A 111,001-nucleotide genomic window follows, 5' to 3' on the forward strand; every position below is an offset into this window, starting at 1 on the left:
AACACCGGCCAGGCGCGGTAGCGCGTGGTCAGCACCAGGGTTGCGACCATGGTCTTGTCGGGCAGCTCTACGAGGAACACCACCGCGAAAGCGGTGACGAACGCGAGCAATGATGTGGCCACGAGGTCCTCCACGTCCGAATACGTACCCGGACGGAGGCGCGACAGACCCCGACCAGGCGTGCTTTCACCTGGCCGGAGGTCTCGTTCGCCCGATCGAAATCGGGTGTGGGACCGGATCTGCTCGAAGGCGGATCAGTATGTCGATCACCACGCCACCGGCTGACCGCTCCGGTGGGAACTACTCCCCTCTGGCGCACACATCGTAACCGACGCATGTCACCCACAAGGCGTGACTTCGCGCACGGGACCTTGGTCCCGAGCGTGGACGGGACCGTCGTACCTGATGAGGCCCATGATCCACACCTACGCTCGGAGACGTGGAAGTACTCGAACTCGCGCGGTGGCAGTTCGGCATCACCACCGTCTACCACTTTCTGATGGTGCCGTTGACGATCGGCCTTTCCCTGCTGGTGGCAGGGATGCAGACCGCGTGGGTGCGCACCGGCAACGAGCGCTACTACAAGATGACGAAGTTCTGGGGGAAGCTCCTCCTGATCAACTTCGCCATGGGCGTCGTGACGGGCATCGTGCAGGAGTTCCAGTTCGGCATGGCCTGGAGCGCCTACTCGCGGTTCGTCGGTGACGTGTTCGGCGCGCCGCTCGCGATGGAGGGGATCGTCGCCTTCTTCGTCGAGTCGACGTTCCTCGGCCTGTGGATCTTCGGCTGGGACAAGCTGCCGAAGAAGGTCCACCTGGCCTGCGCCTGGGCGTTCAGCCTCGCCACGATGGCCAGCGCGTACTTCATCCTCGCCGCCAACTCGTGGATGCAGCACCCCGTCGGCATCGAGATGCACGAGGGCCGTCCTCGCCTCACCTCGATCTGGGCCGTGCTGACCAACAACACGACGCTCGCCGCCTTCCCGCACACCATCGCGGGCGCGTTCGCCGTCGCCGGCGCGTTCCTCGTGGGCATCGCCGCCTGGCACCTGCACCGCAGGTCGGAGGAGGAACGGGTCTGGCGCAGCTCGCTCAAGCTCGGCACGTGGGTCGGCGTGGTCGCGTTCAGCGCCCTGGCGATCAGCGGTGACCTGCAGGGCAAGCTGATGTTCGAGCAGCAGCCGATGAAGATGGCCGCCGCGGAAGCGTTGTGCCACACCGAACAACCCGCGAGCTTCAGCGTCTTCGCGGTCGGCGACGTCACCAGGCCCGACTGCGAGAACGTCAAGAGCATCACGGTGCCCGCACTGCTGAGCTTCTTGGCGCACAACGACTTCAGCAGCGAGGTCAAGGGCATCCAGGACCTCGTCCCGATGTACCAGGAGAAGTACGGCGAGTTCTACCCCGTCGACGAACGGCTGGGTGAGCTCAGCGGCAAGCCGATCGACTACGTGCCCGCGCTTCCCGTGACCTACTGGGGTTTCCGGTTGATGATCGGGTTCGGCGCCATCTCGGCCGGCCTCGGAGTCTTCATGCTCTGGTTGACGCGCAGGAACCGGACGCCCACCGGATGGTGGTTCCCGGCTCTCGGCCTCGCCGGCATCGCGACTCCCTTCCTGGCCAACAGCGCGGGCTGGATCTTCACCGAGATGGGCAGGCAGCCGTTCGTCGTGGTGCCCAACCCGTCCGGTGTGGACGGTGTCTGGATGTTCACCGCGCAGGCGGTCAGCCAGGCGACCCCCGGCGAGATCCTGACCTCGCTGATCGCGCTCACCTCCGTCTACACCGTGCTGGCGGTCGTGGAGGTCTACCTGATCCGCAAGTACGTCAGAGGCGGGATTCCAGGCGTGCTGCCCCAGAAGACCGACGACGGCGCCCTGGCGTTCGCGTACTAGGGGAGGGACGACGTGGAAACGCTCTGGTTCGTGCTCATCGCCGTGCTGTGGCTCGGCTACCTGTTCCTCGAAGGTTTCGACTTCGGCGTCGGCATGCTGCTGCCGGTTCTCGGGCGCAGCAACCAGGAACGCCGGGTCATGATCAACACCATCGGGCCGGTCTGGGACGGCAACGAGGTGTGGCTCATCGTCGCGATCGGTGCCACGTTCGCGGCCTTCCCCGGCTGGTATGCGGCGCTGCTCAGCGCCGCGTACCTGCCACTAACCCTGTTCCTCATCGCGCTGATCGGGCGCGGGGTCGCGTTCGACTACCGCGGCAAGGTCGACAACCCGCGCTGGCGCAAGGCATGGGACTTCACCATCGTCGCGGGTTCGTGGATCGCCACGCTCTGCGTGGGTCTGCTGATCTCGACGACGGTGCTGGGCCTGCCGATCGACGCGAACGGGGACCGCGTCGGCTCGCCCTTCGCGGCGATCCGGCTGGAGACGGTCGTCGGCGCGCTTGCCTTCGCGGGCTACGCACTCGTGCACGGCGCGGTGTTCACGGCGTTGAAGACCGAGGGCGAGATCCGCGAACGGGCCCGTCGCACCGCCCTGATGCTGGCGCCCGTCGTACTGCTGCCGCTCGTGGCTCTGCTGGCGATCGTCGCCGGACTGTGGGCCGCCGTGGTCGTGGTGATCCTCGGCCTGGCGATGTGGCGGCTGGCGGCGGACCGCGACGGGCAGTCGTTCGCGCTGATGGGACTGGCGATCGCGGCCAGCGTCGCGTTGCTGTTCGGCTCGCTCTACCCGAACGTCCTGCCGTCGACGCTGAACGACGCGTGGTCGCTCACGGTCGCGAACACCGCGTCGAGCCCGTACACGCTGCAGGTGATCACCTGGGTCGCCGCGTTCGGCACGCCCGCCGTCCTCGTCTACCAGGGCTGGACCTACTGGGTGTTCCGCAAGCGCATCGGTGTTCGGCACATCCCGGCAGCGCACTGATGAAACGAGGCCCGCTGGGAGCTCTGCCCCAGCTCTCCAGGAACGCCAGGCGCGCCCTCGTCGGGGTGGGCGCGCTGGCGTTCCTCAACTCACTGGCGCTCGTCGCCCAGGCCGTCGCGCTGGCGTCGGTCATCACGACCCGCGAGGGCCTTCCGCTGCTGGCCGTGGCGATCCTGGCCCGTGCCGGTCTGTCGTGGGCGACGGAGAGCGCCGCCGCCCGTGCCGCCGCCGGCGCCAAGGAGGAGCTGCGGACCCAGCTGCTCGCCAAGTCGTTCGAACGCGGCCCCGGCTTCATCGCCGAACGCGGCACGGCCGAGCTGTCGGTGCTCGCGACCAAGGGCCTCGACGCGCTCGACGCCTACTTCACCCGCTACCTGCCCGCGCTGGTCACGGCCGCGATCGTGCCGCCGCTGGCCGGTGCGTGGATCCTCTTCACCGACTGGCCGTCGGCCGTGCTGATCGCGGTCACCGTGCCGCTGATCCCGGTCTTCGCCGCGCTGATCGGCTGGTACACCGAGAAGTGGGTCAAGAAGGCAGCCGACGTCACCGAACTGCTGTCGGCGCAGCTGCTCGAACTGCTCCGCGCCCTGCCGGTGCTGACCGTCTTCGGACGGGCCGAGCAGCAGGCCGGTGCGGTCCGGCAGATCGGTGAGCAGCACCGCAAGGCCACGATGGGCACGCTCCGGATCGCGTTCCTCAGCGCGTTGGTGCTGGAGATCGCGGCGTCGTTGAGCGTCGCGCTGATCGCCGTCGGCGTCGGCATCCGGCTCGTGCACGGCGACATGACACTGATGACCGCGCTGGTCGTGCTGATCCTGGCGCCCGAGTGCTACCTGCCGTTGCGCGCGGCCGGTGCCGCCCACCACGCGAGCGAGGACGGCCTGGAGGCGGTCCGGCGCGTGGCCGAGGTCGTCGACCACGAGGGGTCGCAGAGGCCCCGGTTGCCCGGTGGCTCGGTGCACGTCGACAACCTGCGCGTGCTTCGGCGCGGTGGGTTCGCTCCGGACGGCATCAGCTTCGACGTGCGGCCGGGGGAGATTTATCGACTTGAAGGGGCCAGTGGCGCCGGAAAGTCGACAACGTTCGGGGTGCTGCTGGGCTTCGTCGAACCGACGGACGGCACCGCGTTCGTGGCAGGCGACATCGCCTACGTGCCGCAGAAACCCGCGTTCGCCGCCGCCACCCCACGCGCCGAGCTGGAGCTGACGGTCCCAGGCGCCGACGACGTCGAGCAGGTCGCGGACGAGGTCGTGGCTTTGCATCTCCTCGATCGTCAGATCACCGACCTCTCGACCGGTGAACGCCAACGCGTCGCAGTCGCGCGCGCCCTGCTGAGGGTTCGCCACGGCGCGACGGTGCTGCTTCTCGACGAACCGACCGCGCACCTCGACCCGGTGACAAGTCGCAAAGTCGACAAAGCGATCAAGCGAGCCAGCGCCACCGCGGCCGTCGTCCTCGCGTCGCACCGCGAGAAGGAGGCGACCGACGACGAGACGTTCGCCAGGGTCGTCACCGACGAGGCGCAGCCGGAGCGGTCGAAGCGCCTGCCGATCCCGTGGAAGGGCGCCGGACTGGGCGTTCTCGCGGCCGTCGCCGGCATCGCGTTGACCGCGCTCGCCGCCCACCTGATCGCCCGCGCCGCCGAGATGCCGCCGATCCTGACGCTGTCGGTGCTGGTCGTGGGCGTGCGGACGTTCGCGTTGAGCAAAGGCGTGCTGCGGTACATCGAGCGCTTGGTGACGCACGACGAGACGTTCAAGCTCGCCACCAAGCTGCGCGCCGAGCTGTGGCTCCGGCTCGTGCGGGCTCAACGGCGTGATGGGCTGCAACGGCTCGTGGAGGACACCGACACCGTTCGCGACCTGATCCCGCGGGTGCTGGTGCCGCCGGTCGTGGCGATCGGGGCGGGCATCGCGACCACGGTCCTGTTCGCGTTCATCGACCCGGCGGCCTCGCTGACGTTGGGCGTTCTGCTGCTGGTCGCGGGTCTCGCGGCACCGGCCGTCGCCGTCTGGACCGAGCGCAGGGCCAGCACGAAGCTCGCCAGGGGCCGCCGCCAGGTCGCCCGCGCCACGATCGACGCGCTCGCCGCCGCGCCGGACCTCATCGCGCACGACGCCCACCACCGCCTGCTGGACCGCCTGCACGCCGAGGACGTCGAGCTCGCGGCGCAGACCCGCAAGCAAGCGTTTGGCACCGGTGCGGCCACGGCGATCGTCCTGCTCGCGACCGGTGCGGCGGCGCTGGCCTGCGCCATGACCGGCAACCCGGTGCTGGGCCTGGTGCCGCTCGCGCTCGCCGAACCGCTGGCTGCGCTGCCGCTGGCCGCCCAGCAGCGCAGGGCGTTGCGCGAGGCTTCGGCCAGGCTGCGGTTCGACGCTCCCGAACGGCCCGAGGTGCACAGGGGCAGGCGGATCCGGCTGGAGAACGTCGACGTCCGCTGGCCAGGCGCCACCGAGCCGACGCTCACCGACCTGCACCTGAACGTCGAACCCGGCACGCACGTCGCGATCGTCGGACCGTCGGGCAGCGGCAAGTCGACGTTGTTCGCGCTGCTCCTGGGCTTCCTGCAGCCCGAACGCGGCATCGTCGAGCTGCCGCGCGCCACCTGGTGCCCGCAGGAGCCGATGCTGGTCAGCACGACCGTGAGGGAGAACCTGCGGATGTCGGGTCAGCACGACGACGAGGCGCTGAAGGAGGCCCTGCGCAAGGCCTGCCTGGACGACTGGGTGGACCGGCTCGACACGGTGATCAGGCCCGACCAGGTCTCCGGCGGCGAGGCGCAGCGGCTGGCGCTGGCACGGGCGTTGCTGCACGACGCCGACGTGGTGCTGCTCGACGAGCCCACCGCGCACCTCGACGAACCGACCGCGCGCCGGTTGCTGGCGCAGCTCCGGCAGGACGGCAGGACCGTTCTGCACATCACGCACCGCCCGGACGAGGCGGCGAGGGCGGACCTGGTGCTGGACCTCGGCACTCCCGCATACCGTTGAGGACCATGGACCCCTCTCTGGCGCGGCGCGTGCTCGTCGCGTCCACCGAGATCACGTCGGCGGCGCTGGAAGACCCGGAGAACGTGCTGCGGCTCGTGGTGGAGGCGGCCGCGGAGATCGCGGACGCCGACCTCGTCCTCGCCATGCTCGCCACCGAGGACGACGACGGCACGCTGACCGTCGAGGCGTCCTCCGGCGAGCCGATCGTGGCGACGCTGAGCCCGCGCAGCGCCGCCGCCAAGGCCGCGCGCACGGGCGTCCCGGTGATCGCCGACGACGTCACGAACGACCCGCGCACGGCCCCGTACGTGCCGCAGGCGCTGCGGAGCTACGGGCCGTTCGCGGTCGCGCCGTTCGGCACCTCGGACCGCAAGATCGGTGCCCTGGCGGTGTACCGGCGCAGGGACAAGGCGCCGTTCACACCGGAGACGGTGGACGTGCTGTCGGCGTTCGCGGCGCAGGCCGGCCTCGCCGTGGTGCTGTCCGAGGGCTTCACCGCCCGCCAGCGCGTCGCGGTCTACGAGGAGCGCGAACGGATCGCCCGCGACCTGCACGACGTGATCATCCAACGGCTCTACGGTGCCGGCGTACAGCTCAGCCTGCTGGAACGGCGCCTCGGCAAGAAGCTCGACTCCGGTCAGCGCGCGCGGATCAACGAGGCCGTCGACCTGGTCGACGAGACGATCGCCGAGGTCCGCGCGACCGTCCGCAAGCTGCGCAACACCGACCCCGCCGAGGGCGCCGACCTGCTCGACTCGATCAAGGCCGAGGTCCGCACGGCCGGTGAGCTGCTCGGCTTCGCGCCCCGCCTGCACGTGGCGGGCGACCTGGCGAACGTGCCGCGCAGGCACGCCGACGACGCACGGGCGGCGTTGCGTGAGGCGTTGTCGAACGTCGTGCGGCACTCCGGCGCCACGAACCTGCAGATCGACGTACGGCGCGATGAGAAGCACCTGCTGCTGCGCGTGGCGGACAACGGGTGCGGCATCCCGTCCGGAGTGACTCAGCGCGGGCTGCGGCACCTCGCCGAACGGGCGAAGTCCGCGAGTGGTGACTTCCGCGTCGTGAGTTCGCCGAACGGGACGACGCTCACCTGGTCCGTCCCCGTTTAGCCACCCAGGCGGCGGCCTGCGTCCTCCGTTCCATGCCGAGTTTGGACAGAACGGACGTCACGTAGTTCTTCACGGTCTTCTCCGCGAGGAACAACCTTTCACCGATTTGGCGGTTCGTCAGGCCCTCACCGATGAGTTCGAGCACGCGCTGTTCCTGGTCGGTGAGTCCGATCGGGGCCGGATTGCGCATCCGTTCGAGTACTCGGCTTGTGGTGGCCGGGTCCAGAAGGGACCGTCCAGCAGCGACCTCGCGCACGGCCGTGACGACGTCCTGACCCCGAACCTGCTTGAGGAGGTAGCCCGACGCCCCGGCCATGATCGCGCCGACGAGCGCTTCTTCGTCGTCGAATGCGGTCAGCACGAGGCAACGAATGCCAAGGTCGCGCAACGACCGGCACAGGTCGACCCCGCTGCCGTCCGGGAGCTGGACGTCCACAACGGCCACGTCCGGCGGTGTCGCCGCGGCTCTGGTCACCGCCTCGTCGACGGACCCGGCCTCGGCTATGACCGAGATGTCCGCCTCGTCGTCGAGCATCTCGCGCAGTCCTCTGCGCACTACTTCGTGATCGTCAACCAACAAAACGCGCACTGGCACGAATCCACCGTACGTCGAATGGCTGTTCCTGAGTGTGACTCGAATTGGCACAGTTCTTGTCATGGCAGAAGGCTCGGTACGACCGGTCGAGGAAGCAGATCGCATAGTTGTCGCCCGACTGGTTCTCGAGCTGTGGGGCGCGCACACCGCCGTCGCGCACGGCGAGGTGTTCTTCCCGGCGAGTCTGCCGGGCTTCCTCGTGGAGAAGCAGGGTCACGTGCTGGGTCTGCTGACCTACGCGGTGACGAACCACCAGCTGGAGATCGTGACGATCGACGCGCTGCGGCGGGGCCGCGGCGTCGGCACCGCGCTGGTCGACGCCGCGGTTCGCCAGGCGCGCACGCTCGGGTGCAACCGGGTGCGGCTGACGACCACCAACGACAACCTCGACGCGATCCGGTTCTACCAGCGCCGCGGGTTCAAGCTGACCGCGCTGAGACCCGACGCGGTGCGCGAGGCGCGCAAGCTCAAGCCGGAGATACCGGCTGTGGGTGAGTTCGGCATCCCCATCACGGACGAGGTCGACCTGGAACGATGGGTCGCGCCACGGCAGTAGTCCACAAGTGTCCACAGCTCTGTCCACAGGGTTGTGCACAAGTCCTGTGGACAACCGTCGTCACACGTGGAGCGGGTTGAACGCCTCGTCCCACGCGGTGGCGACCTGATGGGCGCACGTGGACGGCGTGACGCCTCCCACCCCGGTGCCGAGCCCCGGCATCGCGATGGTGCGGACGGCGTCGCGCACCGGCGTGCCGTCCTCCAGGCGTCCTTCGCTCCACAGCCGCAGCACGGCCCGTGCGGCGAGGTACGGGTGGACGGTGTCGACCGGCAGCCGTTCGCCGGGCAGGCGCATCGTCGGCGCGCTGATGAGCCACGCCGGCTCGGTCTCGCCGGTCGCCACGATCTGCGCGTCGCCCACCGGGAGCTCACCGCCGTGCAGCGCGAGGACGGCGCTGCGGACGTTGTTCTCGACCAGGGGGAACGCCGTGGCGTAGACGGCGTCGATGCCACCGCGCATCCAGCCCTGCGAGTTCGCCGGGCTGACGATGGCCTGCGCGTGGATGTCCAGGACGGACCCGCGATGCACCCTCACCCCGGTGCGTCCGTCGGCGACGGCGAGCCAGGCGTTCGCCATCGGTTCGTCGACCGCGCACAACACGAGTTCTGGCGCTAGAGCGGGCACGCCCCAAGCATTCCAGTTCGAACGGCCCTGGCGGAACCCAGGTTTGGCCACGGACACAGGCGTGATTTCCGCCTCGGACCGCCGCACTACGCTGACCTGATGCCGCGCATTGCGTACTTCGGACCACAGGGCACCTTCACCGAGCAGGCAGCGATGCGGTTCGAGGGCGAACTGGTCCCGGTCGAGACGATCCCGCTGGCGTTCGCCGCGGTGCGCTCCGGCTCCGTCGACTTCGCGTGCGTGCCGATCGAGAACTCCGTCGAGGGCGCGGTGCCCGCCACCCTGGACGCCCTCGTGCGCGACGAACCGGTCGTGGCGGTGGCCGAGACCGTGCTGGACGTCCGGTTCAGCGTCCTGGTCCGTCCCGGCACGACCGACATCAAGACGATCGCCTCGCACCCGCACGCGCTGGCCCAGGTCCGCGAGTGGATCGCGGCTACGTTGCCGGGCGTCACCTCGATCGCCACCTCGTCCACCGCCGCGGCCGCCGCAGAGGTGGAACGCGGCGAGTTCGACGCCGCCGTGACCGCCCCCGTGGCCGTGAACCACTACAAGCTCGACGAGTACGCCACGGACGTCCTGGACGTGCCCGACGCGCGCACGCGGTTCCTGCTGCTGCGCCGGCCAGGTCAGCTGCCGGAGCCAACCGGCGCCGACCGCACGAGCGTCGTCGTGACCACCCCGAACCGCGTGGGCGTGCTGTCGGAGCTGCTCACCGAGCTCGCGTTGCGTGGCATCAATCTCACCGGCCTCGAATCGCGTCCGCAGAAGGGCAAACTGGGGACGTACCGCTTCTACATCGACGTCGAGGGGCACATCGCAGAGCCGAGGATCGGTGACGCGCTGGCCGCGCTGCACCGACACTCGCGCGAGATCCGGTTCCTCGGGTCCTTCCCGAAGGCCGACCAGGAGCCCGTCGAGGCTCACAACGCCGAGTTCGCCGCAGCCGCCTCCTGGGTCGATGCTGTCAGAAAGGGCGAGCGCGGGTGAGGTTGCTGCTGGTCAGGCACGGTGAGACGGCGTCGAACATCGAGCGCAGGCTGGACACGGCCATGCCGGGCCCCCCGCTCACCGAACTGGGCCGCAAGCAGGCCCGCGAACTGTCCGACCTCCTCGCGTCCGAAGAGCTCGTCGCCGTCTACGCGAGCATCGGACTGCGCGCCCAGCAGACCGCTCTTCCGACCGCCGAACGCTTCGGCCTGCCCGTCCAGATCCTGCAGGGCGTCGAGGAGATCCAGGTCGGCTCGCTGGAGGGCCGCAACGACACCGAGGCGTACAAGACCTACCTGGAGACCGTGATCCGCTGGGCGGAGGGCGCGCTCGACGTGGCGTTCCCCGACGGCGGAGAGACCGGGCAGCAGGTGCTGGACAGGTTCCTGGCCGCGATCGACTCGATCCGGCAGGACGGCACCGTCGTGGTCGTGACGCACGGCGGCGCGGGCCGGATGGGCGCGCTGGCGCTGGCGTCGAACGTGCCGGTGGAGCTGGCGGAGAACCTGCTGCCTAACACCGGGGTCGTGGTGCTGGAGACCGAGGGCGACGGCTGGGTGTGCCGGTCGTGGGCGGGCGTGGAGATCTAGCCGCTCGCTGCTAGCCGGGAGCGCGCAGCCACACCGTGCACTCGGCGTTCCAGCCGGTCAGGCACGCGGTGCCGGCCGGCGTGTCCACCACGAGCCCCTCGATCCGCAGCAGCCCGCGCGCGGTCAGGTGGACGGCGTCGAACTCGGTGGCCGCCGCCTCCCAGTCGACGTGCGCCGTCCCGTCGACCGTGCGCGGGTGACGAGCCACCAGGCGCACATAGTCCTTGATGCCGTCGAGGTGGTGAACGCGCACCTCGTGCGGGTCGAAGTCCACCTCGACCGGCTCGCGGCCGTGGTCGAGGAGCGACCAGCCGGTGGAGCCGTCGGGCAGCCGGGACGACGTCCACAGCGCGCCCCGCGGCTTCTGCCCGACGACCGAACGCGGATCACCGTTGGTCACCCGCACCACCGGCACCGGTCCGTGGTGCAGCTGCGGCGAGGTGAGCGCCACGCCGGCGAACCACCCCGCGCCCATCCGTTCGCCGATGCGTTCCGCGGCGGCATCGCTCCACGTCCCGGCGGGGGAACCGCCTGCCACGACCGACGCGGCGAGCACGATCTCCGCGTACAGCTCGGAGTCGGTCCACGCGTCGACGCGCGCCGGATCGTCCGCGAACCGGCTCACCAGCTCGCGCATCACCGGCGACGCGTCGGCGCTCCCCACTACGGGCAGTTCCTGACGGTCACGCGGCCCGAGTCCTTCTCCTGGAGCGTCGGATTGCCGTTCTTGTCGACCACGGCGTACTTGGCGTGCGCGCTCATGACCATGCCGTTGTGGCACTGGTTCCAGTCCGCGTTGAGCCGGTAGAACTTCGCCGTGCCGCTGTCGTTGCCCCACTCGGCGAACCCGACCCGCTGGGCGACCGGCGTGTGGCTGAAGAGCTCGACGGTGATGCCCAGGTAGTTCTTCGCCGAGTTGCACCGGATCGTCGCCGCGGCGTTCGTGTTGCCGGGCACGTGGTGCGAGGCGTGCGGGTTGTCGAGCTGGAAGACGCAGTCCTCGTTCGCGGCCTGCGCGGCGGGTGCGTTCACCAGCGCGCCGGCGGTCAGGAGGCAGGCGGCTACCAGCACACGGCTCTTGTTCTGCATTCGTCCCCCAGGAGTTCCGAGCAGCGTTCACTGCTCCGAACGGAGTATCGCAGAACCCGGTCGGCCGATCGCCGCGGTTGAACGGGCTAGCCCCAGCCCAGCTCGTGCAGCTTCGCGTCGTCCACCCCGAAGTGGTGCGCGATCTCGTGCACCACGGTGATGATCACTTCCTCCACCACGTCGTCCTCGGTGTCGCAGATGTCGAGGATCGCCTCGCGGTAGATGAAGATGTGGTCGGGCAGCGTGCCGCCGTAGTCGGTGTTGCGCTCGGTCAGCGCGATGCCCTGGTAGAGGCCGAGCAGCGCCGGCTCGTCGGGGTTGCGGTCCTCGACCAGCACCACGACGTTGTTCATCGCGTGCATGAAGTCGGGCGGGACCAGGTCCAGGGCCTCCTCGACCAGTTCGTCGAAGCGTGCCCTGGTCATCTCGACGGTCATCGGTTCTCCGCGCTGGAGGAGGGTGCGCCGGAGGACGGCGGGTCCGGCTTGTCCGAGCCGGACGGCTTGCCGGACTCCGAGGCCTTGCCGGACTCGGAGTGCAGCGGGGCGCCGGTGGGCTCGTCCTGGGGCTTGACCGACGTGGTCTGCGGCGGGTTCGCGGTGGTCAGCGGCGCGCCGTTGGGGTTGCGGACGCTGCCCTCCCACGCCACGAGGTTCTCGCCCTGGGGGACGGCGCCGATCTTGCAGTTGGCCTTGCGCGAGCCGACCGCCCAGCTCTCCGCCGCGCGCGTGTCCCAGGTGATGAGCAGGTTCTTGGCCTTCAGGTCGGCGCCGCCGGTGTAGTCGGCGGCTATCGCGGCGCACTTCTCGGACATCACCGTGTCCTGCTTCTCGGGCGCCACGAACTCGCCCTCGGGGTGCTCCACGACGCCGACGATCTCGAACGCGTGCGGCTTGGCGCACTCGATCGGGTCACCCACGGTGTTCTTCTCGCCGAGCGCGACGCAGACGCCGGGGTCGTACACGTTCGACTGGTCCTGGGTCTTCGCGCTGCCGAACGACGGCAGGGCCGCACCGGACGGTGCCGCCACCTGCAGACCGCACCTGAGCTCCCGATATCCGCTCGACCAGCGGGTCTGGTCGGGGTTCAGGGTGCTGACGCCGTACTTGCCCAGCGGGTCGAGCTTGCCCGACATGTACGTGGTCGACGCCTGGGCGCAGTTCTCCTGCGCGATCTTCTCCCAGGCCTCGGCGTTCGGGTACGGCGCTTCCTTCGGGTACGCGCCGGTGATGTCCGCCGTTCCGCTGACCTCGAACTTGTGCGCGGCGGCGCAGTCGACCTTCTGCGCGTCGGACAGGTCGGCCTTCTCCCAGTTGAGGCACTCGCCGACGCCGGCCTGGTAGGCGGCGTTGACCAGCTCGCGCTTCGTGCTGATCGGGCCTCCTGCCAGCACAGATGTGAAAGTCGACAACATCAGCAGGCCGAAGGCGCCCACGAATGCGCCGACCATCACAAGCCGCGTGTCGCGGATGTGACCAGATCGACTCAACCAACCGGCGCTCGGAGACATCTCATCCATGATGCCCGTGCCGTGTGAGACCGCTGTGCGCCGGGGTTGGGGTCGAGTGTTGCTTTTAGGACACTCGTCCCCCAATCGGCCGTGTTTTCACAGTCTCACTAGGTACCTTGCCCGCGGGAGTGGTGATGACTGACAACAACCTGCCAGGACCTGGCCAGCCGACGCCCCAGCCTGGGCCGCCGTCGGGACAGCCCGGCCAGCCGCAACAGCCCGGCCAGCAGCCGCCGCCGTACCAGCCTGCGCCGCAGCAGGCCGGTCCGAACCAACCTGCGCAGCAGAAGCCCACCAAGGGCAAGATGCGCCAGCAGGAGGCGGGCGTGACGAAGCCGCGTCAGGCGACGGTCGCCGAGCAACGCGCTCGCGCCGCCGCCCTCAAGGCGCAGCAGGAGCGGTTCGCCGCCGAGTCCGCCGCCTTCGAGAAGAAGCGGAAGACGCGCAAACGCCTGCTCATCGGCGGTGGCGTGACCGTGGGCGTGGTCGCGCTGGTCGCGATCTGGTACGCGGCCGCCAGCCCGAAGAACGTCACGGCGCAGTGCACCGACCAGAACAACGTCATCGTCGACGACGACTACTGCTCGGACAGCTACTACCGCAGCCACGGCGGGTACAGCAGCGGCGGCTTCATCTACATCGGCAGCAGCTCGTACCGCTACAACTACGGCGGCACCGGCTCGGTCGGGCAGAAGGCCGTCGGCGGCAGCTACACGGTCCCCAAGGGCGCGAACGTCTCGACGAAGTCGGGCACGTCGGTCCAGCGCGGCGGCTTCGGCGTCAGCAGCGGTTCGAAGAGCAGCGGAGGCTGAGCACAGTTGCGTCGTGAAGCCTCACATCCGCGGCCGGACTGGCAGCGGACGGTCTCCGACCAGGGGTTGGTCTTCGGGCTGCCCGCGAAGTACGCGAACGGCGCCGACCGCCCCTACTGGGACGAGTCCGTGCACTACGTGTTCGAGATGAGCGAGGTCCTCTCGCTCGAAGCCGACGTCGAGCTGCTCCACTCCATGTGCCTCGACGCGGTCGACAACGTCGTGCTCACCGAGCGCTACCGCGACTTCGGCATCCCCGAGTGGGTCTGGCCGCACATCGCCGAGTCGTGGCGCCGCCGCGACCCGCACGTGTACGGCCGCTTCGACCTGCGCTACGACGGGTCGGGCCCCGCGAAGCTGCTCGAGTACAACGCGGACACCCCCACGTCACTGCTGGAGGCCGCCTACATCCAGTGGTACTGGAAGACCGAGGTCTTCCCGGACGACGACCAGTGGAACTCGCTGCACGAGCGCCTGGTCGAGCAGTGGACGGAGATCGGTGCCAAGCTCCCGTCCGGTGAGCTGCACTTCAGCTGGTCGAGCGCGGACCCGTCCGGCGAGGACCACCTCACCACCGCCTGCCTGCAGGAGACGGCCGCAGAGGCCGGTCTCAACACCGTGGGCATCGCGATGGAGGACATCGGCTGGGACACGCTGCTCAACCGGTTCGTCGACCTCGAAGAGGCCCCGATGGGCACGGTCTTCAAGCTCTACCCGTGGGAGTGGGTGGTCGAGGAGCAGTTCGGCCGCCACGCCGTCGAGTCGCTGCCCGGCACCCTCTGGCTCGAACCGCTGTGGAAGATGCTGCTCTCCAACAAGGCGCTGCTCGCGGTCCTGTGGGAGATGTACCCGGGCCACCCCAACCTGCTCCCCGCGTACCTCAACGACCCCGGCATGCTCACCGAGTACGTGCGCAAGCCGCTGCTCGGCCGCGAGGGGTCGAACATCCAGATCGTCGCTCCCGGTTACGAGACGCAGACCGGTGGCGTGTACGGCAAAGAGGGTTTCGTCTACCAGCTGTTCGATCCGCTTCCGGAGTTCGACGGCTACCGCCCCGCGTTGGGTGCCTGGGTCGTCGGCGACACGTCGGCAGGCCTCGGCATCCGGGAAACAGTCGGTCTGGTGACCGACGATGGCGCGGCGTTCGTGCCGCATCGCATTGTCGAGTAAGACTCCGAAAGGGAACAGGTAATGGACTACACGACGCTCGCGTTGGACCCCGGCTTCGGCTCGGCCATCGGCCGGGGCATCGGCGCGATCGCGCTGTACGCCGTCGTCGGTCTGGTCCTCATGGTGTTCGGCTTCTACGCGATCGACTGGACGACGCCCGGCAAGCTGTCGATCCTGGTCCGCAACGGTGCCCCGAACGCCGTGATCGTCACTGCCTCAGGCCTCGTCTCGATGGCGTTCATCGTCGTGGTGGCCATCCTGAGCGCCGTCGGCAAGCTCGACGAGGGCCTGCTCACGTCGCTGATCTACGGCATCGTCGGCATCATCGTGCAGGTCGCGGCCGTGCGTCTGCTGGAGTGGGTGACCAGGCTCGACATCGGCTCGATCATCGAGTCGGACAAGTTCGCGCCCGCCTCCGTGGTCGTGGCCGCCGCGCACGTCGCGCTCGGTCTCGTGGTGGCGTTCGCGATCTACTAAGTCGCGCGATCTCGGACGAGGACCCGGTGCCCCAGCGGCGCCGGGTCCTCACTCGTCGGGCGGCTTCTCGGTCGTCAGGAGGTGGTGGACGCCGCCTCCGACGACCAGCACGGCCACCATGGCTCCCCAGATCGGCCACGAGTACGGGAGATCCGCGATCGTGGCTTCGGCGTCCTCGAACCGCACCCACGCCACCGGTCCGAGGATCGCGAGCAACGGGACGCCGAAGGCGATCCCCGCCCAGGCCAGCACCCGCTCGCGCCTCATCCGCGCGAGGAAGTACGCCCGGTCGTCCGGGTCAGGCGGCAGCCACTGGCGCACGGCTCTCACACTTCGCGCGCGTCGTCAGCCACCGGACCGCCCGCGCTCGTGCCGCCTGGCCGTCTCCTGAGGAAGCCCTGACAGAGCGGCCAGCAGGCTGCCGACGAAGGCCACCACCGCGTTCGGCCTCCGCGCGGCCTCCCGCTGGAACCTCTCGTGGTCGAAGCCGGGCGGGATCTTGTCGGTCATCGCGCACCTCCTGCACTTTCAACGCCGCTCGCCCGCGGCCCGTTGAACTGATATCCGGATGAAGTGCGGATGCGGTGGCGACTACTCTTCGCAGGGTGATTGACCTCAAGGTGTTGCGCGAGAACCCGGAGATCGTGCGCGCGTCGCAGCGTGCCCGTGGCGAAGACGAGGCCGTCGTCGACAGCCTGCTGTCCGCGGACGAGCGCCGGCGTTCCGCCATCTCCCGCGCCGACACCCTGCGCGCCGAGCAGAAGGTGCTCGGCAAGGAGGTCGGCAGGGCCAAGGGTGACGAGCGCACCGCGTTGCTGGTCAAGGCGAAGGACCTGGCCGCGGAGGTCAAGGCCGCCGAGGCCGAGCAGCACGCCACGGCCGACGAGGTCAACGAGCTCCTCACGAAGATCCCGAACCTGGTCCACCCGGACGCGCCGGTCGGCGGCGAGGACGACTTCGTGGTCGTCAAGACCGTCGGCACCCCGCGCGAGTTCGACTTCGAGCCGCAGGACCACCTCGACCTGGGCACCAAGCTCGGCGCGATCGACATGGAACGCGGCGCGAAGGTCGGCGGCAGCAGGTTCTACTTCCTCAAGGGCGTCGGCGCGCAGCTGGAGCTCGCGCTGCTCAACATGGCGGCGGCGCAGGCCACGGCCAACGGGTTCGAGCTCATGATCACGCCCACGCTGGTGCGGCCGGAGATCATGGCGGGCACCGGGTTCCTGGGCGCTCACTCCAGCGAGATCTACCACCTGCCCGCCGACGACCTGTACCTCGTGGGCACGTCGGAGGTGCCGCTCGCCGGCTACCACGCCGACGAGATCCTCGACGGTGAGCGCCGGTACGCGGGCTGGTCGTCGTGCTACCGCCGCGAGGCCGGGTCGTACGGCAAGGACACCCGCGGCATCATCCGCGTGCACCAGTTCAACAAGGTCGAGATGTTCTCCTACGTCAAGCCCGAGGACGCCGAGGCGGAGCACGCCCGGCTGCTCGGCTGGGAGGAGGAGATGCTCGCCAAGATCGACGTGCCGTACCGCGTCATCGACACGGCGACGGGCGACCTCGGCACGTCGGCGCACCGCAAGTTCGACTGCGAGGCCTGGGTGCCGACGCAGCAGAAGTACCGCGAGCTGACCTCGACGTCGAACTGCACCACGTTCCAGGCGCGCCGCCTCAACGTCCGCTACCGCGACGAGAACGGCAAGTCGCAGATCGCGGCCACGCTGAACGGCACGCTGGCCACCACCCGGTGGATCGTGGCGATCCTCGAGAACCACCAGCAGGCGGACGGATCGGTCGTCGTGCCCGAGGCGCTGCGGCCGTTCATGGGCGGCCTGGAAGTTCTCAGGTAAAACTTTTCCAAAACCTGTATTTCGCACGGCCTGACGGCGTCCTTCTTGCAGAACACCACATGGGGGTGTGGTGTCCGCAAGCAGGGGGAGTTGTCATGTCTTTTGAAGCAGCTGTCGGCGAAGTCGACATCACACCGGTCCACCCGCCCTACCCGAGTCTCTGGATGGGCGGGTACGGCTGGAGCCCGCGCGGCAACCACGGCGCGATCGCACGCCGGTTGCGCGGCCAGTGCCTCGTGCTCTGGGACGGCGGTGTGCCGAAGGTCCTGCTGCGCGCGGACCTCGTCAGCATCCCGAGGGACGTCAACCAGGCGATCAGGGGCACCCTGGTCAGCGAGGGCCTGGTCGCCGCCGAGGACCTGATGCTGCTGGCGAGCCACACGCACTCGGGCCCGTTGTACGGGGACACCCGACCGAGCCCGAACGTGATGATGGGCCTGAGCCAGGCCGACGTCGACGCGGTCAACGGCACGACGTGGCTGATCACCGACGCACTGGTGCAGCTGGTCCGCGACACGCTGGAGCTGGAGCGGACCCCGGTCACGCTGGCCTACGCCGAGACCGAGGCCAAGATCGGCCACAACCGGGTCGCGGACGACTTCGCCGTGCTCGACACGGTGCCGGTGCTGCGCCTCGACACGACCGGCGGTGACCTGTTCGCCGTGGTCTTCGGTGCCGCCTGCCACCCGGTCTCGCGCGGCAACGACGACGTGTTCGACGGCGAGTTCCCGGCCGTCGCGTCCGAGCTGGTCGAGAACGCGCTGGGCGTGCCCGCGCTGTTCGTCCAGGGCGCGTGCGGCGACCAGGAGGCGAACGACCCGCACGCCCCGGCGACCACCGAGCAGCTGGGCACCGTCCTCGGCCAGGCGGTCGTGGACCTCCTCGGCGACGACGTGTTCGACGGCGTCACGGGACCGGTCGCGACGGCGTTGACCGAGGTCAACCTGCCGTTCCACACCAACACCGCCGATCCGGCCGTGCTGGCGGCGGTCCGCGCGAAGTACAAGCTCCGCCGCAAGGTGCTGGGCCCGTCCGACCCGAACTGGCGGCACGCGGGCCTGATGATCCAGCTGATCGACGCGGGCCAGCTGCCCACGTCGATGCCCATGCCGATCCAGCGCTGGCGGTTCGGCGGCCTGAGCATCCTCGCCCTGGCGCACGAGCCGGTGTCCGCCTACGACGTCAGGCTCCGCGCCGCGTTCCCCGGCAACCTCTGGGTCATGGGGTACGCCAACGAGTGCGAGGGCTACGTCGCGGACAACGACACCCTGCGTTCGGGCGGCAACCTCCACTCCGGGTACGAGGCGGGGTGGAACAACGGCGACACGACCATCGCGGGCCAGGGCAGCTACTGCATCTCCTACGCGTGGCCGGGGCCGCTGAAGTTCTCGGACACGGTCACGCCGGCCGCCGGAACCACTGAACGGATCGTGATGGACACGAGTCTGGGCCTCCTGTCCTCGTAGCCGGTCAGGCCCCGTTCTGCCCGTCAAGTAGAGTGGCCAACCGGCCCCGTCGGGTGGAAGTGCCCTGGTGACGTGGGTTACACCAACTCACGGGCAGGACGGGGACCAGTGGCGAACCGCATTCACGAGACCGCGATCATCGGCAAGGACGTCGAGATCGGCGACGACAACGTGATCGGCCCGTACACGGTCATCGCCGGGCCGGCCCGGATCGGCGACGGCAACTTCATCGGCCCGCACGTCAGCATCGGCGGGCCCGCCGAGTTCCTCAGCGCGCCGCACCTGGCCGGCTGGGACGGCGAGAACGACGGCCCCGGCGTGGTGATCGGCGACCGCAACCGCATCCGCGAGTTCGTCACGATCAACCAGGGTGCCAAGGAGCCGACGCGCGTCGGCAACGACAACTACGTGATGGGCCGCGCCCACATCGCGCACGACTGCATCGTCGACAACAGCGTCGTGATCACCAGCGCCGTGCAGATCGCCGGCCACTGCCACGTGTGGAGCGGCTCCAACATCGGCCTGGGCACCGTCGTGCACCAGGGCACGCAGATCGGCCCCGGCGCGATGATCGGCCTCGGCTCGGCCATCCGCAAGGAGGTCGGTGCGTTCACCATCACGCTGGGCAACCCGGCCCGCACCACCGGCGTCAACGTCATCGGCCTGTCCCGTCGCGGGTGCGACGAGGCCGCGATCGCCGCTCTCACCGGTTTCCTCACCGGCAAGGAGGCGGAGGTTCCCGCCGGCCTGCCGGAGGAGCTCGCCGCGCTGCTCAAGGCGTGGACCGAGCGTTCGAACGAGCACTGAGCCCCAGACCTCGAAGAGAGAACGAGAAAAACGATGGCCCTCAACGACCGTCTTCGTGGTGTCTTCGTGGACGCCCTCCAGCTCGACGACTCCGTGGACGTCGAGAACCTGAAGTACCGCGACATCGACGAGTGGGACTCGGTCGGCCACATGGCGCTCGTCGCCGCCATCGAGGACGAGTTCGACGTCCAGTTCGAGACCGAGCAGGTCATCGACATGAGCAGCTTCAAGGTCGCCGTCGACATGCTGAAGGGCTTCGGCGCTGGTGAGTGACTTCACCGGCAAGGTAGCGGTCGTCACCGGCGGCACGCGCGGCATCGGGTTCGCCACGGCCGCGGCGCTGGCGGAGGCGGGCGCGACGGTGGTCATCACCGGGCGTGACCGCGAGACCGCCGAGAAGCGCGCCGCCGAGCTGGGCGAACGCGTCCACGGCGTGGCGCTCGACGTCGCCGACTCGGCCGCGATCAAGGACGTCTTCAAGGCGGTCGCGAAGGAGCACGGGCGCATCGACGTGCTCGTGGCCAGCGCGGGCGTGCTGGAGGGCGGCCTCATCGGCATGCTCACCGACGACCACGTCAACAAGACGCTGACCACGAACGTCGCCGGCACGATCAACTCCGTGCAGGCGGCGGCTCGGGCCATGATGCGCAAGCGCACCGGCTCGATCGTGCTGATCGGGTCGATCGTCGGCGAGCGCGGCAACGCCGGTCAGATGGTCTACGCGGCGTCCAAGGCCGCGCTGGTCGCGGCCGCGAAGTCCGCGGCGAAGGAGCTCGGGCGGCACGGGATCAGGGTCAACGCGGTCGCGCCCGGCGTGATCCAGACGGACCTGATCTCGGAGCAGTCCGACGAGGTGCTGGAGCGGATCAAGGGCGACACGGCCCTCGGCCGGCTCGGCACCGCGGACGAGGTCGCCAAGGTGATCCGGTTCCTGAGCAGTGACGACGCCTCGTTCGTCACCGGTCAGGTCCTCGGGATCGACGGAGGTTTGGTGCTGTGACGCTGCTGCACGCTCAGGCCCGCCTGCGCGACGCCGCGACCGGTGAGCTGCTCGGCGGTGCCGAGCTCGCCGGCCGGGTGTCCGAGGCGGCGAAGGAACTCGCCGATCTGCCGTCCGGGGTGCTGTTCCTCCGGGTCGGCCTGGACCTGACGAGCGTGCTGCGGTACCTGGGTGCGTTCGAGGCGGGCCGCGCCGTCGCGCTGCTCGACCCGGCGCAGGACCGCGAGGTGCTGGACGGGCTCGTGGCCCGCTTCCGCCCCGCGGCCGTGCTGGGCATCGACGACGAACCCGCGCCGGGCTACACGCAGGACTGGGTGCGCGAGGACGCGGACGGCGTCGCACCGCACCCCGACCTGGCCGTGATGCTCCCGACCAGCGGTTCCACCGGCAACCCGAAGTTCGTGCGGCTGTCCCGTTCGGCGATCCTCGCGAACGCCGACGCGATCGCCGAGGTCCTCGGGATCACCGGGGACGAGGTCGCGCCGACCACCCTGCCGCTGCACTACAGCTACGGCATGTCCGTGCTCAACAGCCACCTGCGCCAGGGCGCGACGGTGCTGCTGGAGGGCTCCGGCGTCGTGGCGCGGCCGTTCTGGGACGCGGTCACGCAGTACGGCGTGACGTCGCTCGCGGGCGTGCCGTACCACTACGAGATGCTGCGCCGGCTGCGGTTCGACCCGGCGAAGTACCCGACGCTGCGCACGCTGACGCAGGCGGGCGGCAAGCTCCGCAGCGACCTGATCAGCGAGTTCAACGACAAGATGCGCGCCGCCGGCGGGCAGATGTTCGTGATGTACGGCCAGACCGAGGCCGCGCCGCGGATGGCCACCGTGCCGTCCGACCGGCTCGCCGAGAAGGTCGGCTCCGCCGGTCCCGCGCTGCCCGGTGGCTCGTTCGCGATCCGCGACGAGGCCGGGAACGAAATCGCCGAGTCCGGTGTTGCCGGTGAGGTGGTGTACCGCGGTCCCAACGTGATGATGGGCTACGCCGAGTCCGAAGCCGAGCTCGCTCTCGGCGACGAGACCGGCGGCGTGCTCGTCACCGGTGACCTCGGCTACCTCGACGAGGACGGGTTCCTCTACATCACCGGCCGGCTCAAGCGGATCGGCAAGGTGTTCGGCAACCGGGTCAACCTGGACGACCTGGAGCAGATCGTGAAGGGCTTCGGCGCGGCCGCCGCCGTGCCCGCGGGCGACAAGGTCGTCGTCTTCCTCGACAGGGCCGAGAAGGACACCTGCAAGCAGGCCGCGAAGTTGCTGTCCGAGACGCTGCACCTGCACGTCACGGGCTTCGACGTGCGTCCGGCGGAGGGTTTCCCGCAGCTGCCCAGCGGCAAGATCGACTACCGGTCCTTGGAGGCACAGGTATGAGCGTCTTCGGGCGCAGTCAGGCCGAGCGCGAGACCGCGCTGCTGGCGGAGCTGACCGAGCTGACCGAGCACCACCGCGCGAACTCCGAGCAGTACGACCGGATCCTGTCGTCGCTCGGCATCAGGTCGGGTGAGGCGTTCGGGTCGCTGAACGACCTGCCGTGGCTGCCGGTGCGCATGTTCAAGACGCACGAGCTGAAGTCCATTCCGGACTCCGAGGTCTTCAAGGTCCTCACCTCGTCCGGCACGACCGGCGGTGGCGCCTCGCGGATCTACCTCGACAAGGAAGCCGCCGGGGTGCAGACCAAGCAGCTCGGCGCGACGCTGCAGGAAGTGCTCGGCGGCAAGCGGCTGCCGATGCTCATGGTCGACACCATCAGCATCATCAAGAACCGCCGCTCGTTCTCCGCCCGCGGCGCCGGCGTGCTCGGCATGGCGACGTTCGGCCGAGGCCACGTCTACGCGCTGGACGAGAACGACCAGCCGGACGTCGAGGCGGTCAAGGAGTTCCTGGCCAAGCACGGCAATGAGCCGTTCCTGATCTTCGGCTTCACCTTCATGGTGTGGCAGTACCTCTACGAGGTCGCGCGCGAGCACAAGCTCGACCTGTCGAACGGCATCCTCATCCACTCCGGTGGCTGGAAGAAGCTCATCGACATCGCGGTCGACAACGCCGAGTTCCGCAAGCGCTTCGCCGAGGACACGGGCCTGACCCAGATCTACAACTACTACGGGATGATCGAGCAGATCGGCACAGTCTTCCTGGAGGGCAGGTCGGGCAACTCGTTGTACTGCCCGGACTTCGCGGACGTCATCATCCGCAACCCGGACACCTGGGAGGAGCAGCCCGTCGGCGAGCCCGGTGTCATCGAGGTCGTCTCGACGCTGCCGCGCAGCTACCCGGGCCACGTGCTGCTGACCGAGGACCTCGGTGTGGTGCACGGCATCGACGACGGCGACTGGCCGGGCAAGCGGTTCTCCGTGCTCGGCAGGCTCCCGCGCGCCGAGGCCCGCGGCTGTTCGGACACCTTCTCTGGAGCTGTTGCCTCATGAAGCGCCGTTTCCCCGCAGGTTCCGACGTCTCCTCGGTCGACGAGCTCCTCGCGAGCATCTCCGGCGAGCCCACCGGCGGCCGGCTGAAGGTCGGCGACGAGCGGATCGTCGACTTCCTGGTGAAGTTCGCGCGCAAGCTGCTCGCCCCGCAGATGGCCCGCCGCTACCCGGAACTGGCCTCGCTGGGCTTCTTCCTGCGCCGCGGTGAGATCAACAAGGTGCTGAAGCAGCTGGAGACGCCGGCCGGTGTGCTGCGCTTCGGCCGCGGACTCGTCTTCCACATCCCGCCCGCCAACGTCGACACGATCTTCGTGTACTCGTGGGCGCTCTCGGCGCTGGCAGGCAACAGCAACGTCGTGCGCATCTCGCCACGCTCGGCCGGTGCTGCCGAGGCCGTCGTCGAGGCGTTGAACGACGCCCTGAAGGACGCGCACCCTGCCGTCGCGCAGACCCAGGTCATGGTTACCTACGACCGCGACGACAAGGTGACGGCGGCGCTGTCCGCCGCGTGCGACCTGCGCGTCATCTGGGGCGGTGACCGCGCCGTCAACGAGGTGCGCAAGCTGCCGCTCGCCCCGCACTCGCGCGACGTCACGTTCCCCGACCGCGCCTCGTTCGCGCTGATCTCGGTCGACGGCTGGGTCTCCGCGACGCCGGAGCAGAAGCGCGAAGTGGCTGTCGGTTTCTACAACGACTCGTACTGGTTCGACCAGGCCGCCTGCTCGTCACCGCGCGCGCTGTTCTGGGTCGGTGACGAGGTCGCGGGCCAGCAGGCGCGCACCGAGTTCCGCGCCGAGCTGAGCGCCGTGCTCGAAGCCAAGCACCACGTCGTCGAGCCGGCCATGGCCGTGCAGAAGCGCGTCTCCGCCTACGGTGTCGCCGCGGACGGCCACGCGAAGTCCATCTCGTTCGACGGCAACGCCGTGGCGACGCTGGAGCTGACCGAGGCCGCCGACGTGCCGCGCGAGTGGCTGGGCGCGGGCACCTTCCCGTTCGCCACGCTGCCGACCCTGTCCGCGCTCGTGCCCATGGTGCAGCGCAAGGACCAGACGCTGTCGGTGTTCGGCTTCTCGCAGGAGGAGCTGGAGGCACTGGCGCACGAGCTGGCAGGGCGCGGCATCGACCGCATCGTGCCGTTCGGCAACGCGCTGACGTTCTCCGACCACTGGGACGGTTTCGACCTGCCCGCGGAGTTCACCCGCCTGGTGACCGTCCAGAGCTGACGGTCCACAGCAGACGAAAGCCGCACTGGAGCCTGGTGCGGCTTTCGCCGTGTCCGGACTAGTTGTGGCAGTCCTGGGCCTTGAGCGAGAGGATCGCCGCGACGACCTTCTTCTCCTGGCTCACCCCGAAGATGAACTTGGCGGCAGGGTTGTCGTCCGCCTCGGCGACCCAGCTGTAGTTCGGGCCGGTCGGTTCGAGGTTGGTGTACTCGGCCTTGAGCTTCTCCTCGGTGGCGCCGATGCCGACACCGTCGGACGTCATGACCGGGGTGAAGCTGATGCTCGCGACGCCCACCTTCTTGGACACCCAGGTGCGCTGACCGGTGCCGATGATCTCGTGGTTCGAGCAGTCGGCGTCCGGGTTCGTCGCCAGGTCGGGAGCGATCAGCTTGGCGTCCAGTGCCTGCTGGAGCGTCATGCCGAGCTTCAGGTCGCCGTAGCCGAAGGAGCCGATGACCGGCTTGGCCGGTGGTGCGGGCTGGGAGGTCATCGTCTGCGTCACCACCGAGGTGACCGTCGACGCGGGCGTTGTGCTGGACGACGTGGGCGCGGCGGTGGGCGGCGTGGACGTGCACGCGGCCAGGCCGAGCGCGGCGGCAGCGGTGACGATGACGAGCGAGCGGTTCATTTCGTTGTCCCCCAGAGCTTTCAGAGCAGAGCGAGTGAGCAGTCGGCGCCGGTCGCGCCGAGCTTGATGCGGAAGACCTCGTCGGTGTCCCCGAAGTACACGAGGTCGGGGCTGCCGACGAACGAGTACACGGCGTTGCCGGCCACCACGGCCGACCAGCCGTCGTCGTACTCGGAGGCGTCCTGGTAGGCGGCCTTCACCTCGGCGTAGGTCGAGCCGACGCCGATCCCCTTCGACGTCCTGGCCCCGGCGGGCAGCGTGATCCGGACGACGCCGTGCTTCTTGGAGATCGCGACGTGGTCGTCGGCCACGCAGTCGGGGTCGTTGCCGCCGTTATCCCAGGTGAGTGCGGTGAGGCCGGTCGCTCTCGCCTCCTCCAGCGTCATCCCCAGCTTGAGGGCGCCGTAGCCGAGGCGGTTGTCCACCTTCACGGCGGCCTGCGGCGGGTTGGTCACCGTCGCGGTCACGACCTCCGTCACCACCTCGACCGGAGGTGGCGCAGTGGTGGTGCCGGACGGCGTGGGTGCCGCGGTGTCCGGAGTGGACGTGCACGCGGCCAGGCCGAGTGCGGCGGCGATGGTGACTAAGGCGAGCGAGCGGTTCATCCTGGTCCCCCCGAGGAATCGTGTTGCCGTGCCCGCCCCACCCCCAGCGGGGCGGGCACGACTGAACAACACGAACTCTGACGGAGGCGTCTGCAAACGGCCTGCAAGTCCGCTGTGACCGGACCTGCAGGACTTCCAGAAGGGGTGTGACCAGCTCAGACGAGCGCGGAGACGGTCTCGTCGGCGATGTGGCGGCCGATCTCCAACGCGCTGGTGGCGGCGGGGGAGGGCGCGTTGAGCACGTGCACCTGGCGCGGTGCGGTCTCGATCAGGAAGTCGTCGACCAGCGAGCCGTCCGGCAGCATCGCCTGGGCGCGGACGCCGGCCTCGGCACGCACGAGGTCGTCCTCACCGACGGCCGGCACCAGTCGGGCCAGGCTCGCCGCGAAGCGCCTGCGGGAGAACGACCTCAGCACCTCGTCGAGGCCGGTCCTGCCGAACTTCCGCGCCAGCCTCCACGTGCCCGGGAACCGCAGCACGTCGGCGATGTCGCGCGGGCTCACCTGGCCCCAGCGGTAGCCCTCGCGGCGCAGCGCCAGCACGGCGTTCGGGCCCGCGTGCACGGAACCGTCGAGCATGCGCGTGAGGTGCACGCCGAGGAACGGCAGCGCCGGGTCCGGCACCGGGTAGATCAGGCCGCGCACCAGGTCACGCCGTTCGGGACGCAGCTCGTAGTACTCGCCGCGGAACGGGACGATGGTCGCCTTCGGCTTCAGGCCGGCGAGCCGTGCGACGCGGTCGCTGTGCAGGCCCGCGCAGTTCACCAGCGCGTCGGCGCGGACGATGCCCTGCGGCGTCGCCACCGCGACACCGTTGCCCTCGGCGCGGATGGCGAGCGCGGGGGAGCTCAGCCGGAGGTCCGCGCCGGACAGCAGGCCGACGAGCACCCGGCAGACGGCCGGGAAGTCGATGATCGCCGTGGACTCGACGCGCAGGGCGGAGACGGCGGACACCTCGGGCTCGTACTCGCGAGCCTCGGAGGAGGAGATCAGCCTGGCGGGAACGCCGTTCGCCTCCGCGCGTTCGGCCAGGGTGTTCAGGCGGGGGAGTTCGTCGGGCGAGGTGGCGACGACGAGCTTGCCGCAGACGTCCACGGGGACGTCGTGCTCCTGGGCGAAGGCCACCATGGAAGCGTTGCCCGCCACCGACATACGGGCCTTCAGCGAACCGGGCTTGTAGTACAGACCGGCGTGCACGACGTTGCTGTTGTGCCCGGTCTGGTGCGCCGCCCAGTGGTTCTCCTTCTCCAGCACGGTCACGTCGTGACCGCGCAGGAGAAGTGCGTGAGCGGCGGAGAGTCCGAGGATCCCTCCGCCGATCACGACGACGTGACTCACGTCAGGCCTTGCCCGACACGTTCTTGAGGATGTCGAGGTTGGCCTCGCAGATCTTCGGCATGTCGAAGTTGTCGAAGACCCACTGACGACCGGCCTCACCGATCTTCTTGGCGACGCCCTCGTCCTCGATCAGCCGCACGATCGACTCCGCCAGCGCCGAGTGGTCGCCCGGCTTGGTGAGCAGCGACTCCGTGCCGTTGGTGATCACGGCGTTCGGGAAGTAGTCGGCCCGCTCGGCCATGACCGTCGGGACGCCCGCCGCCATCGCTTCGAGCGACGCGATGCCGATGCCGAAGCCCTGGAGGTCGTGGACCTCCATGTCGGAACCCGCGAGCAGGCCGGGGATCTCCGCCTTCGGCAGCGTGCCGGTGCAGATCAGCGCGTGCTCGACGCCGAGTTCCTTGGCCACTTCCAGGAAGTCCGAGTTGTACAGACCGCCGATGACCAGGACCTTCGTGTCCGGGTGCTTGCGGAGCACCTCGGGCAGCGCCTTGACCAGGTTGATCCGGTCGCGGACCGGGATCACGTGGCCGAGCGACGAGATGACCGGGCCGTCGCCGATCTCCGGGAACCGCTCGCGCATCTTCGCGCGCTCGCTGGCGTGGTCGAGGTCGTGGAACCGGTCGAGCTCAACGCCGACGGCCAGCTTCTCGATGCGCTCGTCCGGCGTCTTGTAGCGCTTCTTGATGTACTCGTAGAAGATCGTGTCGATCGCGACGAGCTTCGTCGGCTTGTTGTACGACGTGATCGGCTTGACGACGAACGCGTCGAGCATCCGGAAGACCGCGTGGATCGGCTTCATCGGGCTCTGCAGGCGGGTGTGCAGCGTCAGGACCGACGGCACCTTCCGCTTGCGCGCCCACAGACCGCTCTGCCAGGTCAGGTCGAAGAACTGGCCGTGCTGGTGGACGACGTCCGGCTTGAAGCCGTCCAGCAGCTTGAAGACCTTCTTGCGGTTGCCCCACTTCAACGCGAACGTGATGTCGAAGTTGAACGAGATGCGGGTCTCCGGCAGCGTCCACGACGGCAGGCGCACGATCTTGATGCCGTCGCGCTCCTCCACCGGCAGCGCACCGCCGTACGCGGCGGTGATCACGAGGACCTCGTGACCCTGCGCCGCGTAGTAGCGCGCCAGCGTGTCCGACACGTAGGCGCTGCCGCCCATGCGGGGCGGGAAGAAGTTGTTGATGATCGCGATCCGCATCGCGTCAGGCCTTCCCGTTGGTGGCCGAGAGGGTCGCCTCGTGGACGACCTTGTGCGCCGGGAGGATCGCGTTGCGCTCAGCGAGCACCTCGTCCGAACCCGCGCCCAGCTCGAGCAGGTTCAGGAAGTGGTTCAGCTGCGCGGCCAGCGGCTCGGCGCTCTGCAGGATCGTCGGCAGCTCGATGACGGTCTGCGACTGGTAGCCGACGCCGTCCGCCGCGGGCGAGTCCGCCACGTGCTTGTAGATCGTGATGTCCCGGCGGAGCAGGTCGATCTCGATCAGGCGGTCGATCTCCAGGACCGAGATCTGCCGCACCTTGCGCTGGCTGATCCGCGACGCCGAGATCGTGGCGAGCGCGCCGCTCTCGAACGACATGGTGGCGTCGGCCGAGTCCTCGGAGCCGTTGTCCTGCGACTGCTTGTGGAAGAAGCCGAAGGAGCCCTTGACCGCGGCCGGCGCGTTGCCGACGAAGCGGATCGCGAGGTCGACGTCGTGGATGAGCAGGTCGCCCGCGACACCGGTCTTGATCCGCGGCACGAACGGCGAGTGCCGCATCGCGTTGATCTGCACGACCTCGCCCACGAACTGCTTCGCGGTGAGGATCGCCGGGTTGAAGCGCTCGAGGAAGCCGCAGACGAGCGGCAGACCGCGCTTCTCCGACTCGGCGACGAGCTCCTCGGACTGCGCGTACGTGGCGGCCAGCGGCTTCTCGATGAGCAGCGGCTTGCCGAGCTCCAGCGCCTGCTTGGCGATGGCGTAGTGCGCCTCGGTGGCGGCCGCGATGACGACCGCGTCGACGTCCTTCAGCCCGTCCAGCGAGTTGGTGTACTCGATGCCGAAGCGGTCGGCGATGGCCTGACCGGTCTCGGCGTTGTGCTCCACGACGAACTTGAAGTCGACGCGGTCGGACTGCGACAGCACGCGGGCGTGCAGCGAGCCCATGGTTCCGGCGCCGACGAGGGCGACCTTGGGACGGGCGGTCACGCGCCGAACACCTCCCGGACGGAAGAGACGATGGTCTCGAGCTCGGCGTCGGTCAGCTTCGGGTGAACCGGCAGCGAGAGCGCCTGCTCGGCGACCTTCTTCGCGACCGGCACGTCGGAGGCGATGACCTGGGGGTTGTCCCGGTAGCAGTCGTAGTCGAACACGAGCTTCGGGTAGTAGATGCCGTTGCCGATGCCCTTCTCGGTGAGCTTCGCCGCGAGCTCGTCGCGGGTCACCGGGGCGTCGTCGCCGACCAGGATCGTGTACTGGTGCCACACGTGCTCGCGGCCCGGCAGCACGGCGGGAACGGTCAGGCCCGTCACGCCGTCGAGGCCCTTGGACAGCGCCTCGGCGTTGCGCCGGCGCGCGTCCGTGAGCTGCTGCAGCTTCTCGAGCTGCGGGATGCCCAGCGCCGCGTGCAGGTCCGTGAGGCGGTAGTTGTGGCCCGCCATTTCGTACTGGTAGCGGGCGCGCATGCCCTGGTTGCGCATGACGCGCAGCTTGTCCGCCAGCGCGTCGTCCGACGTCGTGATGACGCCGCCCTCGGCGGTGGTGATGTTCTTGGTGGCGTACAACGAGAAGCAGCCGATGCCGAACGAGCCGGCGGGCTTGCCCTCGAACGTCGCGCCGACCGCCTGCGCCGAGTCCTCGACGATCGCCAGGCCGTGCTGCTGCGCCAGCGGCACCAGACGACCCATGTCGGCCATCTGGCCGTACAGGTGGACCGGCATGAGGACCTTCGTGCGGTCGGTGACCGCGGCGCTGACCTTCTCCGGGTCGATGTTGAAGTCGACCGAGTCGATGTCCGCGAACCGGGCGGTGGCTCCCGCCTCCAGGATCGCGTTCAGCGTGGCCACGAAGGTGAACGGCGTGGTGATGACCTCATCACCCGGCTGCAGGTCGAGCGCCTGGATGGACGCGACCAGCGCGGTCGTGCCGTTGTTGACGGCGACCGCGTGCGGCACACCGGCAACGGAGGCGAAAGCGTCCTCGAACCGCTTGACCATCGGTCCCTGTGCGATGACACCGGAGCGGAGCACTTCCAGCACGAGCGGCTCGGCGTCCTGGACGTCGACGACGGTAATCGGAATCATGCAGCAGACTTTCCACTTCCGGAGACGGTTGGATGCGTCCGGTACAGTTGCCCCGCGGTGTTACTGCCAGGTGCAGACCAGGCGCGGACCACAGGCTACCTGCCTGATGGAGTGATCCTTTTCAGGGTCCGTTGTGGATCCGCAGCGCAGGAGTACGACCCTCATGGACGCCCAGCCCGCCGTGCCCGGCCCGTCGCTGGGAAGCGAAGCAGGAAGCGGAGAACCGATGACCGTCGAGCCCGACGTGGCTGCCACCGACGCTGAGAAGGTCGAACCTCCGGCTCCGGCCACCACACGCAAGGCACTGGTCATCGCCTGGGCGAAGCGCCTGCTGATCGTCGCGGTGCTCGCCGCCGCCGTCTGGTCGGTGTACTCCCAGTGGGACGAGGTCTACCCGACGCTGGTCGCGCTGCCGTGGCAGTCGGTCGTGTTGTCGCTGGTCGCGGTGTTCGTCGGCATCTTCCTGGGCCCGCTGGTCTGGAAGATCGTGCTGTCCGACCTGGGCGCTCCCGTCCGGTTCGTCGACGCGTCGAAGTTCTACCTCGTCGGCCAACTCGGCAAGTACGTTCCCGGCGCCGTCTGGGCCGTCCTGTTGTCGATGGAGCTCGCCCGCGAGGCAGGCGTCAACCGCGCGCGCAGCTTCACCGCGGGCCTCGTCGCCACCGGCATGGGCGTGCTCGCCTCGCTGATCGCCGGCCTCGCCGCACTGCCCGTCATGCTCAACGGCCGTCCCGAGGCGAACCAGCTGCTGTGGCTGTTCCTGCTGCTGCTCGTCGGCCTGCCGTTCCTGCACCCGCGCCTGCTGACCTGGTCGGTCAACCTGGTGCTGAAGGTCCTGCGCAAGGCGCCCATCGAGCGCCGGTTCACCGGCATCGAGATCCTCAAGGCGCTGGGCACGGCCGTCGCCATCTACCTCTGCTACGGCGTGCACCTGTGGCTGCTGGTCAACTCGCTCGGCTCGCCGCGCTGGGACACGCTGATCCTCTCCACCGGTGCGATGGCGTTGTCCATGACCGCCGGGTTGTTGGCGTTCTTCCTGCCGTCGGGGCTTGGCGCTCGTGAGCTCGTGATCACCGCGACGATCGCGACCGTGCTGCCGTCCGGGCAGGCCATCGCGTTGGCGCTGGTGTCGCGGTTGATGTTCACGATCGCCGACCTGGCGGCTGCCGGTTCGGCTGCTTTGGTGGCCTACCTGCAGAAGCGCCGGGGCGTGCCGGTGCCGGTTCCCGCTGAGGACTGAGACTTCGTCTGGTCGCGTTCCTGGGGTCGGGTCGCCTTGCGAGGGTGGTCCGGCGGGTCGTGACGAACTTTGCGGGGGTTGCGATCGGGGCTTGACCTTGAGCCTCTGGCGGGGTGCTTGGACGGCCGGAAAAGGCCGGGCTGAAAAGCGCCCGGCCGTGCCCGAAGGGGTAGCACCCCGCCCCTCAAGGTCAAGCCCCGATCGCCGTATAAGGGCCCGAACCGCTACCCGTCGCATCCCAGTTCAGACGGCTCGCTGCGCATCGCCACGCCAGGCCTCGTAGGTGGTTGGCTCACGCCTTCGGCTGTCCGGTTGGCACCGCGCGCCGGGTCTGCGTGCGTGGTCGCTTTGCGAGGGCGAGTGCGGTTGCCTTCTGCGCCCCCTCCGCGCCCCTAGAACCAGCGCTCCAGCACCTGCGCCACGCCGTCCTGGTCGTTCGACGCCGTCACCTCGTCGGCCACCTTCAGCAGCTCCGGGTGCGCGTTGGCCATCGCGACCCCGTGCCCGACCCACGCCAGCATGGGGATGTCGTTGGGCATGTCCCCGAACGCGATCACGTCCTGAGCGGCGATCCCCAGCCGCTCGCAGACGTCGGCCAGGCCAGTGGCCTTGGTCACGTCCCTCTCGGACACCTCGATCAGGCCCGCGTTGGTCGAGAACGTGATGGCGAACTCGTCGCCCAGCACGGCCGTCGCGGCCGTCGACATCTCCGCGCTGGTCATGCCGGTGTGTCTGACCAGCAGTTTGATCGCCGGGTGGCCGAGAACCTCCGCCCGTGAGGCGGTGTCGTGCTGGTCCGGCCAGGCGTGCTTGTAGCCCTCCTCCGCGAGGAACGTCTCCACGTCCGCCGCCCGTTCGCCGACCCGTTCGGCGGCCACCGCGCAGCCGGGGATCGCCGTGTCCAGGGCGTGGACCAGGTCGGACAGGCGCACCGGGCTGATGCTCCGCTGCCAGACCACCCTGTCCTCGCCCACGTGGTAGAGCACCGCTCCGTTCGCGCAGACCGCGTAGCCGGTGGCGCCCAGTGCGTTCGCGATGCGCGGGACCCACCTCGGCGGGCGGCCGGTGACCAGTGCGAACGGGGTGCCGTCCGCTAGCACCCTGCCGACCACGTCCACCGTGTGGTCGCTCACCTGCTCGTGCGTGCCGAGAATCGTTCCGTCGACGTCCGATGCCACCAGTGCCGGTTTCTCCACGACGTCCATCCTCGCCGATGGTGGATTCGCCGAACTACGGAGCTGGTTCGCTAGTGTCGACCGGTGCGAGTTGGTGTGGTGATCCTCCCCGAGTACCGCTGGTGGGTGGCGGAACCGAAGTGGCGCGCGGCCGAGGAGCTGGGCTTCTCCCACGCGTGGACGTACGACCACCTCGGCTGGCGGACACTCGTCGACGGGCCGTGGTTCTCCGCCGTTCCCACGCTCACCGCCGCCGCGATGGTCACGTCGAAGATCCGGCTCGGCACGCTCGTCGCGTCCCCCGTCTTCCGGCACCCGGTGTCGTTCGCGCGCGAGATCTTGACTCTTGACGACGTGTCGGACGGCCGCCTGAACGTCGGCGTCGGCTCCGGTGGCACGGGCAGCTACGACTCGGACGCCATCGGTGGGCAGGAGCTCACGGCCGCGCAGCGCACGCAGAGGTTCGGCGAGTTCGTCGAGTTGCTCGACCTGCTGCTGACCAGGGACAAGACGACCTGGAAGGGCGAGTTCTTCACCGCGGACGAGGCTCGCGGGCATCCCGGCTGCGTCCAGCGGCCGCGCGTGCCGTTCGTCGTCGCCGCCGACGGGCCGAAGGCGATGAACGTCGCCGCCCGCTACGGCACCGGCTGGATCACCACCGGTTCGCGGCAGCTGGAGAACCCCGGTTACGAGGACTGGTGGCGTGGCGTCGCGAAGGTGACGCGGCGGTTCAACGAGGAGCTCGCGTCGATCAACCGGGCGAGCGGCACCATCGACAGGTACCTCAACCTCGACTCGGCGCCGGTGTACTCGCTGTCGAGCGTGGAGGCGTTCCAGGACGCCGCCGGCCGGGCCCGCGAGCTCGGGTTCACCGACCTGATCGTGCACTGGCCGCGCAGCGAGGGCGTCTACTTCGGCCACGAGACCGTGCTGGAGCGGGTGGCCGGGGACGTGTTCCCCGGCCTCACCGACTCCGAGGTCAGGGGCTGACGGGAGCGCCCGGCTCCGGCACCAGCTTGTAGATCGTCGAGTCCTGGTTCTGGAACACCTTCTGCACGAACGGCTTGCCCTCCAGGTCGCGCAGACCTGCGACGCGTTCCTTGCCGCCGTGCACGTAACCGACGTCCACGATGATGTAGGTGACGTTGAGGTGCTTCACCGCGTCACGCACCTCGGCGTCGGTCGCGTAGTCGTTGAACTCCGACTGCAGCGTGCCCACCGCGGGCGACTCGGCGGAGCCGTCGTAGTGGCCGACGACCGGCTGCACGCCCGCGAGCGCGTACATCCAGACCGTGCCGTCGCGGCGGTCGTTGAGCACCCGCTCGCCCGGCTTGACCAGCTTCGCGAGCTCCTGGAACGCGAGCACCTCGGTCGGGCTGACCACCATGTTGTGCCGGTCGGCGCCCGGCTGGTTGCCGTAGCCGAGCTTCACCTGGCTCGCGTTGAGGTTGTAGTACAGACCCTGGCTGAGCAGCGCGAACGCCGCGACGACCAGACCGCCGGCGACGTACTTGGCGGGCCCGGCGGCGAGCTTCACGCGGGCCGCGCCGGCCTTCGCGAAGTCGTACACCTGCGCGAGGCCGTGGCCCGCGACGACGGCCAGCGGGACGCACGCCAGCGCGATGAGGCGCCACTGGTCGTTCCACCACGGGCTGGTCAGCTTGGCGACCCAGAACTGCGAGTACGACGCCGTCAGCACGAACACGCCGCCGAAGAACGCGGCGGAGCCGAGCAGCCAGCGCAGGTCGCCCAGGCGTGAGGCGAAGATCAGGCCGACCCACAGCGCGAGCGCGAGCCAGTACTGCGGCAGCGCGATGACGTGCTGGAACGTCAGCAGCGAGCCGACGGACTGGCTGACGGGGAACGTCGACGGCCAGTCCACGATCGCGATCTTGCCGCCGACCGCGAGCGCGCCCAGCAGGTGCGGCGCCGTCACGACCACGGCCACGACCGCGGGGATGACCAGCTTGACCAGGTCGCGCCAGATGATCCGGAGGTTGCCCCACCAGCGCTGGATGAACATCGGCAGCACGAACAGGATGCCGCCGAACAACGTGCTGGAGTGGATGGCGAGCAGGCCGACCGCGACACCGCCGAAGAAGATGCCGGTGTCGAGCGCCGCGCGTTTGAGGTACGCGTCCATCGCGATGGCGAGCACCGGCATGACCGCGATGCCGAGCGTGAACGTCAGCAGCGGGCCGCGCCACAGGTTGTCGTAGGTGGCGCTGGTGCAGGCCACGGTGACGAGCGCGGTGAACGCGGCGGTGACGGCGCGGCCGTTGAAGTGCCGGATCATCGCGACCAGGGCCAGCGCGAGCAGGCCGGGGAGCAGGATCGTGTTCGCGTTCAGCACGGCCGGCACGGCGGCACCGGTCAGCTTGAACACCAGCGCGCCGACCAGGTGGTAGGCGTTCGGGTAGAAGACGCCGTCCGGCAGCTCGTACCAGTTGACCTTGCCCGTCGCGTACAGGCTGCCCTCGCCGGTCTCGGCGATGTAGCGGATGCCGTTCGCGTGGTAGGCGGCGTCCCAGTCCTGCGGGATCGAGTTGAGGTCCCAGCGCATCGCCGTCATCAGCACGGCGAACCCGACGACGGCGGCGGCCAGCAGCGTCACGGCGACCGCGACGTGCGCGCTGCGCGTCCAGGGCGACGGCACGCGCTCGACCGGACCGCTGCGGCGCACGACGAACCAGCGCGCGAGCCCGAACAGCACGGTCACGAGCAGCGTGGTGACCAGGAACGTCCAGATGTTGAACGGGATCCCGATCTTCCACAGCCACGGGCCCGCGAGCCCGGCGATCAGGTACGTGAACACGGGGGCGCTCGCGGCGAGCGCCCATCCGCGCACACCCGCCGCCGCGGCGGCGAGCCCGCCCGGCAGCCACAGGACGAGGAGATACGTCCCGATCGTCGCCACGGTCAGCAGCGTGCTCGCTTCGGTCGGCACAGAACCACCCATGGTTGCTCAGCAAGTGGATGTGCGGGAGGCCCCCGCGATAACACGAGCAAGGCTATCCCGAACGGCGTTGTCGGCCGCCGAGGGCCTCTCGCACGCGTTTTAGCTGATCAAGGGCAGTGCGGTTCGTGGAGGGGGTGTTGGGGCCACGCGTGGGAGCACCGGTACCCTCCACGTTCGTGAGCTTCGCTGGTTTTGACCTCATCGTCGTCGGTTCCGGTTTCTACGGGCTGACCGTTGCCGAGCGCACCGCCTCCCAGTTGAACAAGCGGGTGCTCGTTCTGGAACGTCGTTCCCACATCGGTGGCAACGCGTACTCGGAGGCTGAGCCCGAGACAGGAATCGAGGTGCACCGCTACGGCGCGCACCTCTTCCACACCTCGAACAAGAGGGTCTGGGAGTACTGCAACCAGTTCACCGAGTTCACCGGCTACCAGCACCGCGTGTTCGCGATGCACAAGGGCACGGCGTACCAGTTCCCGATGGGCCTGGGTCTCATCACCCAGTTCGTCGGCAAGTACCTGTCTCCGGACGAGGCCCGCGCGTGGGTCGCCGAGCAGGCGTCGGAGATCGACAGCGCGGACGTGACGAACCTCGAGGAGAAGGCGATCTCGCTGGTCGGCCGTCCCCTCTACGAGGCGTTCATCCGCGACTACACCGCGAAGCAGTGGCAGACCGACCCGAAGGAGCTGCCGGCCGCGGTCATCAGCCGCCTCCCGGTCCGCTACAACTTCGACAACCGCTACTTCAACGACACCTACGAGGGCCTGCCGGTCGCCGGCTACACCGCGTGGCTCGAGAAGATGGCGGAGCACGAGAACATCGAGGTCCGCCTCGACACGGACTACTTCGACGTGAAGGACGAGATCCCGGCGGGCACGCCGGTCGTCTACACCGGTCCGGTCGACCGCTACTTCGACTACTCCGAGGGCTGGCTCGGCTGGCGCACGCTCGACTTCGAGCAGGAGGTCGTGCAGACGGGCGACTTCCAGGGCACGCCGGTCATGAACTACAACGACGCGGACGTCCCGTACACCCGCATCCACGAGTTCCGCCACTTCCACCCGGAGCGGGACTACCCGAAGGACAAGACGGTCATCGTCCGCGAGTTCTCCCGCGCCGCGGAGAAGGACGACGAGCCGTACTACCCGATCAACACGGCAGAGGACCGCGAGAAGCTCGAGCGGTACCGCGTGCTGGCCAAGAAGGAAGCGGCCGACAAGAACGTGCTGTTCGGCGGCCGTCTGGGCACCTACAAGTACCTCGACATGCACATGGCGATCGGGTCCGCGCTCAGCGCGTTCGACAACAAGATCGCGCCGCACCTGAACGAGGGCACGCCGATCAACGGCGACCTCGACTGATGTCGGTTTAGTCGCATTATCGCCCGGCCGTACAACCTGTGCGGCCGGGCGATCGTCATTGGACAGTGAGTACCATGGGCGCCTGACGCGCCGCGCCACGACGTTTCTGTGGCGGAAGCCATCCATGAAGCTGACCCGAACCGCCCGAATTCGGTTCGCCGGAGGAAGCACGTGACCGAGCAGGCCAAAACCGCAAGCGCTACGAAGATCAACCCGACTCAGGTCCTGCAGCGGGTGATCATGCCGCGCGACGAGGACCCGCTGGACGTGCGACCGCTCTACCTCGACGAGCCGGCCAACGTGCACAGCCACGTCTCGGGCCGCCGCGCGGTGACGGTTCCGACCTCGGCGAAGGTGTCGTTCGCGTCGTACTTCAACGCCTTCCCCGCGAGCTACTGGAAGCGCTGGACGATCATCGAGGACGTCGTCCTGCGCCTGCGCGTGCGCGGTGCCGGTCGCATCGACGTCTACCGCTCCAAGGCCAACGGCGACATCGTGCACCTCGACGGCCACGTCGTGCGCACCCCCAAGGCCTACTCCGACATCGCCATCAAGGTGTCGCTCAAGCCGTTCGAGGACGGCGGCTGGATCTGGTTCGACGTCTTCACCGACGACACCACGATCGAGATCGAAGAGGCGGCCTGGACCACCGAGCAGGTGCTCCCGACCCAGACCGTCGCCATCGGCATGACGACGATGCGCCCGGTCGACGCGGTCATCGCGCTGCGCACCCTCGGCGAGGACCCGGCCGTGCTGGCCGTGCTGAAGAAGGTCTTCGTCGCCGACCAGGGTTCGGTCAAGGTCCGCGACACCGAGGGCTACGCCGAGGCCGTCAAGGCGCTCGGCGACAAGCTGGAGATCATCGAGCAGGACAACCTCGGTGGCTCCGGCGGCTTCACCCGCGGTCTGTACGAGGCGATCGAGCACACCGACGCCGACCAGATCATGCTGATGGACGACGACATCCGCCTGGAGCCGGACGCCGTCCTGCGCTCGAACGCGTTCGCGCGTGCCGCGGCCCAGCCGGTCATCGTCGGTTCGCACATGCTGAACCTCCAGGCCCGCGCCCGGCTGCACAGCATGGGCGAGGTCGTCGACCTGGGCACCTGCTACTGGCGCGCGGCGCCGGGCGCGCTCACGGACCACGACTTCGGCGCCGAGACCCTGCGCGAGACCGAGGAACTGCACGCCCGCATCGACTCCACCTACAACGGCTGGTGGATGTGCCTGTTCCCGCGCGAGGTCGTGCAGCGCACCGGCTACCCGCTACCGCTGTTCATCAAGTGGGACGACGCGGAGTACTCGCTGCGCGCCCTGGAGCGCGGCTACCCGACGGTCTCGCTGCCCGGCTCCGCCGTGTGGCACATGCCGTGGACGGACAAGAACGACGCCACCGACTGGCAGGCGTACTTCCACACCCGCAACCGCCTCGTCCTCGCGGCGCTGCACAGCCCGTACGACGTCCGGTCCACGCTGCTCAAGCAGGGCCTGAAGCTGTCGCTGCGGCACCTGCTGTCGATGGAGTACTCGACCGTCGCCGTGCAGCAGAAGGCGATCGAGGACTTCCTGGCCGGCCCGTCGAAGCTGTTCGACTCGCTGCGCACGGCCCTCCCGGCGATCCGCGAGCTCCGCAAGGACTACTCGGACGCCCAGGTCCTGCCGTCCGCCCGTGAGTTCCCGGCGCCGACGTTCGACATGGTCCGCGCCGAGCAGATGCTGACGCCGCCCACGAACCCGGTCACCATCGCGTCCGAGGCAGCCAAGGCGCTCATGCACAACCTGCGCGAGCCCCAGGCCGCCACGGCCGAGCGCCCGCAGATCAACGTGCCGGCGACCAACGCCCGCTGGTTCCTCCTGGGCAACCTGGACAGCGCCACGGTCTCCAACGCCGACGGCAGCGGTGTCGCGTTCCGCAAGCGCGACCCGAAGGAGTTCCGCCAGCTGATGAAGCGCGCGGTCCGCAACTACCGCCGCCTGTCCGCGGAGTGGCCGCGGATGCAGAAGGTGTACCGCGACGCGCTGCCCGAGCTGACCTCGGTCGAGTCGTGGCGCAAGGTGTTCGAGAACAACAGCTGAACTTCGGCTCGTGCGAAAGGCCCCCGGGATTCCGGGGGCCTTTCGTCGTTCACTCCTTGATCCCCGTCTCCGTCACCCCGCGCACCAGGAACCGCTGCAAAGCCAGGAACACCACCACCAGCGGCGCAATCGACACAGCGGCGGCCAGGAACAGCTGCGACACCTCGATCGACTGCGACGTCAGGAACGTCGACAACGCCACCTGCACCGTCCAAGAGTCCTGATCCTGCGCGATCACCAACGGCCAGAGGAACTGGTTCCAGCTGGTCACGAACGCGATCACCCCCAAAGCCGCGAAGAACCCCTTCGAATTCGGCACGACGACCCGCCAATACGTCCCCCAATGACCAAGGCCGTCGATCCGCGCGGCCTCCTCCAACTCCCGCGGGAAGTTCAGGAAGTACTGCCGGAACAGGAACGTCGTGAACCCGCTGAACAGCCCCGGGATCACCAGCCCGCGCAGGTCGGACACCCACCCCAGCGTCGACACGACCACGAACGTCGGCACGAACGTCACGGCCGCCGGGATCATCAGCGTCGCGATCACCAGGTACAGCACGAAGTTCGAGTACCGGTACGGGATCCGCGCGAGCCCGTACCCCGCCAGCCCGCACAGCAGCAGCTGACCGGCCGTCTGCAACACCGCGACGACCGTGGAGTTCACCATGCTCCGCACCATCGGCACGGCCGGGTTGCTGAACAGCGCGGCGAAGTTCTCCCACCGGATCTCCTGCGGCCAGAACGTCCAGGTGGGCGCGGTGATCTCCTGCTCGGTCGCCAACCCGTTGCGCAGCACCAGGTAGAACGGCACCAAGAACAAAACCGCAGCCACCGACAGGGCGAAATAACGCACGACCTTCATCGCGTGATCACCCTGCCCTGCAACAACGTCACGCCCGCGATCAGCAACGTCAGGATCACCGCGCCCGCGCTCCCGTGCCCGAAGTCCTGCCCGCCGGACCCCAGCGCCGTGTAGTAGAGGTAGATCAACGGCGGCCGGGCGAACGGCGGGTAGCCGCGGTCGGTGCCCAGCACGTTGTAGAACTCGTCGAACGCCTGGTACGCCGCGATGAGCAGCAACAACAGCACGGCGACGGACGTCGTGCGCAGCTGCGGCAGCGTGATGTACCGCAGGCTCTGCCAGCCGCGGCCAGCGCCGTCGATCCACGCGGCCTCGTAGAGGTGCTGCGGGATCCGTTGCAGGCCCGCGAGGAACAGGATCAGGTAGAACCCGAGCTGCAGCCACAGCCGCAGCGTCACGAGCACCAGCCAGTACCAGGGCGGTGAGGTCGACACCGTCCACGCGACCGGGTCCGCGCCGAACCACCCCAGGACCGTGTTCGCGAGGCCGAAGCGCACGCCGTTGAAGATCGACAGCTTCCACACCAGCGACGCCACGACGTACGAGCACGCGGTCGGCAGGAAGAACACCGAGCGGAAGAACGCCTTCATGAAGCTGATCTGGTTCACCAGCAGCGCCAAGGCCAATGCCAGCACGAACGTCAACGGCACGATGAACACCGCGAACAGGCTGAACGTGCCGAGGCTCCCGAGAAAAGGCGCGTCGGTCAGCATGTCCGCGTAGTTGCGCAGCCCCACGAACTCCGAGGGCGTCACCGTGTTGCGGGCGTCGAAGAACGACAGCAGCAGGCTCCACCCGATCGGCACGTACACGAACACGAGCAGGCCCGCCGCGAACGGTCCGACGAACAACCAGAACGCGCGTCCGTGCCTCATCCGTAGAGGCGCTTCAACTCGTCACGAACCTTGCCCGCGGCGGCCTTGATCTCGGCGTCGGCGGGAGCGCCGTCCCGCACCACGCGCGACACGGCGTCGTTGAACGCGGTCCGCATCACCGAGGTCCAGTCCGGTGGGTTGGACGCCTTCGCGTTGTCCCGCACGAACTTCACGGCGTCGGCGGCCGCGCCGGAAGTCAGCTTCGTGGCCTTCTCCGAGATGCTCCTGCGCGGCGGGATGTGGAAGCCGTAGCTGAGGTTGAAGTCCTCCTGGTAGTCGGTGCGGTCGATCCACAGGAAGCGGACGAACTCCTTGGCCTCGTCGACCCGCTTCGACTTGGCGTTCACCATCGCGCCGAACGCCCCGACCGGCACACTCGCCTGGCCAGAGCCGCCGAGCTTCGGGAACGGCAGCACGCCGAAGTCGTCGCCCAGCGCCTTCTGCACCGCCGGCACGGCCCACAAACCGGTCCACTGCATGGCGACGAGCCCCTGCGTGAACGCGTCCGGCTCCGCCCAGTCCTTCACCGCGCCGAGCAGCAGGCTGTCGCTCGCGTAGAGCTCGCGCAGCTTGCCGATCGCCTGCGCCGCAACGGGATCGTCGAACCCGACCTGGTGGTCGCGCACGTAGTCGAGCCCTGCCGACCACAGCGCGGGACCGCCCAGCACTCCGCCGCCACCGTCGTTGCCGGCGAAGAGACCCTTCACGCCGTCCCTGGTCAGCCGCCGCGACGCGTCGATCAGCTCGTCCACAGTGGATGGAGGCTGCACGCCGGCCTTCTCCAGCAGGCTCTTGCGGTAGAACAGCATCTGCATGTCCACCGCCTGCGGGATGCCGTAGATCTTCCCGTCCACGGTGTGGGTGGCGAGGATCGACTCGGTGAAGTCGCTCTTCGCGTCACCGAAGAGGTCGTCGAGCGGCACCAGTTGGCCCGCCCGGACCGAGCTGATCTGCGGCGTGGACTCGAAGACGTCCGGCCCGTTGCCGGACAACAGGCTCGTCGCGAGCTTGGAGTCGTAGTCGCCGGGGTTCCACTGGACGTTGACCGGGACCTTCGCGTACGAGTCGGCGTAGCGCTGCACCGCCTGCTGGACGCCGGGCTCGCCGTACGCGTGGTACCACTGCTTGAGGGGCTGGTCGCTGCCACCGCGTCCGGTGTTCGAACCGCACGCCGCCAGCAGAGCGCTCGCACCGGCCAGGGAAAGGAGTCTGCGTCGGGAAATCACTCATCCCGTCTTACTCCGATCACGTCGGGTGCGCGAGCGGTTACCCGAAGTTGCCAAAGGGCGGGATCCAAAGCGATCCCGCCCCGTCAGGCCGAACTCACTTGCGGAAGAAGCGCTCCCGCTGCCCCTGCCGCACGAGCTTGATCCACTCGACGAACGCCTTCGGGTCCCGCTTCACACCCAGGAAGTACAGGCCGAACCGGAACACCTCCAGCGCACCGAGCTTGCGCATGCCCGGCTGCGAGAGCAGGTACCCGCGGTTGCGGTAGGTGTAGTAGCGCTTGATCTGGTTCTCGGGGTCCTGCGCGTGGAACCGGCCGCCCAGCATCGGCTTGAACTCGTCCGAGCCGTCCGGGTGGACGTACGCGACCTTCAGCGAGGTGCCGAACGGCAGCCCGCTGCGCACGAGACGGCGGTGGATCTCCACCTCGTCGCCGCGGAAGAACAGGCGGTAGTCCGGCACGCCGACGACGTCGAGCGTCGAGGCGCGGAACAGGGCGCCGTTGAACAGCGAGGCGATGCCCGGCAGGAAGTCGGTGCCGAGGTCGGCCGCCGAGCGCTTCCACGTGAGGCCGCGGCGCATCGGGAACGCGAGCTTGTCCGGGTTCTCGATGTTCGTGACGACGGGGGAGATCTCGGCGAGCTTGCGGCGCTCGGCCTCCTCCATCAGCACGGCCAGCACGTTCTCGTCGGCGGGCCTGCCGTCGTCGTCCGCGAGCCACACCCAGTCCGCGCCCAGCGAGAGCGCGTGCAGGATGCCCAGCGCGAACCCGCCGGCGCCACCGAGGTTGCGGTGCGACGGCAGGTAGGTCGTGGGGAGCGGGCACTGCTCGACCAGGTCGTCGACCGGCTGGTCGGGACCGTTGTCGACGACGACCAGGTGGTCGGGGACGCGCGTCTGGGTGGAGAGCGCCTTCAGCGACTCGGCCAGCAGCTCCCTGCGGTGGCGGGTGACCACCACCGCGACCACGGAGCCCTTGGGCAGTGCCTCGGAGTTCACTGTCTATTCGCCGCCGTTTCCGCTGAGGACGGTGGAGGAGGAGTAGCCGAGCCTGGCCAGCTGCTCGGTGCTCATCCGGTCGAACGGGTCGAAGCCCTTGTACTCGGTGAGGACCTCGCGCAGCCCGCCGTGCATTTTGACACGGCCCTCGTCCATCCAGATCGCGCTGTCGCAGAAGTCCAGCAGCGTTTCGTCCGAGTGGTTCGCGAACACCAGCAGGCCGGAGCGCTTCACCAGGTCCTTGAGGCGGTCGCGGGCCTTCGCCATGAACGCCGCGTCGACCGCGCCGATGCCCTCGTCGAGCAGCAGGATCTCGGGGTCGATCGAGGTGACCACACCGAGCGCGAGCCGCACGCGCATGCCGGTCGAGTACGTGCGCAGCGGCATCTGCAGGTAGTCACCGAGCTCGGTGAACTCCGAGATGTCGTCGACGCGCTTTTCCATCTGCTTGCGGGTCATGCCGAGGAACAGGCCCCGGATCATGATGTTCTCGTAGCCCGAGATCTCCGGGTCCATGCCGACGCCGAGGTCGAAGACCGGCGCCACCTTGCCGACGATGCGGGACTGGCCGCGCGTCGGCTCGTAGATGCCCGCCAGCAGGCGCAGCAGCGTGGACTTGCCGGCGCCGTTGTGGCCGACCAGTCCGACGCGCGCGCCCTCCTTGAGCGACAGCGAGATGTCGTGCAGCGCCTCGATGATCGGCACGCGGCCCTCGGAGCCGATCTTGCCGCCGACCTTGCCGAACGCGAGCTTCTTCAGCGACCTCGACTTGGCGTCGAAGATCGGGAAGTCGACCGATGCGTTCCAGACGTCGATGCTGACCATGGTTTAGCCGACCTCCTTTAGACCCAGTAGGAAACGCGGGCGCGGTAGTTGCGCAGGATGACCATCGCGAGCGCCCAGCCGATGACGGTGAACGCGCCGACGATCGCCCAGTGGTGCCAGTCGACCGCGTGGCCGAGCAGCGGCGCGCGGACGATCTCGACGAAGTGGTACACGGGGTTGAGCTCCGCGATCAGCATGCGCCAGTTGCTGTCGCCGCCGTCGCCGGCGACCTTCTGCAGCACGCCCGAGTCCCAGACGATCGGCGTCATGAAGAAGACCAGGTTGATGAAGCTGGTGACGACCGGCGGGATGTCGCGGAAGCGGGTGCTGATGACGCCGAACGCCAGCGCGACCCACACCGCGTTGATCGCGAGCAGCGCGAAACCGGGGATCGCGAGCACGATGGTCCAGCTCAGACCGGGGTGGACGGGGCCGCCCTCGCTGATCGTGTACTGGTGGCTCAGCGCGGGGAAGAAGATGGCCAGCACGATCGCGTAGACCGCGAGGTTGTGCAGCAGGAACAGCACCTGGCGCCACACCATGCGCATCACGTGGACGGTGATCGGCGCGGGGAGGTGCTTGATGAGCCCCTCGTTCGCGATGAACACGTCGGTGCCCTCGGTGATGCAGCCGAGGATGAAGTTCCAGACGATGAAGCCGACCGTGACGTACGGGAGGAACGTCGGGACGTTCGTGTCGAACAGCACCGAATACAGCAGGCCGAGGGCCAGCGCCGTCGTGCCCATGGAGATCGTGATCCACAGGGGACCGATCACCGAGCGGCGGTAGCGCTGTTTGATGTCCTGCCAGCCGAGGTGGCCCCACAGTTCGCGGTGGTCCCACGCCTCACGCACATCGGCGAACGCGCGCTTGAAGCTGCGCGACTTGATGGCAGGCGGCGCCTCGGGGTGGTCGAGGGTACTGGTGGCTTGCACGAGGACTGAGCGTACCGGCGTCCATTCACCGACCTGGACGCCGGTACGTCACGGAGTGGTCAACGAGCGGGGATCTTGGTCACCCGCATGGTGACCTGCTCGTTGTCGTAGGTGAACGCTTCGTAGCTGAACTCGATGCCGGTCTGCTCGACGTACTCGGTCCACGCCTTGTGCTCGTGGTCCATCCAGCCCGGGAAGTTGAAGTACTCGTCGAAGTGCACGACGCTGCCCTCGACCAGGCGCGGCCCGACGAGCTCCAGCACGGTCTTCGTGGAGGAGTAGAGGTCGCAGTCGACGTGCAGGAACGTCACCGGGCCCTCGTGCTCCTCCAGGAAGCCGGGCAGCACCTCGTCGAACCAGCCCACGACCAGCTCGGCACCCGGCACCTCCGGCAGTCCGTCGACGTTGAACGCGCCGGCGGGGAAGCCGTTGCGCCAGTTCTCCGGCAGGCCCTCGAACGAGTCGAAGCCGAAGACGCCCTCACCCTCGCGCGCGGTCGCGATGATCTTCAGCGTGGTGCCCTGGTAGACGCCGAACTCCAGCGCGAGCCCGCCCTCGGGGACGAGTGACAGCGCGTGTTCGAGCGTCTCGTGCGGGTGACCGAACTGAGGCGCGTGCGGGAGGTTGTCGCGCACGAAGTTCGCGCTCTGCAGCGCGGCCTCCTGCTCGCCCGCGAACACCAGGTCGCGGCGTGTGCGGATCTCCAGCTGACGCGTCTGGTCGACGGACCGGTCACCCTGGTGGCGGATCTCGTCGCGCACCTGCCGGCCCAGGTCGTCGACCTGTAGCTGCAGGTCGTCGACCTGCGCGCGGATCGGGGCCACGGCGTCCGCCACGATCTCGATCGCCTTCACCCGCAGCTTGTGGCGCAGTTGCTTCGCCGACAGGGCGCGGCGCACCTGCTCGAGCACGATGGCTCCTCTCCCAGGAAGTTCAGCGCATAGTAGAGCCACTTCCGGGTGTCATCGCTAGAGGTACTGACCCGTCCCCTTGCCCGTGATGCCGCCCTCCGGAGCGTCGGTGCTGCCCGCGGGAAGGGCACGGCCGCGCATCTGCTCCAGCTGCGCGCGGGCTGCCATCTGCTGGGCGAACAGCGCCGTCTGAATGCCGTGGAAGAGACCCTCCAACCAGCCGACCAGCTGGGCCTGCGCGATCCGCAGCTCGGCGTCGGACGGGGTGCCGTCCTCGGTGAACGGCAGCGACAGCCGCTCCAGCTCCTCGCGCAGCTCAGGAGCCAGGCCGTCCTCCAGTTCCTCGATCGACCGCTTGTGGATCTCCTTGAGGCGGTTGCGGCTGGCCTCGTCCAGGGGAGCCGCCCGCACCTCCTCCAGCAGCTGCTTGATCATCGTGCCGATCCGCATCACCTTGGCCGGCTGTTCGACGAGGTCGGCGATGTCGCCGTCCTGGCCGCCGACGATTACGACGGGCTGCTCCTGGTTCATGGTCTCCATCCTCGCGCCATTCACGTTTTCGAAACTTATCGGGGTGGGGCTGGTCGTCGCCGTGTTTGCTCGCATACGTACGGTGTGTGTCATGGCGTTCGACGTCGCACGAGTACGAGGGCTCTTCCCCGCGCTCGGCGACGGCTGGGTACACCTCGACGCTCCCGCCGGCATGCAGGTGCCGGAACAGGTCGCCACCGCCGTCTCCACCGCGTTGCGCGCCCCGGTCTCCGGCCCCGGTGGCCTCTTCCCGGCGTCCCAGCGGGCCCAGGGCATCGTGGACGCCGCCCGCAGGGCCGTCGCGGACCTGGTCGGGGGCGATCCCGCCGGTGTCGTTCTCGGTCCTTCCTCGGCAGTGATGTTGCAACGCCTCGCCGATGCCATGACCGACGACTGGTTCATGGGCGACGAGGTCCTGGTTTCCCGGCTGGACCACGCGGCGAACATCGCGCCGTGGTTGCGGGCGACACAGCGCACCGGCAGCGCGGTCAAGTGGGCGGAGATCGACATCGAGACGTGCGAGCTGCCGAGCTGGCAGTTCGACGAGCTCGTCACCGACCGCACCAAGCTGATCGCCATCACGGCGGCGTCCGGCGTGGTCGGCACCCGCCCGGACCTGGCCAAGATCTCCGCGGTGGCCCGCGCGCACGGCTCGTTGATGGTCGTCGACGCCTCCTCCGCGGCTCCGTTCGTCCCGTTGGACATCGTTGGCATGGGTGCCGACGTCGTGGCGCTGTCCGCCGGTCAGTGGGGCGGTCCTCCCGTCGGCGCGCTGGTGTTCCGCGACCCGTCGGTGCTGGAGCGGCTGCCGTCGGTCTCGGTCGACCCGCTGGCGCGCGGTCCCGAGCGACTCGAGCTCGGCCCGCACGCGTATCCGATGCTCGCCGGGCTCGTTGCGTCGGTTGAGTACCTCGCGGACCTCGACGACGCGGCCTCGGGCACGCGCCGGGAACGGCTGCTCACGTCGCTGGGATCGGTGAAGGCCTACCAGGCGGGGCTGCTCGCTAACCTGATCAACGAACTGCGCTCGTTGCGGCACGTGATGGTGATCGGCGACGCGATGCGGAGGGTGCCGGCGCTGGCGTTCTCGGTCGCCGGCGTCAAGGCAGAGGAGGGCGTCGAGCACCTCGCGTCGCGGGGCGTCTGCGCGTTCGCCGATCCCGGCCAGCACGGGGTGTTCTCGGTGCTGGGCGTCGGCGAGATCGGCGGCGCCATCCGCATCGGGCTCGCGCACTACACGAACGCAGTCGAGATGGACGACCTGGTGCGGGCGGTGGCCGAACTGGGCTGAGGGATTCGGGAGTGTTTGCTTGGACGACACGCTGGCCCGTGAGCTCGCTGATCTCTCGGCCCTGCAGCGCATCGGCTCGTTGAACACCGAGTACCTGCCCCAGCTCTCCGGCGACCTCCGGCCGGCCGCCCTCGTCGCGGTGATGGACGAGATCGTGCTCGGCGCCCGGACCGTTCTGGTCGAGCTGGGCTGCGGCTCGTCCTCCGTCCTGCTGGCGCGTTTGTTGCAGCAGCGCGGTTTCGGGCATCTGCTGGCGATCGAGCACGACGAACGCACGGCTGCTTTCGTTGCCTCACAACTACGTCGTGAAGGCCTCGGCTCCGTGGCCCGTGTGGTGCACGCGCCGTTGTCACGGCATCCGGCGGCGTTGTCGCGCCACGGCCAGTGGTACGCCCCGCAGCAGGTGCACGACGAAGTGCTCGCGTACGTCGAGAGGTTCGGCCTGGTGGACCTGCTGCTCGTCGACGGGCCGGGGTTCGGCGACTCGCGCTATCCGGCGTTGCCCGTGCTGCGCGCCGTGCTGGCGCCGGGCGCGACCGTGCTGGCCGACGACGCCGACCGGCCGGACGAGGCCTCCCTGCTGACGCGGTGGTCCGAGGAGTTCGGGCTGGAGTTCCGCACGGCTCCCCGGACCTCGCTGGCGACCTCTACCGTTCCCGCCTGAGCAGCACCTTGCCGAAGACGTCGCCGGAATCCAGGAGCCGGTGGGCCTCGGCGGCGTCCGACATCGGCACGACCTGACCGACGACCGGCTTCACCGCGCCGCTCTCGACCAGCGGCCACAGGTGCTCGCGGACCTGGGCCACGATCGCGCCCTTGTTGTCGACGCTGCGGCCGCGCAGACCCGTCGCCATCACCGACGCGCGCTTCGAGAGCAGCTTGCCGATCGGCAGCTCGCCCTTCACGCCACCCTGCATGCCGATGATCATCAACCGGCCGTCCGGCGCGAGGACGTCGATGTTGCGCGGGAGGTAGGACGCGCCCATGTTGTCGAGGACGACGTCGGCCTGCTTGACCTCGGCCACGAAGTCCTGGGTCTTGTAGTTGACGGTGATGTCGGCACCGAGCTCGGCGCACCTCTGGAGGCGCTCGTCCGATCCCGCCGTGACCGCGACGGTCGCGCCGAGCGCCTTGGCGACCTGGATGGCGTGCGTGCCGATGCCGCCCGCGCCGCCGTGCACGAGGAACGTCTCGCCGAGCTTGAGGCGGCCGTCCATCACGACGTTCGACCACACCGTGCAGGCGACCTCGGGCAGTGAGGCGGCCGTGACGACGTCGATGCCCTGGGGCACGGGCAGGAGCTGTGGAGCGGGCACGACGACCTTCTCCGCGTAACCGCCACCGGCCAGCAGCGCGCACACCTCGTCGCCGACGTTCCAGCCGGTGACGCCCTCGCCGATCTGGACGATCGTGCCGGAGCACTCCAGTCCGATGATGTCCGACGCACCCTTGGGCGGCGGGTAGAGACCCTGGCGCTGCAACAGGTCCGCGCGGTTGACCGCACTCGCGGCGACGTCGACCAGCACCTCGCCCCTGCCGGGAACGGGGTCCTCGGCCTCGGTCCACTCGAGCACGTCCGGGCCGCCGGGTTCGCGAACAGTGATGGCATGCATACAGTCGACCGTAATACCGTTCGACAGGTCCGGCACCATCGGATCATGGACGCCTGGCCCCTGCGACACCTCGTTCTCCGCACCCCGCGCCTGGAGCTGCGCCCGGACGACGACTCCGGCCTGTTCGAGCTCGTGCGGGTGGCCCAGGCGGGTGTGCACGACCCGGACGAGATGCCGTTCACCGTGCCGTGGACCGACCGCCTGCCCGACAACAACGGGTTGGAGATGCTCCAACACTTCTGGGGCGAGCGCGCCCGGCTCGCGGCGGGGGACTGGGCGATCTGCTTCCTCGTGCGGCACGAGGGCAGGGTCATCGGCTTGCAGGAGTTGAACGCGCAGAACTTCGGAGTGCTGCGTGAGGTCAACACCGGCTCGTGGATGGGCAAGAGCTTCCACGGCAACGGCTTCGGTACTGAGATGCGTGTCGCCGTGCTGCAGTTCGCGTTCGACCACCTGGGCGCGCACATCGCTCGTTCGGCGGCTTGGCAGGGCAACGGCGCGTCGAACCGCGTCAGCGCGAAGCTCGGCTACGTGCACGACGGCACGATGGCCGCCGCACCGCGCGGAGAACGCCTTGAGCACGTGCGATTGCGTCTGGACAGGGCGAACTTCGTCCGCCCGGACTGGGAGGTCGCCGTCGAGGGGCTAGCGGAGTGTGGTCATCTGATCACCAGCTGAACTCCCGCCGACCGACGGATTGTGTCTTGCGTCTCCCTTTTGTGAGGGTTCAGCAATCTCGAACGAAGGGGAACGTTCATGTCCGGCAGAACCAAGCTGGCGGCAGTGTTAGCCATTTCGGCACTGGTCGCAGCCCCCACCGCCACGGCGTCCGCCGCCGCGGAACCCGCAGGACCCGCTCTCGCCAAGAAGCTCGCGAAGAAGGTGACCGTCGAGGGAGTCAACCGGCACCTCATCGCGTTCCAGCGCATCGCCGACCGCAACGGCGGCAACCGCGCGGCACTGACGCCCGGCTACGACGCGAGCGTCGACTACGTGGCGGGCAAGCTCCGCGACGAGGGCTTCATCGTGACGACGCCGAACTTCACGTTCGACATCCCGGTCACCGACGCCGAAACGGCCCGCGTCGACGGCGTGAACTACCAGGCGCTGATCCTGACCGCCTCGCCGCAGACCCCGGCAGGCGGCATCACCGGCCCGCTGCGCGTGGTCCCGGAGGACGCCACCCCCGGCTGCGAGGCGAGCGACTTCGCGGGCCAGGACTTCACCGGCTCGGTCGCCCTGATCCGCCGTGGTGCCTGCACGTTCGAGCAGAAGCACCTCAACGCGTTCGCCGCGGGCGCCATCGCCGTCCTGGTGTCGAACAACACCGCGGGCCCGCTGTCGAACGTGACGCTGACCAACCCCGGCAAGATCCCGACCGGCGGCATCTCGCAGGCCGACGGCACCACGCTCGCCGGCAAGGCGGGCGCCTCGGTCACCGTCGACATGCGCTTCCACACCGAGAGCCGCACGCAGCGCAACGTCATCGCCGAGACCCGCACCGGCCGCAAGAACAACGTCGTCATGGCAGGCGCACACCTCGACAGCGTCGAACTGGGCGCGGGCATCAACGACAACGGCACCGGCTCCGCCGCACTGCTGGAGACCGCCCTGCAGCTCGGCTCGCGCCCGAAGGTCGACAACGCGGTCCGCTTCGCCTGGTGGGGCGCGGAGGAGCGCGGCCTCATCGGCTCCGAGGAATGGGTCCGCTCGCTGACGTTCGAACAGCAGCTGGACATCGCCCTCTACCTGAACTTCGACATGGTCGGCTCCCCGAACGCCGGCTACTTCATCTACGACGGCGACGACTCGGACGGGGTCGGCGCAGGCGCGGGCCCGTACGGCTCGGCCCAGATCGAGAAGGCCTTCGTCGACTACTTCGCCGCCAAGGGCGTCCCGACCGAGGGCACGGACTTCTCGGGCCGTTCGGACTACGGCGAGTTCATCGCGCAGGGCATCCCGGCGGGCGGGTTGTTCACCGGCGCCGAGGGCCTCAAGACGGCGGCTCAGGCTGCCAAGTGGGGTGGTCGGGCCGGTGTCGCCTACGACCCGTGCTACCACGCTGCCTGTGACAACCTCGGGAACGTGGACCGGGTGGCCCTGGGCCGCAACGCCGGCGCCATCGCGTTCGTGACGGCCGCCTACGGTGTGTCCACTGAGGACGTCAACGGCGTGCCGCCGCGTTCCAAGCGGGCTGAGGCCCGTGCTGCGGCTTCTCTGTCGAAGACGGCAGCCGCGCACGACCACTCGCACGCGGCCACTTCGTAATTCAGCTCCGCATCGGTGAACTGCGGCAGTGCCTTGACGGGCGCTGCCGCAGTTTCTTTGGGTGCTTTGCGGTCTGCACGGTGAAGCATCTGTGACACGCCGCTCGCCCGCAGGTAGGTTCCGCGTGACTCATCGTAACCTTCACGGATGCAGTTGGACGGGATGCGCAAGGGGTCTTCATGGCAGAGGACATGACCGTGCTCGCGATTTTCACCGATGTGCGAGGCTTTACCAATTGGTCAGAAGCGAATGAGGTCTTCATCAATCTCGACAACTTCGTCGAAGGCTTCTTCGCTGTTCTCGGACGTCGCTTCAAGAGCTCGGAGTTCGAGCTGAAACCCCTGGGTGACGGTGCTCTGCTGATCAAGAAGATCCCGGATGACCTGAGTGGCAGAGAAGTTACCCGGCTCCTGGGGAAAGTGCTGTCCGTGATCAGGCAGGTCGAGGCGGACTTCTCCCGGCACTGCTCTGACTTCGCCGGCCGAGTCGGTCATGCTGCAGATCTGAATCTGGGCTGGGGCATCGTTCGAGGCAAGGTGATCAAAGTCGGTTCGGACTGGGCCGGGCACAACCTGAACAAGTGTTCCCGCCTCTGCAACGAAGCGCGCCCGTTCGGAGTCGTCATCGACCGCGACGACTTTCCTGAGCTGCCGGCGGAGACCCGAGGCCTGGTCAAGCAGATCAGGCGCCTCCGCGGTGTCGGTGAGGTGCCGGTCTGGGTGTCATCAGAAATAGCTTCTCAGTTCATACCGCGTGAGCGCCTCCGAGAAGAACCAGAAGTACACGTTGCGGGAACCTGCTTGATCGAAGGTGGTAGCGGCGAAGTGACGCTGCTCTTCGCTCGCAGATCCGCCGAGCGGCGCCTATTCCCAGGCAAACTGGAAGGGTGCGGCGGCCAGCTGCGCTACTCGGAGAGCTTCACGGACGGGGTGCGCCGCCACTTCAGGACAGAACTGGGAATCGACGTCGAGGTGATGGCCGGCCTGCACACGCTGTACGAGATCCGCGAGCCGAACGAGCCGCTGATTCCAGGCCTTCGCTTCCTGTGCAAGCAGATAGGTACCACCGAACCAGCCAGCGCCAACCACTCGGAGATCATCCGAGTGTCCGAAAAGAAGTTCCGCGACATGCCGGACAGCGAATTCGTCGGGGATCTGAAGCACGAAGTGGTGGCGCTGCTGGAAAGGTACAAGAGCGGGGTCAGATAGTCGCCGCACCTTTGACCCTGCGGTCAAGGGTGCAGAACGACCCAAGACAGCGACAGCACGCCGGTGACCGCCCAGCTGAAGATCGCAACTCGGAGCCACAGGAACTTCCGCCTTGCGATCAGGGAAAGATCGCGGGCAGTGCGCCATGCCTCCGCTTCAGGGTTTCGTCGTGCACGGCTCAGCACGTCTTCCGCAGACAGGTTCGCCACTGCCGGCCACGAGTACCGCGAGTACGGACCAGTTCGTATTCGCGGTCGCAGCACCGCGACCAGTGCCACCATGGAGATCAGGAAGGACAACGCGACAAGGCCTGCGATCGGCAGCTCCCACCACGGTGTCGGACTTTTCGGGTTGAACGCGCTGCGCAGACTTGAGCGTTGACTGGCGACAACTCCGCCGAGAACCGCGTTGGCGGTGGCGAGAAGCCCGGCCTTCGTGTCCGCGTTGACGATCCAGTTCCCCACCACGGTGATCACGAACTGGGCCTCAGACGTGGAGTCCCGGTGTCGCCTGACAGTTCTTGCTTCGACCGCGGCGAAACTGCTGCTTCCTTGCGAAGGTCCAGGTATTTTCAATTGCGTCATGAAATGACGTTAGTGGCGCGCCGATGCGCGACACTTGATGTGTACCCGGTCGGATCAGCGCATTAGGCCTTCCGTGCCAAGCAGTGTGTGAACTGTGTCGGCGCTCTCCGCCGACACACCTCACCTACGAGCGGAAGCGGAGGGATTTGAACCCCCGGACGGTTGCCCGTCTCCCGCTTTCAAGGCGGGTGCATTCGGCCGCTCTGCCACGCTTCCCACGACGCCAGAAGCGTCAGCCCAAAGCCTAGCCGTTCGACTCCCGAAGGTGTGTCGTGACCCGGTCGAACACCTTGGCCAGCACCTCACCCTCCTCAGGAGTCAGCAGGTCGACGATGTGCTCCCGCACCCCACGCAGGTGCGTCGGAGCAGCGGAGACCAGCTGCGCCAGCCCGGCCGGAGTCAGCTCCGCCAGCACCCCGCGCCCGTCCTCGGTGCACTCGCGGCGCGACACCAGCCCGGCCTTTTCCATGCGGGCGACCTGGTGCGAGACGCGGGACTTGGACGAGGCGACGTCCTCGGCGAGCGACGTCATGCGCATGCGGTGGTTGGGCTGCTCGGAGAGTCGGACGAGGATCTCGTAGTCCGCCAGTGACACTCCGTGGGTGTCCTGCAGCTCTCGGTGCAAGCGGTCCATGAGCATCGAGGAACCGTTCACGTAGGTGCGCCACGCGCGCATCTCGTCCTCGTCGAGCCAGCGCGGCTCCTGCTCACTTGGTGTCACGAGAACAAGACTAAGCCTGACGATGACGATCCTGCCGTTCCTCTGGAAAACGCGGCGTTCGGAAGGCAGACTCCTCCGCCGTACACGCGCGTTAACCACGCCTTGGAAAGGCTCCAATCCATGAGTTCGTTCAGACGGCTTTCCGTTCTGGCGATCACCGCCGCCGCGGCCACTGTCATCAGCGCTACCGGGCCTGCCCAGGCCGATGTCCAGTCACTGCGCGGTCGGGGCACGGTTGACGTGCGCCTGATCGGCATCAACGACCTGCACGGCAACATCGAGCCGCCGTCGGGGTCGTCCGGGCGCGTCATCCTGCCCGACGGCACGACCGTCGACGCCGGTGGCGCCGCGTTCAACGCGACGCACATCAAGAACCTCCAGAAGGAGGTCAAGAACTCCGTCATCGTCGGGCAGGGCGACCTGATCGGTGCCAGCCCGATCGTGTCCGCGCTGTTCCACGACGAGCCGACGATCGAGGTGCTCAACAAGGTCGGCATGGACACGACCGCTGCGGGCAACCACGAGTTCGACGAGGGTTACAAGGAACTGCTGCGCATCCAGCGCGGTGGCTGCCACCCGGTGGACGGCTGCCAGTTCAGCGACAAGTACAAGGGCGCGAACTTCCCGATCCTCGGTGCGAACGTCACGCACGCGAAGTCCGGACTGCCGGCTCTGCCGCCGTTCTGGGTGGAGATCCGCGACGGGATCCCGATCGGCTTCATCGGCATGCCGCTCAAGGACGTGCCGATCCTGGTCGACCCGAACGGCATCAAGGAGCTCAAGTTCGGTGACGAGGTGAAGGCGGCCAACAAGTACGCCAACCTCCTCGACGCCATCGGCGTGAAGTCCATCGTGCTGCTCGTGCACCAGGGCGACCAGGTGACCTCGCCCAACGGTGGGCCCAACGCGTGCAACGTCGCCGCCAACAACCCCGGCAGCGTCATCGCCACGCAGGTCAGCCCGAAGATCGACGCGGTCTTCTCCGGCCACAGCCACCAGCACTACAACTGCGTGGTCAAGGACCCGGCCGGCAACCCGCGGCCGTTCATCGAGGGCCTGGCCTTCGGTCGTGAGCTGAGCGTCGTCGACCTCAAGATCGACCGCCGGACGCGCGACGTGATCCGCGGCGAGACCAAGGCCGACAACAAGATCGTCACCCGCACGGTCACGCCGGACCCCACGGTCCAGGCGATCATCGACCTGGCCAAGCAGAAGTCGGGCCCGATCGCGAACAAGCAGGTCGGCACGATCAGCGCGGACATCCTGCGCGCGCAGAACCCCGCCGGTGAGTCGCCGCTCGGCAACCTGATCGCCGACTCGCAGCTGGAGGCCACCAAGGGCAACGGCGCGGTGCTCGCGCTCATGAACCCCGGTGGCGTGCGCGCCGACCTCACCTACGCGACCTCGCCCGCCAACGAGGGCAACGGCGTGGTCACCTACGGCGAGGCGTTCACCGTCCAGCCGTTCGGCAACATCCTGCAGACGGTCACGTTGACCGGCGCGAACATCCAGGCCGCCCTGGAGCAGCAGTTCACCGCGGCCAGGCAGTTCGTGCTCCAGCCGTCGTCCGGCCTGAAGTACAGCTGGTCGCCGAGCGCGCCGTTCGGCTCGAAGGTCTCGAACGTCACGCTCAACGGCGTGCCGCTCGACCCGGCCGCGAGCTACCGCGTGACGATCAACAGCTTCCTGCAGGGCGGTGGTGACGGCTTCAGCGAGTTCACCAAGGGCACCGCCATCACCGGTGGTGGCATCGACCTGGACGCGTTCTCCGCGTACCTGTCGGCGCACCCGAACCAGGCGCCTCCCGCGCTCGACCGCATCACGCAGCTGCCGTAGTCGCACGGCGCAGCTGAAGGCCATCCCGGCGGCGGAAGTCGCCGGGATGGCCTTTTTCGTGTGCCCCGTTGCTCCATTTGATCTAGGGTGAGGGCCGATGTCCTGGTTGCGTCGGCTCCTGCTGCTCGTCGGTCTGATGACCGGCGCCTGGTTGCTGGGCACCGTCGGTCAGGCGCACGCCGACGTCCGGGTCGAGATCGACCAGCTCAAGGTCGAGGTGAAGCTCCCCGTCGTGGACGTCGGACTGAAGATCGAGACCGCACCGCGTCAACCGGACGTGCCGGTCCCGCCGAAGCCCGATCCGCGCGTCGAACCGCCGGCGCCACCCGTCGAACCGCAGCAAGCGCTCTCACGGACAGAAGCGCCCGCACGGTACGAGGTGCCGCAACAGCAGCAGCAACTGCTCACATCGCCGCCGCCGGCGCCGCAGACGACTCAGCCCACGAACCCCGAACCCGTCCCGCCGCAACCGCAGGCAGAGCAGCCGGTCCCCGGCACGCTCCCGCAGAGCGGCGCGGGATCGAGCACGACCACCCAGCTCCCGGCGGGCACGTTGCCGCACGTGTCGCGGCCGCCCGCCACCACAGCGTCTCCGGTCAACGCAGAACAGCAGGACGTGCCGCACAACGCGCGCGCGGAGGAGCCGACGTTCTCCCCTGACTGACCCCTGGTGCGCCAACACCACAAGGGATCAGCCACTTTCCAGGGAGAACAGTCATGCGCAAGAACATCAACCGCACCATGTCCGCCGCACTGCTCACGGGCGGCCTGATGGTCGCGACCGCCGGGTGGGCCCAGGCCGTTCCCGTGCCGCTGAACGTCGACGACGAGGTCCGCGTCGGCAACCTCGTGAGCGTCCCGGTCAAGGTGTGCGGCAACGCGATCAACGTGCTGGGCCACAGCGACGCCACGTGCGACGAGAAGCCCGCCGCGCGCACCCAGGCCGACAAGGCCCTCGTCTCCGCGCCCGTCACGGTGTGCGGCAACTCGGTCGGCGTCGCCGGCGGCGGTGCCGGCAGCTGCGGCGAGACCAAGCCGGAGCAGGCCAACGGCACCGTCGAGGCTCCCGTCACGGTCTGCGGCACGGCGGCGGGCGTGCTCGGCACGGCGAGCGGCGACTGCGGCAAGTCCGAGGCCCCCGAGCAGCCGGAGCCGGAGCAGCCTGGCGAGAACCCCGGCGAGCAGCCTGGCGAGAACCCCGGCAACGAGAACCCCGGCCAGAACCCCGGCAACGGCAACCCTGGCAACGAGAACCCGGGCAACGGCAACCCCGGCGGCGGCAACAACGGCGACAACTCCGGTGGCGGCGACACGGGCGACGACTCCGGCGCCGGCACCCCGCAGACCGGCAACAAGGCCTCGCAGTCGCAGCAGGCCGTCGCGGTCATCCCGAACCTGTCGAGGACCGGCGCCGACCCGCTGGACTTCCTCCTGGTGGGCCTCGGCCTGATGACCGCGGGCGTGATGGCCCGCCGCGGCGCACGCCGCACGACGAACGCCTGATCAATTCCTGAACGTTTTTCCACAATCGCCCGGTGAGAGCCTCTCTCACCGGGCGATTGCTGTCTGCAGTGTCGATCTCCGCAGGTCACCCGTCCGACTTCACCAATTCAGGTTTGGTGTGAGGTGTTGAGAAATGGGGTGATCAAGCGCATAGTCGGTAACGAGCTGGCAACCGGAAGGTGAATGAACTAGACCACCCGGAGGCCACGCCCAGAAGGGGTAGGTGGTGCTGTGCAGGTATCTCCTCGCTGTGGCGAAACGCGGTCTGTCGCATCCCCGCGAGCGGATCGGACGTGACCGGTCCGGGCGCGACTGTGTAGCGGCGGACACGAGGTTTCGGGTGCCCAGGCGCCGTCAGGCGTCGCTCGGCGCACTTCGACGCTGTTGAGCTCGGCATCGGTGTCGTCTCATGGCGTCACCGGCTGAGCGCCACGCCAACCTTCGTGGGCCGTAGTCGTCACTTCCAAATGGGAAAGCCTTGGTGCGGTGCCCCGACGTCGGGCTCCGCACCAAGGCGTGTTTCGTGCTTTATCGTTTGCGGCACCCATGGGGTCCTTGGCAGGAGGATTGCGGTGCAGTTCAACGAAGGCGCGGAACTCGACCTTTCTCAGGTTTCGGACCAACGGGGCGTAGGCGGCCGCGTGGCCGGCGTCGGAGGCGGCCTCGGCGTGGTCGGCCTCATCGTCTACTTCCTGTTCCAGCAGTTCACCGGCATCCAGCTGCCCGCGGGCGGTCTGGAGGGCCTGGGCAACAACACCCAGGTCGAGTCCGGCTCGCTGCTCGAGAAGTGCAAGACCGGTGCCGACGCGAACCGCGACAGCGACTGCCGGGTCCTGGCCACGATCAACTCGATCCAGGGCTACTGGACCGACCAGTTCAAGAGCTCCGGCAGGACGTACCAGGTCACCAAGACCAACTTCTTCCGCAACAGCGTGAACACCCGCTGCGGCAACGCCACCTCCGCCGTCGGCCCGTTCTACTGCCCCGCGGACTCCCAGGTGTACATCGACCTGGACTTCTTCAACGAGCTGCGCACCAAGTTCGGCGCGACCGGCGGCCCGTTCGTCGAGGCCTACGTGCTCGCCCACGAGTACGGCCACCACGTGCAGAACCAGCTCGGCACCTCGGACAGGGTCGGTCGCGAGACCGGTCCCACCTCGGGCTCGGTGCGCCTCGAACTGCAGGCCGACTGCTACGCCGGTTCCTGGGCGAACCACGCGACGACGGTGCCGAGCGCCAACGGCCAGCCCCTCATCTCGAACATCACCCAGGAAGACGTCGACGCCGCCCTCGACGCGGCCGCGCGCATCGGTGACGACTTCATCCAGAGCAACCTCGGCGGCGGCCGGGTCGACACGACCCAGTTCAGCCACGGCAGCTCTGCCCAGCGGCAGAAGTGGTTCACGACCGGGTTGCAGACGGGCGATCCCGCCCGCTGCAACACGTTCGACACGAACAACCTGGGTTAGCGCAGAGCCGCCCGCTGCGCGCGGGACGGCACGCCGTTCACCCCCTCGGTGGTGACAGCGTAGGAGGCGATGACGTGGGCCGCGGCGGAGACGTTGCGGCCCAGCGCCTCCCGGTTGATGTTGCCGAGGTTGTCGCACGCCTTGTGGTAGCAGGGATCCATCTCCATCCCGGCCGTGCCGCCCCACTTCGCGGCCTGCGCGGCGGTCTTGACCTCGCCGCCGCCGGAGATGATGCCGCCTGCCGGGATGCCGAGCGCGGTGAACGAGCCGTAGTCGCTGGCACCGCGCACGTTCAGGCCCTCGGGGCCGAGGTTGAGGCCCGTGTAGAAGTCGCTGAACGCCTTCTCGATGTGCTTCGAGCCGTACGGCAGGCCGGGGTCGTTGTAGACGTAGTAGCCGGGGTTGGGCGAGCCGACCATGTCGAAGTTCAGGTACAGCGCGATGTCCAGCTGCTGCTCGAACGACAGCGCCGACGCGTAGGCGCGCGAGCCGATCAGGCCTGCCTCCTCGGCGCCCCACCAGGTGAAGCGGACGGCGTTGGGCAGCTTGGGCCGCGCGCCCATCTTCAGCGCCACTTCGAGCAGCGCGGCGGAGCCGGAACCGTTGTCGTTCATGCCGGGACCGGCGTCGACGCTGTCGAGGTGCGCGCCGGCGACGACAACGTTGTCGGCGCGTCCGGTACGGGTCTGGGCGACCACGTTGCGGTCGAGGTGGACCTGGTCGTGGTGGCGCAGGTCGAGCCGCACGGACTGGCCGGCCAGCGCGGCGAGCGCGGTGCCGTCGGCCTTGGAGGCGGTGCCGCCGGGGACCGCGCCGGGGATGCGCAGGTCGAGGTGACCGTCGACGTTGTTCGAGATGATCACGGCCGCCGCACCCGCGTTCACCGCGTTGGCGTACTTGCTGACGAACGTGCAGGTGCCGCGCCGGATCAACGCCACGGCGCCCTTGAAGTCCTGTCCGGCGAAGTCGCTCGCCTCGCAGCCGGGGGTGCCGTCCTCCGGCACCACCCGCAGCGGCGCGGTGAGGCCGCCGTCCGGGGTGTTCGGGGTGTCGCCGAACGGCACGAGCTCGTGCGAGGCGGTGCCCACCACGGCACTGCCGGCGTCGTTGACCTTCTGCTTGACCTCGAACTCCGGTGTGGTCACGTCGAACCCGGCGTCGCGCAGCCGTCCGGCCACGTAGTCGACGCTGGCCGAGTACCCGGTGGTCGTCGCGGCGCGGTTGCCGCCGTGGGTGTCGGCGATGCGCTGGAACGCGATCAGGTGGCGCTGGGCGCCGTCCGCGCTGACACGGGCGGACAGGTCGCGGGCGGGGTCGGTGGAGGCGCTCGCTGTGGAGCCGAGCAGCACCATGGACGAGGCGAGGGCCGCTATCGCGATGTTGGCACGCATGGGTACGACCTTGGCCCAGGTGGTCGTGAGAGCGCTACCACCTGGGCCGAGGTCCAGACGATCAGCGGTGTGCCACCGCCAGCAACCGGTGGCCGCCGATCTCGAACGGGCTGCCGTCGGTGTCGCCGAACAACTCCACCGACGAGAACCCGGCGCCGTGCAGCATCCGGGTCAGCTCGCCGGCCGTGTAGACGTGCTGCACGCACGTCGACCGCTGCGTCCGTTCACCGTCGGAGAAGGTGAAGTCGATCAGCAGCCGGGCCGAGGCGACGTCGTACGAGTTCACGGCGACCATGTCGACGCCACCCGCGGACATCCGGATCTCACCCGGCAACGAGGGCAGGATCGACTCGGCCGTGCAGCCGTAGTCGACGACCAGGACCGGTGCCGCCTCGGCCAGATCGCGCAGGAACCGCAGCGAACCCGCGTGGTCGAGGTAGCCGAAGCTGTTTCCCATGCACAGAGCCAGATCGGCCGTCAGACCGAACGAGCCCAGTGACGCCAGGTCGCCCTGCCGCCAGTCGAGAGAGGGAGCCAGCGCACGGGCGTGCGCGATGGCTTCCTCGGAGATGTCGATGCCGGTGACCGAGTAGCCGCGGCGGGCGAGCTCGATGCTGTGCCTGCCGCTGCCGCACGGGACGTCCAGCACGCGCGGCCCGGCGCCGAGGCCGGTGACGAAGTCGATCTCGGCCGAGGTCTGCGAGGGCTGGACCGCACCACGCCAGAACCCGTTGGCGAGATCGGTGAAGAACGAGGTGTACCAAGACAAGGTGGAACTCCTGGTGATCGCGAGAGACAGAACGCGAGAGTCACCGGGTACTGCGGAGGCACCCGGTGTGTCCGGGGCTGCCCATGGCATCGACCTTGTCTGAGAGTTACGCCTGTGAAGGCATCACTGAACCACGTCGGACGCGGAACCGGGAAGTGATTTAGCGCTGCGAGGAGAAGCGGATCGAGTTGCCGGACGGGTCGCGGAACGCGCAGTCGCGCACGCCGTAGTACTGGTCGACCGGCTCCTGCAACACCTCACCGCCGGCCGCGCGCACCTGCTCGAACTTCGCGTCCACGTCCTCGACCACGAAGATCAGGCCCTGCAGCGATCCCTTGGCCAGCAACGCCTCCAGCACCTCGAAGTCGGTCGGCGGCACGGGCGGGCCGACGCGGGCCAGGCCGATCTCGACGCCGGGCTGGTCCGCCGGGCCGACCGTGAGCCAGCGGTAGTCGTTCTCGATGGTCTGGTCCGTGCGGACTTCGAGGCCGATGACGTCGCGGTAGAACTTCAGCGCGGCGTCCTGGTCGTGGACGAAGAGGAACGTGTGCGAGAGCTTCATGACACGAAACCCTAGGTACGCCGCGAACGCGTCGCTTCTCGAAACCTGCTCGGTCGCGTGAGGCCCTTCAACTGGCATCCCGGCACCACGGCCAGCGCGTCGTGGGCCCGTGCCCGGTAGGCCGACGGCGTCTCGCCGACCAGTTCGGTGAACCGCGTCGAGAACGAGCCGAGCGACGTGCAGCCGACCTCGACGCACACCTCGGTCACCGACAGCTTCCCCAGACGCAGCAACGCTTTGGCCCGCTCGATCCGCCGGGTCATCAGGTAGCCGTACGGGGTCTCGCCGTACGCCGCGCGGAACTGCCGGGCGAAGTGCGACGGCGACATGAGCGCGGCACGGGCCATCGCGGGCACGTCCAACGGCCGCGCGTACTCGCGGTCCATCAGGTCACGTGCCCGGCGCAGGTGCGCGAGGTCCTCGGGCGTCACGGGCACAGCATCCCACCTGTGACCGTTTCGCCTCTTCCGTCCGCACGTGGTCCTGAGGTACTTTCCGGTCGTCTTGTGGACGCGTGCGGGGGCTCTGACGTCGGCAGACATCATCTTGGGGGCTCGGGGGATCTGTTTTCCGGTGGAGCGGCTTGCCGTGCCGCGCGCGTTTTTCGGCGCGGCGACGCGGACGTCACCAGACCTCGTGGGCGTCCAAGCCGCACATGACCCGGGGGAACTGATGTCCGACAGACCAGCCAGAAGGGGCCTGCTCCGATTCGCGGCCCTCACCACCGCCGCCCTGGTGGCGTTCGGTGGCGCCACCACGGGCGCGCTCGCCCAGGAGGACCCGCCGAGCACCAGCCCGAGCACCAGCCCGACCACCACGGAGACGGTGACGCCGCCGTCGACGCCGAGCGAGCCGCAGCCGCCCGCGTCGAGCGAGCCCTCGGTTCCGCGGTCGACGTCGACCGACCCTGCTCCGCCGTCGACCTCGACGCCTCCGCAGGAGAACCCGCAGCCGTCGGTCCCGAGCACGTCGAGCACGCCGCCCGCGCAGCCCAGCGAGGCACCGAAGCCCGAGGAGCAGCGGCAGGCGACGCAGCAGCAGACCGCGCCGGACCTCAAGCTCTCCGTGAAGTTCGACCGCGCCGAGTACGCCCTGGGCGAGCCGCTGGGCATCACGGTCACCGTGCGCAACGAGGGTGACGCCACCGCGAACCAGGTCCGGTTCGCCAGCGAGGTCTACCAGCTGAACCTGACCACCGGCGTCGACGACCTCATCTCGCGCCCGAGCCTGGCTCCCGGCGAGCAGAAGGTGATCAAGCTCGGCGCCGCGGCCCAGTGGGGCGTGCAGACCGCGGGGCTCACCCTGCGCACCTGGGCGGAGGGCGCGACCGACAAGACGCCGAACGACAACCAGTCGCGCGCCGAGACGAAGATCGTCAGCAACGGCGGCACGATCAACGGCGTCCTCTTCGAGGACCGCGACGGCAACGGTGCCGTGAGTCCCGGTGAGGGCATCGACTGGCAGCAGCTCAAGCTGGTCGGCACCTCTCCGTACCCCAGCTCCGCCCAGACGTACAACGGCGGCCAGTTCACGGTCCGCGACATCCCGGCCGGCACCTACCAGGTGCAGTGGACCGGGTACGTGCCCGGCAGCATGGACCTGACGGTCAAGCCCGGCCAGTTCATCACCGTGAAGGCGGGCGAGACCACCCAGGTCGCGCTGCAGGCCGTGCCGACGCTCTCGCGGTCGCTGTGGATCGCCGGCCACTCGTTCGACAAGTCCCGGTACGCCAAGGGCGACCCGATCTCGGTGAACGTCACGCTGCGCAACAACGGCACGGCGCCGATCACCGGCCTCGTCGCCGTCTGCGACCCGGAGAACGACCCGGCGACGCTCGACGGCACCGGCGACGGCTGGGGAGACCTGCGGCCCGACCGCGGCGGCATCACGCTCGGCGCGGGGGAGACGCGGACCGTCACGGTCACCGACACCGTGCCCGACGTCGACTACCCGACCGGCAAGGTCTACTTCGCCTGCGCGTTCAGCGTCGACGGCCGCAACAGCGGCGGCACCGGCAACCCCGGCCTCACCGTCGGTGCCGACGTCGCCGGCATCCGCGGCGCCGTGTCCGGCCACGTCCGCGCGAGCGGCACCGGCCTCAGCTCGGTCAAGGTCGTCGCGACCACCCCCGGCACCAGCCGGGTCCTCGGGTTCGCGACGAGCGACTGGTCCGGCGCGTGGAAGATCGAGAACCTGCCGCAGGGCAAGGTCGCGCTGCAGGTCATCGGCGCTTACAAGCTGGAGGACGGCAGCTCGCACCGGCTCGTCGACGTCGTCGCGGAGCAGGAGGTCGTCGCCGAGCTCACCGTGGTCCAGGGGCCCGCGGTGAAGGACCCCACGGTCTTCGCACCGGACCTGAAGGTGTCCGTCTCGTTCGACAAGGCCACCTACGACCTCTCCGACCTGGTGCGCATGACGCTCAAGGTCGAGAACATCGGCACCGGCGTCGAACCGGCACGCGGCAACTGGCAGGGCGGCCCGTACAACGAGCAGGAGCCGTACTTCGACTACCAGGAGCTGCGCAGGTTCCTGGACCCGCAGATCACGCTCTACCCCGGTGAGAGCAAGCAGGCCACCTTCACCGGCCGGCTCAAGGACGGCGGGGACGACCCCGTGAAGCTGAGCAAGACCAGCTACATCGCCCAGGTCGGCACGTACACCGGTGACCCGGACAACGCCAACAACAAGGCCGAGGCGCGCGCGGACGTCACGTGGGGCACCGGTTCGGTCTCGGTCGTCGTGTTCGGCGACCGCAACCTGAACGGGCAGCTGGACGCGGGCGAGGAGATCGCGGACCGCGAGGTCGGCGTCGGCGGCGGCAAGCCGTTCACGCGGAAGAGCGGCAGGACCGACGCTTCCGGACGCGTCCGCTTCACCGACGTGCCCGCGGGCACGTACTGGGCGTCGAGCCAGTACGACCAGGAGTCCGGCTGGATCGACGAGACCCCCGAGGAACACCGCACCGCTGTGGTGAACCCCGGCGACGAGGGCACCGCGCAGGTGCGGCTGGTCCGGCCGCTGTCGGACGAGCTGAAGGCGTCGGTCTCGTTCGACAAGCCGGAGTACGCGGCGGGCGACTCCGTCGGCGTCACCGTGTCGATCAAGAACGGCACCACCAAGCCGTTGCAGGTCAGGGCGGAGTGCAGCAGCGGCGGCTACGGTCCCTACCTCGGCAACGACGGCGCGGAGTGGGGCCAGCTGGCCAGGACGGCCGCAGGCGTGCTGATCGCGGCGGGCCAGACGCTCACCGCCACGGTGAGCACCCCGCTGCCCGAGGCGTCGCCGGACTACGGCTACGTCACGATCGGTTGCTCGTTCGGGCCGCAGAACGGCTCGGGCAACCCGTGGGCCACCGCGCAGAGCAAGGTGCCCGGCGCGACGCAGACGTTCACCGGCTTCGTGGTCAAGGGCGACTGGATGGCGCCGGAGAAGGTGCCGAACGTCAAGCTCGTGCTGCTCGACCCGCACACCCGCAAGCCGGTCGTGAGCACCACGACGAACGCCGAGGGCGCGTGGACCTTCCCCGACCTGCCCGTCGGCACGTACGTGCCGCTCGTCGTGGGCCCCTGGAAGGTCATCGACCTCGGTGAGGGCGAGCCCTTCGGCAACGTCCGCGGTCGCGACTACCCGTCGTACATCTGGCTGGAGGCCGGTCCCGAGGTCGCCGACCCGACCATCGTCACCCCCGGTGGTGCCGGCGGGATCGGCGGCGGTTCGCAGATCGGCACGAGCCCGGCGCTCGCGGTCAGGAACCCCGACGCGCTGGCGAGCACCGGCGTGGGCGTGCTCGGCCTCGTGCTCTTCGGCTCGCTGCTCGTGATGGCGGGCGCGGCGATGAGGCGCAAGGTCGCGTAACACCCCGTTCGACCTGCAGGCCCGGCACTCGCGCTGAGTGCCGGGCCTGTTGTCATGAGCGCCACACCACCCTGGTCCGAACGGAGTGTTAGCGTCGCGAACCATCGGGTATCTGGGGGTGACATGACGGTCTGGGAAGCAATCGCGGTGGTCATCGCGGGTGTGTTCGCAGGCGGCATCAACACCGTCGTCGGCAGCGGCACGCTCGTGACGTTCCCCGTGTTGCTCGCTGTCGGTTATCCGCCCGTGGTCGCGAACGTGTCCAACAGCCTCGGTCTCGTGCCCGGCTCGCTGTCCGGCGCGTGGGGGTACCGCGAGGAGCTCAAGGGCCAGTCCGGCCGGATCAAGCGGCTGTTGCCCGCGTCGATCCTCGGTGGCGTCATCGGCGCGATCCTGCTGGTCACGTTGCCGGACAAGGCGTTCACGGCGATCGTGCCGGTGCTGATCGTGATCGCGCTGGTGCTCGTGGTGATCCAGCCGTGGCTCAACCGCAAGCTCTCCCACCGGCGCAACGATGACAACGATGGTGGCGTGCTGCTGTGGTTCGGCGTCTTCGCCGCGGGCGTCTACGGCGGCTACTTCGGCGCCGCGCAGGGCGTGCTGGTCATGGGGATCATGGGCGTCCTCGTCAGCGAGCACCTGCAGCGGATGAACGCGCTGAAGAACGTCCTCACCGCGTTCGTGAACCTCGTCGCGGGAGTGCTGTTCATCTTCATCGCCGACGTGGCGTGGCTGGTCGTGCTGCTGCTCGCCGTCGGGTCCGTGGTCGGCGGCCAGATCGGCGCCAAGATCGGCCGCAAACTCCCACCCGCCGTGTTGCGCGGCGTCATCGTGGTGGTGGGAGTCGCGGCGATCGTTCAGCTGCTCATGAAGTAGTTCTCAGAGCGCGAACGCGCGGGCGGCGGCCAGGAAGGCGTCGTTCTCGTCCGGCTCACCGATGGTCACGCGGGCGCCCTCCTCCACGAACGCGCGCACGACGACCTTGTGCTCCAGGCAGTGCGCGTTGAACTCGGCCGTGCGCGCGCCCAGCGTCAGCCACACGAAGTTCGCCTGCGTCTCCGGCACGTCGTAGCCCATGGCGAGCAGCTCGCCGCGCACGCGCGTGCGTTCCGCGACGATCGCGCGGCAGCGGACCATCAGCTCGTCCTCGGCGTCCAGCGACGCCATCGCGGCGACCTGCGCCAGCGCGTTCACCGAGAACGGCACGTAGACCTTGCGCAGCACGTCGGCGACGACCGGCGGCGCGACCGCGTAACCGACCCGCAGCCCCGCGAGGCCGTACGCCTTGGAGAACGTCCGCAGCACGGCGACGTTGTCGTGGCCGGCCGCCCACTGCTGCTTCGCGAGCTCGACGCCGTCCGGCACGTGGGCGTCGTCCACGAACTCCTTGTAGGCCTCGTCGAGGACCACGAGCACGTTGCGGGGCACGGCGGCGATGAACGCCTCGATCTCCTCGGTGCGCAGCGCGGTGCCGGTCGGGTTGTTCGGGTTGCAGACGAAGACCATCCGCGTGTTCGGCGTGATCGCCGCGAGCATCGCGTCCAGGTCGTGGGTGTGCTCCGAGTTCAGCGGCACGCGGATCTGCCGTGCGCCGGACACGTGCGTGACGATCGGGTAGGCCTCGAAGGACCTCCACGCGAACAGCACCTCGTCGTTCTCGCCGCAGGTCGCCTGGACGAGCTGCTGGCACAGCATCACCGAACCGCAGCCGATGGCCAGGTGGTCGGCGGGAACGCCGAGCTTGTCCGACAGCCGGTTCGTGAGTTCGACGGAGCCCGAGTCGGGGTACCTGTTGATGCCGGTGGCCGCTTCGGCGATCGCCTGGACGACGCTCGGCAGCGGTCCGGCGGACACCTCGTTGCTCGCGAGCTTGATGGCGCCGGGGATGCTCCTGCCAGGCACGTAGGACGGCAGGGACGCCAGGTCAGCACGGGTTCGCACGCTCATGTGCCCGATCCTCGCATTGCTCCGTCCGATTGGTCACGTTGACTGGAGTTCACCCCGTCGTGGAAGGGTGGGAAACATGACCACACCCCGCATCGAGACGCTCTCCCTCACCGACGGCCGTGAGCTGCGGGTGACGATCGCCGAACCCGACTCCGCTGTTCGGGGCGGTCTCGTTGTGCTGCACGAGGCACGCGGCGTCACCCAGGGTGTGCGCACGCTGGTCAGCAGCCTCGCCGACGAGGGCTGGCTCACAATCGCACCGCACCTGTACGACGCCGACCGGGTGCACGGCGACGACATCCGCGACCAGGTCAGCAAGCTCAACGGCGACCGGCTGCTCGCGGACACCGACGTCGCGTTCGTCTGGCTCGGCCAGCAGGGCGTGAGCGCCGACCGCATGGGCGTCGTCGGCTTCGACATCGGCGGCACCGTCGCCATGGTGGTCGCCGCCAGCCGCACGATCGGCGCCGCCGTCACCGTGCAGGCGCCCGGCATCCTCGAACCGCTCTCGGACGGCCTCCCCGCGCTGGTGGACGTGGCCGCCGACCTGTCGTGCCCGTGGCTCGGAATCTTCAGCGACGAGGACTCGGAAGAAGTGAGCAAGCTTCGTGATGCTGTGATCAGCTCCGAAACCGCGTCAGATCTGGTGCGTTTCAACGTTTCGAGTGACGAAGCATGGGTTCGTGCGTTGAACTGGTTCGACGCTCACATGAGGTAAGGGTCTTTCCGGCGGATTGGAACCGAACCGTCGGTTGGGTACATCTAAGGAGTGCTTCGGACGGCTGACTGGGTGTAGCTGCGAGTAACGCCCAGTGCTGCGGTGACGAGTTATGCAGTGCAGGGGGTTGTGACGGATGGCAGAAGGCACTGGGACAGGTACGACTGGTGGCACGACTACTGGCGCGGACACACCGCCGGTGACTCCCGACGTAACCACGTCGGTCACCGCGCCGATCACGGCTGAACAGCTGGCGGCGGTGAAACCCGTTCTCCAGGCGCAGATGCTGGAGGACAAGGCGGTGGCGAGCAACGCCGCAGCCAAACTCGACCAGGCAGCCGACAGCGGCAAGCTGACGCTCGACGTCGACGCCGCGGACGCGTTGATCAAGGCGGTCGACGCCGCGCGCGACCAGGTCATGGACCTGTGGAAGCGCGCGACCGACCAGCTGGCGACACCGCTGCAACTGGGCGAGAACCCGGTCGCCAAGGCGATCAGCGCGCGGTTCTCCGACCTGGCCGTCGGTGAGGACTCCGGTGCCGCGAAGGCGCTGCTCGACCTCTTCAAGGTCCTCGACGACATCAGCAACGCACTGAGCCGCAACCGCGACACCATCCGCGATGCCGACGAAGAAGCCGAACGGTCGATGAAGAGCGCCGGGGGGTCGTGGTGAGCCACGGATCGCACGGGAACAAGGGCAACGACAACCGCGGTCACGACGACCGTGGCCGCGACGACAAGGGCCACGACGACAAGGGCCACGGCGGCGACAGGGACGGCGGGTACGACCGCAACGACCTGCACGAGCCGGTCGACTGGATGACGTACACGCACGAGCAGCTCTACAACATGGTGCACACGGGCGTGAACCTCGCCGGTGCCCAGGCCGCCGCCACGAACTGGCAGAAGATCGGCGAGGACATCGCCGGCGTGCGCACGAACCTGCTCAAGGCCGTCGAGGACTCGTCCGTCGGGTGGGACAGCGAGTCGGCCCGGCTCGCGCGCGACGGCCTGACCGAGGTCACCAACTGGGTCGACGACACGGCGAACTACGCCGTCAAGGTGTCGGCCGCGATCACCACGGAGACCAGCAACGTCGAGGCCGCGCGTGCCGCGATGCCGCCGCCTCCCCAGGCTCCCCCGCCGCCCGTGCCCACGGACGCCTCGCTGGCGAACAGGGCACTGCTGCAGGACCGGCTCACGCAGGTCGACGGGTTCGGCGCCCTGCAGAACGAGCGCCTGCTCGCGCAGCAGGCCCAGACCGACTTCGCCGGCTTCGAGACCATCGGCACGAGTCCCGTCGACGCCCTCGCGGCCAACGACGCCTCGCACCGCCTCGCGGCGGACGTGATGGCGACGTTCCAGAAGAACTCGGCCGCGGTCGACCAGACCGTGCCCCAGCAGTTCACGCCTCCGGTCAACCCGATCAACCCGACGCCGACCGGCACCGACCTCACCAACCGCGCGCACCCCGGCGGCTCACCTGACGGTGGCGCGGGTGGCGCTGGTGGTGCTCCCGTCGCGACCAGCGGCACGCAGAACCAGAACCGCGGCACCACGAACGCCTCCTCGCGTTTCGGCGGTGGCGGAGGCGGCGGTGGTCGCGGTGGCGCCGGAGGGTTCGGCGGCTTCGGCGGTGGCATGGCCCGTCCGTTCGGCTCCGGCAACCAGGGCGGTTCCGGTGGCGGCGGTGGCGGTGCCGGTGGTGCGACCGGTGGCAACCTCGCCGGCGTGAACGACGGTGCGCGCGGTGGTGGCGCCGGTGGTGCCGCGGCGGCCTCGGCCGTGCCCGGCAACACGACCAAGGCGTTCCAGAACCCGCTCGCGATGGGTGGCGCGCCGATGGCCGGTGCCCCCGCGGGTGCCGGTGGCCAGAACGACTCGAAGGAACACAAGACGGCGAGCTACCTGGAAGAGGACGACAACGTCTTCGGCCTGGACCGCAAGGCGGCCCCGCCGGTGATCGGTCAGTGACACAGCGCCAGTTCACGGTGAGCTCGCAGGAGTTCTTCCTGCTGTGGCAAGCCGTGCACGGCGAGGACCGCGTCGTGCCGCTCGGAACGCCCCACGTCGGGGCCACCCGGGCGGCGCGGCAGCGCCTCGCCGAAACCAGCTCGCGGTCGTTGCAGGCTCGCCGCCTGGGCACGATCCAGCGCCCTGACCCGGACCTCCGTGCCCTGGTCAGCGGCCTGGGCGAGTTCGACCGCGCGTTGGAGATCGCGTACTTCAAGGGCGCCGAACTGGCCCGCGGCATCGCCTGCGCCGGCTGGGGCGGTGCCTTTGCCGCCCGCGTGAACGGCGAGGTGCACCTCTACCCGTTCCACCCGACGTCGCTGGCCTCGGCCACGGTGTCATCGTTGCCAGGCCTCGCGCCGGGCGCCGGCCGTTCCGTGAACGTGCGCTGGGACGACTACGTCCGCGCCGGTCGCGCGGGGGAGCAGGACGGCAAGCAGGCGTTCCTGGACGTCCTGCGCGACGCCGGCATCCGCGAGCCGGAGGCGCACAACCTGATGCGCATCGTCACGTCCCGCATCGGCGGCGGCGAACTGGGCCTGACCGCCCGCAACCGCGACGGCGTGCCCCGCCCGACCGGCCGTTCGGTCTCGTGGCTCGACACCCGCGAGGGCCGCTACCTCCTGCGCAGGCAGGACGGCTGGCTCGTGCTCGCCCCCGCCGACGCCGCACGCCTCACCACGGCGGTCGACGAGCTGATCACGGCAGGTTAGAACCACACCGGCGGGCTACCGCAAGTCCGTCAATCACACATGGACGTTCCGTTGTGCCTGGGTTAGACATGGGGCATGACCGACACCGACGTCGAACTGCTGTGGCGCCCGGACCCCACGAGGGACAACGGGATGACCGAGTTCCGGGCGTGGCTCGCCGACCGCGGCCACGACTTCGCGGACTACGAGTCGCTGTGGGAGTGGTCCGTCTCCGATCTTGAGGCGTTCTGGGGCGCCATAGCCGCGTACTTCGACGTCCGGTTCCACACCGAGCCGATGCGGGTGCTGGGCTCCGCGGAGATGCCGGGCGCCGAGTGGTTCCCCGGCGCGACGCTGAACTACGCCGAGCACGCGCTGCGCCGCGGTGCCGACGACGACCTCGCCGTGATCTTCCATCGTGAAGACGGGGTCGCTTCTTCTTTGACGTTCGGTGCCCTGCGTGCGCGCGTGGCCGCTTTCCGGGCCGCATTGGCCTCTCTGGGCGTCTCCCAGGGCGACCGGGTGGTGGCACTCGTCCCGAACGCCCCCGAGGCCCTCATCGCCTTCCTGGCGGCCGCGTCCCTGGGCGCCACCTGGTCGTCCTGCTCCCCGGACTTCGGTGCCCGCGCCGTGGCCGACCGCTTCACCCAGATCGAGCCCGCGGTGTTCGTCGCGGTCGCCGGCTACGTCTACAACGGACGGTCCTTCGACACCCGCCCGGTGGTCGAGGAGATCCGCGCGCAGCTGCCGGGCCTGCGCGCCACGGTCCTGATCGACTACCTGGACAACGGGGCTTCCCTGCCGGACACCCTGTCGTTCTCCGAGCTGATCGCGTCCAACGAGGGCGCCGCGCTGGAGTTCACGCCCGTGCCGTTCGACCACCCGCTCTGGGTGCTCTACTCGTCCGGCACCACCGGCCTGCCCAAGGGCATCGTGCAGGGCCACGGCGGCATCGTCCTGGAACACCTCAAGATGCTCGGCCTGCACGGCGACCTCGGTCCCGGCGACCGCTTCTTCTGGTTCACCACCACCGGCTGGATGATGTGGAACTACCTGGTGGGCGGTCTGCTCGTCGGCACCACGATCGTCCTGTTCGACGGCAGCCCCGCCTACCCGTCGCTGAACGCGTTGTGGCACCTGGCCGAACAGCACCGCGTGACCTACTTCGGCACCTCGGCCCCGTACGTCCAGTCGTGCCTGAAGGAAGGCATCGACCCGTCGGCGACCTACGACCTGACGGGCCTGCGCGTCGTCGGCTCGACCGGCGCACCCCTCACCCCGGAGGGCTTCCGCTGGATCGCCTCCGCCGTGGGCAAGGACGTCCAGATCGCCTCGGTCTCCGGCGGCACCGACCTCTGCACGGCGTTTGTGGCGGCGTCCCCCGACCGCCCGGTCTGGCTGGGCGAGCTCTCCTGCCGGGCGCTGGGCGCGGCGGTCCACGCCTACGACGACGCCGGCAACGCCCTGGAGGACTCCGTCGGCGAGCTGGTGATCACGAAGCCGATGCCGTCCATGCCGGTCTTCTTCTGGGGCGACGCCGACGGCTCACGGCTGCGCGACGCGTACTTCGACACATATCCCGGAATCTGGCGCCACGGCGACTGGATCCGCATCACCCCGCGAGGCTCGGCGGTGATCTACGGTCGCTCCGACTCGACCCTGAACCGGGGCGGCGTCCGCATGGGCACCTCGGAGTTCTACCGCGTGGTCGAGTCGATCGACGGCGTCGTCGACTCCCTGGTGATCGACACCTCGGGCGTCTCCGAGGGCGAACTGCTCTGCTTCGTCGTCCTGGACGGCGTCTCGTTGCCCGACGTGGAACCGTTGTTGCGCAAGGAATTGCGCGCTTCCCTGTCCCCGCGTCACGTGCCGAACCGATTCGTGGCAGTCACCGAGATCCCCCGCACGCTCAACGGCAAGAAGTGCGAGGTGCCGGTCAAGAAGATCCTCGCCGGCATGGACCCGGACCGCGCCGTCAGCAGGGGCGCGCTCCGCAATCCCGAGTCTCTCCAACCGTTCCTGGAACTCGCCTCGGAATGATCTAGGTCACTCGGTTCACGCCGACCAGGCGTTTTACGCTCCTCTCCGACCCTCGGAACGTGCTCTGACCAGCGCGTTCTGGTGTTGGAGGGGGGCGTTTTGCAACTCGGTTGAGGACCTGTGTAACCTATGTCCCGTGGCCAAGGATGGTCCCGGGAGGCTTCGCCTAGTCTGGTCTATGGCGCCGCACTGCTAATGCGGTTTGGGGTAACCCCCCATCCCGGGTTCAAATCCCGGAGCCTCCGCAAGGCCGAGCCTCTTGAGGATCGGTTACAATTGAATAGCTCGCGCTCGTAGCTCAACGGATAGAGCATCTGACTACGGATCAGAAGGTTGCAGGTTCGAATCCTGCCGAGCGCACTGCACAAGGCCCCAGCCGGACTTCGGTCCCGCTGGGGCCTTTGTCGTGCACCGGTCATTCCGGTGTGGATTCGGAAGTGACCCTGGAATGCGTCCAGGGTCACTTCACGTCGATGATCGCCGGCCTCAGTACAGCCGGATCGAGTCGCGGTGCCGCAAGCCCGCTTCGTGCAGCCGTCGGGTGGCGTCGTCGTCGATGCTGATCCTGCTGAGCGAACCCTCGGCGGTCCCGCCGGTCACGAACGCGAGGAGCAGCAGGGGGAACAGCACGGTGCGCACGAGCATCGCCCAGCAGGCCGAGGCGCCGAGGCGGCCGCCGTTCTTGACGCGGACGAGGCGGGTCCCGGTGAGCGCCGCCCCGACCCCGCGGCCGTTGCCGAAGAACAGGCCGTAGACGAGCGGCGTGCCGATCAGCAGACCGAGCACCGTCAGTGCCGCCGCGCTGTCGGAGATCGGGCTGGAGCGGGTGGCGACCGCGAACGCGACGAAAGCGGCACCCGCGAAGAGGACGTGGACGAGGAAGTCCGCGAACCAGGCCAGCAGCCGCGTCCACCCACCGGGCCCGATGTAGAGGGTCCCGTCGTCGAACGTGTCGAGTCTTTTCGCGATCGTCGGTCCGAACGCCTGCTCGACGTGGTGCCTGGCGATGTCCAAACGGGTCGGTCGGCCGGTGCCGGCGACGGTCATCGATGCGCTCCTGCTGCAGTAGAACGGGAAGATCCGAACCTAGTGGACAGGTGCCTCCCGGCGATGTGGGTCGATCGACCGACCGCGGCTCGGGTTGACGGTGGCCTCCCCACAGACCTTCCAGCGGCTGGAAGGTCCGCTCGGATTCGTGGACAACTGGTTGAACCGGCTACTACGTTGAGCCCCGCCGGTGCTGGTCGACTTCGGTGTGGCCGACGAGTTCTCGCTGGCCTTCCGACGAGCGACCGCGAGCTCAACACGAAAGGCCGGATTTGGTGAACACCTCCGTCGAGCAACAGGTCCGCGAGTACTACAACCACGCAGGGCCCGCCTACCACGCGCTCATGGGGCAGTTCTGGCACCACGGGGACCTGGCGGCCGAACAGGCAGGCCTGTCGCCCGAGGACGCGGCGAAGGCGTTGGCGCGCAGGCAGGTCGACGCGGCCGGGTTGCGGCCCGGCGGGACCGGGCTCGACTTCGGCAGCGGGGTCGGCGGCACGGCCGTCTACATGGCGGAGATCGCCGGTGCGAACGTCGTCGGCATCTCCAACAACGAGTGGCTCTCCGCCCAGGCGCGCGCGTATGCGGCCGAGCAGGGCCTCGCAGACCGGGCGGCGTTCCTGACGGTCGGCGACGAGGACTACAAGTCGCTGGTCGCGTGGCCCGACGGGTCGCTGGACATGGTCAGCTTCTTCGAATCGGTCTGCCACCTGCCGGACAAGGCGGCCTTCTTCGCCGCGGCGTTCCGCATCCTCAAGCCCGGTGCCGCACTGGTCGGCGTCGACTGGATCCGGCGGCCGTTCGGCGACTACCGGTCCGAAGAGCAGATCGCGCCGTTCATCGAGCCGGTGCAGGAGGTCATCTCCATCCCGCGGCTCGGCACGCTGGACGAGTACCGCGACATGATGTCGGCCTGCGGGTTCGTCGTCGAGGCCTCCGAGGACCTCTACCCGGACGTCGAGTGCTGGGGCAGCACGCCGCCGGACGACGGTCAGGGCTGGGGCGAGTACGCCGGCGAGCAGGAGGGTGTCATCCACGACGGCAAGCGCGTGCTCGACGCGGCCCGTGCCGCCGGGGTGTTCTCGGTCGCGCGGTGGGTCGCGCGCAAGCCCGGCTGACGAACGGCCGGCCCCCTCGGCCTCGGCCGAGGGGGTGTCGGAAGGTGACGCACGCCTGATCTCCGGGCAGAGTGACGGCGTGGAGCAGCGGGAGATCATGCAGCGGGCGCTCGGCGTCCTGACGCTCAGCTACGACGGCGCCGGATCCAACGACTACCTGCGCATGGCGCTCAAGTCGTTGCAGGAGGGCGTGTTCAGCTACGAGGTCAAGGTCGACGGCGAGCTGAACGAGGCCGGCGCCCAGGCCCTCAAGCAGGCGATGGACCAGGTGCTGTCGCAGTTCGGCTGGTTCACCGCGGGGCTGCTCTACGCCTTCCACGGCGTCGCGCAGGCGTACGAGAACGACTACGAGGACGCCGACGTGCAGGAGATCCTCCGCCAGCTCGCGCTCAGGCTCGCCGACTGACCAGTTCCGCGCGGACGCCGTCGGAGAACGGCGTCCACGCCTCGACCGCCCACGGCCCGAAACGCAGGTCCGTCAGCGCCACGCAGGCCGCCGAGATCTCCGGGTCGACCCACAGGAACGTGCCGGACTGGCCGAAGTGGCCGAAAGTCCGCGGTGAATGGGAATCGCCGGTCCAGTGTGGTGACTTCGAGTCGCGGATTTCGAAGCCGAGGCCCCAGTCGTTCGGCTTCTGCATGCCGTAACCGGGCAGCACGCCGTTCAGTCCCGGAAAAACGACCGACGTCGCCTCGCGCACCAGTTCGACCGAGACGAGCTTCGGGGACAGCAGTTCCAGAGCGAACAACGCCAGGTCAGCGGCACTGGACTCGGCTCCGGCGCCCGCCGAGCCGACCAGAGCAGAAGAATTCATCCCCAGCGGCGCGAAAACGGCCTCGTGCAGATAAGTGGCGAACGGCATCTCGCACGCCTCGCCGACAAAAGACGCCAGCACGTCGAATCCGGCGTTCGAGTAGATCCGGCGCGTGCCAGGAGCGGCCTGGATCTCCGGCTTGTCGAACGCGTATCCGGCGGTGTGCGCGATCAGGTGCCGCACCGTCGAACCCTCCGGGCCCGCGGGCTGGTCCCACTCGACCGCGCCCTCCTCGACGGCCACGAGTACCGCGTACGACGTCAGCAGCTTCGTCACCGACGCGAGCGGGAACACCCGCTGCTGATCGCCCGACGAGCCCACGACGGCACCATCCGCGACGACCGCGACCGCCACGTTCTCGACAGGCCACGACGCCGCTGCTTCCACGCTCCGCATAGGACGCACGTTAACGTCAGGGGGTGACAGTCCGGGAACTGATCGTCCTGGGAACGGCCAGCCAGGTCCCGACCCGCCAGCGCAACCACAACGGCTATCTGCTCAGGTGGGACGGCGAGGGCTTCCTGTTCGACCCCGGTGACGGCAGCCAGCGGCAGCTCCTGCGATCGGGTGCCGCTGCGAGCGACATCACCCGGATCTGCATCACCCACTTCCACGGCGACCACTGCCTGGGCGTCCCCGGCATCGTCCAGCGACTGTCCCTGGACCGGGTCCCGCACACCGTCCACGCCCACTACCCGCGCTCGGGCGCCCACTTCTTCGAACGCCTCCGGTACGCCAGCGCGTTCTACGACGCCGCGGACGTCAAGGAGGTGCCTGTCGAGGACGACGGCGAGATCGCGAACGGCAGGTTCGGCGTGCTGGAGGCCTACCGCCTCGACCACGGCATCGACAGCTTCGGCTACCGCCTGGTCGAACCGGACGGCCACCGCATGCTCCCCGAGAAGCTCAAGGAGCACGGCATCCAGGGCCCGCAGGTCCGCACGCTGCAGCAGCAGGGCGAGCTCGACGGCGTCAGGCTCGCGGACGTCAGCGAACCCCGCAAGGGTCAGCGGTTCGCGTTCGTCATGGACACCCGGCTCTGCGACAACGTCTTCGAGCTCGCCGACAACGCCGACATGCTCGTGATCGAGTCGACCTACCTCGCCCGCGACACCAAGCTCGCCGGCGACCACGGCCACCTCACCGCCCAGCAGGCCGCCCGCGTCGCGCAGGACTGCCGCGTCCGCAAGCTCGTCCTCACGCACTTCTCGCAGCGCTACGAGGACCCGGCGGAGTTCCACGCCGAGGCCGCCGCCGAGTTCGACGGCGAGATCGTCATCGCGAAGGACCTCGACCGGGTACCGGTGCCGAAGCGCTCCACTGGTCCCTGACGATCTCTTCCAGCGCCGAGCGGCGGGGCTCCCAGCCCAGCGCCCGCAGGCGTGACGCGTCGGCCCGCAGGGACCGGATCTCACCGGGGACGGCGGGCTTCCAGCTCACGTCCACGGCCCGTCCCGTGATCAACGACACGGTGTCCAGCACGTCCCGCACCGAGGCGGGCGTGCAGCCGACGTTGTAGACCGACGACGTGCCCACCTCGCAGGCCTCCAGAGCCACGACGAAGGCCGCGGCGACGTCCCGCACGTGCACGAAGTCGCGCACGGCTCCACCGTCGCCGTAGACCTCCATCCCGGGCAGGGTCCCGGCGGCGCACGCCACCGCCCGCGTGATCACCCGAGTGGTGTCCATGTCACCACCTCCAGCGACGTTGAACAAACGGAGAGTGGTCGCCCCGACCTGTCCTGACCGCGCGGCCCACGCCACGAGGTCCTCCGCGGCGGCCTTGGAGGCGGAGTACGGGGAGGACGGCTCCCGCACCGAGTCCTCGGTCAGCGGAGCGTCCGAAGGCCGGTACACCGTTCCAGTCGAAGCGAGCAGGAATCGTTGGCCTTTAAGGGCTTTGAGGATGTTCAATGTTCCGCTGACGTTCGTCTCGTAGTACGAGACCGGGTCGAGGAACGACTCGCGGACGCGGGCGACGGCGGCCAGGTGGATGACGGCGTCCACGTCCGGCAACTCGAACGGCTCCGAGAGCCGCTGAAGGGACGGAACCGGTTCATGACCGTGAACCCGCAGCTCACGCACCACGGCACTGCCGACATACCCAGTGGCGCCGGTCACCAGAACTCGCACAAGTTGACCCTAAAGGTTGACGCGGACTCCGCCGATAACCCAGAAGTGAGTTATCCCCATCGCGCTGTGCACACAAGCATCGCCGGGCTCCTGCACGACCACGCCGTGCACGAGTTCAAGCGGCAGGAGTTCCTGCGCAACGTGGCCGACATCGTGGGTGCCGCACCCGCGCCGCAGCCGGCCGAGATCACGGCGCCGCTGCCGTCGATCAACCCGAAGCGCAGTTTCCTCAACCGCGTCGACCAGGTCCTCAGGGACGCGGCGCGCTCGCTCTGAGCAGCCACTTCTTCGACTGATCCACTTGCTGCGAGGCTTGAGCCGACAGGCCCGTCGCAAGATTCATCCGGCCGTTGCCGGACCGTGCTTCGACACACATACCGGGTGGCTCTACGCTACGCGTCACCCGGCACTCGCCGGTCACGTCCTCCGCTTCTCTTAAGCGAGTTTTCGGCGATGAATCATGTCCTCTCAGCGCTCAACGAGCGCCTCGGCAGGTTGTTCGGTGACCGGCTGGTAGTTCTGGCCGGTGGTACGCGTCTGGCGAAGCGCGCGCATGAGCTCCATACGCTCGGTGCCCGCCATACGCTCGTGCTCGATACCGACGATCACGCGCCGCTGCATGATTCGGAGATCGCCACCTGGGTGTCGCTGGGCATCAAGGGCGGCTTCGTCGCCGTCGAGCAGCGCCGCCTGGGCAAGCTGCTGACCAAGCCGAACTCCGAGGTCAGGGCGATCCTGCGCGACTTCGACGCGCAGCGCGAAGCGGTCGTGATCAGCACGCCGTACAACGAGATCAGCGACTTCCAGGGCCGTCCGGTGCTCAACGCCCGGCAGCACGACTGGGTCGAGCTGGAGAACAAGACCACCATCGACGCGCTCTGGGACGAGCTGTCGGCTCGCCGCGCGCCCGCGATGGTGTTCGACCTCGACTTCGAACGCCTCTGGGGCGCCTCGGAGATCCTGGACCGCGGCGCCGGCGTCGTCTGGTCCGGTGACGGCCCCGCGATCAACGGCGGCGCGAACTTCGTGCGCCGCGTGCGGTCGTACGAGGAGGCCAAGGAAGCCTTCGACGTGCTCGCGCCCAAGTGCGACCAGGTGCGCGTGATGCCGTTCCTGGAGGGCATCCCGGTGAGCGTGCACGGCATCGTCTTCCCGGACGGCACCGCCGTGCTGCGCCCGATCGAGATGGTCGTGCCGCGCCGCCAGGGTCAGGCCAAGTTCCTCTACGCGGGCTGCGCGTCGTTCTACGACCCGCCCGTGTGGATCCGCGACGAGATGCGCAACCTGGCCCGCCGCGTCGGCGAGCACCTGCGCGAGACCGTCGACTACCGCGGCACGTTCACGCTGGACGGCATCGCGACCGAGGACGGCTTCCTGCCGACCGAGATCAACACCCGCTACGGCGGCGCGATGGTGTGCTTCGAGGACGCCGTCCCGACGCTGCCGCTCGCGCTGGTCCAGGTCGCCCTCGTGGCCGGCTGGGACCTGGGCATCTCGTCGATGGAGTTCGAGGAGCTCGTCCTGCAGGCGGCGGACAACCACCGCGCCGGTGCCGTGGGCGCCAACGTGCGTGCCGTGCAGCCGACCGAAGTGGACGAACGCCGTGTGATCTTCACCGGCTGGGCCTGCCGCCTCGCGCACCCCGAGGAGCCCGCGCACGCCACGCTGCGCCTGAGCCCGTCGCCGATCGGCGGCAGGCTCGACCTCGACCTGCACCGCGAGAACATGCCCGTGGGCGCACCGGTGGCCGCGCTGACGGTCGCCGCGTTCGCGCTGGCGGACCAGGAGTGGGGGACGGGCCTCGGCGCCCTGGAACCCGCCATCGCGGTCGAGGACGGCGTTCCGGTCGAGGAGTCCTTCGAAGAGGCCGTCACGGCCTGAGAGGCGTTACCAGGCGCCCTCGTCGCCGTACGCGGAGATGAGGGCGAACCGGTAGCCCATCAGGGCGGCGGTGACCTCACGGGGCTGGTGCGCGGGCCGCACCAGCCCTTCGCCGAGCACCTTGGGCACGTCCACGCCCAGCAGCTCCGGCGAGTCCTTCATCAGCGCCACGGCGATCTCGGCCGCGTCCGCGAGCATCTCCTCGCCCGGCAGGTCGATCATGTCGGTCATCAGGCCGTGCACGAACGACGGCAGCTTGTCCGGCACCGCGCAGGCCAGCGCCACGAGGCACGCGACCCGTTCGGACGCCAGCGCCTCGAAGATCTTCGGCGCGCCCTGGGCGACGGCGTGCCGCGTCTGCGTCAGCCAGTCCGGAGCCGTGCGGGGCAGTTCGCGGCCGAGGGCGTTCCACCGGCGGTGCGTGCGCCGTCCGTCCTCCGTGAACCCCTTGCCCGCCAACGCCATGGCGGCCAGCAGGAAGATCACCCGGTCCCGCACGTCTCCGGCGACCTTGTAGGACGCCCCCAGCTCCACGAGGAACGGCACGGCGCAGAACGAGGCCTCGGACACCGTGTCGTCGGTCAGGAGCCGCTCAGCGAGCTGTGAGAGCGCGTTCTGGCGCTCGTTCTCGTCGGGGTCCATCAGGGAGCGCAGCAGGCGGGGCACGCGACCGGCGCCGCCCCGGCCGTCGTAGACCTCGGCCCAGGAAATCCTGTCGAGCCCGCGCAACGGGTCAGGCCGTTGCCAGGCGCGCGGCAGCTCCATAGGCGGGAAAGGTACGGGATGTCACGGAAAGGGCTTCGGAGCCTCGCCCGTACGATCTCGCCGTGTCCTTCTCGGTGGCCGACATCTTCTCGGGTGCGGGCGGCATGAGCTTCGGCTTCCACGCCCACCGCGACTTCCGGGTGGTCGGTGCCGCCGACGCGCAGATCGGGAAGCCCAGCTCGAAGCTCGGTTCGTTGCGCTGCAACGACACCTACCGCGTGAACATCGGCGTCGACCCGCTGGAGGTCGACCTCGGCAGGGTCTCGCCGTCGGCGTTGCGCGAGGTCTGGGGCCTCAAGCGCGGTGAACTGGACGTGCTGCTGGCGTGCCCGCCGTGCTCGGGCTTCAGCCGCATCACCTCGCAGAACCACCTGCGCGACGACCCGCGGAACTCGCTGGTCGGCCGGATCGCGGTGTACGCGGAGGAGCTGCGCCCCAAGGTCGTGCTGATGGAGAACGCCCGCGAGCTCGTCAAGGGCAAGCAGCGCCACCACTTCGACAGCCTCGCCGAGGAGCTCACCCGAATCGGGTACTCCGTCTGGGGCGGCACGCACATGCTCTCCAAGTTCGGGCTGCCGCAGCTGCGCGAGCGGACGCTGATGGTCGCGGTGGACGGTGGCCTGCCGCTGCTCACGCTGGACGACCTGTGGGAGGGCCGGGTCATCCGCCCGTCCGCGGTCACGGTCCGGCGCGCGATCGGCAAGCTCCCCGTGGTGGAGGCCGGCGTCGCCGACGAGGAAGACCCCATTCACGTGTCGCCGACCTTTTCCCAGGACCGCAGTCTCGAAAGAATGCGGGCGATTCCGGCGAATGGCGGATCGTGGGCTGATCTGCTCCGCTCACCGGCGACCGCGGAGTTGTTGAATCCTGCACAACGCAAGATCGTCGAACAGCAGAACTGGGGTTCGCACCCCGATGTCTACGGCCGCATGTGGTGGGACGAACCGGCCAGGACCATCAAGCGCGAATGCGGGCACGTCGGCAACGGGCGATATGCCCACCCCGTCCAGCACCGGCTCTGCACGGTCCGCGAGATGGCGCTCCTGCAAGGGTTTCCGCGCCAGTTCCGCTTCGACGTGTCGATTCTCGGGAACGCTTACCGCCATGTGGGTGACGCCGTTCCGCCCCTCATCGCGTACCAGTTGGCCGGGCTGACCCGGTGGATTCTCACCGGCCGCCGTCCTGAAGCCAAGGAGATGTGCCTGCGGGGCACCTCGCTGCGTCCTGGCGACATTCGTCCGGTGGAAGTCGCCGAAATGGTGGCCTAGGTCTCCCAAGATCTTTGAACCGCACCCGCCGGTCATCCGTAGCGGTACGCCGCTATTGATAACTGTTCGGCAACGAATTTAACGTCACCTGACAAATCGAATGCATCGCGACCCTATCCACTGTGGACACACTGAGTGTGTTTGTGCTGATCACGCATAGTGGGTGATGGGGCCCTTACCTCACTCATACGTGTGTCACCCCATCGGATAGCGTCCCGCTCGCTTCCTGTCGGTTCAGTGTCGATGCGACGTGCCGACCGTCCCGACGAAGCACTGACTTCCCGCCGCGTTCGGGCTAACTTCAGTGAGCAAGAGGAGACCCATGGCTTCCCGGTTCAGGATCGGCGCCGCGCTGCTCGGTGCAGTCGCCGCCCTTACCTTCTCGACCCTGCCGGCCCACGCCGACGTGAAGATCACGCCGATCACGGACGAGTCGGAACCCGGCCACAACGTGTTCCTCAAGCCGGCCAAGGACAAGCAGGAGCCGGTCAAGCAGGACACCTCGGTCATCAAGCTCAAGATCGACGATGACAAGAACGGCAGCGCCAAGGTCAACGCGTACTGCGTCGAGCTGCCGACTCCCCTGAAGAAGGGCGACGTCCTCAAGGAGGTGCCGTGGGACAAGCACCCGAACCCGAACACCAAGTTCAAGGAGAACTCGGGCAAGGTGCTCTGGATCCTGAAGCGCTCCTACCCGACCCTGTCGGTGGACGCGGTCAAGGACGCCTTCAAGATCAAGAACCTGGACAAGAAGGACATCATCGGGGCCACCCAGGCCGCGATCTGGCACTTCTCGGACGGCGCCGAGCTCGCTGACACCAAGCAGAACGACGGCGAGATGGTCGAGCTCTACAAGCGCTTCCTCGCCGAAGCCCAGCCCGAGGCCGAGCCGAAGCCGACCCTCGTGATCGAGCCCGAGTCGCAGTCCGGCAAGTCCGGCGACAAGATCGGCCCGTTCAAGGTCACGACCACGGCCTCCGAGGTCAAGCTGACCGCGAACCTCCCCGAGGGCGTCACCATCACCGACGCGCAGGGCAACCCGCTCGCGGTGCAGAAGAAGGGCGACAACCTCGCCGTTCAGGGCACGGGTGACAAGATCTCCGAGTTCTTCGTGAACGTCCCGAAGGACGCGAAGGACGGCGAGGCCACCTTCAAGCTCTCCGCCGAGGCCACGCTGTCGGAGGGTCGCCTCTTCGTCGCCGGTGACAAGAAGTCGGGCGGCGACGACGGTGTCGCGCAGTCGCTCGTCGTCGCGCAGCCGCAGAAGGTCAAGGTCGAGAAGGAGGCCAAGGCCAACTGGAAGGTCGGCGCCACCCCGACCCAGCCGACCACGACCACCACGACGGCTCCGGCCACCACGACCCCGGAGACCACGACTCCGGCCACCTCGACCACCCCGGCCAACCCGGCTCCGGGTGGCGGCGAGGACAACCTGGCCTCGACCGGTGCCTCGATCATGTGGCCGCTGCTCGGCGGTCTGGTCCTCGTCGGCGCCGGTGCGGGTGCGCTGTTCGTGGTCCGTCGCAAGAAGGCCGGCGCCTGATCCTGAGGTAGCCACCTAGACGAACGCCCCCTGGTTCCGCGCCGGAGCAGGGGGCGTTTGCCTGTGCTGGAACGGTTTACCGGCGGCTGAAGCCCGCCACGTAGATGTCCCCGTCGGCCACCGCGACGTCCCGGTCGGACGACGCACCGGAGAAGATCGCGCGGGCCGGGTCGCGGAAGTTCTCCACGACCTCGACGCGCTGCACCGGCTTTGCCGTCGGGATCACGGTCTCCTGCGACCAGAAACGGCCCAGCCGCACCAGGTACGTGTTCACGTTCGGCTTGCCGTCCTCGGTCGCGTACACGCGCCACGTCAGCAGGTCGACCGGCTCGACCTCACGGGTGCGCAGGCCCCGTGCGACCTCCTTGGTCTCCCACTTGCGACCGTTCCACGTGGACAGGTAGTTGCGCAGCGGGCCGCCGGCCTCGTCCCCCATGAACCACAACAGGAACGGCTGGCCCAACGTCGTGCCGACCTGCTGGATGTAGTCGGGCGACTTGACGTTGTTCGGCAGGGTCAGCGGGGTCTCCGCGACCTTCAGGTGCTTCTCCTGGTCGGCGTCGTCGATCTGGGTGCCCAGGTCCTTGCCGGCCGCCGAGTAGAAGTGCCGGTTCTGCGGGTCGAACCACGTGTAGTAGATGTTGCGGTGGTACCGGTCGTGCTTGTTGCCCTCGGGACCACCGCCCGCGAGCGTGTAGACGATCCGCACGCGGCCGTTGTCCTCCTGGCGGAGCTGGCCGATGTAGATCTCGTTCATGTTGTCCGCGCGGGACGTCGACCCGATCGCGAACCGGTCCCCGGTCAGTTCCGTGGAGGTCTTCCACGTCCTGCCGTTGTCCTTGGACACCACGTAGAGCATCGGACGCGTGTCCGTGGGCGTGGTGCCGTCGAGGTCGCGGGTCGTCTCGCGGTAGAAGACGTAGATCGTGCCGTCACGCGTGACGAACGGCATCGGGTACGTGGCCGCGTTCTTCGAGATCAGCGTCTCTTCCCAGACCCCGTCGGCCGAGTGTGGCTGGGGCGAACGGGACATCCGCAGCTCGATGTTGTGCATGCCGCGGAAGACGAGCAGGTGCCCGTCCTTGGCCTGGACCATCGTCGGGTAGTTGTGCGCGTCCGAGGCGCCGTCCGCGATCCGGTTGGGACTGGACCAGGTGGACTTGCGGTGGTCGTGCGACTGGACGTAGCTGTCCTCGTACTGACCGGCCCACGAGATGAAAGTCTTACCGACTTTCTCGTCGTAGACCCCTCCGGCGACCGGACGCCGGTCACTGCGGGCCGCGACGCTTTGCGCCGTGGTCGTCACCGTGAACTTCGCGTGCCCCTGAACGTCGGCCGTGGCGTTGGCCGAGGGGACCGCGACGAGCGGTAACAGCAGTACAGCGGACATAACTCCATGCAGGAGCCGTGCCATCGAGCATCCTCCTGGTTCTGACCGCGACGGCGGCCGACCAGGCGGCGGTAGCGACATCTTGGTTGTCGCCGAGCCGACTTGTCCAGGCGCAGTTAGCGTGATCGCGGCTATCAACACGCGGGGCCTGCTCGGGTACCCTGCGTCAGGAGTGAAGGAGCAGCACATGAACTTCGACGAGATCAAGAACAAGGCCCTCGACCTCGCTGAGCAGAACCACGAGAAGGTCGACCAGGGCATCGACGCCGCGGCGGACTTCGTCGCAGGCAAGTTCGGTCACGAAGACCAGGTCGACTCGGTTGCCGAGAAGATCAAGGACATCCTTCCAGGTGGATGAGTGAACTCCTTCAACGCCACTGACGCGGGGCGGGTCACCTCCGGTGGGGAGACCCGCTCTCCTTCTGCCCGCAAACCCGACATGATCACCTGGCAGGGCCTGCACGAGCCGAGACTCGAACAGGTCCGCCTGCTGCTGTCCAACGACCAGCGCCTCCGCGCGTCGGGTCGTCTGGTGGCCGCCGGCCCGAAGGAGCAGTTCAACGCCTCCTTCGAGGTCTCCGTCGGCGAAAGCGGCCAGGTGACCCGACTTCTCCTGCGCACGGCCACCGTGCTCGAAGAGCGCCAGTGCTCGCTGTCGCGCACCGAGGACGGCGCCTGGCTCGTGGACCACGGCCAGGGCAGCAAGCGCGAGACGTTCAACGGCGCGTTGGACGTCGACGTCCAGTTCGCAGTGCTGTTCAACGCCATCCCGATCCGGCGCCTGGGCCTGCACCGCGAACCGTCCGAGCACGCGCTGCCCGTGGTCCGGGTGTCGCTGCCTGATCTGTCGGTTCGCGCCGTCACCCAGACCTACAAGACCGTGTCCGTCGGCGACGACGTCTCCGTGGTGCGGTTCAAGAGCGGCGGCTTCGACCAGAACATCAAGGTCGACGCCAACGGCCTGGTCGTCGAGTACCCGCTGATCTCGAAGCGGATTTAGAGCGGCTCCAAGAAGTACTTCCTTCGTGGCGAGTCGCCTCGCAACGATGGAAGCGGTGGGCTCCGTGGTTCTAGCTTCCGACCATGCCGAAACGATTTTCGAGCGTGGTCGGCCGCTCGTTCGGTGATGGCGTCCGCGACGCCATCCAGTCCACCGGGATGACGCAGCAGCGGATCGCCGAGCTGCTCGACTGGGAAGAGGCCAAGGTCTCCGACCTGGTCAAGGGGAAGGGCGGCGTCACAGAGGTCGAGCTGGCGATGCTGCTGGGCCTCTGCCAGACACCGCCGGACGAGGCCCGCCGCCTGCTCGCCCTGTACCGCGAGACGCGAGAGAAGGCCTACCTCCAGTTCGACGAAGGTGGCGTGCTCGGCCCCTTGCACACCCTGATGGGGCAGGAGCAGCTCGCCAACAAGATCGTCGCCTGGTCTTTGACGCTCATTCCCGGCCTGCTGCAGATCGCCGCCTACGTTCGCTCCGTGAGCGAGCGGTCCGCGATGCCGATCAACGTCGAAGAGACCGTCAGAACGAAGATCGAGCGCCAAGCCATCTTCCACCGGAGCAGAGAGTTCGCCTTCTACATCCACGAGCAGGCATTGCGGCTTCCGGTCGGCGGCGCAGACGTGATGAAGGAGCAGCTCCACCACATCCTCGCGATGATGGTCCGTCCGTACGTCACCATCCGCATCCTTCCGAGCGAGGTGGGGGCGCATGCAGGCGTCGGCGGCTCGTTCGTGCAGCTGAGCTACGAGAAGTTCAACCCGGTGATCTTCGTGGAAGGTGCGCGCACCGGCCTCTTCCTGGAGGACAAAGACAGTGTCGCCTACTACGACGAGGTCGTTGAGGCGCTCGATGGGCTGGCCTTGGATGAGGAACAATCGAGGGAGCTGATCATCAACATCTTGTCCTGAGGAGGCGCCGGGATGTCGACGTGGCGGAAGAGCAGCTACAGCGCGAACCAGAGCGACTGCGTCGAGGTCGGTCTTGGCGTCGGCATCCGGGACAGCAAGGCACCGACCACGCACCTGCCCGTGTCGGACAAGGCGTGGTCGGCGTTCCTCGCGGACGTGAAGGCCCGCTAGACCATCTCGCCCAGCACCTCCGGGTCGATCACGATCGGCGCCGGCCGGTACGCGGGCGGCTCGACCCCCATCAGCGCGCGCACCAGGAAGTCCCACGACTTCGTCCGCACGTACGCCATCCGGTCGAGGAACAGGTGCTCTGCGCCCGGCACGACCACCAGCTCGAACTCCTTGCCCGCGGCGATCAACGCGTCCGCCAGCCGCAGTGAGTGGTCGGGGTGCACGGTGTCGTCCAGTTCGCCGTGCACCAGCAACAGCTTTCCTTCGAGCCGGTCCGCGATCTCGACGTTCGAGGCGCGCTTCCACGCCTCGTGGTTGCCGGCGCCGTCGACGTTCTCGGCCCAGCCCAGCCCGATGTACCGGGCGTCGTGCGAGCCGGACAACGCGACACCCGCTTTGAACGTCTCCGGGAAGGCGAGCACCGCCCGTCCCGCAGCGAACCCGCCGCCGGAGTGGCCCATCACGCCGACGCGACCCAGGTCCATCCACGGCCGGGTCGACGCCAACTGCTCCAGCGCCGCGACAACTGCTCCAGCGCCGCGACGTGGTCGGCCAGGCCGCCCGCGTCGGCCAACTCGCCGTCGAGGAACGCCGCCGAACGGCCCGGCGTGCCGCGGCCGTCCAGCGCGACCACCACGAAACCGAGTGCTGCCAACGGTTCCGCGTCCATGCCCATGCCGCCGGGGTCGAAGCACGGTTCGACGCGGTTGACCTGCGGGCCGGGGTAAACGCTGTCCACCACCGGGTACCGGGCGGCCGGGTCGAAGCCGCGCGGCTTGTAGAGCACGCCGTAGATGTCGGTCTCGCCGTCGGCGGCCTTGACGCGGAAGCGTTCCGGCGCGGTCCAGCCCGTGGCCTGCAGGCGGCTGATGTCGGCCTGTTCCAACGAGACCAGCACCTCGCCGGTCCACGAACGCACGGTCGTCACCGGAGGAGTGTCCACAGTGGAGGCCGAGTCGACGAAGCACGAACCGTCGGGGGACACCGTGACGACGTGGTCCAGCTCGTCGTCCGTGACGATCCTGAAGCCGGTGCCGTCCAGGCCGACCTGGCACACCGTGCGCCGGTACGGGTCGTCCGCGACGAGTCCGCTGGCCGTGAACGAGACGAGACGGTCCGTCTCGTTGACGTGCAGGATCTCGCGGACCAGCCACTGGCCGGTGGTCACCTGGCTGAGCAACTCGCCGGTGTGCAGGTCGTAGAGGTAGAGGTGGCCCCAGCCGTCGCGCTGCGAGAACCACAGCACCTGGTCCGCCACGACCCGGACGAGCGGCGCGCCGTAGATCAGCTGGTTGGGGCCGACACGGCCGGTGCCCGTCTCGCTCACCACGACCCGCACCTCGCCGGTCAGCGCGTCCATCCGGTTGAGGGTCAGGGTGTGCTGGTCGCGGGGGCGGGAGAGGAAATACACAGCGGAACTGTCGTCCGACCACCACGCCCAGCCCGCCATGATCGGCGAGAACTCCGGCATCAGCAGCGGGTCGCAGTCGGCGCGGACCATCGTGCCCGCCTCGACGTCGAACACCACGAGCTCGGCCAACGGCATGTGCTCGTCGCCGGGGTACGCGTAGTGCTGGAGGTGCGTCACGGGCGCGCCGCCGTCGGCGGGTCGGGACTCCAGCAGGTAGGTCTTGCGGACGTTGCGCTGGTCGGTGCGGTGGGCGAGCACCTTGGACGAGTCCGGGGACCAGGCCAGTGCGGGCGGCATGTGCGGCAGGCCGAACTTGCGCATCAGCGTGCCGTAGCTCATGGCGTCCGGGCCGTAGCCGTACCCGTGGCCCTCGACGCCGTCCGTGGTGAGCGCCCACTCGCGGTCGCCGGAGCGCGCCCACAGGTCATGCCCGCGGCGCGACACCGCGACCTTGCCGTCGGGTGACGACACCTCCAGCGGGTTGCCCGGCGCCGCGATGAACGGCATCGGGTCGAAGTCCGGTGTGCGGGTGCCGGCGGCCGGATCGACGACGACGAACCGCCGGTCCGCGCCGTCGCGGACCTGGTACCAGAAGCGCCGGCCGTCTTCGATCCACTGTGGACGGACCTTGTCGCCCACGATCAGCTCGCCGGGTGCGGCCGGGCGGCGGAGCAGTTGTTCTGCGGCTTGGTAGTCGGCGTCGGTGATCACGGTGGTCCCCCTGCGGTCGGCGTTTCTGATGAGCGAAACGCTACGTTGCGTTCATGAAATCAGCCAACGACTTCGTTGCAAAGCAAGCGCATAACTACAGTTCAAGGTGGCAATATCGTTGCAACGGGATGTGGATCTAATGCAACGTGCGTTGCAATGGTATGCAGCTGAACGCTATGCTCCGGGGCATGCCAGGAGGTCGACTCACCCAGCAGGAACGCCGCCAGATCGCCATCGGCCTGGCCGACGGCCTCGCGTACGCCGAGATCGCGAGGAGCCTCGACCGGCCCACCTCGACGGTCACGCGCGAGGTCATGCGCAACGGAGGTCCGGCCGGGTACAAGCCCGACATCGCCCAACTGGCCACCGAACGCCGTTCGCAGCGCCGCAAGCAGGCCGCGCCGAAGGGCAGGCAGGCCCCGCCACGCGCCGACGGACGCGACCCGGAGGCGGTGCGGGAGTTCGAGGACGTGTTCTCGGAGATCTTCATCGGCCAGGGCCTGCCGAAGATGACGGCGCGGGCGCTCGCGAGCCTCTACGCCACCGACTCCGGCAGCCTGACCGCGTCGGAACTGGTGTCACACCTGCAGGTCAGCCCGGCGTCGGTGTCGAAAGCCATGGCGTACCTGGAAAGTCAGGGCCTGATCGGCCGCGAGCGCGACGAACGCCGCCGCGAGCGGTACGTCGTCGACGACGGCGACATCTGGTACCAGTCGATGATCGCCAGCGCGGCCGGCACGACGAACCTCGCCGAGGCCGCGCGGCAGGGCGTCAGCAGTCTCGGCCCCGGCACGCCCGCGGCCACCCGGCTGGAGAACATCGCGCGGTTCCTCGACTTCGTCAGCGAGGCCATCGTGCGCGCGGCCGAGCAGTCGCGGGCGATCCTGCACTCGAAGGACTAAACGCGCACCGCAACGGCCACGCCCTGACCGACGCCCACGCACGCCGCCGCGATCCCGACGCCACCACCCCGAGCCCGCAGATGCCGGCACAGGTCGATGATCACGCGCGGCATCGAAGCGCCGAGCGGGTGCCCGTACGCGATCGCGCCGCCGTGGACGTTGACCTTCTCCTTGTCGATCTCGGGGAGGTGGTGCACGACGGACAGGACCATCGCGGCGAACGCCTCGTTGATCTCCCACAGGTCGACGTGCTCTGCCTGGAGGTGCAGGCGCTTCAACAACTTCCGGATCGCCGACACGGGCGCGACCGTGAACCGGTGCGGCTCCTCGCCGGTGGTCGCCGATCCGAGCACCTCGCCCAGCGGTTCGACGCCCAGTTCGGACGCGATCGTCTCCGTGCCGAGCAACGCGGCGACGGCGCCGTCGTTCAACGGGGAGGCGTTGCCGGCCGTCACCGAGCCGTTCTCCGAGAACGCGGGCTTGAGCTTCGACAGCTTCTCCAGGCTCGTGTCGGCGCGGACGTTCTCGTCGCGCCGGATCGCCGTGCCGTCCGGCAGTTGCACGGGGAACGCGAACCCCTCGTGCACGCCCGCGCCCCACGCGGCCGAGGCGCGGCGGTGTGAGCGGAGCGCGAAGTTGTCCATCTGCTCGCGCGTGAATCCCAGTTCTGTGGCCACGTTCTCGGCGGCCAGGCCCAGCGGCACGGTGTAGTGCTTGGGCATGCGCGGGTTCACGAGCCGCCAGCCCAGCGCCGTCGACACGGTCTCCAGCCGGTCAGGGAACGCCTTGTCCGGCCGTGCCGTCACGAACGGCGCCCGCGACATCCCCTCGACACCGCCGGCGACGATCAGGTCGGCGTCCCCGGTGATCAACGCGCGGGCGCCCTGGATGATCGACTCGCCGCCCGAGGCGCACAGCCGGTTCAGCGTCACGCCCGGCACGGAGACCGGCAGTCCCGCCAGCAGCGCGGCCATGCGGGCGACGTTGCGGTTGTCCTCGCCGGCGCCGTTCGCGTCGCCCAGCAGCACGTCGTCGATGCGCGCCAGGTCGAGCGATGGATAGCGGCGCAGCAGGTCGACGATGGGCAGCGCCGCGAGGTCGTCCACGCGGATGCCGGAGAGACCTCCCCGGTACTTGCCGAACGGGGTGCGGGCGGCGTCGATGATGAGTGCGCGTGCCATACCCCCATCTTGGGGCAATCAGGGCTTGAGCAAAAAGGGAACGTAGCCCGTTTCGGGGTGCACTTCTGAATCGGTGCTGAAGGCCTTGACCTCGATGGCGTGCGCTCCGGCGCTCATCGCCGCCGCGTTCAGCGAAATCCGCCACCTGCCCGCCGCCGCAGGTCCGTCCGCAGTAGTGGGCACCGTGGCGACGTGGTTGCCGTCGAGCCTGATCTCGAACCCGGCGAGGCCCGCCACGGCCGCGTCGAGGGCGTTGATGCGGACCTCCAGCACCACCCGGCCCCGGTTGAACGCGGCGCCGTTCTCGATGGGCTGACCACTCGCGTCCAGGACCTCCGGGATCGGGTCGGCGAGCGTCGGCTTGGCGTCCACCAGGGGTGTGCCGGACTGGCGTTGCGCGATGGGCTTCGCGCCGGTCAGCTCGACGTCGGTGTGGGTGACCTGGATGCGTTCCTCGGTCACCAGCTGGACGTTCACGTTGTCGGTGAACGCCTCTTTCGGCAGGTCCGCGACGGCCGGGTACTCGGCGCCGGGTTTCCACGGCGTGCCCTCGACCGCCGCGCGCAACGGCACCTCGATGCCGTTGACCTTCACGGCGCTGACAGGCGCGCTCTCGCGTGACGGGATCAGGGCGATGCGCAGCTGACCTGCGGTGACGTCCGCGATCGGATGTGCGCTGGTGCTGGCCGGGCCGTCCACGCGCACCTGCGGGGTCGGGCCCGCGAGAGGAGCGTCGGCCCTGGCGGTCCGGTAGCCGATCAGGTCGACGCCCGCGCGGATCCGGTCGCCCGCCAGCGCCGCGACGCCGACCAGGGCCGTCGCCTCGCGCCAGGCCGGCACGAACGGGGAGGTGGCGACGACGTCTCCGTTGCGTTCGACCCGGACACCGGCGGACGTCAGCACGACCTCCCAGCGCACGGTCAGGCCGGGCACGGCAGCGGGGACGGGCTTGACCGCCGTGCCGTCCGGGACGAGCTCGACGATCGAGTTACCGGAGTTGTCGGTGGTGACCGTGGCGCGGATCGTGTTCGGTGGCACCGGTTCGCCCTGCACGCTGACCGGGCCCGGCACGAGGTCGAGCAGCAGCTTGCCGCCGGTGCTCGGGGCGTCCGTCTCGACCACGAGCCTGCTCTCGTCGTCGCCGCGGACGAACGGCGTGCGCGACCGGAGCGTCACCGCGCGCGTGCCGCAGCTGCTGCTGATCACGAGCCGGTCGTGGTCGTCGGCGTCGCCGCTGGTGGCGCGGGCGCAGTCGGTGCGCTTGGAGAGCCTCCAACGCTGGAGGTCGGGTTCGTCGGCGGAGTCGAAGCGGTCGACGAACGTGTATGGGGCGTTGTCGGCGCGAGGCGTCGCCTTGGCCTGGGCCGGTTGGGAACGCTGGCCGAACGAGTCGACGGCACGGATCTCGATCTGCTGCTCGCGGCCGTTCTCCAGGCCGTTGAGCTGGGTGCCGGGACGCGTGACGAGCTTCGACCTGTCGCCCCACCTCACCTCGTACGCGGGCGCGTCACCTGTCCAGCTGAGCTGGATCTTGTGGCTACCGGCCTGCGACACGACCTTCGACGGGGTGGCCGGACGCCCCTGCGGGCCCGGCAGCAGCACCTGCTCGCCCTCGTACGCCTTCAGCTTCGTCGGCGGCGGGGGAGCGGTGGGCAGGTCGCTCCCGCCGGTGTCGCGCAGCACGATCACGCCCGCCACCAGCGCGAGCCCCGCGACGACGAGGACGACCCGCTTCATAGCGGTCACGCTAAGGCGTTCACCCCAGCTGGAACACGGTTTCCGCGATAACGGGTTCGCCACCGTCAGCCGGAAGGACGCTGAGCTTGAGCCGAGCGTGTGACGACGAGGGCAGGGCCTTGGCGTCGAGCCAGAACTCGTGCCTGCCGGGGACCGCGGAGCCCTGTTCGTTCGTGGGCAGCGCGACGATCCGCTTGCCGTCGAGTTCGAGCTCGATGCCCTTGTGCCCGATGGCGTTGACCTCGGCCGTGACGAGCACACGGCCCTTGCGCGGCAACGGTTGCGGCGGCTTGGCGCCGTCCTCGTGCATGACGTGCAGTCTCGGCGAGCCCGTCTTGATGCCGCCGGGGCGGTCCGCGAGCCGGGGGAGCGCGCCGGGACGGCTCTCCGGCTTGCGGATGACCACGAGCTGGGCCTCCTGAGCGGCGACCTTCGCCGCGCTCAGCGGCACGTCGGTGACCGTGACCTGGCCGCCCTCCGGCCTCACGAGCTTCACGGCGACGACGTCCTGCGGCAGTGCGACGTCCCGGTCGAGCGGGATCACCTCGGTGGGCACGACCCGTTCCGCCACGCCCCCGACGCCGAACGCGTCCAGGAACCCGCCGCCGTCGAGGCGGATCCGCGGGTGCACCACCTGGTCCCCGATCGCGACGGGCTCGTAGGCGACCACGACGCCGTCCCGCAGCGCGACCACGGCGTCCGGCAGCACCCGCATCTCCCAGCGGTGCCGCACGCCCGCGACGAGCCCGGTCATCGGCGCGTCGCCGAGGGCGACCTGCTTGCCGGTGCGGGGGAGTTCGGGGTCGGCGATGATCCGCGTGCCCTGAGTCGTGATGTCGAGGCTGACCGCGCCCTTCGGCTGCGCGTCGGTCTCCTTCAGGTACTGCCACGGGTCGCCCAGCAGCGTCAGCCGCACGTGGCTCGACTCGGCCGCGCCCGCGACGCTGATGATCGCCCGGCCGGTGGCGCCGTCGTTCGCGGGCACGCCGAAGCGCAGAGGTGTGTTCGACTGGAAGGCCGCCATCGGGCAGTCGACGTCGACGCGCTTGCTCTGCCCGAACGGCCGCAGCCCCAGGCAGTCAGGTTCGGCCTCGACGCGCCACTTCCGCGGGTCCAGCGACTCGGGGCCGTCGAACCTGTCCGGCTGGCCGACGAGCTGGTCGTCCCACTTGCCGTTGAACAGGTCCTTGGGCTTCGCGGCGATCGCGAGCGGTTCGCTGCGCTTGCCCGTCGCGCTGACCGCCCGGATCTCGACCTGCGTCTCCTCGTCGGGGTTGAGCCCTGGCAGTTCGACCTCGGGCGTGGGCACGAGCTGCTCGTTGCCGTTCCAGCGCACCTCGTAGGCCGACGCCGAGCCGTTCCACGCGATCTGCAGCGCGTCCACGTCGAGCGCCTGCGCCCTCGCGTTGGCGGGCTTCATCGGCTCCTGCAACGCCACGACCTCGACGCCGTCCGCGATCTCCTTCTTCAGCGTGTCCGGCGCGTCCCCGGTGCGCAGCGCCACGACGGCGGCCACGACGAGCGCGAAACCACCGAGGCCTCCGGCGAGCGTCCGTCGATCCACCCGGCGACCTTACGACGTTTCCGCTTGAGCAGTACTGCCGTTCAGACCAACCACGCGCCCGCCGCGGGACCCGAGGTTGCGCAGCGCGGCGAGTGCTCCCGGCTTGGTGAGGTCGATCGTGATCGGCGTCCTGTTCGGCACGTTGACCAGCGCGTTCCTGCCTTCGTGACCCGCCTCGATGGTCTTCGCGAGACCGCCGGTGGACGCCAGCGAACCGCGCGCGGCACCCAGCCGTCCGAGCGCGTCGTCGACCGCCGTCAGCAGCGCGTCCCTGTTCCCCTCGCACATCGCCCTGACCAGCTCGGGCCTGCTGCCGGCGACCCGCGTGCCGTCGCCGAAGCTGCCGGCCGCGAGCGCCATGGCCAGCGGTCCGCCGTCGGCCCCGACCGCGGCCAGGATCGCCGCCATGATGTGCGGGAGGTGGCTGATCCGCGCGACCGCCTCGTCGTGCTCCTCGGGCGTCGTCGGCACCACGTGGGCCTTGAGGTCGAGCGCGAGCTGGATGACGTCGTTGAGGTGGTCGTCGGCCTCCTCGGGCGTGACGACCCACGCGGCGCCGTCGAAGAGCGTGGCGCTGCCCGCGTCCCAGCCGCTCCTGCTGACCCCGGCCATGGGGTGCCCGCCGACGAAGCGGGCCTCGGGCGCGTACCGGTGCACGGCGTCGTGGACGGGCCCCTTCACGCTGGTGACGTCCGTGAGTCTGGTGCCGGCGGGAACCTTGCGCAGCAGGTCGGGCAGGGCGGGCATCGGCACGGCGAGGACGACGAGCGCCTCCGGGTCGCGGCTGAGGGCCTCGTCCACCGTCGTGATGTCGAAGCCCTCGGCGCGCGCCTTGTCCGCGTCCTCCTTGCTCGCCGTCGCACCCCACACCGTGCGACCGGCAGCCTTGGCGGCCCGCAGCACGGAGCCGCCGATCAGTCCCAGTCCGATCACGCACACGTCTCGCACGGCGCCCATCATTCCGTGCGACGCGTACCTGGAACTACCGGAGGGCGTCCAGCGCGAACGCCGCGTACATCGCGACCCCGTGCTCCATCGCGGCCTCGTCGAACAGCACCCTGTTCGAGTGGTTCGGCGCGGCCTCCTCCAGGTCGATCCCGCGCGGGCACGCCCCGAGGAACGCCAGCGCCCCCGGCACCCGCTGCAACACGTAGGAGAAGTCCTCCGCGCCCATCAACGGGTCCTGCATGGGCTCGCTCCAAGAGGAGCCCATCGCCTGCGCGGCCAGGTCGACCACGTGCTGCCCGACGACGTCGTCGTTCACCGTCACCGGGTAGCCGGGCACGATGCTGACCTCGGCGTGGCACCCGTACGCGGCGGCCGTGTGCTTGACGGTCTGCTTGAGCTCCTTGTGCACGAGAGTGCGCGTCTCCTCGGACAACGTCCTGATCGTCCCGTCGAGGGTCGCCACCTCGGGGATGATGTTCGTCGTCGTACCGGCGTTGATCTGCGCGACCGTCACGACGGCGGGCTGATGCACGTTGACCCGCCGTCCGAGCATCGTCTGGATCGCCCCGACCATCGCGGCCGCGGCCGGTACCGGGTCGAGGGCGTTGTGCGGCATCGCGCCGTGACCGCCGCGGCCCTTCACGTGCACGTGGAACGTGTCCGCGGACGCCATCATCGCGCCGGGCCGGCACGTCACCACGCCCGACTTCATGGTCGACGTGATGTGCAGCGCGAACGCCTTCTCCACACCGTCGTCGAGCAGGCCTTCCTCGATCATGTACCGGGCGCCGTGGTGGCCCTCCTCGCCCGGCTGGAACATGAAGAGCACCCGGCCCTTGAGCGAGTCACGCCGGTCCGCCAGCAGACGGGCGGAGGAGGCCAGCATCGCCACGTGCGTGTCGTGCCCGCAGGCGTGCATGTTGCCGTCCACTTCGGACGCGAACGGCAGACCCGTGTCCTCCTGGAGCGGCAGGCCGTCCATGTCGCCGCGCAGCAGGACCGTCGGCCCCGGCTGGTCGCCTTCGAGCACCGCCACGACCGAGGTCGTCGACTCGCCCTTCGTGATCTTGACAGGCAGCCCCTCCAGCGCGTGCAGGATCGCCGCCTGCGTCTTCGGGAGCTGAAGGCCCTGTTCGGGGTGCCGGTGGATCTGACGGCGCAGCGCCACCGTGCGGGGTTGGAGCGAACGCGCCCCTTCGAGCAGTCCGGCGAGGCGAGGGTCCGGCGTAGTTGTGCTCATCTACCGATGGTGCCACCACCTCGGCTACCGGGAAGGTCGTCTGGGCCCTACGGTGTGCACATGACACAGCAGGAGCCGGTCAACGGCTTCGCGGTCGCGGTGGTCCGGGAGGACGGCCGCTGGCGGTGCAACCGGATGGACAGCTCCGCGCTGTCGGAGCTGGACGCGGCGATCACGGAGCTGCGCCAACTGAGGTCGACCGGAGCCGTGTTCGGGCTCCTCGCCGTCGACGACGAGTTCTTCATCATCCTCCGCCCAGTGCCCGGCGGTGTGGCGCTGCTGCTGTCCGACGCGGCAGCCGCCCTCGACTACGACATCGCCGCCGACGTCCTCGACCTCCTGCGCGTCGAACCCCCGGACGAGGAGGACAACGAGCTCTGGCCGGAAGGCGACCTCGGCGTCCTGTCCGACCTCGGCATGCCCTCGCACGAACTCCAGATCATCGTCGACGAGGTCGACCTCTACCCGGACGAGCAGCTCCAGATGATCGCCCAGCGCATCGGCTTCATCGACGAGCTCACGAAGCTGCTCGACACGATCCAGGCGTGATCTCCTCGGAGGACATGGTCCGCGCCGCCCTGCGCGCGGCCTCGGAGTCGGGCGCGGACGTCCCGATCGGCGCCGTCGTCTACGCCCCGGACGGCTCGGTGCTCGCGTCGGCCTGCAACGCCCGCGAAGCCCTCGGCGACCCGACCGCACACGCCGAGATCCTCGCGTTGCGCGAGGCCGCCACCCGGTTCGGCGACGGCTGGCGCCTCGACGGCTGCACCCTCGCCGTGACCCTCGAACCCTGCACGATGTGCGCGGGCGCCCTCGTCCTCGCACGTGTTTCGCGTCTCGTCTTCGGCGCCTGGGAGCCCAAAACGGGCGCCGTGGCGTCGCTGTGGGACGTCGTACGCGACCGCCGGCTCAACCACCGGCCGGAGGTCGAGGGCGGCGTGCTGGAGCAGGAGTGCGCTGACCTGCTCGAACGCTTCTTCCGGACCCAGCGTTAAACCGGTCGCGACGGCTGTGTATTGTTCTTATCGGTGGCGTGTCCGAGCGGCCGAAGGAGCACGCCTCGAAAGCGTGTGAGGTGCAAGCCTCCGTGGGTTCAAATCCCACCGCCACCGCTGCTCAGAGCCCCGGTTGCCGATCATGGCAACCGGGGCTCTGACGTTTCGTCTCAGTTGTCGTCTCAGTTGTGGCCGCTAGGCCGGTATCGGCACCCCTGCCGCGCCGTCCTCGTCGTCTCCCTCATCGGCCGTCTCGGCAGGCTCCCAGAGCAGCCCACCGACCCTCTGAGCGACGTCACGCCGGATCGAGGCGGTGATGTGCTGGTACTTGGCAGCCATCGCCGTGTTCGACCAGCCCATGATCCCCATGACGGTCCGCTCGGCCACGCCGAGCAGCAGGAGCACCGTCGCTGCGGTGTGCCGTGCGTCGTGAAGCCGACCGTCCGGCACCTTCGCGGCCTTGAGCAGGTTCTTCCAGGCTGTAGCCGGAGGGGGTTTCTGGCGTCGGTAACTGCGGTAACTGCGGTAACCGTGCAGCTCAGACGGTTACCGCAAGGGTGTGGTTACCGATCGCTGCGGTAACCCTCCCTCCGCGAGGCGTGAAGAGCGCAGCTCAACAGCGAGGTATTGGTACTTGTCGCGCGAACTGGAGTTCGTGTTGCTGGCGCGGATGTATGTGCTGGTGAGAGCATTTTTCGATCTAAGGCGGTCGTCGCTGAACTCCGTCAATGGTTCACCTCTTCGGCTACAGCGGTGAGGCGAGCGATCGGCTCCGCATCGATGGCGTGGTTTCCGAGCCAATCGGTAACCTAACCCCTGCGGTAACCTTCTGAGCTGCACGGTTACCGCAGTTACCGCAGTTACCGACTTCTGAAGCGCAGGAGAGCCACGGCTGCTGTAGGCTTTCTGAGGCGGCTTCTGCACTTCAGTTCCTGGAGCGATCATTCCTGACTCTGTGCATTTTTTGCACCTTGGTGATCGATGAAAAAGTAATTATCGCACCGGTTAAATAAACAGCCAATCCGGGAGCTGTGGCTAAGATTGTATTCGTGGTTACCATTAAAACCATAGTGGTGATCATCCCAATGATCATCATTGGGATGCCGGTCGTGAAGGCTAGGAATAATGGTTTCGGCATCGGCGTAAAGCTTGATTCGCTGATAATTACGTTTTCTAGATCGCCGACTGGTTGAAACGTCGGTTTGCCGTCGAGTAGTAAAGTGTATCTTAGTCTATGTTGGCGAGTGAGTAGTGCTGGGCCGATGTGTAGTGCGGTATTGGCAACCTCGACCTTTGGTTCGCGTACTGCGGGGCGACCGGCGTCTGATTTCGTTTCTAGCAAGGCTAAAATTCGCGCACCAAAGTGCAATTCAAATGGTTGCCCGCCAAATGCTGAAGCTGGAACGTCCAGAGCTCCTCGGCTAGCTACCTCTACCTCCACAAGGTAAGGCGACCTCAGCTTCTGTCCGTCGAGGGTCAGGTCTAGCCGTCGACCATGTAAGCCTGGCGCGCTGTTGACCAGCGGTACCGTCGAGTCGATCCATACATGCAGCGTTCGGCGGGGTCGGGCTGAACGGAACGCCGCCCACACTGCCCATGCTCCAAGTAAAACGGCTACTACGATCCCAACGATCGTCCACGTTGTACCTGAGGTGTGCCAAGGCTCTTGCGCTACCTGCTGCTCGTTCAATGGCATCCGGGTATTTAAGCAGTAGGTGTCTAGAGTGCAGTATTGATCAGGTGATGTGCGGAAGCATGTCACCCAAACGTCGGTATGCTGATGGCCTGCCTCAGGTGCGAGCACTGCGTCTGCTTGGGACGTAGGTGCGCGCCTAGCTAGCGTCCATAGTGGATGTCTCCGTCTCAGTTTCCGTCTCAGTTGTTGTTCGTACGGCACTGTTCGTCACGGTTCGTGGACGTCTGGAGAACGTTTCGGTATGACTGTGACCTGTGGGAACGTATTTCACTGACACCGGCTGGACAGGAGGTCGCAGACCTCGAAAGCGTGTGAGGTGCAAGCCTCCGTGGGTTCAAATCCCACCGCCACCGCTGCTCAGAGCCCCGGTTGCCGATCATGGCAACCGGGGCTCTGACGTTTGGTAGGAATGCGCGCCATGCAGACACAGCTGTGGGTCGCGATCCTCTCCCTGACCGGCGTGTTGCTCGGCGGCGGCCTGTCCTCCCTGGTGCAGAACAGCGTGGCGCGCCGCGTCGAACGCAACGACGTCCGCCGCCAGACCGTCGAGCGCGCCGAAGCCCGACGAGCCGAACGGCTCGAGTTGTTGCGCGAGTTCATCAAGGTGGCCCAGCAGGCGGAACGTGCCGCCGAGGACCGCGACGACACGTCCGCGTGGAAGACGTCGGCGTTGAACGTCCTCGACGAGCTCTGGGTCTGCGAACGGATGGTCCACGTCCTGTTCGCCTCGAAGCTGCACGAACTCGCCCGCGCCTACGTCAAGGCTCTCGACCACGTCCTGTGGCAGGCGCCCGCCGAGGGCACGTTGTGGGACCACCTCAAGGGTCCCAAGGTCGCGTTCCTCGACGCGGCACGCGACGAGCTCGGCCGGTGACGTCCTAGTGGCGCGTCGCAGAACGTTGGCGAGGTAATCCACGCTCAGCAGGGCGCCTCGCGGCACCGCCCCCACGCCCCCGTACAACCAGTACGAGGACGTGGGGGCGGCACCCCGAGACACCCGTCTGACCGCGAATTCCCCCGGCAACGTTCTGCGCCACACCACTAGAACCGCACGCGGTCCAGGACCAGTTCCAGCAACTCGCGGTCCCCGAACACCTCCAGCCCCTCCAGCGACCGCCGCCGGTACACGGCCAGTACCAGGTCCACCACGGGCCCGCGCAACGCCACGGAAGCCTTCGCGTGGCCTTCCGACACCACCGGCGCCGGACCGGTGAGATCGATCACGAACTCCGCCTCCACGTCCGTCGCGTGCAGGTGCACGGTGCCGGAACCGACGAGCGGAGCCGTCTCGGAAGGCCATCGCTGGTACGCGTACGGCAGCGCCAGACCGGTCCACTCGCGCAGCGTGTCCTGGCCGATCTCGGGGTCCAGCGAGTACGGCACGCCGAGGGCGTTGCACGCGTCCCACCTGTGGATCACGGTCTCGTGCGTCATCCGCCGCGACCACACGCGCGGGCCGGGGAAGCCGCCGAGCGGCGCGATCATCTCGTCCGGGTCGACCTCCCGCAGGACCTCGGCGAGCGAGGCGGCGCCCTCCCGCAGCCACGGGATCAGCACGGACGGCGACTCACCCACATACGACTCCAGGAGTTGGGCGCCGTTGCGGGAGAAGTCGATCTCCGGAAGTCTGTCGCGCAGCATAGAGTCGGCCCAGCGGTGGGCGTGGCCCGTGTGGCGGAGCAGCTGGTTCAGGGTCCAGTCAGGAGTCGACGGGACCTGAACGCCCAGGTCAGCGTCGGCAAGGGTGGCGACCAGCAGTTCGGTCTGGTTGATGATCTCGGCGCAGCGGCGCTCGTAGCTCGGAATCCCCACGCGCTCAAATGTAGGGACGCCGGCCGGTGCCTGGGAGGGGCCCACTGGCCGGCGTTCCGAGGATGAGCATACACCATGATCGAACACTTGTTCGAGTGATCATTGATGGGCCAACCGGTTAACCGTTAGTAACAACGGCTACCAAAGCTCACTCGATCGAGGAAAGATGCGTCGGTCCGCCGCATCCCCTGGAGGAAGTTTTGAGACCCACCCTGCCCGTCGTCGGGACAGCGGTGGCGGCACTCGTGCTCGCCGCCGTCCCCGCAGTCGCCGCACCGAGCGCCGACGCGCTGATCTCCGAGGTCTACGGAGGCGGCGGCAACTCCGGCGCCACGCTCAAGCAGGACTTCGTCGAGCTCGCCAACAAGGGCACGACCCCGGTGAGCCTCGACGGCTACAGCGTCCAGTACATCTCGGCCAGCCCCGGCGCCTCCACGCAGTGGGGCGTCACCGCGCTGTCCGGCTCGATCGCGCCCGGCAAGACGTTCCTCGTCGCAGAGGCCAAAGGCACCGGCGGCACCGTCGAACTGCCCGCCCCTGACGCCACCGGCACCCTCGCCATGAGCGCCACCGGCGGCACGATCGCGCTGGTCAACGGCACCACGGCGCTCACCTGCAAGACGGCTGCCGACTGCGCCGCCGACGCGCGGATCAAGGACCTCGTCGGCTTCGGCACGGCGGCTGTCCGCGAGGCCACCGCGACGGGCGCGCTGAGCAACACCACCTCCGCGTCGCGCAAGGCGGGTCTCCCGGACACCGACGACAACTCCGCCGACTTCACCGTCGGCAACCCGACGCCGGTCAACTCCAAGGGCGAGACGACCCCCGGCGGCGGCGACCCGGACCCCGAACCCGAGGACCCCACCCCCGGCGACAAGCGCATCCGCGACATCCAGGGCGTCACGCGCATCTCGCCGCTCAACGGCCAGAAGGTCACCAACGTCCCCGGCGTCGTCACCGGCACGCGCGCCACGGGTGACCGCGGCTTCTGGATCCAGGACACGGCTCCTGACAACGACCCGCGCACCAGCGAGGGCGTCTTCGTCTACACCGGCGGCACCGCGCCGACCGTGGCCGTCGGCGACAGCGTCGTGGTCAGCGGCACGATCGCCGAGTACCGGCCTGGCGGTGAGACGGGCTCCAACCAGACCCTCACCGAGATCACCACGCCCACCACGATCACGGTCTCCAAGGGCAACCCCGTCCCGGCGCCGGTCGTCGTGAAGAACGTCCCGGCGGGCTACCTCCCCGCGCCGGGCGGCAGCATCGAGCAGCTCCCGCTGGAGCCCGCGAAGTACGCCCTCGACTACTTCGAGTCGCTCGAAGGCACGCTCGTGCAGGTCGACGACGCCCGCGTCGTGGGCCCGAGCAACACGTTCGGCGAGGTCTGGGTGACGGTCAACCCCGACCAGAACAAGAACCAGCGCGGTGGCACCACGTACCCGAGCTACGACCAGCAGAACAGCGGTCGCCTGAAGATCAAAACCGCCGGCACGCTGCCCGCGGCCAACGTCGGTGACGTGTTCGCCGGCGCGACCGTCGGTGCCCTGGAGTACACGAACTTCGGCGGCTACACGCTGGCGGCGCTCAACCTGGGTCAGCACGCCTCGTCCAACCTGCAGCGCGAGATCACGGCGCAGCAGAAGGAGTCCGAGCTCTCGGTCGCGACCTACAACGTCGAGAACCTCGACCCGTCCGACCCGCAGGAGAAGTTCGACCGGCTTGCGGACGGCGTCACGACCAACCTGCGCAGCCCCGATGTCGTTGTGCTGGAAGAGATCCAGGACAACAACGGCGCGACCAACGACGGTGTCGTCGCCGCGGACCAGACGCTGCAGAAGTTCTCGGACGCGATCGCGGCCAAGGGCGGCCCGCGCTACCAGTGGCGTCAGATCGACCCCGAGAACCTCAAGGACGGCGGCGAGCCCGGCGGCAACATCCGCGTCGGCTTCTTCTTCAACCCGCAGCGAGTGTCTTTTGTGGACCGTCCCGGCGGCGACTTCAAGACGCCCGTCCAGGTCGTGAAGAAGAACGGCCGCGCAACGCTTTCCGTGTCACCGGGCCGCATCGACCCGCTGAACGACGCGTGGGCCAGCAGCCGCAAGCCGCTCGCCGGCGAGTTCAAGTTCCGCGGCCGCACGGTCTTCGTCGTCGCGAACCACTTCAACTCCAAGGGCGGCGACGAGGCCATCCACGGCCGCAACCAGCCGCCGAACCGCTCGTCCGAGGTGCAGCGCGCCAAGCAGGCCGCGTCGCTGAAGGCGTTCACGGAGCAGATCCGCGCGATCGACAAGGGCGCCAACGTGGTGCTGGCGGGCGACCTGAACGACTACCAGTTCTCGCCCGCGCTGAAGACGCTGACCGGTGACGGCAACCTCAAGGCGCTGATCGACACGCTGCCCGTGAACGAGCGGTACAGCTACGTCTTCGAGGGCAACTCGCAGACGCTCGACCACCTCGTGATGAGCAAGAACATCACGCGCTTCAGCTACGACGTGGTCCACATCAACGCGGAGTTCGCCGACCAGGCGAGCGACCACGACCCGCAGATCGTCCGCGCCCGCCCGTCCACGGGTGACGCGAACGTCGACCGGATCGTGTTCGCCCTCGAAGACCTGATCGACTGCCTGAAGAAGTAACCGCGCCCTACCGCTGCCGTCGTCGCGTCATCCGCCACCACCGGAGGACGCGGCGGCGGCAGCCGCCGTTGCGGCCGTCACGCCGGCCTGGATCGCCTCGACGGCCCTGCGCACGGCGTCACCGGCCCAGTTGCCCGCGGCGATGTCCTTGGCGCGCCTGTTCAAGTCCTTCTTGTCGCCCTCGAACACCTTGTGCACGGCCTTCACCGCGTACAGCAACGTGATCAGCGACCCCGTGCGCGCGTCCGCACCGCGATACCCGGCAGCGACCTCGCCGACGGCCTTGCGCACCTCGTTGTTCCTGGACTCGTCGGTGATCACGTAGTTCTTGCCGGGGAAGATCCCGAGCACCTTGCGCGCCTCGACCCGCACGGCGCCACGGGCCTCCAGTTCCGCGACCACGTTGTCGCGCACCTTCTTCCGCAACCGCTCCACGGCCCGTTGCGGCTTCATCGGCTTGTCGAACCTGCCGATCGACTCCTGCAGCAACGGGTTCTTCAGCGGCGTCGGATCGACGACCTGGAGCTTCTTGCCGTTGGGCTCGAACGCGATCCGCCCCGAGTTCACCAACTCGATGAGCACGGCCCCCGCGAGCGCGTTCTCCGCCGACGTGGAGTCGACGTGCAGCTTTCCGTTCTGCTGGTTGATGAACAGCAGCATCAGCTCTTCGTGCAGCATCATGCAACCGTAACGCCAGAAGGGCGCCGAACGTTGAGGTTCGGCGCCCTTCGTAGCAAGAGCGGAGGATACGGGATTTGAACCCGTGAGGGGGTGAACCCAACACGATTTCCAGTCGTGCGCACTAGGCCGCTATGCGAATCCTCCGTGGAGAACCTTACCGGACGAGGGTTCCGCGCCCCAAAACGGGGGTCTCCGAAAAAAGTTCGGCGGCCGTGTCGATCTGGCGGTGGCCCGCTCGTCGTGATCCCGTAAGACCGGACCGAGGAGGGCAATCGTGAAGTACATGCTGTTGATCTACGCGGCCTCTGACCAGCAGGCGAGCTGCACCGTCGAGGACTGGATCGCCTACGAGAAGGAGATGAAGGAGGCGGGCGTCCTGGTCTCCGGGCACTCGCTCGCCGACCTCGTCACCGCCACCACCGTCCAGGTCGGACAGGACGGGAAGCGCGCCGTCACGGACGGCCCGTTCGCCGAGACCCGGGAGGTGCTGGGCGGCTACGACATCATCGACGTGCCGGACCTCGACGCGGCGCTGCAGTGGGCGGCGAGGTGTCCCGGCTCGCGCGACGGCGGGGCCGTGGTCGTCAGGCCGATCGCCGAGTTCTGAGCCGATGAACGTCGAGCAGGTGTTCCGGGAGGAACGCGGCAGGCTGCTCGCCACCCTGGTCAAGCGGTTCGGCGACCTCGACCTGGCCGAGGAGGTCACCTCCGACGCGATCGAGGCGGCGCTGAGGCACTGGCCGGTGGACGGGGTGCCGGACCGGCCCGGCGCGTGGTTGCTCACGACCGCGCGCCGCAAGGCCGTCGACCGCCTGCGCCGCGACCAGGCGTACGCGGCGCGGCTGGCGTTGCTGCAGGTCGAGGTGGACCGGGCGGATCCGCTGCCGGGTGACGGTCTGCCGGACGAGCGGCTGGAGCTGTTCTTCACGTGCGCGCATCCCGCGCTGGCGGAGGAGGACAGGGGAGCGCTGGTCCTGCGCTGCCTGGCCGGCTTCACGACACCGGAGGTCGCGCGGGCCTACCTGGTGCCGGTCACGACCATGCAGCAACGGATCGTGCGCGCGAAGAAGAAGATCAGCCAGGCGCGCATCCCGTTCCGCGTGCCGGATCCGCACGAGCTCCCGGAACGCCTGCCCGGCGTGCTGCAGGCCGTCTACTCGATCTTCACCGAGGGCTACGCGGCCCAGCGCGCCGATCTCGCGGAGGAGGCCATCAGGCTGGCCAGGATCCTCCACGCCCTGCTGCCCGAACGCGAGGTCACGGGCCTGCTGGCGTTGATGTTGCTGGTCCACGCCCGGCGTGAGACCCGCTCCGAACTGCTGGAGGACCAGGACCGCGCGCTCTGGGACCGCGACCTCATCACCGAGGGCAGCGCGCTCGCGGAACGGGCGCTGACCGGCGGTTACGGCCCGTACGGGGTGCAGGCGGCGATCAACGCGCTGCACGACGAGGCGCCGGACTTCGCGAGCACCGACTGGCCGCAGATCGTCGCGCTCTACGACGTGCTGCTCAAGCTCGGCCCGTCGCCGGTGGTGGCGTTGAACAGGGCAGCCGCGGTCGCCATGCGCGACGGGGCGGCGGCAGGGCTCGCGTTGCTCGACGAGCTGGCGGACGAGCCCAGGCTGCGCGACTACCACCCGTTCCGCGTGGCCCGCGGCGACCTGCTGCACCGCCTGGGCCGCGACGACGAGGCCGCCCAGGCCTACCGCGAGGCGATCGCGCTCGCGGGCACGGAAACCGAACAGGACCTCCTGCGCCGCAGGCTGGCCGTCATCGAGGGGCGATCATGATCATGAAGTGGCTGGAGGCGGAACGCCTGGGCGTCGCCGACCTCCTGGAGGACCTGACCGACGACGAGTGGCAGCGCGAGACCCTCTGCGCCGGCTGGACGATGCAGATCATGGCCGCCCACCTGACCACGTCGACGCGCACCGGCTGGCGGGACGTGCTCACCGGCGTCGTGAGGGCGCGGTTCGACTGGGAGCGGATGGAGGACGAGAAGGCCCGTGCGCTGGCCGCGAAGTTCACCCGATCCGAGTTGATCGCGCAGATCCGCGAGACGGCCGGCTCGGCGAAGCGCGCGCCCATGGCCGCGCCGATCGACCCGTTGGTCGACTTCCTCGTGCACGGCCAGGACGTCGCGCGGCCGTTGGGGCGCGTTCGCGAGATGCCGCTCGAACCGGCGCAGGCCGCGCTGGAGCACGTGCTGAAGAGCCCGTTCTGGGGTGCTCGCAAGCGTTTCCGGGAGACCGGGATCCCCGACCTCCCGGCCCCTGACCTGCTGATGCTCGCCACGGGACGGAAGTTGTCCACAGGTGGGGACAACCCCGTGGACAACTCGAACACACGTTCGATCTAGAGGTTCGGCGCCTGGGCGAGGAACTTGTCGAGCGTGCCGTCGCCGAGCTTCAGCTCCTTGTTCAGCTGCTTCACGATCTCGGCGGACTCGGCGAACCGCTCGCGCCTGCCGTCCAGCCCGTCGACCGTGGCCTGCAACGCCCTGCCGTACAGCTCGGTCTGGGCGAGCCACGGCTCGGAGTCGGTGGAGAAGCCCTTGTCGACCCGGTCCCTGATCACCTTCGGGGCGCCGGCGAGGACGTCGGCGTAGGTGCGCAGCTCGGCGACGGCGGCCTTCTTGTCGCCCGCCTTCCACCGGTCCTGGAACTCGCGGAGCTCGCCGGCCAGGCGCGGGGCCGTCCACGAGCTCATGTCGAAGAACGAGAGCAGCGCGATCCGCACCTTCTCGTCACCGCCGGCGAGCAGGTTCGCGTAGCCGAGCTCCGACGCGTCCTCGTCGTACATGGCGTCGTTCCAGGCGTAGTCGGCCATCTCGAACATCGCGACGCGGCTCGCGAAGGCCTGGCTCATCGGGTTGGAGAGCAGGCCGACGACGCTGAGGCCCGGTTCGCGGCCCGAGTACGAGCCGAGCAGCAGCCGGCCCTTGGCGTCCGGGTAGTCGGCGACGGGGTAGTTGTCCCAGATCAGGGTCTTGCGGCCCCACAGCTGCTCGGCGCGGCGCGACTGGTCGCGGGTGATCGTCGCGGGGATGACGGCCGTGCCGGTCCACATGACGATCACGGACTTGTCGAGGTGGTCGTGGAAGACCTTCTTGTACGGGGTCTGCCGGATGTCGCCGTACTCGGTGAGCACGGTGATCAGCGGACCCGCGCCCGGCAGCTGGTTGCGGATCGTCAGCGCGGTGTCGTTGAGCAGGTCGTTCTGCGCGCGGGCGGCGTTCTCCTGGTTCGGCGGGCCGTAGGCGTCCTGGTCCTCCGGGCAGTTCCACCTGCCGTAGTCGATGTCGTCGAGGAGCAGCGCGAACGACCTGATGCCCGCCTCGTGCAGCTGCTTGAGCTTGGCCAGCACGGCGTCGCGCTCGGAGTCCTTCGAGTAGCACATCGACAGACCGGGAGCGAGGGAGTAGGTGAACTTCACGTGCCCGGCCGCGGCGCGTTTCGCCAGTTCGGCGATCTGGGCGAGGCGGTCCTCTGGATACGGGTCGCGCCAGCGCTCGCGGTGGAACGGGTCGTCCTTGGGCGCGTAGACGTAGGAGTTGAACTTGACCGAGGCGGCGAAGTCGAGCTGCGCCTGCTGCTCGGCGTAGGTCCACTGCCGGCCGTAGAAGCCCTCGACGATCCCGCGCTGCGGCAGCGACGGCCGGTCGTCGACCTTGACGCCCGCGAGCTTGCCGCCCCGCACCAGCTGGCGGAGGGTCTGCGCGGCGTAGAACGCGCCGGCCGGGTCCGCGCTCGCGACGGTCACCTCGGAGGAGCCGACGTTGATCCGGTAGGCCTCCGCCGACAGGCCCTTGTCGGTGCTGAACCGGATCTTCAGCGCGCCGCCGCCGGTGCCGCCTGCGACCGCCTTCTCGACGACCTGCCTCGTGGTCGCCTCGACATCACCCTCGACGGTCACCGCGGCGGGGATCTGGACGTCCTCCGTCACACGTTCGATCGCCTGAGGCGTTGGCCACACCGCCACGTCGGTCGCGCGCTTGGGTTCCGAGTCACCCTTGCCGCGATAGATCAGGACTCCGGCGACCGCAGTCGCGGCCACGACGATGACGGCCACGACCAGGCCCGTTTTCCGCATGTGGATCAGTGTGCAGGAGTGGTGTCCAGTCAGTGTGTGGCCGGTTGTCCACAACTGGGGACAACACTGTGGGCAACTCGAACGTGTGTTCGATCAGACCCGTTCGCTACACTTGCGTCGGACCTCGTGCGGCACACATCTCGCGAACCTCCCCAGGGCCGGAAGGCAGCAAGGATAAGCGGGCTCTGGTGGGTGCACGGGGTCCCCTTTTTGTGTCGGTGGCCACCGGTACTGTTCCTGGCGTGGCGCTCGCTCTGTATCGCAAGTACCGTCCGGCCACGTTCTCCGAGGTCGTAGGCCAGGAGCACGTGACCGACCCGCTGCGTGTCGCGTTGTCGGCGGGCCGGGTGAACCACGCGTACCTCTTCAGCGGTCCGCGCGGCTGCGGCAAGACGTCGTCGGCCCGCATCCTCGCCCGCTCGCTCAACTGCGCGAAGGGCCCGACGCCAGACCCGTGTGGCGAGTGCAACAGCTGCATCGGCCTGGCCCCCAACGGCACCGGCAGCGTCGACGTGGTCGAGCTCGACGCGGCGTCCCACGGCGGTGTCGAGGACGCGCGCGAACTCCGCGACAAGGCCTTCTACGCCCCGGCAGAGGCGAAGTACCGCGTCTTCATCATCGACGAGGCGCACATGGTCACGACGCAGGGCTTCAACGCCCTGCTGAAGATCGTGGAGGAGCCGCCGGACCACCTGATCTTCATCTTCGCCACGACCGAGCCGGACAAGGTCCTCCCGACCATCCGCTCGCGCACGCACCACTACCCGTTCCGCCTGATCCCGCCCGGCGTCATGCGCAGCCTGCTCGAACGCAACTGCGAAGCGGAAGGCGTGGCCGTAGAACCGTCCGTCTTCCCGCTGGTGATCCGAGCGGGCGGCGGCTCGGCCCGCGACACCCAGTCCGTGATGGACCAGCTCCTCTCGGGTGCGGGCCCCGAGGGCGTCAAGTACGAGCGGGCCATCACGCTCCTCGGCGTCACCGACTCGGCCCTGCTCAACGACGTGGTCGACGGCCTCTCCGCAGGCGACGGAGCAGCGGTCTACGGCACCATCGACCGCCTGGTGGACGCGGGCCACGACCCCCGCCGCTTCGCCTCGGACCTCCTCGACAGGCTCCGCGACCTAGTCCTGCTCTGCGCGGTCCCGGACGCGGCAGACCGCAACCTGGTCAACGTCCCAGAAGACGAACTGGCCACCATGGCGGCCCAGGCGGAACGAATCGGCCCGGCAGCCCTCACCCGCTACGCCGAGATCGTCCACCAGGGCCTCGTCGACATGCGCGGCGCCACAGCAGCCCGCCTGCTGCTGGAACTGCTCGTCTCCCGCATGCTCCTCCCGTCGGTGAGCCAGTCGGAAGCAGCACTGCTCCAACGCCTGGAACAGCTGGAACGCCGCCCCCCGGCAGCGATCGCAGCACCCACCGGCGAGCCCGCAGCGGCTCCCGCAGCAGGAGGCCCGGTCTTCACCCGCAGGTCCCAGCAACCAACGGACCCGACCCCAGAACCCCAACGCCAGCCAGAACCCGCCCGAGCGCAACCCGCCGCTCAGGCCGCGCCCGCTCCGGCTCAGGCCCCGGCCGCTCCGGCTGTCCAGCCTCAGGCAGCCGCCCCGGCTCAGGCGCCGCCAGCGGCCGCCGCCCCGGTGCAAGCCGCAACTCCAACCCCAGCACCCGCGCAGCCCGCACCTCCGGCGCAACCGGCCACCCCCGCACCCGCGCCCGCCGGTGCGGCTGCCGCGGGCGCCATGGACGCGACCGCAGTACGCCGAATCTGGTCCGAACTGCTGGCAGCAGTCCGCGCGACGAGCCGCAGCACCGAGGCGATGCTGACCAACGCCGTGGTCAGCGAGGTCGACGGCAACATCGTCACGATCACCCACACCTCAGCCCCGCTGGCCCGCCGCCTGGCAGAGGGCCGCAACACCGAGGCCATCGCCACCGCACTCTCCTCAGTGCTGGGCGGCACCTGGCAGGTCCGCTGCACCCACGGCACCCCAGGCGCAGGCGCGCAGGCACCAACCCAGGCAAAGGCGAGCCGCCCGGCCCCAGTCCGCCCGAGCCAGGCACAAAACCAACAGTCACGCCCCCAACCAGCACCACAACAAACACAAGCCCCCCGCCCCCCGGCGGACGACGTCCCACCGCCACCAGAGCCCCCCGAGCCCGACGACCCACTGCCGCCGGAGCCAGACGACGAAGAGGCGATGCTGGCCGAGGCCGCCCGCCCGGCAGACCAGGACGCGGTGAACGAGGCGCAGGTCAAGGACCCGGAGTCGGTGATGCTGCAACTGCTGGCCGACGAGTTGGGCGCCCGCCCGCTGAAGAAGGCCTAGCCACGCGAAGGCGGCCGGGCCGGGGTTGGTCGGGCCAGAGTGGGCTGGGCTAGGACGGGCTGGGCTAGGACGGGCCGGGCCAGAGTGGGCTGGGCTGGGCCGTGCCAGGACGCGCAGGCCGGGCTGGTCCAGGACGGGCCAGCGCGGGGCGAGGCCGGGCAGACCGGGCCCGTGCGAGGCAAGGCAGGCCAGGCGTGGCGGGGCGAACCGGGCTCGTGCAAGTTGGGATGGCAGCGCGGGGACGGCCCGTGCGAGGCAAGGCAGGCCGGGCCGAGCAGGGATGGCCCGCGCGAGGTAGGGCAGGACGGGGCGGAGGCGCGCGGCGTGGGCTCGCCCGCGACGCCGCAGGCGAGCCGGTTGACAGGCGCGATGCCGCAGGCGAGCCGTGTGATCGGTGCGATGCCGCAGGCGAGCCGTCTTTACCAAGAGGAACCGGCGGTGGGGTCCCATCACGAGTCGCGCCATAGCTCTTGCTGCAGTCAGGTAGGGGTGTGAAAAACACACCCGTTTAGTAGAGATGAAAACCCAAACAGACGGTGGGCCC

At 68.8% G+C, this 111,001-nt stretch carries 109 protein-coding genes, 5 tRNA genes and 1 other RNA gene (1 of these 115 running past the window's edge); 62 read left to right on the forward strand and 53 right to left on the reverse strand.

From position 1 onward, the window contains the following. Positions 1-110: the start of a TMEM165/GDT1 family protein gene (locus ACFWN2_RS30205; protein WP_382433321.1), read on the reverse strand. It extends 469 nt beyond the left edge of the window; 110 of the gene's 579 nt are visible here — the first part of the coding sequence; its start codon is at positions 108-110; its stop codon lies beyond the left edge, outside the window. Positions 111-439: 329 nt separating this feature from the next. On the opposite strand from ACFWN2_RS30205, the gene ACFWN2_RS30210 reads away from it, so the two are divergent. From ACFWN2_RS30210 to ACFWN2_RS30225, 4 genes are read left to right on the forward strand one after another with little or no spacing between them, the layout of a single operon-like run. Beyond that, on the forward strand, positions 440-1,894 hold the full coding sequence (locus tag ACFWN2_RS30210; protein ID WP_382433106.1) for a cytochrome ubiquinol oxidase subunit I: 1,455 nt from the start codon (positions 440-442) through the stop codon (positions 1,892-1,894). A 12-nt stretch (positions 1,895-1,906) separates the two neighbouring features. Continuing rightward, entirely contained in the window at positions 1,907-2,878 is a 972-nt protein-coding gene (gene cydB, locus ACFWN2_RS30215) for a cytochrome d ubiquinol oxidase subunit II (protein ID WP_382433108.1), read from the forward strand. After that, positions 2,878-5,871: a thiol reductant ABC exporter subunit CydD gene (gene cydD / locus ACFWN2_RS30220; RefSeq protein WP_382433110.1), complete on the forward strand. Its 2,994-nt coding sequence runs from the start codon at positions 2,878-2,880 to the stop codon at positions 5,869-5,871. Before cydB ends, cydD begins: the two co-directional genes overlap by 1 nt. 5 nt (positions 5,872-5,876) lie before the next feature. Beyond that, positions 5,877-6,983 (forward strand): GAF domain-containing sensor histidine kinase, encoded by a 1,107-nt coding sequence (locus ACFWN2_RS30225; RefSeq protein WP_382433112.1) that lies wholly within the window; start codon positions 5,877-5,879, stop codon positions 6,981-6,983. Here the strand turns inward: ACFWN2_RS30225 and ACFWN2_RS30230 are convergent. Then, positions 6,961-7,578 carry a response regulator transcription factor gene (locus tag ACFWN2_RS30230; RefSeq protein ID WP_281244928.1) on the reverse strand — a complete coding sequence of 206 codons (618 nt, stop codon included), beginning with the start codon at positions 7,576-7,578 and terminating at the stop codon, positions 6,961-6,963. The genes ACFWN2_RS30225 and ACFWN2_RS30230 overlap by 23 nt on opposite strands. 61 nt (positions 7,579-7,639) lie before the next feature. Between ACFWN2_RS30230 and ACFWN2_RS30235 the strand changes: the two genes are divergently transcribed. After that, positions 7,640-8,134, forward strand: coding sequence for a GNAT family N-acetyltransferase (locus tag ACFWN2_RS30235; RefSeq protein WP_382433115.1), 495 nt, complete (start codon positions 7,640-7,642; stop codon positions 8,132-8,134). A 60-nt stretch (positions 8,135-8,194) separates the two neighbouring features. Here the strand turns inward: ACFWN2_RS30235 and ACFWN2_RS30240 are convergent, their stop codons facing one another. After that, positions 8,195-8,713: a macro domain-containing protein gene (locus tag ACFWN2_RS30240; RefSeq protein WP_382433323.1), complete on the reverse strand. Its 519-nt coding sequence runs from the start codon at positions 8,711-8,713 to the stop codon at positions 8,195-8,197. 147 nt (positions 8,714-8,860) lie between these two features. Here ACFWN2_RS30240 and pheA point away from each other — a divergent pair, with 147 nt between their 5' ends. Next, positions 8,861-9,751, forward strand: coding sequence for a prephenate dehydratase (gene pheA, locus ACFWN2_RS30245; protein ID WP_382433117.1), 891 nt, complete (start codon positions 8,861-8,863; stop codon positions 9,749-9,751). Beyond that, complete coding sequence (locus ACFWN2_RS30250; protein WP_382433119.1) at positions 9,748-10,341, forward strand: histidine phosphatase family protein; 594 nt, start codon at positions 9,748-9,750, stop codon at positions 10,339-10,341. Before pheA ends, ACFWN2_RS30250 begins: the two co-directional genes overlap by 4 nt. 10 nt (positions 10,342-10,351) lie before the next feature. Here the strand turns inward: ACFWN2_RS30250 and ACFWN2_RS30255 are convergent, their stop codons facing one another. From ACFWN2_RS30255 to ACFWN2_RS30270, 4 genes are all read right to left on the reverse strand, one after another. Then, on the reverse strand, positions 10,352-11,005 hold the full coding sequence (locus tag ACFWN2_RS30255) for a hypothetical protein (RefSeq protein WP_382433121.1): 654 nt from the start codon (positions 11,003-11,005) through the stop codon (positions 10,352-10,354). Next, on the reverse strand, positions 11,005-11,430 hold the full coding sequence (locus ACFWN2_RS30260; protein ID WP_382433123.1) for a hypothetical protein: 426 nt from the start codon (positions 11,428-11,430) through the stop codon (positions 11,005-11,007). Before ACFWN2_RS30260 ends, ACFWN2_RS30255 begins: the two co-directional genes overlap by 1 nt. An 86-nt stretch (positions 11,431-11,516) precedes the next feature. Beyond that, the gene (locus ACFWN2_RS30265) at positions 11,517-11,867 is read right to left on the reverse strand and encodes a metallopeptidase family protein (protein WP_089907725.1); all 351 of its coding nucleotides are present in this window, start codon (positions 11,865-11,867) and stop codon (positions 11,517-11,519) included. Further along, positions 11,864-12,880, reverse strand: coding sequence for a septum formation family protein (locus tag ACFWN2_RS30270; RefSeq protein ID WP_382433125.1), 1,017 nt, complete (start codon positions 12,878-12,880; stop codon positions 11,864-11,866). Before ACFWN2_RS30270 ends, ACFWN2_RS30265 begins: the two co-directional genes overlap by 4 nt. Positions 12,881-13,074: 194 nt before the next feature. On the opposite strand from ACFWN2_RS30270, the gene ACFWN2_RS30275 reads away from it, so the two are divergent. From ACFWN2_RS30275 to ACFWN2_RS30285, 3 genes are read left to right on the forward strand one after another with little or no spacing between them, the layout of a single operon-like run. Then, complete coding sequence (locus tag ACFWN2_RS30275) at positions 13,075-13,752, forward strand: hypothetical protein (RefSeq protein WP_382433127.1); 678 nt, start codon at positions 13,075-13,077, stop codon at positions 13,750-13,752. A 6-nt stretch (positions 13,753-13,758) separates the two neighbouring features. Next, positions 13,759-14,922, forward strand: coding sequence for a glutathionylspermidine synthase family protein (locus ACFWN2_RS30280; protein WP_382433129.1), 1,164 nt, complete (start codon positions 13,759-13,761; stop codon positions 14,920-14,922). A gap of 21 nt (positions 14,923-14,943) precedes the next feature. Next, positions 14,944-15,399, forward strand: a complete 456-nt coding sequence (locus ACFWN2_RS30285) for a DUF350 domain-containing protein (RefSeq protein ID WP_382433131.1) — start codon at positions 14,944-14,946, stop codon at positions 15,397-15,399. A gap of 48 nt (positions 15,400-15,447) precedes the next feature. Here ACFWN2_RS30285 and ACFWN2_RS30290 read toward each other — a convergent pair whose 3' ends face one another. Both ACFWN2_RS30290 and ACFWN2_RS30295 read right to left on the reverse strand, forming a co-directional pair. Next, the gene (locus tag ACFWN2_RS30290; RefSeq protein WP_382433133.1) at positions 15,448-15,720 is read right to left on the reverse strand and encodes a hypothetical protein; all 273 of its coding nucleotides are present in this window, start codon (positions 15,718-15,720) and stop codon (positions 15,448-15,450) included. A 24-nt stretch (positions 15,721-15,744) separates the two neighbouring features. Then, positions 15,745-15,909, reverse strand: a complete 165-nt coding sequence (locus ACFWN2_RS30295) for a hypothetical protein (protein ID WP_382433135.1) — start codon at positions 15,907-15,909, stop codon at positions 15,745-15,747. Positions 15,910-16,004: 95 nt separating this feature from the next. Here ACFWN2_RS30295 and serS point away from each other — a divergent pair, with 95 nt between their 5' ends. The 8 genes from serS (at position 16,005) to ACFWN2_RS30335 (ending at position 24,170) form a co-directional block, all read left to right on the forward strand. Continuing rightward, entirely contained in the window at positions 16,005-17,252 is a 1,248-nt protein-coding gene (gene serS / locus ACFWN2_RS30300) for a serine--tRNA ligase (RefSeq protein ID WP_382433140.1), read from the forward strand. A 95-nt stretch (positions 17,253-17,347) separates the two neighbouring features. Further along, a complete protein-coding gene (locus ACFWN2_RS30305; protein ID WP_382433142.1) occupies positions 17,348-18,718 on the forward strand; it encodes a hypothetical protein in 1,371 nt (456 codons plus the stop codon). Between the two features lie 108 nt (positions 18,719-18,826). Further along, positions 18,827-19,525: a UDP-N-acetylglucosamine acyltransferase gene (locus ACFWN2_RS30310; RefSeq protein WP_382433144.1), complete on the forward strand. Its 699-nt coding sequence runs from the start codon at positions 18,827-18,829 to the stop codon at positions 19,523-19,525. Between the two features lie 33 nt (positions 19,526-19,558). Then, positions 19,559-19,798, forward strand: coding sequence for an acyl carrier protein (locus ACFWN2_RS30315; RefSeq protein WP_089907749.1), 240 nt, complete (start codon positions 19,559-19,561; stop codon positions 19,796-19,798). Next, positions 19,791-20,525 (forward strand): SDR family NAD(P)-dependent oxidoreductase, encoded by a 735-nt coding sequence (locus ACFWN2_RS30320; RefSeq protein ID WP_382433146.1) that lies wholly within the window; start codon positions 19,791-19,793, stop codon positions 20,523-20,525. The genes ACFWN2_RS30315 and ACFWN2_RS30320 overlap by 8 nt, the downstream gene beginning before the upstream one ends. Continuing rightward, positions 20,522-21,895 carry an AMP-binding protein gene (locus tag ACFWN2_RS30325; protein ID WP_382433148.1) on the forward strand — a complete coding sequence of 458 codons (1,374 nt, stop codon included), beginning with the start codon at positions 20,522-20,524 and terminating at the stop codon, positions 21,893-21,895. The genes ACFWN2_RS30320 and ACFWN2_RS30325 overlap by 4 nt, the downstream gene beginning before the upstream one ends. Then, positions 21,892-22,947: an acyl-protein synthetase gene (locus tag ACFWN2_RS30330; RefSeq protein ID WP_382433150.1), complete on the forward strand. Its 1,056-nt coding sequence runs from the start codon at positions 21,892-21,894 to the stop codon at positions 22,945-22,947. The genes ACFWN2_RS30325 and ACFWN2_RS30330 overlap by 4 nt, the downstream gene beginning before the upstream one ends. Beyond that, complete coding sequence (locus ACFWN2_RS30335; RefSeq protein WP_382433152.1) at positions 22,944-24,170, forward strand: acyl-CoA reductase; 1,227 nt, start codon at positions 22,944-22,946, stop codon at positions 24,168-24,170. The genes ACFWN2_RS30330 and ACFWN2_RS30335 overlap by 4 nt, the downstream gene beginning before the upstream one ends. Before the next feature lie 58 nt (positions 24,171-24,228). On the opposite strand, the gene ACFWN2_RS30340 is transcribed toward ACFWN2_RS30335, so the two are convergent. The 6 genes from ACFWN2_RS30340 to ACFWN2_RS30365 all read right to left on the reverse strand — a co-directional run bounded on the left by ACFWN2_RS30340 (position 24,229) and on the right by ACFWN2_RS30365 (position 30,023). Then, positions 24,229-24,798: a hypothetical protein gene (locus ACFWN2_RS30340; protein ID WP_382433154.1), complete on the reverse strand. Its 570-nt coding sequence runs from the start codon at positions 24,796-24,798 to the stop codon at positions 24,229-24,231. A 20-nt stretch (positions 24,799-24,818) separates the two neighbouring features. Continuing rightward, the gene (locus ACFWN2_RS30345) at positions 24,819-25,403 is read right to left on the reverse strand and encodes a hypothetical protein (protein WP_382433156.1); all 585 of its coding nucleotides are present in this window, start codon (positions 25,401-25,403) and stop codon (positions 24,819-24,821) included. 155 nt (positions 25,404-25,558) lie between these two features. Next, complete coding sequence (gene lhgO, locus ACFWN2_RS30350; protein WP_382433158.1) at positions 25,559-26,740, reverse strand: L-2-hydroxyglutarate oxidase; 1,182 nt, start codon at positions 26,738-26,740, stop codon at positions 25,559-25,561. Between the two features lies 1 nt (position 26,741). Next, entirely contained in the window at positions 26,742-27,944 is a 1,203-nt protein-coding gene (locus ACFWN2_RS30355) for a glycosyltransferase family 4 protein (protein ID WP_382433160.1), read from the reverse strand. A 4-nt stretch (positions 27,945-27,948) separates the two neighbouring features. Beyond that, complete coding sequence (locus ACFWN2_RS30360) at positions 27,949-28,929, reverse strand: Gfo/Idh/MocA family protein (RefSeq protein ID WP_382433162.1); 981 nt, start codon at positions 28,927-28,929, stop codon at positions 27,949-27,951. Beyond that, positions 28,926-30,023, reverse strand: coding sequence for a DegT/DnrJ/EryC1/StrS family aminotransferase (locus ACFWN2_RS30365; protein ID WP_382433164.1), 1,098 nt, complete (start codon positions 30,021-30,023; stop codon positions 28,926-28,928). Before ACFWN2_RS30365 ends, ACFWN2_RS30360 begins: the two co-directional genes overlap by 4 nt. A gap of 226 nt (positions 30,024-30,249) precedes the next feature. Here ACFWN2_RS30365 and ACFWN2_RS30370 point away from each other — a divergent pair, with 226 nt between their 5' ends. Next, positions 30,250-31,263 carry a lysylphosphatidylglycerol synthase domain-containing protein gene (locus ACFWN2_RS30370; RefSeq protein WP_382433166.1) on the forward strand — a complete coding sequence of 338 codons (1,014 nt, stop codon included), beginning with the start codon at positions 30,250-30,252 and terminating at the stop codon, positions 31,261-31,263. A 392-nt stretch (positions 31,264-31,655) separates the two neighbouring features. On the opposite strand, the gene ACFWN2_RS30375 is transcribed toward ACFWN2_RS30370, so the two are convergent. Continuing rightward, complete coding sequence (locus tag ACFWN2_RS30375; protein WP_382433325.1) at positions 31,656-32,459, reverse strand: HAD family hydrolase; 804 nt, start codon at positions 32,457-32,459, stop codon at positions 31,656-31,658. A gap of 63 nt (positions 32,460-32,522) precedes the next feature. Here ACFWN2_RS30375 and ACFWN2_RS30380 point away from each other — a divergent pair, with 63 nt between their 5' ends. Beyond that, positions 32,523-33,428: an LLM class flavin-dependent oxidoreductase gene (locus tag ACFWN2_RS30380; protein ID WP_382433168.1), complete on the forward strand. Its 906-nt coding sequence runs from the start codon at positions 32,523-32,525 to the stop codon at positions 33,426-33,428. Here ACFWN2_RS30380 and ACFWN2_RS30385 read toward each other — a convergent pair. Continuing rightward, on the reverse strand, positions 33,418-35,385 hold the full coding sequence (locus ACFWN2_RS30385) for a DUF6541 family protein (RefSeq protein ID WP_382433170.1): 1,968 nt from the start codon (positions 35,383-35,385) through the stop codon (positions 33,418-33,420). The two genes, ACFWN2_RS30380 and ACFWN2_RS30385, sit on opposite strands and share 11 nt — an antisense overlap. A gap of 188 nt (positions 35,386-35,573) precedes the next feature. Here ACFWN2_RS30385 and glf point away from each other — a divergent pair, with 188 nt between their 5' ends. After that, complete coding sequence (glf, locus tag ACFWN2_RS30390) at positions 35,574-36,758, forward strand: UDP-galactopyranose mutase (RefSeq protein WP_382433172.1); 1,185 nt, start codon at positions 35,574-35,576, stop codon at positions 36,756-36,758. Positions 36,759-36,929: 171 nt separating this feature from the next. After that, positions 36,930-38,834 carry a glycosyltransferase gene (locus tag ACFWN2_RS30395; RefSeq protein ID WP_382433174.1) on the forward strand — a complete coding sequence of 635 codons (1,905 nt, stop codon included), beginning with the start codon at positions 36,930-36,932 and terminating at the stop codon, positions 38,832-38,834. Positions 38,835-38,883: 49 nt separating this feature from the next. Here ACFWN2_RS30395 and ACFWN2_RS30400 read toward each other — a convergent pair whose 3' ends face one another. From ACFWN2_RS30400 to ACFWN2_RS30435, 8 genes are all read right to left on the reverse strand, one after another. Next, a complete protein-coding gene (locus ACFWN2_RS30400; RefSeq protein ID WP_382433176.1) occupies positions 38,884-39,696 on the reverse strand; it encodes a carbohydrate ABC transporter permease in 813 nt (270 codons plus the stop codon). Beyond that, the gene (locus ACFWN2_RS30405; RefSeq protein WP_382433178.1) at positions 39,693-40,571 is read right to left on the reverse strand and encodes a carbohydrate ABC transporter permease; all 879 of its coding nucleotides are present in this window, start codon (positions 40,569-40,571) and stop codon (positions 39,693-39,695) included. The genes ACFWN2_RS30400 and ACFWN2_RS30405 overlap by 4 nt, the downstream gene beginning before the upstream one ends. Next, positions 40,568-41,797 carry an ABC transporter substrate-binding protein gene (locus tag ACFWN2_RS30410; protein ID WP_382433180.1) on the reverse strand — a complete coding sequence of 410 codons (1,230 nt, stop codon included), beginning with the start codon at positions 41,795-41,797 and terminating at the stop codon, positions 40,568-40,570. The genes ACFWN2_RS30405 and ACFWN2_RS30410 overlap by 4 nt, the downstream gene beginning before the upstream one ends. Positions 41,798-41,894: 97 nt before the next feature. Next, positions 41,895-42,797, reverse strand: a complete 903-nt coding sequence (locus ACFWN2_RS30415) for a glycosyltransferase (RefSeq protein ID WP_382433182.1) — start codon at positions 42,795-42,797, stop codon at positions 41,895-41,897. A 3-nt stretch (positions 42,798-42,800) separates the two neighbouring features. Beyond that, complete coding sequence (locus ACFWN2_RS30420) at positions 42,801-43,622, reverse strand: ABC transporter ATP-binding protein (protein WP_382433184.1); 822 nt, start codon at positions 43,620-43,622, stop codon at positions 42,801-42,803. Between the two features lie 17 nt (positions 43,623-43,639). Next, positions 43,640-44,557, reverse strand: coding sequence for an ABC transporter permease (locus ACFWN2_RS30425; protein ID WP_382433186.1), 918 nt, complete (start codon positions 44,555-44,557; stop codon positions 43,640-43,642). A gap of 59 nt (positions 44,558-44,616) precedes the next feature. Beyond that, positions 44,617-45,468 carry a class I SAM-dependent methyltransferase gene (locus ACFWN2_RS30430; protein ID WP_382433188.1) on the reverse strand — a complete coding sequence of 284 codons (852 nt, stop codon included), beginning with the start codon at positions 45,466-45,468 and terminating at the stop codon, positions 44,617-44,619. Between the two features lie 57 nt (positions 45,469-45,525). Beyond that, a complete protein-coding gene (locus ACFWN2_RS30435; RefSeq protein WP_382433327.1) occupies positions 45,526-46,008 on the reverse strand; it encodes a bacterial proteasome activator family protein in 483 nt (160 codons plus the stop codon). Between the two features lie 82 nt (positions 46,009-46,090). Here ACFWN2_RS30435 and ACFWN2_RS30440 point away from each other — a divergent pair, with 82 nt between their 5' ends. Together ACFWN2_RS30440 and ACFWN2_RS30445 are read left to right on the forward strand one after the other, a co-directional pair. Next, positions 46,091-47,290 carry a cysteine desulfurase-like protein gene (locus tag ACFWN2_RS30440; RefSeq protein WP_382433190.1) on the forward strand — a complete coding sequence of 400 codons (1,200 nt, stop codon included), beginning with the start codon at positions 46,091-46,093 and terminating at the stop codon, positions 47,288-47,290. A gap of 19 nt (positions 47,291-47,309) precedes the next feature. After that, complete coding sequence (locus tag ACFWN2_RS30445; protein WP_382433192.1) at positions 47,310-47,954, forward strand: class I SAM-dependent methyltransferase; 645 nt, start codon at positions 47,310-47,312, stop codon at positions 47,952-47,954. On the opposite strand, the gene ACFWN2_RS30450 is transcribed toward ACFWN2_RS30445, so the two are convergent. Beyond that, positions 47,938-48,903 (reverse strand): NAD(P)H-quinone oxidoreductase, encoded by a 966-nt coding sequence (locus tag ACFWN2_RS30450; RefSeq protein ID WP_382433194.1) that lies wholly within the window; start codon positions 48,901-48,903, stop codon positions 47,938-47,940. The genes ACFWN2_RS30445 and ACFWN2_RS30450 overlap by 17 nt on opposite strands. 45 nt (positions 48,904-48,948) lie before the next feature. Between ACFWN2_RS30450 and ACFWN2_RS30455 the strand changes: the two genes are divergently transcribed. The 3 genes from ACFWN2_RS30455 (at position 48,949) to ACFWN2_RS30465 (ending at position 52,379) form a co-directional block, all read left to right on the forward strand. Then, positions 48,949-49,581, forward strand: a complete 633-nt coding sequence (locus ACFWN2_RS30455; RefSeq protein ID WP_382433196.1) for a GNAT family N-acetyltransferase — start codon at positions 48,949-48,951, stop codon at positions 49,579-49,581. Between the two features lie 78 nt (positions 49,582-49,659). Beyond that, on the forward strand, positions 49,660-51,171 hold the full coding sequence (locus tag ACFWN2_RS30460) for a M28 family metallopeptidase (RefSeq protein ID WP_382433198.1): 1,512 nt from the start codon (positions 49,660-49,662) through the stop codon (positions 51,169-51,171). Between the two features lie 179 nt (positions 51,172-51,350). Beyond that, a complete protein-coding gene (locus ACFWN2_RS30465) occupies positions 51,351-52,379 on the forward strand; it encodes an NUDIX domain-containing protein (protein WP_382433200.1) in 1,029 nt (342 codons plus the stop codon). A 23-nt stretch (positions 52,380-52,402) separates the two neighbouring features. Here ACFWN2_RS30465 and ACFWN2_RS30470 read toward each other — a convergent pair whose 3' ends face one another. From ACFWN2_RS30470 to ACFWN2_RS30480, 3 genes are all read right to left on the reverse strand, one after another. Continuing rightward, positions 52,403-52,963, reverse strand: coding sequence for a Pycsar system effector family protein (locus ACFWN2_RS30470; protein WP_382433202.1), 561 nt, complete (start codon positions 52,961-52,963; stop codon positions 52,403-52,405). Positions 52,964-53,094: 131 nt separating this feature from the next. After that, positions 53,095-53,179, reverse strand: a tRNA-Ser gene (locus tag ACFWN2_RS30475). Between the two features lie 28 nt (positions 53,180-53,207). Beyond that, complete coding sequence (locus ACFWN2_RS30480) at positions 53,208-53,639, reverse strand: MarR family winged helix-turn-helix transcriptional regulator (RefSeq protein WP_382433329.1); 432 nt, start codon at positions 53,637-53,639, stop codon at positions 53,208-53,210. A gap of 165 nt (positions 53,640-53,804) precedes the next feature. Between ACFWN2_RS30480 and ACFWN2_RS30485 the strand changes: the two genes are divergently transcribed. From ACFWN2_RS30485 to ACFWN2_RS30500, 4 genes are all read left to right on the forward strand, one after another. Then, positions 53,805-55,520 carry a bifunctional metallophosphatase/5'-nucleotidase gene (locus ACFWN2_RS30485; RefSeq protein ID WP_382433204.1) on the forward strand — a complete coding sequence of 572 codons (1,716 nt, stop codon included), beginning with the start codon at positions 53,805-53,807 and terminating at the stop codon, positions 55,518-55,520. 97 nt (positions 55,521-55,617) lie between these two features. After that, complete coding sequence (locus tag ACFWN2_RS30490) at positions 55,618-56,184, forward strand: hypothetical protein (protein WP_382433206.1); 567 nt, start codon at positions 55,618-55,620, stop codon at positions 56,182-56,184. 53 nt (positions 56,185-56,237) lie between these two features. Continuing rightward, positions 56,238-57,023 (forward strand): hypothetical protein, encoded by a 786-nt coding sequence (locus tag ACFWN2_RS30495; protein WP_382433208.1) that lies wholly within the window; start codon positions 56,238-56,240, stop codon positions 57,021-57,023. A gap of 572 nt (positions 57,024-57,595) precedes the next feature. Beyond that, entirely contained in the window at positions 57,596-58,492 is an 897-nt protein-coding gene (locus ACFWN2_RS30500; protein ID WP_382433210.1) for a neutral zinc metallopeptidase, read from the forward strand. Here ACFWN2_RS30500 and ACFWN2_RS30505 read toward each other — a convergent pair. The 4 genes from ACFWN2_RS30505 to ACFWN2_RS30520 form a co-directional block, all read right to left on the reverse strand. Continuing rightward, positions 58,489-59,883, reverse strand: coding sequence for a M28 family peptidase (locus tag ACFWN2_RS30505; protein WP_382433212.1), 1,395 nt, complete (start codon positions 59,881-59,883; stop codon positions 58,489-58,491). The genes ACFWN2_RS30500 and ACFWN2_RS30505 overlap by 4 nt on opposite strands. Before the next feature lie 61 nt (positions 59,884-59,944). Continuing rightward, positions 59,945-60,652 (reverse strand): methyltransferase domain-containing protein, encoded by a 708-nt coding sequence (locus ACFWN2_RS30510; protein WP_382433214.1) that lies wholly within the window; start codon positions 60,650-60,652, stop codon positions 59,945-59,947. Between the two features lie 160 nt (positions 60,653-60,812). Further along, positions 60,813-61,214, reverse strand: coding sequence for a VOC family protein (locus ACFWN2_RS30515; RefSeq protein ID WP_382433216.1), 402 nt, complete (start codon positions 61,212-61,214; stop codon positions 60,813-60,815). Between the two features lie 11 nt (positions 61,215-61,225). Then, the gene (locus ACFWN2_RS30520) at positions 61,226-61,645 is read right to left on the reverse strand and encodes a helix-turn-helix transcriptional regulator (protein ID WP_382433218.1); all 420 of its coding nucleotides are present in this window, start codon (positions 61,643-61,645) and stop codon (positions 61,226-61,228) included. Between the two features lie 241 nt (positions 61,646-61,886). On the opposite strand from ACFWN2_RS30520, the gene ACFWN2_RS30525 reads away from it, so the two are divergent. Further along, positions 61,887-65,069 carry a carboxypeptidase-like regulatory domain-containing protein gene (locus ACFWN2_RS30525; protein WP_382433220.1) on the forward strand — a complete coding sequence of 1,061 codons (3,183 nt, stop codon included), beginning with the start codon at positions 61,887-61,889 and terminating at the stop codon, positions 65,067-65,069. Between the two features lie 123 nt (positions 65,070-65,192). Next, entirely contained in the window at positions 65,193-65,945 is a 753-nt protein-coding gene (locus tag ACFWN2_RS30530; RefSeq protein WP_382433222.1) for a sulfite exporter TauE/SafE family protein, read from the forward strand. 3 nt (positions 65,946-65,948) lie between these two features. Here the strand turns inward: ACFWN2_RS30530 and hisC are convergent, their stop codons facing one another. Next, positions 65,949-67,016 (reverse strand): histidinol-phosphate transaminase, encoded by a 1,068-nt coding sequence (gene hisC / locus ACFWN2_RS30535; RefSeq protein WP_382433224.1) that lies wholly within the window; start codon positions 67,014-67,016, stop codon positions 65,949-65,951. A 76-nt stretch (positions 67,017-67,092) separates the two neighbouring features. Between hisC and ACFWN2_RS30540 the strand changes: the two genes are divergently transcribed. The 7 genes from ACFWN2_RS30540 (at position 67,093) to ACFWN2_RS30570 (ending at position 72,839) form a co-directional block, all read left to right on the forward strand. Next, positions 67,093-67,734, forward strand: a complete 642-nt coding sequence (locus ACFWN2_RS30540) for a dienelactone hydrolase family protein (protein ID WP_382433226.1) — start codon at positions 67,093-67,095, stop codon at positions 67,732-67,734. Positions 67,735-67,933: 199 nt separating this feature from the next. Then, on the forward strand, positions 67,934-68,407 hold the full coding sequence (locus ACFWN2_RS30545; protein ID WP_382433228.1) for a hypothetical protein: 474 nt from the start codon (positions 67,934-67,936) through the stop codon (positions 68,405-68,407). Beyond that, complete coding sequence (locus tag ACFWN2_RS30550; RefSeq protein WP_382433230.1) at positions 68,404-69,708, forward strand: hypothetical protein; 1,305 nt, start codon at positions 68,404-68,406, stop codon at positions 69,706-69,708. Before ACFWN2_RS30545 ends, ACFWN2_RS30550 begins: the two co-directional genes overlap by 4 nt. Then, positions 69,705-70,460, forward strand: coding sequence for an ESX secretion-associated protein EspG (locus ACFWN2_RS30555; RefSeq protein WP_382433232.1), 756 nt, complete (start codon positions 69,705-69,707; stop codon positions 70,458-70,460). The genes ACFWN2_RS30550 and ACFWN2_RS30555 overlap by 4 nt, the downstream gene beginning before the upstream one ends. A gap of 75 nt (positions 70,461-70,535) precedes the next feature. Then, positions 70,536-72,479, forward strand: coding sequence for an acetoacetate--CoA ligase (locus tag ACFWN2_RS30560; RefSeq protein WP_382433234.1), 1,944 nt, complete (start codon positions 70,536-70,538; stop codon positions 72,477-72,479). A gap of 155 nt (positions 72,480-72,634) precedes the next feature. Further along, a tRNA-Ser gene (locus ACFWN2_RS30565) sits at positions 72,635-72,724 on the forward strand. A gap of 42 nt (positions 72,725-72,766) precedes the next feature. Next, a tRNA-Arg gene (locus ACFWN2_RS30570) sits at positions 72,767-72,839 on the forward strand. A gap of 126 nt (positions 72,840-72,965) precedes the next feature. Here ACFWN2_RS30570 and ACFWN2_RS30575 read toward each other — a convergent pair. Beyond that, the gene (locus ACFWN2_RS30575) at positions 72,966-73,526 is read right to left on the reverse strand and encodes an RDD family protein (RefSeq protein WP_382433236.1); all 561 of its coding nucleotides are present in this window, start codon (positions 73,524-73,526) and stop codon (positions 72,966-72,968) included. A gap of 275 nt (positions 73,527-73,801) precedes the next feature. Here ACFWN2_RS30575 and ACFWN2_RS30580 point away from each other — a divergent pair, with 275 nt between their 5' ends. Beyond that, the gene (locus tag ACFWN2_RS30580) at positions 73,802-74,644 is read left to right on the forward strand and encodes an SAM-dependent methyltransferase (protein WP_382433237.1); all 843 of its coding nucleotides are present in this window, start codon (positions 73,802-73,804) and stop codon (positions 74,642-74,644) included. A gap of 79 nt (positions 74,645-74,723) precedes the next feature. Then, a complete protein-coding gene (locus ACFWN2_RS30585) occupies positions 74,724-75,050 on the forward strand; it encodes a hypothetical protein (protein WP_143091403.1) in 327 nt (108 codons plus the stop codon). Here the strand turns inward: ACFWN2_RS30585 and ACFWN2_RS30590 are convergent. Then, positions 75,034-75,855, reverse strand: coding sequence for a serine hydrolase domain-containing protein (locus ACFWN2_RS30590; RefSeq protein WP_382433239.1), 822 nt, complete (start codon positions 75,853-75,855; stop codon positions 75,034-75,036). The two genes, ACFWN2_RS30585 and ACFWN2_RS30590, sit on opposite strands and share 17 nt — an antisense overlap. A 23-nt stretch (positions 75,856-75,878) precedes the next feature. Here ACFWN2_RS30590 and ACFWN2_RS30595 point away from each other — a divergent pair, with 23 nt between their 5' ends. Further along, positions 75,879-76,790, forward strand: a complete 912-nt coding sequence (locus ACFWN2_RS30595) for a ribonuclease Z (RefSeq protein ID WP_382433241.1) — start codon at positions 75,879-75,881, stop codon at positions 76,788-76,790. On the opposite strand, the gene ACFWN2_RS30600 is transcribed toward ACFWN2_RS30595, so the two are convergent. Next, positions 76,735-77,592, reverse strand: coding sequence for an NAD-dependent epimerase/dehydratase family protein (locus ACFWN2_RS30600; RefSeq protein ID WP_382433243.1), 858 nt, complete (start codon positions 77,590-77,592; stop codon positions 76,735-76,737). The genes ACFWN2_RS30595 and ACFWN2_RS30600 overlap by 56 nt on opposite strands. A 66-nt stretch (positions 77,593-77,658) precedes the next feature. Between ACFWN2_RS30600 and ACFWN2_RS30605 the strand changes: the two genes are divergently transcribed. After that, positions 77,659-77,868, forward strand: coding sequence for a hypothetical protein (locus ACFWN2_RS30605; RefSeq protein ID WP_382433245.1), 210 nt, complete (start codon positions 77,659-77,661; stop codon positions 77,866-77,868). A 192-nt stretch (positions 77,869-78,060) separates the two neighbouring features. On the opposite strand, the gene ACFWN2_RS30610 is transcribed toward ACFWN2_RS30605, so the two are convergent. Then, entirely contained in the window at positions 78,061-78,201 is a 141-nt protein-coding gene (locus tag ACFWN2_RS30610; RefSeq protein ID WP_382433247.1) for a hypothetical protein, read from the reverse strand. Between ACFWN2_RS30610 and ACFWN2_RS30615 the strand changes: the two genes are divergently transcribed. Beyond that, positions 78,181-79,473, forward strand: a complete 1,293-nt coding sequence (locus tag ACFWN2_RS30615) for a hypothetical protein (protein WP_382433249.1) — start codon at positions 78,181-78,183, stop codon at positions 79,471-79,473. The two genes, ACFWN2_RS30610 and ACFWN2_RS30615, sit on opposite strands and share 21 nt — an antisense overlap. A 6-nt stretch (positions 79,474-79,479) precedes the next feature. Here the strand turns inward: ACFWN2_RS30615 and ACFWN2_RS30620 are convergent, their stop codons facing one another. Next, positions 79,480-80,238: a hypothetical protein gene (locus ACFWN2_RS30620; protein WP_382433251.1), complete on the reverse strand. Its 759-nt coding sequence runs from the start codon at positions 80,236-80,238 to the stop codon at positions 79,480-79,482. A 62-nt stretch (positions 80,239-80,300) separates the two neighbouring features. Here ACFWN2_RS30620 and ACFWN2_RS30625 point away from each other — a divergent pair, with 62 nt between their 5' ends. Further along, entirely contained in the window at positions 80,301-81,506 is a 1,206-nt protein-coding gene (locus tag ACFWN2_RS30625) for a DNA cytosine methyltransferase (RefSeq protein ID WP_382433253.1), read from the forward strand. Positions 81,507-81,828: 322 nt separating this feature from the next. Then, positions 81,829-83,049: a Cys-Gln thioester bond-forming surface protein gene (locus ACFWN2_RS30630; RefSeq protein ID WP_382433255.1), complete on the forward strand. Its 1,221-nt coding sequence runs from the start codon at positions 81,829-81,831 to the stop codon at positions 83,047-83,049. Positions 83,050-83,125: 76 nt separating this feature from the next. Here ACFWN2_RS30630 and ACFWN2_RS30635 read toward each other — a convergent pair whose 3' ends face one another. Continuing rightward, positions 83,126-84,439 (reverse strand): BNR-4 repeat-containing protein, encoded by a 1,314-nt coding sequence (locus ACFWN2_RS30635; protein WP_382433257.1) that lies wholly within the window; start codon positions 84,437-84,439, stop codon positions 83,126-83,128. 187 nt (positions 84,440-84,626) lie between these two features. On the opposite strand from ACFWN2_RS30635, the gene ACFWN2_RS30640 reads away from it, so the two are divergent. From ACFWN2_RS30640 to ACFWN2_RS30655, 4 genes are all read left to right on the forward strand, one after another. After that, positions 84,627-84,797: an antitoxin gene (locus ACFWN2_RS30640; protein ID WP_319990235.1), complete on the forward strand. Its 171-nt coding sequence runs from the start codon at positions 84,627-84,629 to the stop codon at positions 84,795-84,797. After that, positions 84,798-85,439 carry a putative glycolipid-binding domain-containing protein gene (locus ACFWN2_RS30645; protein WP_382433260.1) on the forward strand — a complete coding sequence of 214 codons (642 nt, stop codon included), beginning with the start codon at positions 84,798-84,800 and terminating at the stop codon, positions 85,437-85,439. Between the two features lie 83 nt (positions 85,440-85,522). Beyond that, positions 85,523-86,347 (forward strand): Scr1 family TA system antitoxin-like transcriptional regulator, encoded by an 825-nt coding sequence (locus tag ACFWN2_RS30650; protein WP_382433262.1) that lies wholly within the window; start codon positions 85,523-85,525, stop codon positions 86,345-86,347. A gap of 12 nt (positions 86,348-86,359) precedes the next feature. Continuing rightward, positions 86,360-86,518 (forward strand): DUF397 domain-containing protein, encoded by a 159-nt coding sequence (locus ACFWN2_RS30655; protein WP_382433264.1) that lies wholly within the window; start codon positions 86,360-86,362, stop codon positions 86,516-86,518. Here ACFWN2_RS30655 and ACFWN2_RS30660 read toward each other — a convergent pair. Together ACFWN2_RS30660 and ACFWN2_RS30665 are read right to left on the reverse strand one after the other, a co-directional pair. Next, positions 86,515-87,003, reverse strand: a complete 489-nt coding sequence (locus ACFWN2_RS30660) for an alpha/beta hydrolase family protein (protein WP_382433266.1) — start codon at positions 87,001-87,003, stop codon at positions 86,515-86,517. The genes ACFWN2_RS30655 and ACFWN2_RS30660 overlap by 4 nt on opposite strands. Next, positions 86,979-88,640, reverse strand: coding sequence for a DPP IV N-terminal domain-containing protein (locus ACFWN2_RS30665; protein ID WP_382433268.1), 1,662 nt, complete (start codon positions 88,638-88,640; stop codon positions 86,979-86,981). The genes ACFWN2_RS30660 and ACFWN2_RS30665 overlap by 25 nt, the downstream gene beginning before the upstream one ends. Positions 88,641-88,828: 188 nt before the next feature. Between ACFWN2_RS30665 and ACFWN2_RS30670 the strand changes: the two genes are divergently transcribed. Then, positions 88,829-89,542 carry a helix-turn-helix domain-containing protein gene (locus ACFWN2_RS30670; RefSeq protein ID WP_382433270.1) on the forward strand — a complete coding sequence of 238 codons (714 nt, stop codon included), beginning with the start codon at positions 88,829-88,831 and terminating at the stop codon, positions 89,540-89,542. Here ACFWN2_RS30670 and ACFWN2_RS30675 read toward each other — a convergent pair. The 5 genes from ACFWN2_RS30675 to ACFWN2_RS30695 are packed head-to-tail and all read right to left on the reverse strand — an operon-like array spanning position 89,539 to position 96,212. Next, positions 89,539-90,723, reverse strand: coding sequence for a thiolase family protein (locus ACFWN2_RS30675; RefSeq protein ID WP_382433272.1), 1,185 nt, complete (start codon positions 90,721-90,723; stop codon positions 89,539-89,541). The genes ACFWN2_RS30670 and ACFWN2_RS30675 overlap by 4 nt on opposite strands. Positions 90,724-90,741: 18 nt before the next feature. Next, a complete protein-coding gene (locus ACFWN2_RS30680; RefSeq protein ID WP_382433274.1) occupies positions 90,742-92,460 on the reverse strand; it encodes a hypothetical protein in 1,719 nt (572 codons plus the stop codon). Positions 92,461-92,479: 19 nt separating this feature from the next. Then, positions 92,480-94,024 (reverse strand): hypothetical protein, encoded by a 1,545-nt coding sequence (locus tag ACFWN2_RS30685; RefSeq protein ID WP_382433276.1) that lies wholly within the window; start codon positions 94,022-94,024, stop codon positions 92,480-92,482. A gap of 9 nt (positions 94,025-94,033) precedes the next feature. Next, positions 94,034-94,972 carry a prephenate dehydrogenase gene (locus ACFWN2_RS30690; protein ID WP_382433278.1) on the reverse strand — a complete coding sequence of 313 codons (939 nt, stop codon included), beginning with the start codon at positions 94,970-94,972 and terminating at the stop codon, positions 94,034-94,036. A 34-nt stretch (positions 94,973-95,006) separates the two neighbouring features. Then, on the reverse strand, positions 95,007-96,212 hold the full coding sequence (locus ACFWN2_RS30695) for a M20 family metallopeptidase (RefSeq protein ID WP_382433280.1): 1,206 nt from the start codon (positions 96,210-96,212) through the stop codon (positions 95,007-95,009). Between the two features lie 60 nt (positions 96,213-96,272). Between ACFWN2_RS30695 and ACFWN2_RS30700 the strand changes: the two genes are divergently transcribed. The 3 genes from ACFWN2_RS30700 to ACFWN2_RS30710 all read left to right on the forward strand — a co-directional run bounded on the left by ACFWN2_RS30700 (position 96,273) and on the right by ACFWN2_RS30710 (position 97,324). Next, the gene (locus ACFWN2_RS30700; RefSeq protein WP_382433282.1) at positions 96,273-96,761 is read left to right on the forward strand and encodes a tRNA adenosine deaminase-associated protein; all 489 of its coding nucleotides are present in this window, start codon (positions 96,273-96,275) and stop codon (positions 96,759-96,761) included. 14 nt (positions 96,762-96,775) lie between these two features. Next, entirely contained in the window at positions 96,776-97,207 is a 432-nt protein-coding gene (locus ACFWN2_RS30705; RefSeq protein WP_382433331.1) for a nucleoside deaminase, read from the forward strand. 32 nt (positions 97,208-97,239) lie between these two features. Next, positions 97,240-97,324: transfer RNA gene (locus tag ACFWN2_RS30710), tRNA-Ser, on the forward strand. Between the two features lie 78 nt (positions 97,325-97,402). Here ACFWN2_RS30710 and ACFWN2_RS30715 read toward each other — a convergent pair. Then, positions 97,403-97,744 carry a tyrosine-type recombinase/integrase gene (locus tag ACFWN2_RS30715; protein WP_382433333.1) on the reverse strand — a complete coding sequence of 114 codons (342 nt, stop codon included), beginning with the start codon at positions 97,742-97,744 and terminating at the stop codon, positions 97,403-97,405. A gap of 388 nt (positions 97,745-98,132) precedes the next feature. After that, complete coding sequence (locus ACFWN2_RS30720) at positions 98,133-98,648, reverse strand: hypothetical protein (RefSeq protein ID WP_382433284.1); 516 nt, start codon at positions 98,646-98,648, stop codon at positions 98,133-98,135. 673 nt (positions 98,649-99,321) lie between these two features. Between ACFWN2_RS30720 and ACFWN2_RS30725 the strand changes: the two genes are divergently transcribed. Beyond that, positions 99,322-99,777 (forward strand): hypothetical protein, encoded by a 456-nt coding sequence (locus ACFWN2_RS30725; RefSeq protein WP_382433286.1) that lies wholly within the window; start codon positions 99,322-99,324, stop codon positions 99,775-99,777. 167 nt (positions 99,778-99,944) lie between these two features. On the opposite strand, the gene ACFWN2_RS30730 is transcribed toward ACFWN2_RS30725, so the two are convergent. Continuing rightward, a complete protein-coding gene (locus tag ACFWN2_RS30730) occupies positions 99,945-100,715 on the reverse strand; it encodes a maleylpyruvate isomerase family mycothiol-dependent enzyme (protein ID WP_382433288.1) in 771 nt (256 codons plus the stop codon). A gap of 200 nt (positions 100,716-100,915) precedes the next feature. Here ACFWN2_RS30730 and ACFWN2_RS30735 point away from each other — a divergent pair, with 200 nt between their 5' ends. Beyond that, positions 100,916-103,354 (forward strand): endonuclease/exonuclease/phosphatase family protein, encoded by a 2,439-nt coding sequence (locus tag ACFWN2_RS30735; RefSeq protein ID WP_382433290.1) that lies wholly within the window; start codon positions 100,916-100,918, stop codon positions 103,352-103,354. A gap of 27 nt (positions 103,355-103,381) precedes the next feature. Here ACFWN2_RS30735 and ACFWN2_RS30740 read toward each other — a convergent pair whose 3' ends face one another. Further along, the gene (locus tag ACFWN2_RS30740) at positions 103,382-104,035 is read right to left on the reverse strand and encodes a GPP34 family phosphoprotein (protein WP_382433292.1); all 654 of its coding nucleotides are present in this window, start codon (positions 104,033-104,035) and stop codon (positions 103,382-103,384) included. Between the two features lie 59 nt (positions 104,036-104,094). Beyond that, positions 104,095-104,179: transfer RNA gene (locus ACFWN2_RS30745), tRNA-Ser, on the reverse strand. Between the two features lie 130 nt (positions 104,180-104,309). On the opposite strand from ACFWN2_RS30745, the gene ACFWN2_RS30750 reads away from it, so the two are divergent. The 3 genes from ACFWN2_RS30750 to ACFWN2_RS30760 are packed head-to-tail and all read left to right on the forward strand — an operon-like array spanning position 104,310 to position 106,394. Continuing rightward, complete coding sequence (locus tag ACFWN2_RS30750) at positions 104,310-104,642, forward strand: YciI family protein (RefSeq protein ID WP_382433294.1); 333 nt, start codon at positions 104,310-104,312, stop codon at positions 104,640-104,642. A gap of 4 nt (positions 104,643-104,646) precedes the next feature. After that, positions 104,647-105,825, forward strand: a complete 1,179-nt coding sequence (locus ACFWN2_RS30755) for an RNA polymerase sigma factor (protein ID WP_382433296.1) — start codon at positions 104,647-104,649, stop codon at positions 105,823-105,825. Next, positions 105,822-106,394 carry a maleylpyruvate isomerase family mycothiol-dependent enzyme gene (locus tag ACFWN2_RS30760; RefSeq protein ID WP_382433298.1) on the forward strand — a complete coding sequence of 191 codons (573 nt, stop codon included), beginning with the start codon at positions 105,822-105,824 and terminating at the stop codon, positions 106,392-106,394. The genes ACFWN2_RS30755 and ACFWN2_RS30760 overlap by 4 nt, the downstream gene beginning before the upstream one ends. On the opposite strand, the gene ACFWN2_RS30765 is transcribed toward ACFWN2_RS30760, so the two are convergent. Further along, positions 106,391-108,127, reverse strand: coding sequence for a beta-N-acetylglucosaminidase domain-containing protein (locus tag ACFWN2_RS30765; RefSeq protein WP_382433300.1), 1,737 nt, complete (start codon positions 108,125-108,127; stop codon positions 106,391-106,393). The two genes, ACFWN2_RS30760 and ACFWN2_RS30765, sit on opposite strands and share 4 nt — an antisense overlap. A gap of 115 nt (positions 108,128-108,242) precedes the next feature. On the opposite strand from ACFWN2_RS30765, the gene ffs reads away from it, so the two are divergent. Together ffs and ACFWN2_RS30775 are read left to right on the forward strand one after the other, a co-directional pair. Continuing rightward, positions 108,243-108,339, forward strand: an RNA gene (gene ffs / locus ACFWN2_RS30770) — signal recognition particle sRNA small type. A 30-nt stretch (positions 108,340-108,369) separates the two neighbouring features. Next, positions 108,370-110,457 (forward strand): DNA polymerase III subunit gamma and tau, encoded by a 2,088-nt coding sequence (locus ACFWN2_RS30775; RefSeq protein ID WP_382433302.1) that lies wholly within the window; start codon positions 108,370-108,372, stop codon positions 110,455-110,457. Positions 110,458-111,001: the final 544 nt, after the last annotated feature.

Source organism: Lentzea sp. NPDC058436 (genome assembly GCF_042721515.1).
In the GTDB taxonomy this organism is placed as follows: domain Bacteria; phylum Actinomycetota; class Actinomycetes; order Mycobacteriales; family Pseudonocardiaceae; genus Lentzea.

Excerpts from the sequence above, each read along its gene's own strand:
- cydD (WP_382433110.1), top strand. The coding sequence starts at position 2,878 with ATGAAACGAGGCCCGCTGGGAGCTCTGCCCCAGCTCTCCAGGAACGCC.
- ACFWN2_RS30225 (WP_382433112.1), top strand. The coding sequence starts at position 5,877 with ATGGACCCCTCTCTGGCGCGGCGCGTGCTCGTCGCGTCCACCGAGATC.
- ACFWN2_RS30235 (WP_382433115.1), top strand. The coding sequence starts at position 7,640 with ATGGCAGAAGGCTCGGTACGACCGGTCGAGGAAGCAGATCGCATAGTT.
- ACFWN2_RS30240 (WP_382433323.1), bottom strand. The coding sequence starts at position 8,713 with ATGGCGAACGCCTGGCTCGCCGTCGCCGACGGACGCACCGGGGTGAGG.
- pheA (WP_382433117.1), top strand. The coding sequence starts at position 8,861 with ATGCCGCGCATTGCGTACTTCGGACCACAGGGCACCTTCACCGAGCAG.
- ACFWN2_RS30260 (WP_382433123.1), bottom strand. The coding sequence starts at position 11,430 with ATGCAGAACAAGAGCCGTGTGCTGGTAGCCGCCTGCCTCCTGACCGCC.
- ACFWN2_RS30265 (WP_089907725.1), bottom strand. The coding sequence starts at position 11,867 with ATGACCGTCGAGATGACCAGGGCACGCTTCGACGAACTGGTCGAGGAG.
- ACFWN2_RS30270 (WP_382433125.1), bottom strand. The coding sequence starts at position 12,880 with ATGGTCGGCGCATTCGTGGGCGCCTTCGGCCTGCTGATGTTGTCGACT.
- ACFWN2_RS30275 (WP_382433127.1), top strand. The coding sequence starts at position 13,075 with ATGACTGACAACAACCTGCCAGGACCTGGCCAGCCGACGCCCCAGCCT.
- ACFWN2_RS30285 (WP_382433131.1), top strand. The coding sequence starts at position 14,944 with ATGGACTACACGACGCTCGCGTTGGACCCCGGCTTCGGCTCGGCCATC.
- ACFWN2_RS30295 (WP_382433135.1), bottom strand. The coding sequence starts at position 15,909 with ATGACCGACAAGATCCCGCCCGGCTTCGACCACGAGAGGTTCCAGCGG.
- ACFWN2_RS30305 (WP_382433142.1), top strand. The coding sequence starts at position 17,348 with ATGTCTTTTGAAGCAGCTGTCGGCGAAGTCGACATCACACCGGTCCAC.
- ACFWN2_RS30315 (WP_089907749.1), top strand. The coding sequence starts at position 19,559 with ATGGCCCTCAACGACCGTCTTCGTGGTGTCTTCGTGGACGCCCTCCAG.
- ACFWN2_RS30330 (WP_382433150.1), top strand. The coding sequence starts at position 21,892 with ATGAGCGTCTTCGGGCGCAGTCAGGCCGAGCGCGAGACCGCGCTGCTG.
- ACFWN2_RS30335 (WP_382433152.1), top strand. The coding sequence starts at position 22,944 with ATGAAGCGCCGTTTCCCCGCAGGTTCCGACGTCTCCTCGGTCGACGAG.
- ACFWN2_RS30340 (WP_382433154.1), bottom strand. The coding sequence starts at position 24,798 with ATGAACCGCTCGCTCGTCATCGTCACCGCTGCCGCCGCGCTCGGCCTG.
- ACFWN2_RS30345 (WP_382433156.1), bottom strand. The coding sequence starts at position 25,403 with ATGAACCGCTCGCTCGCCTTAGTCACCATCGCCGCCGCACTCGGCCTG.
- ACFWN2_RS30355 (WP_382433160.1), bottom strand. The coding sequence starts at position 27,944 with ATGCGGATCGCGATCATCAACAACTTCTTCCCGCCCCGCATGGGCGGC.
- ACFWN2_RS30365 (WP_382433164.1), bottom strand. The coding sequence starts at position 30,023 with ATGATTCCGATTACCGTCGTCGACGTCCAGGACGCCGAGCCGCTCGTG.
- ACFWN2_RS30370 (WP_382433166.1), top strand. The coding sequence starts at position 30,250 with ATGACCGTCGAGCCCGACGTGGCTGCCACCGACGCTGAGAAGGTCGAA.
- ACFWN2_RS30400 (WP_382433176.1), bottom strand. The coding sequence starts at position 39,696 with ATGAAGGTCGTGCGTTATTTCGCCCTGTCGGTGGCTGCGGTTTTGTTC.
- ACFWN2_RS30405 (WP_382433178.1), bottom strand. The coding sequence starts at position 40,571 with ATGAGGCACGGACGCGCGTTCTGGTTGTTCGTCGGACCGTTCGCGGCG.
- ACFWN2_RS30420 (WP_382433184.1), bottom strand. The coding sequence starts at position 43,622 with ATGGTCAGCATCGACGTCTGGAACGCATCGGTCGACTTCCCGATCTTC.
- ACFWN2_RS30435 (WP_382433327.1), bottom strand. The coding sequence starts at position 46,008 with ATGGAGACCATGAACCAGGAGCAGCCCGTCGTAATCGTCGGCGGCCAG.
- ACFWN2_RS30440 (WP_382433190.1), top strand. The coding sequence starts at position 46,091 with ATGGCGTTCGACGTCGCACGAGTACGAGGGCTCTTCCCCGCGCTCGGC.
- ACFWN2_RS30450 (WP_382433194.1), bottom strand. The coding sequence starts at position 48,903 with ATGCATGCCATCACTGTTCGCGAACCCGGCGGCCCGGACGTGCTCGAG.
- ACFWN2_RS30455 (WP_382433196.1), top strand. The coding sequence starts at position 48,949 with ATGGACGCCTGGCCCCTGCGACACCTCGTTCTCCGCACCCCGCGCCTG.
- ACFWN2_RS30460 (WP_382433198.1), top strand. The coding sequence starts at position 49,660 with ATGTCCGGCAGAACCAAGCTGGCGGCAGTGTTAGCCATTTCGGCACTG.
- ACFWN2_RS30465 (WP_382433200.1), top strand. The coding sequence starts at position 51,351 with ATGGCAGAGGACATGACCGTGCTCGCGATTTTCACCGATGTGCGAGGC.
- ACFWN2_RS30470 (WP_382433202.1), bottom strand. The coding sequence starts at position 52,963 with ATGACGCAATTGAAAATACCTGGACCTTCGCAAGGAAGCAGCAGTTTC.
- ACFWN2_RS30480 (WP_382433329.1), bottom strand. The coding sequence starts at position 53,639 with ATGCGCGCGTGGCGCACCTACGTGAACGGTTCCTCGATGCTCATGGAC.
- ACFWN2_RS30485 (WP_382433204.1), top strand. The coding sequence starts at position 53,805 with ATGAGTTCGTTCAGACGGCTTTCCGTTCTGGCGATCACCGCCGCCGCG.
- ACFWN2_RS30490 (WP_382433206.1), top strand. The coding sequence starts at position 55,618 with ATGTCCTGGTTGCGTCGGCTCCTGCTGCTCGTCGGTCTGATGACCGGC.
- ACFWN2_RS30495 (WP_382433208.1), top strand. The coding sequence starts at position 56,238 with ATGCGCAAGAACATCAACCGCACCATGTCCGCCGCACTGCTCACGGGC.
- ACFWN2_RS30505 (WP_382433212.1), bottom strand. The coding sequence starts at position 59,883 with ATGCGTGCCAACATCGCGATAGCGGCCCTCGCCTCGTCCATGGTGCTG.
- ACFWN2_RS30515 (WP_382433216.1), bottom strand. The coding sequence starts at position 61,214 with ATGAAGCTCTCGCACACGTTCCTCTTCGTCCACGACCAGGACGCCGCG.
- ACFWN2_RS30525 (WP_382433220.1), top strand. The coding sequence starts at position 61,887 with ATGTCCGACAGACCAGCCAGAAGGGGCCTGCTCCGATTCGCGGCCCTC.
- ACFWN2_RS30530 (WP_382433222.1), top strand. The coding sequence starts at position 65,193 with ATGACGGTCTGGGAAGCAATCGCGGTGGTCATCGCGGGTGTGTTCGCA.
- hisC (WP_382433224.1), bottom strand. The coding sequence starts at position 67,016 with ATGAGCGTGCGAACCCGTGCTGACCTGGCGTCCCTGCCGTCCTACGTG.
- ACFWN2_RS30540 (WP_382433226.1), top strand. The coding sequence starts at position 67,093 with ATGACCACACCCCGCATCGAGACGCTCTCCCTCACCGACGGCCGTGAG.
- ACFWN2_RS30560 (WP_382433234.1), top strand. The coding sequence starts at position 70,536 with ATGACCGACACCGACGTCGAACTGCTGTGGCGCCCGGACCCCACGAGG.
- ACFWN2_RS30575 (WP_382433236.1), bottom strand. The coding sequence starts at position 73,526 with ATGACCGTCGCCGGCACCGGCCGACCGACCCGTTTGGACATCGCCAGG.
- ACFWN2_RS30590 (WP_382433239.1), bottom strand. The coding sequence starts at position 75,855 with ATGCGGAGCGTGGAAGCAGCGGCGTCGTGGCCTGTCGAGAACGTGGCG.
- ACFWN2_RS30620 (WP_382433251.1), bottom strand. The coding sequence starts at position 80,238 with ATGGAGCTGCCGCGCGCCTGGCAACGGCCTGACCCGTTGCGCGGGCTC.
- ACFWN2_RS30630 (WP_382433255.1), top strand. The coding sequence starts at position 81,829 with ATGGCTTCCCGGTTCAGGATCGGCGCCGCGCTGCTCGGTGCAGTCGCC.
- ACFWN2_RS30635 (WP_382433257.1), bottom strand. The coding sequence starts at position 84,439 with ATGTCCGCTGTACTGCTGTTACCGCTCGTCGCGGTCCCCTCGGCCAAC.
- ACFWN2_RS30640 (WP_319990235.1), top strand. The coding sequence starts at position 84,627 with ATGAACTTCGACGAGATCAAGAACAAGGCCCTCGACCTCGCTGAGCAG.
- ACFWN2_RS30650 (WP_382433262.1), top strand. The coding sequence starts at position 85,523 with ATGCCGAAACGATTTTCGAGCGTGGTCGGCCGCTCGTTCGGTGATGGC.
- ACFWN2_RS30655 (WP_382433264.1), top strand. The coding sequence starts at position 86,360 with ATGTCGACGTGGCGGAAGAGCAGCTACAGCGCGAACCAGAGCGACTGC.
- ACFWN2_RS30660 (WP_382433266.1), bottom strand. The coding sequence starts at position 87,003 with ATGGACCTGGGTCGCGTCGGCGTGATGGGCCACTCCGGCGGCGGGTTC.
- ACFWN2_RS30670 (WP_382433270.1), top strand. The coding sequence starts at position 88,829 with ATGCCAGGAGGTCGACTCACCCAGCAGGAACGCCGCCAGATCGCCATC.
- ACFWN2_RS30675 (WP_382433272.1), bottom strand. The coding sequence starts at position 90,723 with ATGGCACGCGCACTCATCATCGACGCCGCCCGCACCCCGTTCGGCAAG.
- ACFWN2_RS30680 (WP_382433274.1), bottom strand. The coding sequence starts at position 92,460 with ATGAAGCGGGTCGTCCTCGTCGTCGCGGGGCTCGCGCTGGTGGCGGGC.
- ACFWN2_RS30695 (WP_382433280.1), bottom strand. The coding sequence starts at position 96,212 with ATGAGCACAACTACGCCGGACCCTCGCCTCGCCGGACTGCTCGAAGGG.
- ACFWN2_RS30700 (WP_382433282.1), top strand. The coding sequence starts at position 96,273 with ATGACACAGCAGGAGCCGGTCAACGGCTTCGCGGTCGCGGTGGTCCGG.
- ACFWN2_RS30705 (WP_382433331.1), top strand. The coding sequence starts at position 96,776 with ATGGTCCGCGCCGCCCTGCGCGCGGCCTCGGAGTCGGGCGCGGACGTC.
- ACFWN2_RS30725 (WP_382433286.1), top strand. The coding sequence starts at position 99,322 with ATGCAGACACAGCTGTGGGTCGCGATCCTCTCCCTGACCGGCGTGTTG.
- ACFWN2_RS30740 (WP_382433292.1), bottom strand. The coding sequence starts at position 104,035 with ATGATGCTGCACGAAGAGCTGATGCTGCTGTTCATCAACCAGCAGAAC.
- ACFWN2_RS30755 (WP_382433296.1), top strand. The coding sequence starts at position 104,647 with ATGAACGTCGAGCAGGTGTTCCGGGAGGAACGCGGCAGGCTGCTCGCC.
- ACFWN2_RS30760 (WP_382433298.1), top strand. The coding sequence starts at position 105,822 with ATGATCATGAAGTGGCTGGAGGCGGAACGCCTGGGCGTCGCCGACCTC.
- ACFWN2_RS30765 (WP_382433300.1), bottom strand. The coding sequence starts at position 108,127 with ATGCGGAAAACGGGCCTGGTCGTGGCCGTCATCGTCGTGGCCGCGACT.